Annotated in this window: 103 protein-coding genes, 1 tRNA gene and 2 pseudogenes; 51 read left to right on the top strand and 55 right to left on the bottom strand. The window is 56.3% G+C overall.

Annotated elements, in window-relative coordinates; all coding sequences use genetic code 11:
• Positions 1-86 precede the first annotated feature (86 nt).
• From AC13E3_RS06350 to AC13E3_RS06320, 7 genes are all read left to right on the top strand, one after another.
• Positions 87-1,250: an iron-containing alcohol dehydrogenase gene (locus AC13E3_RS06350; RefSeq protein WP_008172264.1), complete on the top strand. Its 1,164-nt coding sequence runs from the start codon at positions 87-89 to the stop codon at positions 1,248-1,250.
• Between the two features lie 157 nt (positions 1,251-1,407).
• Positions 1,408-2,046, top strand: coding sequence for a helix-turn-helix domain-containing protein (locus AC13E3_RS06345; RefSeq protein WP_273073374.1), 639 nt, complete (start codon positions 1,408-1,410; stop codon positions 2,044-2,046).
• Between the two features lie 89 nt (positions 2,047-2,135).
• A complete protein-coding gene (gene yddG / locus AC13E3_RS06340) occupies positions 2,136-3,035 on the top strand; it encodes an aromatic amino acid exporter YddG (protein WP_008172268.1) in 900 nt (299 codons plus the stop codon).
• A 16-nt stretch (positions 3,036-3,051) separates the two neighbouring features.
• Positions 3,052-3,384, top strand: a complete 333-nt coding sequence (locus AC13E3_RS06335; protein ID WP_008172270.1) for a tRNA-binding protein — start codon at positions 3,052-3,054, stop codon at positions 3,382-3,384.
• Between the two features lie 276 nt (positions 3,385-3,660).
• Entirely contained in the window at positions 3,661-4,836 is a 1,176-nt protein-coding gene (locus tag AC13E3_RS06330; protein ID WP_008172274.1) for an efflux RND transporter periplasmic adaptor subunit, read from the top strand.
• 10 nt (positions 4,837-4,846) lie between these two features.
• Complete coding sequence (locus AC13E3_RS06325) at positions 4,847-8,038, top strand: efflux RND transporter permease subunit (protein WP_288367477.1); 3,192 nt, start codon at positions 4,847-4,849, stop codon at positions 8,036-8,038.
• Entirely contained in the window at positions 8,031-9,434 is a 1,404-nt protein-coding gene (locus tag AC13E3_RS06320) for a TolC family protein (RefSeq protein ID WP_053115241.1), read from the top strand. The genes AC13E3_RS06325 and AC13E3_RS06320 overlap by 8 nt, the downstream gene beginning before the upstream one ends.
• 144 nt (positions 9,435-9,578) lie before the next feature.
• Here AC13E3_RS06320 and AC13E3_RS06315 read toward each other — a convergent pair whose 3' ends face one another.
• Positions 9,579-10,661, bottom strand: coding sequence for an alkene reductase (locus AC13E3_RS06315; RefSeq protein WP_053115242.1), 1,083 nt, complete (start codon positions 10,659-10,661; stop codon positions 9,579-9,581).
• A 454-nt stretch (positions 10,662-11,115) separates the two neighbouring features.
• On the opposite strand from AC13E3_RS06315, the gene AC13E3_RS06310 reads away from it, so the two are divergent.
• From AC13E3_RS06310 to AC13E3_RS06295, 4 genes are read left to right on the top strand one after another with little or no spacing between them, the layout of a single operon-like run.
• Positions 11,116-11,262, top strand: a complete 147-nt coding sequence (locus AC13E3_RS06310; RefSeq protein WP_264752498.1) for a TetR/AcrR family transcriptional regulator — start codon at positions 11,116-11,118, stop codon at positions 11,260-11,262.
• A 3-nt stretch (positions 11,263-11,265) separates the two neighbouring features.
• Positions 11,266-11,652 carry a TetR family transcriptional regulator C-terminal domain-containing protein gene (locus AC13E3_RS06305; protein WP_482901830.1) on the top strand — a complete coding sequence of 129 codons (387 nt, stop codon included), beginning with the start codon at positions 11,266-11,268 and terminating at the stop codon, positions 11,650-11,652.
• 23 nt (positions 11,653-11,675) lie between these two features.
• Complete coding sequence (locus AC13E3_RS06300; protein WP_008172291.1) at positions 11,676-12,830, top strand: efflux RND transporter periplasmic adaptor subunit; 1,155 nt, start codon at positions 11,676-11,678, stop codon at positions 12,828-12,830.
• A 1-nt stretch (position 12,831) separates the two neighbouring features.
• Positions 12,832-15,882 carry an efflux RND transporter permease subunit gene (locus AC13E3_RS06295; protein ID WP_008172293.1) on the top strand — a complete coding sequence of 1,017 codons (3,051 nt, stop codon included), beginning with the start codon at positions 12,832-12,834 and terminating at the stop codon, positions 15,880-15,882.
• Positions 15,883-15,897: 15 nt separating this feature from the next.
• On the opposite strand, the gene AC13E3_RS06290 is transcribed toward AC13E3_RS06295, so the two are convergent.
• From AC13E3_RS06290 to AC13E3_RS06255, 8 genes and pseudogenes are all read right to left on the bottom strand, one after another.
• Entirely contained in the window at positions 15,898-16,512 is a 615-nt protein-coding gene (locus AC13E3_RS06290) for a substrate binding domain-containing protein (protein ID WP_227716182.1), read from the bottom strand.
• Positions 16,469-17,461: a TolC family protein gene (locus AC13E3_RS06285; RefSeq protein ID WP_049756875.1), complete on the bottom strand. Its 993-nt coding sequence runs from the start codon at positions 17,459-17,461 to the stop codon at positions 16,469-16,471. The genes AC13E3_RS06290 and AC13E3_RS06285 overlap by 44 nt, the downstream gene beginning before the upstream one ends.
• A 347-nt stretch (positions 17,462-17,808) precedes the next feature.
• Positions 17,809-17,919: pseudogene (locus tag AC13E3_RS06280) on the bottom strand (IS5/IS1182 family transposase); the annotation flags it as partial.
• Positions 17,920-18,321: 402 nt separating this feature from the next.
• The gene (locus AC13E3_RS06275; protein WP_288367478.1) at positions 18,322-19,938 is read right to left on the bottom strand and encodes a BCCT family transporter; all 1,617 of its coding nucleotides are present in this window, start codon (positions 19,936-19,938) and stop codon (positions 18,322-18,324) included.
• Positions 19,939-19,996: 58 nt separating this feature from the next.
• The gene (gene arcC / locus AC13E3_RS06270) at positions 19,997-20,929 is read right to left on the bottom strand and encodes a carbamate kinase (protein ID WP_288367479.1); all 933 of its coding nucleotides are present in this window, start codon (positions 20,927-20,929) and stop codon (positions 19,997-19,999) included.
• Between the two features lie 15 nt (positions 20,930-20,944).
• Positions 20,945-21,946, bottom strand: a complete 1,002-nt coding sequence (gene argF, locus AC13E3_RS06265; protein ID WP_288367480.1) for an ornithine carbamoyltransferase — start codon at positions 21,944-21,946, stop codon at positions 20,945-20,947.
• An 18-nt stretch (positions 21,947-21,964) separates the two neighbouring features.
• Positions 21,965-23,194, bottom strand: coding sequence for an arginine deiminase (locus AC13E3_RS06260; protein ID WP_288367481.1), 1,230 nt, complete (start codon positions 23,192-23,194; stop codon positions 21,965-21,967).
• Between the two features lie 23 nt (positions 23,195-23,217).
• The gene (locus AC13E3_RS06255; protein WP_288367482.1) at positions 23,218-24,663 is read right to left on the bottom strand and encodes a YfcC family protein; all 1,446 of its coding nucleotides are present in this window, start codon (positions 24,661-24,663) and stop codon (positions 23,218-23,220) included.
• Between the two features lie 302 nt (positions 24,664-24,965).
• On the opposite strand from AC13E3_RS06255, the gene AC13E3_RS06250 reads away from it, so the two are divergent.
• A complete protein-coding gene (locus AC13E3_RS06250) occupies positions 24,966-25,799 on the top strand; it encodes a phospholipase A (RefSeq protein ID WP_288944309.1) in 834 nt (277 codons plus the stop codon).
• Between the two features lie 72 nt (positions 25,800-25,871).
• Here AC13E3_RS06250 and AC13E3_RS06245 read toward each other — a convergent pair whose 3' ends face one another.
• Both AC13E3_RS06245 and AC13E3_RS06240 read right to left on the bottom strand, forming a co-directional pair.
• Positions 25,872-27,812 (bottom strand): esterase/lipase family protein, encoded by a 1,941-nt coding sequence (locus AC13E3_RS06245; protein WP_288367484.1) that lies wholly within the window; start codon positions 27,810-27,812, stop codon positions 25,872-25,874.
• A 142-nt stretch (positions 27,813-27,954) separates the two neighbouring features.
• Positions 27,955-28,590, bottom strand: a complete 636-nt coding sequence (locus AC13E3_RS06240) for a TetR/AcrR family transcriptional regulator (RefSeq protein ID WP_288367485.1) — start codon at positions 28,588-28,590, stop codon at positions 27,955-27,957.
• Positions 28,591-28,851: 261 nt separating this feature from the next.
• Here AC13E3_RS06240 and AC13E3_RS06235 point away from each other — a divergent pair, with 261 nt between their 5' ends.
• The 5 genes from AC13E3_RS06235 (at position 28,852) to gltS (ending at position 36,052) form a co-directional block, all read left to right on the top strand.
• Positions 28,852-29,931 (top strand): HlyD family secretion protein, encoded by a 1,080-nt coding sequence (locus AC13E3_RS06235; protein WP_288367515.1) that lies wholly within the window; start codon positions 28,852-28,854, stop codon positions 29,929-29,931.
• A 3-nt stretch (positions 29,932-29,934) separates the two neighbouring features.
• Positions 29,935-32,697, top strand: a complete 2,763-nt coding sequence (rbbA, locus tag AC13E3_RS06230; protein ID WP_288367486.1) for a ribosome-associated ATPase/putative transporter RbbA — start codon at positions 29,935-29,937, stop codon at positions 32,695-32,697.
• Between the two features lies 1 nt (position 32,698).
• Complete coding sequence (locus AC13E3_RS06225; RefSeq protein WP_075274410.1) at positions 32,699-33,829, top strand: ABC transporter permease; 1,131 nt, start codon at positions 32,699-32,701, stop codon at positions 33,827-33,829.
• A 179-nt stretch (positions 33,830-34,008) separates the two neighbouring features.
• The gene (locus tag AC13E3_RS06220; protein WP_288367488.1) at positions 34,009-34,761 is read left to right on the top strand and encodes an SDR family NAD(P)-dependent oxidoreductase; all 753 of its coding nucleotides are present in this window, start codon (positions 34,009-34,011) and stop codon (positions 34,759-34,761) included.
• A gap of 85 nt (positions 34,762-34,846) precedes the next feature.
• Positions 34,847-36,052, top strand: a complete 1,206-nt coding sequence (gene gltS / locus AC13E3_RS06215; protein ID WP_288367489.1) for a sodium/glutamate symporter — start codon at positions 34,847-34,849, stop codon at positions 36,050-36,052.
• 36 nt (positions 36,053-36,088) lie between these two features.
• On the opposite strand, the gene AC13E3_RS06210 is transcribed toward gltS, so the two are convergent.
• Entirely contained in the window at positions 36,089-36,313 is a 225-nt protein-coding gene (locus AC13E3_RS06210) for a hypothetical protein (RefSeq protein ID WP_273134862.1), read from the bottom strand.
• Positions 36,314-36,838: 525 nt separating this feature from the next.
• On the opposite strand from AC13E3_RS06210, the gene AC13E3_RS06205 reads away from it, so the two are divergent.
• Complete coding sequence (locus tag AC13E3_RS06205; protein WP_072678555.1) at positions 36,839-37,141, top strand: type II toxin-antitoxin system TacA family antitoxin; 303 nt, start codon at positions 36,839-36,841, stop codon at positions 37,139-37,141.
• Between the two features lie 79 nt (positions 37,142-37,220).
• Complete coding sequence (locus AC13E3_RS06200; RefSeq protein WP_228704081.1) at positions 37,221-37,661, top strand: acetyltransferase; 441 nt, start codon at positions 37,221-37,223, stop codon at positions 37,659-37,661.
• A gap of 248 nt (positions 37,662-37,909) precedes the next feature.
• On the opposite strand, the gene AC13E3_RS06195 is transcribed toward AC13E3_RS06200, so the two are convergent.
• Positions 37,910-38,386, bottom strand: a complete 477-nt coding sequence (locus tag AC13E3_RS06195; protein WP_482901827.1) for a hypothetical protein — start codon at positions 38,384-38,386, stop codon at positions 37,910-37,912.
• On the bottom strand, positions 38,367-39,266 hold the full coding sequence (locus tag AC13E3_RS06190) for a DNA replication terminus site-binding protein (protein ID WP_058341907.1): 900 nt from the start codon (positions 39,264-39,266) through the stop codon (positions 38,367-38,369). Before AC13E3_RS06190 ends, AC13E3_RS06195 begins: the two co-directional genes overlap by 20 nt.
• Before the next feature lie 192 nt (positions 39,267-39,458).
• Here AC13E3_RS06190 and AC13E3_RS06185 point away from each other — a divergent pair, with 192 nt between their 5' ends.
• Positions 39,459-40,127: an AAA family ATPase gene (locus tag AC13E3_RS06185; protein ID WP_288367513.1), complete on the top strand. Its 669-nt coding sequence runs from the start codon at positions 39,459-39,461 to the stop codon at positions 40,125-40,127.
• 150 nt (positions 40,128-40,277) lie between these two features.
• Here AC13E3_RS06185 and AC13E3_RS06180 read toward each other — a convergent pair whose 3' ends face one another.
• Positions 40,278-41,333 (bottom strand): DNA-binding protein, encoded by a 1,056-nt coding sequence (locus AC13E3_RS06180; RefSeq protein ID WP_202348823.1) that lies wholly within the window; start codon positions 41,331-41,333, stop codon positions 40,278-40,280.
• Positions 41,334-41,528: 195 nt separating this feature from the next.
• Here AC13E3_RS06180 and AC13E3_RS06175 point away from each other — a divergent pair, with 195 nt between their 5' ends.
• A complete protein-coding gene (locus AC13E3_RS06175; protein ID WP_194855917.1) occupies positions 41,529-42,518 on the top strand; it encodes a site-specific integrase in 990 nt (329 codons plus the stop codon).
• Positions 42,519-42,855: 337 nt separating this feature from the next.
• Here AC13E3_RS06175 and AC13E3_RS06170 read toward each other — a convergent pair whose 3' ends face one another.
• From AC13E3_RS06170 to merT, 9 genes are all read right to left on the bottom strand, one after another.
• Positions 42,856-43,221: a group III truncated hemoglobin gene (locus AC13E3_RS06170; RefSeq protein ID WP_194855916.1), complete on the bottom strand. Its 366-nt coding sequence runs from the start codon at positions 43,219-43,221 to the stop codon at positions 42,856-42,858.
• A 51-nt stretch (positions 43,222-43,272) separates the two neighbouring features.
• Positions 43,273-44,577 (bottom strand): Glu/Leu/Phe/Val family dehydrogenase, encoded by a 1,305-nt coding sequence (locus AC13E3_RS06165; RefSeq protein WP_288944747.1) that lies wholly within the window; start codon positions 44,575-44,577, stop codon positions 43,273-43,275.
• A 671-nt stretch (positions 44,578-45,248) separates the two neighbouring features.
• Entirely contained in the window at positions 45,249-45,971 is a 723-nt protein-coding gene (locus AC13E3_RS06160; protein WP_202348819.1) for a cytochrome c biogenesis CcdA family protein, read from the bottom strand.
• A gap of 98 nt (positions 45,972-46,069) precedes the next feature.
• Positions 46,070-46,501: a MerR family transcriptional regulator gene (locus tag AC13E3_RS06155; RefSeq protein WP_288944751.1), complete on the bottom strand. Its 432-nt coding sequence runs from the start codon at positions 46,499-46,501 to the stop codon at positions 46,070-46,072.
• 1 nt (position 46,502) lies between these two features.
• A complete protein-coding gene (merB, locus tag AC13E3_RS06150; protein WP_202348817.1) occupies positions 46,503-47,126 on the bottom strand; it encodes an organomercurial lyase MerB in 624 nt (207 codons plus the stop codon).
• Positions 47,127-47,137: 11 nt separating this feature from the next.
• A complete protein-coding gene (gene merA / locus AC13E3_RS06145; protein WP_202348816.1) occupies positions 47,138-48,541 on the bottom strand; it encodes a mercury(II) reductase in 1,404 nt (467 codons plus the stop codon).
• A complete protein-coding gene (gene merF, locus AC13E3_RS06140) occupies positions 48,538-48,786 on the bottom strand; it encodes a mercury resistance system transport protein MerF (protein ID WP_202348815.1) in 249 nt (82 codons plus the stop codon). Before merF ends, merA begins: the two co-directional genes overlap by 4 nt.
• 23 nt (positions 48,787-48,809) lie before the next feature.
• Entirely contained in the window at positions 48,810-49,085 is a 276-nt protein-coding gene (gene merP / locus AC13E3_RS06135; RefSeq protein ID WP_202348814.1) for a mercury resistance system periplasmic binding protein MerP, read from the bottom strand.
• Between the two features lie 37 nt (positions 49,086-49,122).
• Positions 49,123-49,485, bottom strand: a complete 363-nt coding sequence (merT, locus tag AC13E3_RS06130) for a mercuric ion transporter MerT (RefSeq protein WP_194855908.1) — start codon at positions 49,483-49,485, stop codon at positions 49,123-49,125.
• Between the two features lie 73 nt (positions 49,486-49,558).
• Here merT and merR point away from each other — a divergent pair, with 73 nt between their 5' ends.
• Both merR and AC13E3_RS06120 read left to right on the top strand, forming a co-directional pair.
• Positions 49,559-50,023, top strand: coding sequence for an Hg(II)-responsive transcriptional regulator (merR, locus tag AC13E3_RS06125; RefSeq protein WP_194855907.1), 465 nt, complete (start codon positions 49,559-49,561; stop codon positions 50,021-50,023).
• A 266-nt stretch (positions 50,024-50,289) separates the two neighbouring features.
• Positions 50,290-53,262: a Tn3 family transposase gene (locus AC13E3_RS06120; protein WP_202348813.1), complete on the top strand. Its 2,973-nt coding sequence runs from the start codon at positions 50,290-50,292 to the stop codon at positions 53,260-53,262.
• A gap of 10 nt (positions 53,263-53,272) precedes the next feature.
• On the opposite strand, the gene AC13E3_RS06115 is transcribed toward AC13E3_RS06120, so the two are convergent.
• The gene (locus AC13E3_RS06115) at positions 53,273-53,596 is read right to left on the bottom strand and encodes a flavodoxin domain-containing protein (protein WP_288944283.1); all 324 of its coding nucleotides are present in this window, start codon (positions 53,594-53,596) and stop codon (positions 53,273-53,275) included.
• 503 nt (positions 53,597-54,099) lie between these two features.
• Positions 54,100-54,924, bottom strand: coding sequence for a MipA/OmpV family protein (locus AC13E3_RS06110; RefSeq protein ID WP_482901826.1), 825 nt, complete (start codon positions 54,922-54,924; stop codon positions 54,100-54,102).
• A 218-nt stretch (positions 54,925-55,142) separates the two neighbouring features.
• Between AC13E3_RS06110 and AC13E3_RS06105 the strand changes: the two genes are divergently transcribed.
• Positions 55,143-55,979 (top strand): substrate-binding periplasmic protein, encoded by an 837-nt coding sequence (locus AC13E3_RS06105; RefSeq protein WP_474546373.1) that lies wholly within the window; start codon positions 55,143-55,145, stop codon positions 55,977-55,979.
• Here AC13E3_RS06105 and AC13E3_RS06100 read toward each other — a convergent pair.
• The 3 genes from AC13E3_RS06100 to AC13E3_RS06090 are packed head-to-tail and all read right to left on the bottom strand — an operon-like array spanning position 55,976 to position 57,743.
• A complete protein-coding gene (locus AC13E3_RS06100; RefSeq protein ID WP_482901825.1) occupies positions 55,976-56,605 on the bottom strand; it encodes an ATP-dependent zinc protease family protein in 630 nt (209 codons plus the stop codon). The two genes, AC13E3_RS06105 and AC13E3_RS06100, sit on opposite strands and share 4 nt — an antisense overlap.
• Entirely contained in the window at positions 56,602-57,177 is a 576-nt protein-coding gene (locus AC13E3_RS06095) for an acyl carrier protein phosphodiesterase (protein WP_482901824.1), read from the bottom strand. Before AC13E3_RS06095 ends, AC13E3_RS06100 begins: the two co-directional genes overlap by 4 nt.
• A 23-nt stretch (positions 57,178-57,200) precedes the next feature.
• Positions 57,201-57,743: a porin family protein gene (locus AC13E3_RS06090; protein ID WP_008169714.1), complete on the bottom strand. Its 543-nt coding sequence runs from the start codon at positions 57,741-57,743 to the stop codon at positions 57,201-57,203.
• A gap of 250 nt (positions 57,744-57,993) precedes the next feature.
• On the opposite strand from AC13E3_RS06090, the gene AC13E3_RS06085 reads away from it, so the two are divergent.
• Positions 57,994-59,406 (top strand): TrkH family potassium uptake protein, encoded by a 1,413-nt coding sequence (locus tag AC13E3_RS06085; RefSeq protein WP_482901829.1) that lies wholly within the window; start codon positions 57,994-57,996, stop codon positions 59,404-59,406.
• Positions 59,407-59,409: 3 nt separating this feature from the next.
• On the opposite strand, the gene glgP (AC13E3_RS06080) is transcribed toward AC13E3_RS06085, so the two are convergent.
• The 6 genes from glgP (AC13E3_RS06080) to glgC form a co-directional block, all read right to left on the bottom strand.
• On the bottom strand, positions 59,410-61,944 hold the full coding sequence (gene glgP / locus AC13E3_RS06080; RefSeq protein WP_482901823.1) for an alpha-glucan family phosphorylase: 2,535 nt from the start codon (positions 61,942-61,944) through the stop codon (positions 59,410-59,412).
• A 30-nt stretch (positions 61,945-61,974) separates the two neighbouring features.
• Positions 61,975-62,745: an SDR family NAD(P)-dependent oxidoreductase gene (locus AC13E3_RS06075; protein ID WP_053115312.1), complete on the bottom strand. Its 771-nt coding sequence runs from the start codon at positions 62,743-62,745 to the stop codon at positions 61,975-61,977.
• A 27-nt stretch (positions 62,746-62,772) separates the two neighbouring features.
• Entirely contained in the window at positions 62,773-63,132 is a 360-nt protein-coding gene (locus tag AC13E3_RS06070) for a PilZ domain-containing protein (protein ID WP_049784470.1), read from the bottom strand.
• 100 nt (positions 63,133-63,232) lie between these two features.
• The gene (malQ, locus tag AC13E3_RS06065) at positions 63,233-64,726 is read right to left on the bottom strand and encodes a 4-alpha-glucanotransferase (RefSeq protein ID WP_288944295.1); all 1,494 of its coding nucleotides are present in this window, start codon (positions 64,724-64,726) and stop codon (positions 63,233-63,235) included.
• Positions 64,723-66,450, bottom strand: coding sequence for a glycoside hydrolase family 57 protein (locus AC13E3_RS06060; protein ID WP_273018340.1), 1,728 nt, complete (start codon positions 66,448-66,450; stop codon positions 64,723-64,725). The genes malQ and AC13E3_RS06060 overlap by 4 nt, the downstream gene beginning before the upstream one ends.
• Positions 66,440-67,705, bottom strand: a complete 1,266-nt coding sequence (glgC, locus tag AC13E3_RS06055) for a glucose-1-phosphate adenylyltransferase (protein ID WP_482901822.1) — start codon at positions 67,703-67,705, stop codon at positions 66,440-66,442. The genes AC13E3_RS06060 and glgC overlap by 11 nt, the downstream gene beginning before the upstream one ends.
• A gap of 203 nt (positions 67,706-67,908) precedes the next feature.
• Between glgC and glgB the strand changes: the two genes are divergently transcribed.
• The 3 genes from glgB to glgP (AC13E3_RS06040) are packed head-to-tail and all read left to right on the top strand — an operon-like array spanning position 67,909 to position 73,840.
• Positions 67,909-69,795, top strand: coding sequence for a 1,4-alpha-glucan branching protein GlgB (gene glgB, locus AC13E3_RS06050; RefSeq protein WP_041645216.1), 1,887 nt, complete (start codon positions 67,909-67,911; stop codon positions 69,793-69,795).
• Complete coding sequence (gene glgA, locus AC13E3_RS06045; protein ID WP_288365675.1) at positions 69,792-71,255, top strand: glycogen synthase GlgA; 1,464 nt, start codon at positions 69,792-69,794, stop codon at positions 71,253-71,255. The genes glgB and glgA overlap by 4 nt, the downstream gene beginning before the upstream one ends.
• Before the next feature lie 32 nt (positions 71,256-71,287).
• Positions 71,288-73,840 (top strand): alpha-glucan family phosphorylase, encoded by a 2,553-nt coding sequence (glgP, locus tag AC13E3_RS06040; RefSeq protein WP_482901821.1) that lies wholly within the window; start codon positions 71,288-71,290, stop codon positions 73,838-73,840.
• A 19-nt stretch (positions 73,841-73,859) separates the two neighbouring features.
• Here the strand turns inward: glgP (AC13E3_RS06040) and AC13E3_RS06035 are convergent, their stop codons facing one another.
• Both AC13E3_RS06035 and AC13E3_RS06030 read right to left on the bottom strand, forming a co-directional pair.
• Complete coding sequence (locus tag AC13E3_RS06035; RefSeq protein ID WP_405419771.1) at positions 73,860-74,519, bottom strand: alpha/beta hydrolase; 660 nt, start codon at positions 74,517-74,519, stop codon at positions 73,860-73,862.
• Positions 74,520-74,552: 33 nt separating this feature from the next.
• Positions 74,553-75,749, bottom strand: coding sequence for a lysophospholipid acyltransferase family protein (locus tag AC13E3_RS06030; protein ID WP_008169692.1), 1,197 nt, complete (start codon positions 75,747-75,749; stop codon positions 74,553-74,555).
• 217 nt (positions 75,750-75,966) lie between these two features.
• Here AC13E3_RS06030 and recQ point away from each other — a divergent pair, with 217 nt between their 5' ends.
• Entirely contained in the window at positions 75,967-77,835 is a 1,869-nt protein-coding gene (gene recQ, locus AC13E3_RS06025; protein WP_273093414.1) for a DNA helicase RecQ, read from the top strand.
• A 5-nt stretch (positions 77,836-77,840) separates the two neighbouring features.
• Here the strand turns inward: recQ and AC13E3_RS06020 are convergent, their stop codons facing one another.
• On the bottom strand, positions 77,841-78,395 hold the full coding sequence (locus AC13E3_RS06020; protein WP_041645218.1) for a YiiD C-terminal domain-containing protein: 555 nt from the start codon (positions 78,393-78,395) through the stop codon (positions 77,841-77,843).
• A gap of 186 nt (positions 78,396-78,581) precedes the next feature.
• Here AC13E3_RS06020 and AC13E3_RS06015 point away from each other — a divergent pair, with 186 nt between their 5' ends.
• A complete protein-coding gene (locus AC13E3_RS06015; protein ID WP_405419775.1) occupies positions 78,582-79,535 on the top strand; it encodes a hypothetical protein in 954 nt (317 codons plus the stop codon).
• A gap of 14 nt (positions 79,536-79,549) precedes the next feature.
• On the opposite strand, the gene AC13E3_RS06010 is transcribed toward AC13E3_RS06015, so the two are convergent.
• Complete coding sequence (locus tag AC13E3_RS06010) at positions 79,550-81,436, bottom strand: methyl-accepting chemotaxis protein (protein WP_482901820.1); 1,887 nt, start codon at positions 81,434-81,436, stop codon at positions 79,550-79,552.
• A 148-nt stretch (positions 81,437-81,584) separates the two neighbouring features.
• Between AC13E3_RS06010 and AC13E3_RS06005 the strand changes: the two genes are divergently transcribed.
• The 4 genes from AC13E3_RS06005 (at position 81,585) to selD (ending at position 86,646) form a co-directional block, all read left to right on the top strand.
• Positions 81,585-83,105, top strand: a complete 1,521-nt coding sequence (locus AC13E3_RS06005; RefSeq protein ID WP_008171577.1) for a carbon-nitrogen hydrolase family protein — start codon at positions 81,585-81,587, stop codon at positions 83,103-83,105.
• A gap of 172 nt (positions 83,106-83,277) precedes the next feature.
• Entirely contained in the window at positions 83,278-83,676 is a 399-nt protein-coding gene (locus AC13E3_RS06000; protein WP_008171578.1) for a hypothetical protein, read from the top strand.
• Between the two features lie 40 nt (positions 83,677-83,716).
• A complete protein-coding gene (locus tag AC13E3_RS05995) occupies positions 83,717-84,370 on the top strand; it encodes a helix-hairpin-helix domain-containing protein (RefSeq protein WP_482901819.1) in 654 nt (217 codons plus the stop codon).
• Positions 84,370-86,646 carry a selenide, water dikinase SelD gene (selD, locus tag AC13E3_RS05990; protein WP_405419784.1) on the top strand — a complete coding sequence of 759 codons (2,277 nt, stop codon included), beginning with the start codon at positions 84,370-84,372 and terminating at the stop codon, positions 86,644-86,646. Before AC13E3_RS05995 ends, selD begins: the two co-directional genes overlap by 1 nt.
• Here selD and senB read toward each other — a convergent pair.
• The gene (senB, locus tag AC13E3_RS05985) at positions 86,643-87,617 is read right to left on the bottom strand and encodes a selenoneine biosynthesis selenosugar synthase SenB (RefSeq protein WP_482901818.1); all 975 of its coding nucleotides are present in this window, start codon (positions 87,615-87,617) and stop codon (positions 86,643-86,645) included. The genes selD and senB overlap by 4 nt on opposite strands.
• A gap of 183 nt (positions 87,618-87,800) precedes the next feature.
• On the opposite strand from senB, the gene AC13E3_RS05980 reads away from it, so the two are divergent.
• The 4 genes from AC13E3_RS05980 (at position 87,801) to AC13E3_RS05965 (ending at position 91,538) form a co-directional block, all read left to right on the top strand.
• The gene (locus tag AC13E3_RS05980; RefSeq protein WP_273156830.1) at positions 87,801-88,667 is read left to right on the top strand and encodes a putative selenate ABC transporter substrate-binding protein; all 867 of its coding nucleotides are present in this window, start codon (positions 87,801-87,803) and stop codon (positions 88,665-88,667) included.
• A complete protein-coding gene (locus AC13E3_RS05975; RefSeq protein ID WP_482901817.1) occupies positions 88,667-89,317 on the top strand; it encodes an ATP-binding cassette domain-containing protein in 651 nt (216 codons plus the stop codon). Before AC13E3_RS05980 ends, AC13E3_RS05975 begins: the two co-directional genes overlap by 1 nt.
• A gap of 13 nt (positions 89,318-89,330) precedes the next feature.
• A complete protein-coding gene (locus AC13E3_RS05970) occupies positions 89,331-90,797 on the top strand; it encodes a PhnE/PtxC family ABC transporter permease (RefSeq protein WP_008171584.1) in 1,467 nt (488 codons plus the stop codon).
• Positions 90,798-90,932: 135 nt separating this feature from the next.
• A complete protein-coding gene (locus AC13E3_RS05965) occupies positions 90,933-91,538 on the top strand; it encodes a hypothetical protein (RefSeq protein ID WP_273083859.1) in 606 nt (201 codons plus the stop codon).
• Here the strand turns inward: AC13E3_RS05965 and AC13E3_RS05960 are convergent.
• Positions 91,531-91,842, bottom strand: coding sequence for a hypothetical protein (locus tag AC13E3_RS05960; RefSeq protein WP_008171587.1), 312 nt, complete (start codon positions 91,840-91,842; stop codon positions 91,531-91,533). The genes AC13E3_RS05965 and AC13E3_RS05960 overlap by 8 nt on opposite strands.
• A gap of 89 nt (positions 91,843-91,931) precedes the next feature.
• Positions 91,932-92,393: a hypothetical protein gene (locus AC13E3_RS05955; protein WP_039881896.1), complete on the bottom strand. Its 462-nt coding sequence runs from the start codon at positions 92,391-92,393 to the stop codon at positions 91,932-91,934.
• Positions 92,394-92,525: 132 nt separating this feature from the next.
• On the opposite strand from AC13E3_RS05955, the gene AC13E3_RS05950 reads away from it, so the two are divergent.
• Genes AC13E3_RS05950 through AC13E3_RS05940 form a run of 3 tightly spaced genes read left to right on the top strand, consistent with a single transcriptional unit; the run spans position 92,526 to position 94,749 of the window.
• Positions 92,526-93,446 (top strand): ABC transporter ATP-binding protein, encoded by a 921-nt coding sequence (locus tag AC13E3_RS05950; protein ID WP_482901816.1) that lies wholly within the window; start codon positions 92,526-92,528, stop codon positions 93,444-93,446.
• A gap of 26 nt (positions 93,447-93,472) precedes the next feature.
• A complete protein-coding gene (locus tag AC13E3_RS05945; protein ID WP_008171593.1) occupies positions 93,473-94,234 on the top strand; it encodes an ABC transporter permease in 762 nt (253 codons plus the stop codon).
• Positions 94,231-94,749, top strand: a complete 519-nt coding sequence (locus tag AC13E3_RS05940; protein ID WP_273083844.1) for a DUF192 domain-containing protein — start codon at positions 94,231-94,233, stop codon at positions 94,747-94,749. Before AC13E3_RS05945 ends, AC13E3_RS05940 begins: the two co-directional genes overlap by 4 nt.
• Before the next feature lie 25 nt (positions 94,750-94,774).
• On the opposite strand, the gene AC13E3_RS05935 is transcribed toward AC13E3_RS05940, so the two are convergent.
• Positions 94,775-95,566, bottom strand: coding sequence for an enoyl-CoA hydratase (locus AC13E3_RS05935; RefSeq protein ID WP_405419802.1), 792 nt, complete (start codon positions 95,564-95,566; stop codon positions 94,775-94,777).
• 188 nt (positions 95,567-95,754) lie between these two features.
• Here AC13E3_RS05935 and AC13E3_RS05930 point away from each other — a divergent pair, with 188 nt between their 5' ends.
• From AC13E3_RS05930 to AC13E3_RS05920, 3 genes are read left to right on the top strand one after another with little or no spacing between them, the layout of a single operon-like run.
• A complete protein-coding gene (locus tag AC13E3_RS05930; protein ID WP_167450411.1) occupies positions 95,755-95,898 on the top strand; it encodes a hypothetical protein in 144 nt (47 codons plus the stop codon).
• A 38-nt stretch (positions 95,899-95,936) separates the two neighbouring features.
• On the top strand, positions 95,937-96,815 hold the full coding sequence (locus tag AC13E3_RS05925) for a DMT family transporter (RefSeq protein WP_053115334.1): 879 nt from the start codon (positions 95,937-95,939) through the stop codon (positions 96,813-96,815).
• A 53-nt stretch (positions 96,816-96,868) separates the two neighbouring features.
• Entirely contained in the window at positions 96,869-97,672 is an 804-nt protein-coding gene (locus tag AC13E3_RS05920; RefSeq protein ID WP_482901815.1) for an enoyl-CoA hydratase-related protein, read from the top strand.
• Between the two features lie 38 nt (positions 97,673-97,710).
• On the opposite strand, the gene AC13E3_RS05915 is transcribed toward AC13E3_RS05920, so the two are convergent.
• The 3 genes from AC13E3_RS05915 to AC13E3_RS05905 form a co-directional block, all read right to left on the bottom strand.
• Positions 97,711-98,073, bottom strand: coding sequence for a hypothetical protein (locus AC13E3_RS05915; protein ID WP_482901814.1), 363 nt, complete (start codon positions 98,071-98,073; stop codon positions 97,711-97,713).
• A gap of 143 nt (positions 98,074-98,216) precedes the next feature.
• Positions 98,217-98,303: transfer RNA gene (locus AC13E3_RS05910), tRNA-Leu, on the bottom strand.
• Between the two features lie 75 nt (positions 98,304-98,378).
• The gene (locus tag AC13E3_RS05905; protein ID WP_039881891.1) at positions 98,379-99,020 is read right to left on the bottom strand and encodes a class I SAM-dependent methyltransferase; all 642 of its coding nucleotides are present in this window, start codon (positions 99,018-99,020) and stop codon (positions 98,379-98,381) included.
• Positions 99,021-99,203: 183 nt separating this feature from the next.
• Here AC13E3_RS05905 and AC13E3_RS05900 point away from each other — a divergent pair, with 183 nt between their 5' ends.
• From AC13E3_RS05900 to cydC, 4 genes are read left to right on the top strand one after another with little or no spacing between them, the layout of a single operon-like run.
• On the top strand, positions 99,204-100,634 hold the full coding sequence (locus AC13E3_RS05900; RefSeq protein WP_482901813.1) for a cytochrome ubiquinol oxidase subunit I: 1,431 nt from the start codon (positions 99,204-99,206) through the stop codon (positions 100,632-100,634).
• A gap of 2 nt (positions 100,635-100,636) precedes the next feature.
• Entirely contained in the window at positions 100,637-101,638 is a 1,002-nt protein-coding gene (cydB, locus tag AC13E3_RS05895; protein ID WP_482901812.1) for a cytochrome d ubiquinol oxidase subunit II, read from the top strand.
• Complete coding sequence (gene cydD / locus AC13E3_RS05890; RefSeq protein WP_482901811.1) at positions 101,639-103,351, top strand: thiol reductant ABC exporter subunit CydD; 1,713 nt, start codon at positions 101,639-101,641, stop codon at positions 103,349-103,351. It begins immediately after the preceding gene.
• Positions 103,344-104,960 (top strand): thiol reductant ABC exporter subunit CydC, encoded by a 1,617-nt coding sequence (gene cydC, locus AC13E3_RS05885; protein WP_482901810.1) that lies wholly within the window; start codon positions 103,344-103,346, stop codon positions 104,958-104,960. The genes cydD and cydC overlap by 8 nt, the downstream gene beginning before the upstream one ends.
• On the opposite strand, the gene AC13E3_RS05880 is transcribed toward cydC, so the two are convergent.
• Both AC13E3_RS05880 and AC13E3_RS05875 read right to left on the bottom strand, forming a co-directional pair.
• Entirely contained in the window at positions 104,957-106,198 is a 1,242-nt protein-coding gene (locus tag AC13E3_RS05880; protein WP_014577127.1) for a saccharopine dehydrogenase family protein, read from the bottom strand. The genes cydC and AC13E3_RS05880 overlap by 4 nt on opposite strands.
• Before the next feature lie 57 nt (positions 106,199-106,255).
• The gene (locus AC13E3_RS05875; protein ID WP_014577128.1) at positions 106,256-106,672 is read right to left on the bottom strand and encodes a hypothetical protein; all 417 of its coding nucleotides are present in this window, start codon (positions 106,670-106,672) and stop codon (positions 106,256-106,258) included.
• A gap of 208 nt (positions 106,673-106,880) precedes the next feature.
• On the opposite strand from AC13E3_RS05875, the gene AC13E3_RS05870 reads away from it, so the two are divergent.
• The gene (locus AC13E3_RS05870; RefSeq protein ID WP_041645222.1) at positions 106,881-107,210 is read left to right on the top strand and encodes a hypothetical protein; all 330 of its coding nucleotides are present in this window, start codon (positions 106,881-106,883) and stop codon (positions 107,208-107,210) included.
• A gap of 28 nt (positions 107,211-107,238) precedes the next feature.
• Positions 107,239-107,712, top strand: a complete 474-nt coding sequence (locus tag AC13E3_RS05865) for a hypothetical protein (protein WP_273071137.1) — start codon at positions 107,239-107,241, stop codon at positions 107,710-107,712.
• A gap of 10 nt (positions 107,713-107,722) precedes the next feature.
• On the opposite strand, the gene AC13E3_RS05860 is transcribed toward AC13E3_RS05865, so the two are convergent.
• The 3 genes from AC13E3_RS05860 to AC13E3_RS05850 all read right to left on the bottom strand — a co-directional run bounded on the left by AC13E3_RS05860 (position 107,723) and on the right by AC13E3_RS05850 (position 110,364).
• Positions 107,723-108,562 (bottom strand): putative RNA methyltransferase, encoded by an 840-nt coding sequence (locus AC13E3_RS05860; protein WP_273071138.1) that lies wholly within the window; start codon positions 108,560-108,562, stop codon positions 107,723-107,725.
• A gap of 110 nt (positions 108,563-108,672) precedes the next feature.
• Positions 108,673-109,614 (bottom strand): electron transfer flavoprotein subunit alpha/FixB family protein, encoded by a 942-nt coding sequence (locus tag AC13E3_RS05855; protein ID WP_069183602.1) that lies wholly within the window; start codon positions 109,612-109,614, stop codon positions 108,673-108,675.
• Positions 109,615-110,364, bottom strand: coding sequence for an electron transfer flavoprotein subunit beta/FixA family protein (locus AC13E3_RS05850; protein WP_008171627.1), 750 nt, complete (start codon positions 110,362-110,364; stop codon positions 109,615-109,617).
• 418 nt (positions 110,365-110,782) lie between these two features.
• Here AC13E3_RS05850 and AC13E3_RS05845 point away from each other — a divergent pair, with 418 nt between their 5' ends.
• Entirely contained in the window at positions 110,783-112,435 is a 1,653-nt protein-coding gene (locus AC13E3_RS05845; RefSeq protein WP_092033721.1) for an electron transfer flavoprotein-ubiquinone oxidoreductase, read from the top strand.
• Positions 112,436-112,533: 98 nt separating this feature from the next.
• On the opposite strand, the gene AC13E3_RS05840 is transcribed toward AC13E3_RS05845, so the two are convergent.
• The 4 genes and pseudogenes from AC13E3_RS05840 to AC13E3_RS05825 form a co-directional block, all read right to left on the bottom strand.
• Positions 112,534-112,995 (bottom strand): FKBP-type peptidyl-prolyl cis-trans isomerase, encoded by a 462-nt coding sequence (locus AC13E3_RS05840; protein WP_088557255.1) that lies wholly within the window; start codon positions 112,993-112,995, stop codon positions 112,534-112,536.
• A gap of 199 nt (positions 112,996-113,194) precedes the next feature.
• On the bottom strand, positions 113,195-113,761 hold the full coding sequence (locus AC13E3_RS05835; protein ID WP_014577134.1) for a DUF1285 domain-containing protein: 567 nt from the start codon (positions 113,759-113,761) through the stop codon (positions 113,195-113,197).
• A gap of 24 nt (positions 113,762-113,785) precedes the next feature.
• Positions 113,786-114,568 (bottom strand): annotated as a pseudogene (locus AC13E3_RS05830) (radical SAM protein); the annotation flags it as partial.
• A 286-nt stretch (positions 114,569-114,854) separates the two neighbouring features.
• A complete protein-coding gene (locus tag AC13E3_RS05825; protein WP_482901828.1) occupies positions 114,855-115,076 on the bottom strand; it encodes an antitoxin Xre/MbcA/ParS toxin-binding domain-containing protein in 222 nt (73 codons plus the stop codon).
• Positions 115,077-115,343: the final 267 nt, after the last annotated feature.

Raw genomic sequence — 115,343 nt, 5'->3', positions numbered from 1 at the left:
AAAGGCATGCCAGTGATCGAAATGCCCATTCTGATTTGGTCTTGCGGCGATACAATCTCTCCACGCTTTGATGAGGAGAGAGGATTATGCAAAATTTCGATTTCTACAATCCAACCCGTATTGTTTTCGGCAAAGACCGTCTGCAGGAGCTGGATCAGCTCATTCCCAAGAATTCTCGGGTGCTGGTTCTGTACGGTGGCGGCAGCGTCAAGCGGTTCGGTACCCTCGATAAAGTTCTGGCCGGCCTGGGTAATCGGACGGTGTTCGAGTTTGCCGGCATTGAGCCCAACCCGCGCTACGAAACCCTGATGGAAGCGGTGGATCTTGTCCGCCGGGAAAGCGTCGATTTCCTGCTGGCCGTTGGCGGTGGCTCGGTGATGGACGGCACTAAGTTCGTGGCCGCGGCTGCGCCGTTTGAGGGCGACGAGGAAAGTCTGCTGGAGCATGGCTTTGCCGGCCTTCCAGTGGAACAGGCACTGCCACTCGGCACCGTCGCCACCCTGCCGGCGACAGGCTCTGAAATGAACATGGGCGCCGTCGTCTCCCATAAGGGCGGGAAATGGCCGGTAATGAGCCCGCTGTTGTATCCGACGTTCTCGTTCCTGGACCCGTCGCTGACCTTCTCCCTGCCCACCAGGCAGGTCGCCAACGGCGTGGTCGACGCCTTCGTGCACGTGGTTGAACAGTATGTAACTTATCCGGTCAACGCGCAGATTCAGGACCGCACCGCTGAAGGTATTCTCAAGACCCTGATCGAGGTGGGCCCGGTCACCCTGGCCAACCCGGAGGACTACGATGCCCGTGCAAATCTGGTCTGGGCGGCTACCTCCGCGCTGAATGGCTACATTGGCGTGGGCGTTCCCCAGGATTGGAGTACCCATATGATTGGGCACGAACTGACCGCCATGTTCGGCATCGATCACGGGCAGAGTCTCGCCATTATCCTGCCGTCGGTCTGGAAACTCCGTAAAGAGCAGAAGCGGGAAAAACTCCTGCAGTACGCCGAGCGAGTATGGGGCATCGTCGACGGCTCTGAGGAAGAGCGCATCAATCAGGCCATCGCCCAGACCAGAGCCTTTTTCGAAAGTCTGGGAGTTGCAACGCGACTGGATCAATACGGGGTCAAAGAAAATCAGGTGGCCGACATCGTCGAGGCGTTGAAAGCCCATGGTATGACCGAGCTCTCGGAGCGGGGCGACATGACACCAGAGATCAGCCACCAGGTTTTGATCGATGCCTTCAGTGAGTGAGAAATCCCGGAGCATCGATCGATAACCTGCCCGAAGTGAACGCTGTTCTGTATGATGCGAAACCATGAAGAACGCGCGATCAAAAATCCAACTGAAGAGTTACAGCGATCATGGGCAAACACACGCCCATGATCATCATCAGTTGGTGCTGCCCTTGGTGGGAAAACTTTCTCTGTCGGTAAATAGTCGGGCCGGGGAAGTGGCTGAGGGCAGAGCGGCGATCATCGCCGCCGGTCAGGATCACGATTTCGAAGCCCGGGATGACAACCGGTTTGTGGTCGCAGACGTTCCAGATGGCTTGGCTCCGATGCTGGACCGGCTGCCCTGTTTCGTGCAGCTCGATGCCGGGTTGGAGCATTACGTGCAGTTTCTCCATGCCCAGTTGCAACAGGGCGCGGAAGGCTCCCAGACTCAGCACCAGATGTTGCTGTTGCTGATCCAGCTGCTGCAGGAGCGCTTTGGAGACCGTTTACGGCTGGATCGTCGAGTGGACGTGGCGAAACGCTTCATCGACGAGCATTTCCACCAAAAGATCACCGTTAATCAACTGGCCACCATCGCGCACCTGAGTGTGCGGCAACTGAACCAGCTGTTCCGGGAGCAGGTGGGCTTGCCCCCCCATCATTACCTGACGGAGTTGCGCATGCAGACGGCGTGGCAACTTCTCGAGCGGGGTGACCTGTCGATCCAGCATATCGCCGACGCCGTCGGGTACAGCTCACTGTCAGCCTTCAGTGATAGATTCGCCCAACATTTCGGGCATTCTCCCAGTCATTTTCGCCGACTTTCTAAATAACCCTTCCGAATTCTGGAAGCCTGCCCATCACCGGCTCAATAAGCTGTTGCGTCTGAACTGATTGATCTCTGACTTAGAGGGACGCAACTATGACCGCGGCATCCGCCACCTGGATTGGCTCAATATCTGTGCTTTTATGGGGCACCCTGGCTTTGCTGACCAAGCTTACCGGCGGGCAGATTCCGGAATTTCAGCTCATGGCCATGACCTTTACACTGGCTTTTGCACTGATGTGTGTCCGTTGGTTCAAGGGCGGGCACTCGGGCATCCGCTTCGCGAAGCAATCCGCATTTGCCTGGACCATCGGTGTGGTGGGCCTGTTCGGCTATCACTTTGCCTACTTCAAGGCCATGACCCTGGCACCGGCGGTCGAGGTCAGCCTGCTGGCCTATCTCTGGCCGCTGTTCATTGTCCTGTTTTCGGCGCTCTTGCCGGGCGAGTCCTTGCGGGCACAGCACATCGCCGGGGCGGTGATGGCACTGGTTGGCTGCTGGTTGCTGATCGGTCGGAATAGCAGCGGCTTCAGTGCCCAGAATCTGGATGGCTACTTAGTGGCGTTCGCCTGCGCCTTGATCTGGTCGTCCTATTCGGTGCTCAGCCGTCTGGTAAAATCTGTGCCTACCGATGCTGTTGGCTGGTTTTGTGGTGTTACCGCGGTCCTGGCTTGGATGTGCCACCTGATGTGGGAGCAAACGGTGTGGCCGGATGGCGCAAGCCAATGGGTCGGAGTGGTCGGGCTGGGCCTTGGTCCCGTGGGCATAGCCTTTTTCACCTGGGATTACGGGGTAAAACACGGGAACATCCAGCTGCTGGGAACCCTGGCATACAGCGCACCCCTCATTTCGGTCATCTTGCTCATCGTTTTTGGCTTCGGCGAGGCAACCATGGCCGTCGCAGGTGCCAGCACGCTGATTGTGTCCGGATCACTGGTAGCTGGAAAAACCCGAAACACAGAGACTGCCAAAACTGTAAATCATGAAGCTGTGTAACAACGGAGGATGAAGAATGATTTCCTGGGAAGATTTTGAAAAAGTGGAATTAAGAGTTGGCACCATTATTGAAGTGCAGCCGTTCCCTGAAGCTAGAAAACCGGCCTACAAACTGAAAGTGGACTTTGGCCCGGAAGTGGGCGTGCGAAAGTCCAGTGCCCAGATTACGGAGCTGTATTCGAAGGAGGACCTGCTGGGCAAGCAGGTATTGGCTGTCACGAACTTCCCTCCGAAGCAGATCGGTCCGTTCGTCTCTGAGTGTCTCGTAACCGGGTTCAAAACCGAAACAGGCGTGGTAACGCTGGTAAGCCCTGATTCTGAGGTCGAGAATGGGGAACGGCTGTTTTAATCTAAAGAGTGCGGTTCGCTGCGTTCCCGGGCTTTCTCTCCTAGAGAGTCGATCAGCGCCCTGACTCTGAGGACGTTCTGGCTCTCCAAATCCCCCTCCTGCATGAATCCTGAGCATTATCACCAGTGATGATGAGTGCAATACCGCATGGTGATTATATTTACCCTGCTTGAGCAAAGATAATTCCCTCCACGAACCACTCCGGCGCGGGTCCGAGGTCCAACCTCACCGCGCCGGCTCGGAAGTCCCCATCACGAACGATTAAGGATCAAGCTCATGGCTTATCGAATTCTTGCCGTGCTCAGCGCGGCCGTGTTTGTTCTTGCCGGCTGCGAAAGCGCAGCTCAGGGCACCGCGAGCCAGCCGGAGCCGCCTTCGGTAGAGGTGGTTGCCGCCGCCAGTGCCCGGGTTCAGCCCCAGAAAACCTACACCACCCGTATTGAAGCCCCAGAAAACGTCGAGCTGCGGCCCCGACTGTCCGGTGTGGTTGATGAGGTGCGCTTCGTAGAAGGTCAGAAGGTGAGCAAAGGCGACATCCTGTTCCAGCTGGATGACCGTCACCTGACAGCCCGAGTGGAGCAACTTAATGCCGAACTGTCCCGCGCAAAAGCGGCCCTCTATCAGGCCAAGGCGGAAGCCGAACGGGCAGGGCGCCTGCTGCGGAGCAACGCCATTTCTGAAGAACAGGCTGAGCTGCGGGATTCCGCGCGCCAGCAGGCCGAGGCCGAGGTTTCCTCACTCAACGCCCAGCTCAAGGAGGCGGAACTGCAGCTGAGCTATGCCACGATCCGCTCGCCAATTGACGGGGTTATTTCCCGGGCAAACATTACCGCGGGAAATACCGTAACCGCGAACCAAAGCCGGTTGACCACCATCGCCTCGAATCAGAACCGGTACGCCTACTTCGATATGGATGAGGGCACCTGGTATCGATTCTTCCGCGCCCGCGATCACGCCCTGGGCTCGCCGGTGCGTATTCAGCTCACCGGAGAGCAGGACTTCCCCCACGTGGGCGAGATCGACTTCGTTGATAACACCATCGATACCAACACGGGCACCCTGCGTCTGCGCGCGGTATTGGCCGATTCCGGAGAGGCTCTGGTACCGGGTGCCTTTGCCCGTGTGAAAATTGCCGTGGCCGCAACCGAGCAGAAGATCATGGTTCCTGATCGTGCCATCGCAACCGATCTCGACAGCCGCTTCGTGCTGACGGTCAACGAGCAGGGGGAGACGAGCTACACCCCGGTAACCGTCGGTGAGCGTTTCGGTACCTTCCGTGTGGTTGAGCAGGGCATTGCCGAAGGCGATGTACTGGTGGCGAACGGGACGGCCAAGGTAGGTCCGGGCATGACCATCGCTCCGGTCATGCTGTCAGAGGCACCGTCCGACGTGGCCTTCACGCTTGAAGAACACGCACCAGAAGTCCAGCAGACCGCTGTCGTAAAGTTCTGAGGCCTGAGTGATGAAATTTCCCCATTTTTTTATAGACCGGCCAATATTCGCCTCCATGCTGTCTCTGATCATTCTGATCGGGGGTGGCATCTCTCTGTTCCAGTTGCCGATCAGTGAGTATCCGGAAGTGGTCCCGCCCACAGTGGTGGTCACGGCCAACTACCCGGGCGCAAACCCAAAGGTGATTGCAGAAACGGTCGCGTCGCCGATTGAGGATGAGATCAACGGCGTGGAAAACATGCTGTATATGTCGTCCCAGGCAACGGCCGATGGCCGCATGACCCTCACAGTAACGTTTGCGCTGGGTACTGATCTCGATAAAGCCCAGGTTCAGGTCCAGAACCGGGTTGATATTGCGCTGCCGCGTTTGCCGGAAGAGGTGCAGCGCCTGGGAGTGGTGACTGAGAAATCATCCCCTAACCTGAGCATGGTTGTTCACGTTCATTCTTCGGATGAGAGCCGGGACATTACCTATCTGGCCAACTACGCCGAGCTGAATCTGAAAGATGAACTCTCCCGCCTTGGCGGCGTTGGTGACGTTCAGTTGTTCGGTGGCGGTGAATTTGCGGTTCGTCTCTGGCTGCAGCCGGATGAATTGGCCGCCCGGAATCTCAACGCCTCGGATGTGGTGAACGCCGTGCGTGCCCAGAATCGTCAGATTGCGGCCGGTACCCTTGGCGCACAGCCGGCACCGAACGACAACCAGTTCCAGTTGATGCTGAACGTCCGCGGGCGCCTGACCTCCTTGGATGAGTTTCGGGACATTGTTTTGAAAATTGGTGATAACGGGGCCATCACGCGGCTCTCTGACGTTGCGAGAGTCGAGCTTGGCCAGAACACTTACGCCCTTGAAGCGGGTCTCGATGGAAAGCCGGCGGTTGCCATGCCGATTTTCCAGCGCCCTGGGGCTAACGCTATCCAGCTTTCTGACGATGTTCGTTCAACCATGGCGCGGTTGTCCCAGGATTTCCCGCAGGGCGTCGAGTATGAAATTGCCTACGACCCCACCGTGTTTGTTCGCGGTTCCATCGACGCGGTTATCACCACCTTGCTGGAGGCGATTTTACTGGTTGTGCTGGTGGTGGTGCTGTTCCTGCAAACTTGGAGGGCGTCCATTATTCCGCTCGTTGCGGTGCCTGTATCACTGGTGGGCACCTTCGCCGTGATGCAGTGGTTGGGTGTTTCCATCAACACGCTGTCGCTGTTCGGAATGGTGCTAGCGATCGGTATCGTGGTTGATGATGCCATCGTGGTGGTCGAAAACGTGGAGCGGAACATTCATCGGGGGCTATCGCCTCGTGAAGCCACCAAAGTGGCCATGAACGAAGTAACCGGCCCGATCATTGCCATTGCACTGGTGTTGTGTGCGGTCTTCATTCCGACGGCCTTCATTTCTGGTCTTTCCGGTCAGTTTTACAAGCAGTTCGCATTGACCATCACGATTTCAACCGTGATCTCCGCCTTGAACTCGCTGACCCTGTCGCCGGCGCTGTCCGCGTTGCTTCTCAAGGGCCACGACGAGAAGCCCGACCGGCTTTCCCGCGGCCTGGAAAAGGTGTTTGGTCGCTTTGTGTTCCAGCCGTTCAACCGGTTCTTTGACCGCACAGGTAATGCCTATGAAGTCCTGGTCAAGAAGCTGATCCGCTACAGCGCCATCGTTGGCGTGGTGTATGTCGGATTGACCGTTTTCGCCGGAGGCCTGTTCAACGCGGTACCGGGTGGTTTCATTCCGCAGCAGGACAAACAATACCTGGTCGCAGTTGCCCAGCTGCCGGATGCGGCGAGCCTTGACCGGACCGTGGACGTGGTCAACGAAATGCAGCAGATCGCGCTGGAGACCGAGGGCGTGGCAAACACCATTGCGTTCCCGGGCCTGTCCGTGAACGGCTTCACCAACAGTCCGAACAGCGGCATCGTGTTCCTGCCGCTGACCGATTTCACCGAGCGCACGTCCCCGGAACTCAGTGCGGGTGCGATTGCAGGCAAGTTAAACGGCGCCTTTTCAAGCATCGACGAAGGGTTTGTGGCGGTGTTCCCACCACCACCGATCCTGGGCCTGGGCACCACGGGTGGGTTCAAGCTGCAGATCGAAGATCGAAGCAGCAAAGGGTTTGAAGCCTTGTTCGATACCCTGCAAACCACCATCAACGAAGCTCGCAAGCATCCGGCATTGACGGGTCTTTACTCCAGCTTCCGGGTTCAGGTACCCCAGTTTGACCTGGATATAGATCGGGAGCGAGCAATGCTGCTTGGCATTCCGCTGGAGTCCGTGTTCGACACACTGCAGGTGTATCTGGGGTCGGTGTACGTCAATGACGTGAACATGTTCGGCAGCACCTATCAGGTGATTGCCCAGGCCGAGTCCGACAAGCGCCTTGATCCGGAGCACATTCTGAATCTGAAGGTTCGCAACCAGCAGGGCCAGATGATCCCGCTGTCCGCGGTGATGAGTGTCGAATCGACCATCGGCCCGGATCGTGTGATGCGGTACAACGGCTATCCAACGGCCGAGCTCAACGGGTCTCCGGCCCCGGGCTTCAGTTCGGACCAGGCTCAGGCTGCTATCGAAGAGGTTCTAGCACAGACTCTGCCCGAGGGCATGGCGTTTGAGTGGACCGAGGTGACTTATCAGCAAAAACTCGCCGGCAACACCATGGTCTATGTGTTCCCACTGGTTATCTTGCTGGTATTCATCGTGCTGGCCGCTCAGTACGAGAGTCTGCGACTGCCGTTTGCAATTATTCTGATTGTGCCGATGACCTTGCTGTCGGCTCTGGCCGGGGTATGGGTGACCGATGGTGATAACAACATGTTCACCCAGATTGGTCTGATTGTTCTGGTGGCATTGGCGAGTAAAAACGCCATCCTGATGGTGGAGTTCGCCCGTGACCTCAATCTCCAGGGACACAGTCATTATCAGGCCATTGTCGAGGCCTGCCGTTTGCGTTTACGGCCGATCCTGATGACCTCGATTGCCTTCACTGCAGGTGTGGTACCGCTGGTGCTTGCGACCGGAGCGGGTGCGGAGATGCGTCACGCCATGGGGATAGCGGTGTTCTCGGGAATGATTGGTGTCACCGTGTTCGGCTTGCTGTTCACCCCGGTGTTTTACGCGGTGATTCAGCGTGCCAAGGCCGATACCAGGACGCCCGCCAACACCAAGGAAATACCTGAACAGATCACGGAGAATGACCATGCATAAACGGGCGGTTAGTGTCTTGCTGGGGTCTGCGCTGCTGGTTGGCTGCGCTGCAACCCCGGATTATGAGCCCCAACAGGAGGCGAACGAACGTTACCTCGACAGCCTCAGTTTCGGTGTTCAGAGCACAGACGCCACCACAGCGGAGTGGTGGAAGAGCTACGAGGATGACCAACTCAATCAACTGGTCGAGGTTGCGCAGGCCGCTAACCTCGATCTGTTGGCAACCCGGCAACGGGTCCGTCAGGCGCTTGCGGACCTGGGTGCGGACGAGAAACGGTTGCTCCCTCAGGGCGGAGTAACCGGCGAATACGAGGCGATCGATCGAAACAGTGTTCAGGAATCCTCTGCCGTCGGTTTGGCGGGCACCTGGGAAGTGGACTTGTTTGGCCGGCTGAGAGCGCTGATCGATGCCGGTGAAGCCAATCTTGAGGTTGCTCTGAACAACCAACGAGCGGTGTTGAAAGAAGTCACCGTTGGCGTTGTCCGAGCCTATCTGGAGTGGGAAGCCGCTCGCCAGCGGGTCCAGTTGATCAAGGCGGACATCCGGGCATTGGAAGACACTCGGGAAGTCATGGCCCTGCGCGTGGAGGAAGGCATTTCGCCGAATCTTGATCTCGCCCGCGCAGACACGCTGCTGGAACAGCAGCGTGCCAAGCTTCCTGACGCGCGAGCCCAGCTCTATCGGGCCAAAGCGGTGCTGTCCGTGCTCGTCAATGAAGATTCCGAATCGCTGGTCCTGAAGCCTGCCTCAGGTGCACTGGCCGCCTCCTTTGGCGTGCCGGCGGCCGGGCGGGCGAACGAAGCCATGCAGTTGCGTGCGGATATCGGCGGTGCGCTCGCAGCACTGGCCCGGGATGTGGCGGTTGGCAACGCCCTTCGGGCAGAACTCTATCCCCAGTTTTCGGTCGAGGGATTTCTGGGCTTGACCAACGTGGCGGAAGTGTCCGATGGCTTTGAGGGTACCGGCAGCATCGCTCCTCGCATCTCCTGGTCTCTGTTGAGTTATCCGGTGATACTGCAACGGGTCGAAAGCCAGAATGCAGTCTCGGAAGAAAGTTACATCCGTTATCGCCAAACCATCATTGATGCGGTCGCCAGTGCTCGGGTTGCGATCTTTGCTTACGGGCGGGCCTTGGAGGCTGATCAGGCAACGGGCAGGGCGTTTGAGGCAGCCAACGAATCGTTCACCATCGCCAGAACTATGCATCGTGAGGGTGCCATCGGCTATCTGGATTTACTGGACGCCAACCGAACCTTCATTTCCGCTCAGCAGGACCGGCTTTCCGCCAGATTGTCCTATGCGGCGGCCCAGCTTGGGGTGATTGAGGAATTCAGTGGGGTTTGGTCGTCGGAGGCGCACCGGCGAATGCTGAAGGCAACGGGTGGCGAGTCTTGAGGAAGAGGGTATGGTTTAGCTGAAAAAGGGGAAGTTCCGGGCTTTAGCGGCAAGAAAGGAAATGGCGCTTTCAAAGGTCATGTTTTCTCCGCAACGAAAAAGGGGGCTAAAAGCCCCCTTTCTATACTATGCTCCGACTCAATACTATGCTTCGGCTAATTCTTCGAGGTAAGGGTAGTCAATATACCCCTCCGCTCCCTGGGTGTAAAAAGTCGAGGGATCTGCTTCATTAAGCTCGGCCCCAAGCTTCAGGCGCTCCGGAAGGTCCGGGTTGGCAATGAAGGGCACACCAAAGGCGACAGCGTCGGCCAATCCGGATTCGATGGCCTGTTCTGCTTCTTCACCGGTGTAGCTCATGTTGAGGATCAACTTGCCCTTGAAGTGCTCGCGGACCGGGGTAATCACGTCTGCTTGCTGCTCCCCAAAAAAGTCGCTGCGCATTAAATGAACAAAGGCCAGGCCGTAGTCGTTCAGACGCTTGGCGAGCCAGGTGACCAGGCCGACCGGATCACTGTCCTTCATGCTCTGGAAACTGTTGAGCGGGCTCAGTCGAACACCGACGTTCTCGGAACCGAACACTCCGGATACGGCTTCAATCACCTCCAGCAGCAGTCGGGCGCGATTTTCGATCGGGCCACCGTAAGGGCCTTCTCGATGGTTGGAACCATCACGGAGGAACTGGTCCAGCAGGTAGCCGTTGGCGCCATGAACCTCAACACCGTCAAAGCCGGCGCGCTTGGCATTCTCGGCGGCGGTGCGGAAACCGTCGATGATGGCCGGGATTTCGTTGTCAGCCAGTGCGCGGGGAACCGTGTAGGACTTCTTGCCTTCCGGTGTGTGCACTTCATCGCTGGTGATGGCAATGGCGCTGGGCGCTACCGGATCCTTCCCGTTGTTTAACACCGGGTGACAGGCGCGGCCGCCGTGCCAGATCTGCAGATAAATCTTGCCACCTTTAGCGTGTACCGCATCACTGACTTTCTTCCAGCCTTCAACTTGCGCCTCGGAATAGATGCCAGGCTCGCGCCAGAAGGCTGAATTGCCTTCGATGGCCATGGTCGCCTCGGCGATGATCAGGCCGGCAGACGCACGCTGAGCGTAATACTCAACCATCATGTCCGTGGGAACGTGATCAGCGTCGGCACGGACGCGGGTGAGGGGGGCCATGAAGACCCGATTGGCCAATTCACTGGCGCCCATTTTCAGGGGAGTAAAAAGTGTGTTCATAGCATCCTCGGGAAATATTGTGCAAAACCATAAACTATCCGCCCGTGGGCCGGGCGGACTAATTCGGATGAGATATATCAATCATCATCCTGGCTGATGCGACAGGCTGGAATCCGCCTTCGCAAGTTTCCCTTGGGGACAGGTTCGATGATGACGTAGCCATCGCGCATCATCGTCTCGAAATCCTGCTCGATCTGCGTCTATTGCGTTCGGGACCTGGCTAGAGCCTGTGATGGGTTTTCGTGGTCGGCTGGTTGCAAAGAGCCTGCAGACCAACCTGATTTTTGCCTGAACCCCGCGCACTTCAGTAGGGCACCTACTTCGGTATACGCCTATATTTTCGGTTTGAAAATAAGTGAACGTTCATTTATTTTAGGCCGACCAATTTGAAGCGTTGAGCAGACAAATGCGGCAAAGAGACGACTCGAAACGAATAGCCTTCCTGGAAGCTACCGTGAGGGAAGTAGCAGATCACGGTTTTTCAGCAACCTCGGTTGGCAAGATAGCCAAGGCTGCGGGTTTGTCACCAGCCACGCTGTACATCTATTACGAAGATAAAGAACAGCTTTTATTGGCGACATTTTATTACGTCAGCGATTAGGTCATTGATGCGGCGCTGGACAGTTTTTCTCGCGGGAAAGATCTGCGTGAAGGACTGCGACGCCAGTGGCACACACTGTTCCGGATCGGCCTTGAGCGTCCGGAACTATTCCGCTACCACGAGACGTTCACGCATTCTGCTTGGATGACTCCCGAGATCCAGGCACGAAACGAAAGCCGAGCCGCAAATCTTTTGAATGCAGTTGATCAGGGAAAGCAATCCGGGCTGATCAAACCGGTACCTTTTCCACTTCTCGAAACGTTTATGTTCCGCCCGATTTACCACCTCGTTCAACGATGCCTGCAAGGGTCGTTCGAAGGTACCGATGAGCATATCGAATTAGCGTTTAATATGGCTTGGGATGCGGTTGCCGATCGTCGGAATACCTAATTTTTTCTGGAGAGTGACGCGTTATGAAATTCAAGATGGTCAGTACCGCCATGCCCTTGAGAGGCCTACAAGCGCTTGCAATGCTTTCGAGCCTCCTGGTGATGGGATGTTCGGCGGAGGCGCCCCCTCTGACACAGCAAACTGTCTACCCGGTAAAGCTCATGACGCTGGAGCAGGCGCAGTCAGGCACGCTCAATCAGTATCCGGGCAGAGTCTCGGCGTCTGACCATTCAGAACTCTCTTTCAGAGTGGGAGGAGAGCTGACGGAGCTGGCCGTTAAAGCAGGCGACACTGTGGAAAAAGGGGAGGTCGTTGCCCGCCTGGACGATCGGGACGCAAGAACCCGCCTGGAAAACGCCCGGTCAAATTTCAATCTGGCACAGGCCACCTTCGAGCGAATGCGAATATCGTTGGAGCGCCAGGCCATCAGTCAGGCCCGTTTCGATGAGGCCGAGGCCGAGTACCTCTCTGCCAGAGCGCAACTGGCCAGCGCGGAGGACCAACTTTCCTATACCGTTCTCAAAGCGCCATTTGATGGCGTCATTTCACGGGTGCCGGTGGATGTCTTTCAGGTTGTATCAGCGCAGCAGGCCATTGCCGAACTGCAACGGCCCGGCTCTATCGACGTCTCGTTCCAGATGCCTGAACAACAGGTCCGCCGCCTTCAACCACAGAGATCCAGGAACGTTCGCGCCAATGGCAACACTATCGCGTGGGTACAGTTTCCCGAGCTTCCCGATAAACGCTACGCCGCGAGCTACAAAGAGCATGACAGCAATGCCTCTCAGGGGTCGCTCAGTTATGAGGTTACCGTAACGCTCCCTGAACCCGAGGACATCACAGTGCTTTCGGGGATGAGCGCGACCGTTCTGCTTGATTACGGCACATTGGCTGGAGAGAGCGCCCCGTCGTGGCTGATACCAACCGCGGCGCTTGTAACACCTGACGCAGAACCCGGCACTAGCGTGGTTTGGCGATACGTGGCTGCTGCCGATGGTGAGAATGGCGATAACACGGGCAGCGTCGAGCCGGTGGATGTCGAGCCGGGTAAGAAAATGAACGATGGCGTGCTTGTTCGGGGAGAGCTCAGCCCGGGCGACAGAATCGTGGTTGCCGGCGCTCACCGGATGAACAGGGATCGTTCGGTCCGTCCCTGGGAAAAAGAGGGCGGGCTCTGAGATGGTCGATTATTTTCTTGATCGGAAGTCCATCAGCTGGATGGTCACGCTGTTGCTTGGGGTTGGGGGCATGTTCGCGTTTCTGGGTCTTGGCCAGCTTGAATTCCCGGAGTTCACGTTACGTTCCGCCTTGGTGACCACCCAATATCCCGGAGCAACGCCTCTTGAAGTCGAGGAGGAGGTTACGCTGCCTCTGGAAAAAGCGATCCAGCAGATGCCGGGCATCGATGACATTACTTCGGTGAACTCGGACGGCTTGTCGCAGATTACTGTCCAACTCAAGAAGACGGTCAGAGAAGGGGAGTTAGACCAGTATTGGGATATCCTTCGGCGAAAGATTAATGATGCCCAGCCTGGTCTGCCACCAGGCGTGAACACGTCCATCGTGAACGATGACTTTGGCGATGTCTTCGGCCTGCTGCTCACGTTGCGTGGTGACGGCTACTCGCTGAAAGATCTTGGTGACCATGCGGATCTCATTCAGCGAGAACTGCGATTGTTGGAGGGCGTCGCAAAAGTCAGTATCGGTGGTCGTGTCGACGAGCAGATGATCGTGTCACTGGACCGTGACCGTATGCGTGCTCTTGGCATCTCGCCAGAATACCTGGCAAGCCTTCTGAATGCGCAGAATACGGTGGGCAACGCTGGCCACCTGCGCAGTGAAGGGCTGTCGTTATCCGTTCAGCCAACCGGTCAGCTTGATTCCGTTCAGGCACTTGAGCAACTGGCAGTTGGAAGCGCTGATTCGGGTATTATCCGGCTCAGCGATCTGGCCGAAGTTCGCAGGGTGACCAATGACTCACCCGCCTTGCTTTACCACTCTGACGGATTGCCTGCTTTGACCATCGGCGTGTCATTTGCAGAGGGCACCAACGTTGTTGATGTAGGTGAGAGTCTCAATGAGGCTTTGAAACGCCTGGAAAAACAGCAACCCATCGGCATGACACTGAACACAGTGTATAACCAGCCTGAAGTAGTCGAGGAGGCAGTATCTGCTTTTCTCATGAACCTTGCTCAGGCGGTGGGCATTGTCATTATTGTGCTTTTGCTGTTCATGGGGCTGCGAAGTGGCCTGCTCATGGGGCTGATCCTGCTGATTACCATCATGGGTACATTCGTGCTTATGGCAATACACGGTATTCAGCTCCAGAAGATTTCATTGGGTGCGCTGATCATTGCGCTGGGGATGCTGGTCGATAATGCCATCGTCGTCACCGAGGGCATGATGATTGGCCTTTCCAAGGGCAAGTCCAAAAGGCAGGCAGCCAAAGAAGTGGTCTCGCAGAACCGGTACCCGCTGCTCGGCGCTACCGTGATTGCCATTACGGCCTTTGCTCCTATCGGCCTTTCACCAGACACCACCGGAGAATTCATTGGCTCCCTGTTCTGGGTTCTGTGCTACTCGCTTTTCCTGAGCTGGCTGACGGCACTCACTCTGACCCCGTTTTTCTTTGATATGTTCTATCCCGACAAGCTCGAGAGTGTCGGGCAGTCATCCGATAACGACCCCTATAAGGGAATTGTTTTCGTCGTCTTCCGCCGCCTGCTGACCTACGCGATTCATTATCGCTTCGTGACATTAACACTTGCGATCGCGCTTCTGGCTGGGGTTCTATCGTTCTCGGGACAGGTTAAGAATGCTTTCTTCCCGAATGCCACAACGCCACTCTTCTTTGTTGACCTTTGGTTGCCCGAGGGCGCCGACATCTTGCAAACCGAAGAGACCGTAAAGCGGCTGGAATCGCGCGTGAATGACATGGACCAGGTCGTTCAGGTGACCAGTGTCACCGGTGGCGGAGCCCAGCGTTTTACGTTGACGTATTCACCGGAGCAGCGATACGCCAGTTTTGGCCAATTGATCGTAGAGACCCGGGATAAGGCGTCGAGAGAGGCCCGTATGGAGGAAGTCATTGAGCAACTGCGTACAGACTTCCCGAACGTGCATTACAAAGTGCAGGCTTTGCAGGTGGGGCCCTCAGCCAAAGCCAGTCTTGAAGCTCGTATCTTTGGAGAAGATCCCGAAGAACTCCGGAAAATCGGTGTGCGCGTGCAGGCAATTTTTGAAAATGAACCTCTGGCCGACAGCGTGCGCTTGTCCTGGGGTAACCGGGAAGCCGTGATCGTACCGGAGTTCCTCGAAGAACAGGCCCGGCGCCTTGGCGTATCTCGCGAATCACTGCACCAGGCGTTGTTGCTGAATAATCAGGGGCAGCAGGTTGGAGTGTACCGTGAGGGGAGCGACCTCATTCCGATCATTATGCGGTCAAGAGAGGAGCAGCGTTTTGACATCGAAAACCTTACCTCGATCAATGTCTGGAGTGAAGAGCAGGGCCGCTATGTCAGCGCGGGCAACGTCATCAATGCCATCAATACGGAACTGCGGGATCCGTTGATAAAACGCAGAAACAGGGAGCGGATGTTGGCGGTTTATGCCGAACCCATGCCTTTGTCGGGGGAGACGGCGGCGAGTGTGCTGGAGAGGATCCGCCCGCAGGTCGACGCGCTGGAGCTTCCCCACGGCTATTCGATTGAGTGGGGTGGAGAGTACGAGACCTCATCCGAAGCTCAGACTTCGCTTTTCTCCTCGCTGCCTCTTGGACTGCTGGGGATGTTCATTATTTCGATGCTGTTGTTCGGTAGCTTCCGACAGGCTCTGTCTATCTGGATGATTGTTCCTCTCATGATGATTGGAATCATTGGTGGACTGGTATTGCTCGGCGCGCCTTTTACATTCATGGCGCTGCTCGGGACTCTGAGTCTGATCGGTATGGTACTGAAGAATGCCATTGTGCTGGTTGAGGAGATCAATATTCAGTTAGAACAGCAGGATGATGCATTCACTGCGGTGGTTGAGGCCGCGGTAAGCCGGGTACGACCTGTGCTTATGGCGGCCGTAACCACCATGTTGGGAATGATTCCTCTGTTCAGCGATGCCTTCTTCGCGAGCATGGCGGTGGTTATCGTGTTCGGTTTGGGTGTTGCAACGGTATTGACGTTAGTGGTGCTGCCAGTGGTGTACTGCACGTTAATGAGAATTTCTTATCATCAATAACGCACCCGCTGTTTTTCAGGCGTCTTTTTTTCCTCCGGACAAGCGATCCGGAGGAAAAAAGCCTCCGGCAATCATTGCATTCATCAGTTCGCCTACTTTTGCACGCAGGTCATCCCTCAACAACCTCATTGCCGGCGTTATTGACTGTCGGGTAGGACAAATCAGCCACAGCTCGGATACCGGCGGCGCATAGTCCGGCATGATTGTGGTGACACGGCCTGCAAGCAGATCATCCGACATATCAAGACACGATTTTATCGCAAGACCGCGACCAGCGACGCACCACCGGCGAACCAGATCGCCATCGTTTGAGGCGCGATCGCCCGTCATTTTGACTCGATATTCCTCGTCTCCCCGTTTGAACGTCCAGAGGTCAAATGGGATGTCCTGCAACTGATAGAACAGTCCGTTGTGGTTCTCAAGGTCATCAGGATGAATGGGGCGACCATGACGCGAAAGGTAATCAGGAGATGCGCAAAGCAGGCGCGGCACATCGCAAATTTTGAAGCCATACAGGTTGGTGTCACTGGGCGCGCCGTAGCGAAGCGCCATGTCGACCGAATCCCGGTAAAAGTCCACGTTGGTGTCAGTAATCTGAACTCTGAGATTCAAACCTGGATGCGTTGCCATCAATTCGTCGATCCAGGGCACAACGCGGTAGCTGACCGAGCAATGACCACACCGGGTTGCGCAATAGGGCGTCACTGGGCGATGTGCCTGTTTCGCTAAGCGCTGTTTCCAGGTTGATGGATGGCAGCATGTCCTTGTAGGCAACGGACGTTCGAAAATCATTTGCCCTGATAGCCATATAGGCCGCTTTAAGGTCCGGGCGACGCTGCAATGTTTGCTCTGCAAGGTCGGACAGGGGTAAAAGAACCTGCGGATAGTCGGCGGAAATGACCGTGCTAGCCTGGCTTCGCCCGAGCAACAGGTTCAACGCCCTTTGCTGTTGCTGCAGGGATTCCTGAACTGCAATCAATGTCGCCCTGGCACTGGCCGCAGAGCTTTGGGCGCTGTCCAGATCTTCAAGGTCACCCAGTCCCGAGCGGTAACGCTGAAGAATCCACTGTTCGTTTTTTTCCAATAGCTCCGCGCGTTGCTTTTCGATGGCAACGGAGCGATTCAGATTCACCAGTTTCAACCAGCCCTGCATGACCTCGGCTGCGAGCGTATCCCGCGCAGCTTGGTAGAGAGCCAGCTGTTCAGCAACGTCACTGGCGGCAGCCGACGCCTCATCAGAAATCTTCGACCACAAATCCAGCTCCCAGCTGATGCTGACGGTGCCGGTGTAGGCAGTATCTAGACCGTCAGTGTTATTCGCGACGAATCCAGCCTCGACGTCGGGGAGTTGATCCGCCTGAGTCGCTCGGTATTGAGCACGGAGAATTTGGAGTGAAAGCCGTGTTTGCTGGAAATCAGGATTGGCCGCGCGCGCTTCGACAATAAGCGCGTCCAGGTCATGGCTGTTGACCAGCTCATTCAGGTAGGCTGTTTCGAGACCAACCTCCATCTCAAACTTGGAGACGACGTTCTGACGCTCGGAATCGGCCTGAGCGAGATAGTCCGTTCTCGTGGACAACGAACTGCAGCCTGCAATAACCAGGCAGCATAAAGCAGTCAGCACTACTTTCGAGCAGGGCAAGCGATACATAGGTAAAGTCCATTCGGGCGCGGTCAAATCTGCGGTAAACGACGGGATACAGACTATCTAGGAGGTGGTTAATGGAGGGTTAAGACCTTCATGGACCTGCCTATTATCTACGGCGACGACCAATGGATGCTCCATGAAGAACAGGGCCATGCGCGTGTCACGAAGACCAAAGAAGCATTCGAAGCAGCCGCCGCCCCGACGTGGCGGAAGAGTACAAGAACTACTGCGGTGAAGGACGCATAAAATGGCTTAAAAACGGCGAACCTGTCACTCCGCATGTTGCTGAGCGCCGCGAACAGGTAGAACAGGTTGGTGTTCTTCGACAGGCTGCGATCGCGGACTTTGGCATAACTTAACTGCCGCTTGATGGTGCGAAAGGGATGCTCCGAGTTCAAAAAGTCCGTCAACTGGACCAGAGTGTTCCAGTGCAATTCCACGAATCGGCCCGTTAGGCTGGCGCTATCTTCCAAGCTGAATGTTCGCTTTGCGACCGTAGCAGCTAAACAAAAGCGAACGTTCGCGATCTACCTCTAAAGATGCGCACTTCCAATGGATACCGGGCATGGGATATAGGAAGCTGCCTGTGGCCAAAAAGGTGTTGGTGGCTATCTGATGGACTATTACAACCGGCAGCGACCTCACACATTCAGCGATGGAATTCCTCCCGCCGCAGCTGAGAAAAGCCTTAGGATGTGTCCGGGATTAGTTGACCACTACACAGGAGACGCCATGGATGTCCGGAGGAAAGCTGTCGAATTATACCAGCAGTGGGGAGTTGGGTAGGGTGATTAACCACTCTCATGATCTTCAAGTTTGGACCTAGCAGGCCCTTCTTCATCTATCTGATCGGCTTGCCTCTTATCGTTTTCCTCCAGCAACCGCATGATGCGTCCACGGGTAAGGGCCTCATGGAGTTCTATCTGTCGCTGCTCATCGCGTAATGATTTTAGAAGGGATATCGCCATGAATATCATCAGCACCATGAATGGAAACGCAGCCAAAATTGAAATAGTCTGGAGTGCAGCCAGACCGCCGCTCATCAGCAGCACCCCTGCAACCATGACTTGCACCAGGCCCCAGACTATCCGCAGCCAGTTTTTCGGGGTAAGTACCCCCTTGCTGGTGAACATTCCAAGTACAAAGGTTGCTGAGTTGGCTGAGGTGATGACGAATAACACGATCAATACCAGCATGAGGATACTGATTATGTTTGCACCCGGCAGGAAATCCAAGGTGGCGAAGAGAGCAGAGCTCATCTCTTTGCTAACAGCTTCGCCAAGAGCGGCACCTTCAAAGAGTTCGAAGTAAAGCGCTGAGCCGCCGAAAGTGGAAAACCACAAAGTACTCAGTAGTACAGGTGTTCCAATCACGCCGAGGACGAACTCACGGATGGTTCTGCCCCTGGAGATTCGTGCGATGAAACTGCCTACAAATGGAGCCCAGGAAAGTCCCCATGCCCAGTAGAATATGGTCCAACGCTCGACCCAATCGTCGCCAGTATAGGGCGTCATTACCAAACTCATACCCATCACATTGGCGAAATAGTCGCCGATAGCGTTGGTCATGGCTGCGGTAATGAAGTCGGTGGGGCCAAAGAAAAATACGTAGATGAGCAGGAAAGCGGCTAGCGCCATATTGGCGTCGCTGACGTAGCGCACGCCACTTTCCAGTGGAACTAAGGCGCAGAGTAGGAAAACGACAGCGGTCAGGCCGAGAATGAAAAGTTGCTGATCGGCTCCAAAACCAATGTCGCCCACGTATACCAACCCGCTATTTATCTGGATAACCCCGAGCCCCAATGTCGTCGCAACACCAAACACTGTCGAAACAACGGCCAGGATATTGATGCCATGTCCGATGCCACCATCCACGTGGTGACCGATTGATGAGCGGAAGGTCTCGCTGATCAAGCCCGGGCGTTGCATTCGAAACCGTACGTAGGCAATAGCCAACCCAACGATTGCGAAGTTCGCCCACTGATGAAAGCCCCAATGAAAGAGGGCATAACGCATGGCGAGGCTCGCTGCTTCCGGGCTTTCAGGCTCCGCACCACCCAGGGGAGGTGCCATATAGTGACTCATTGGTTCTGCTACGGCCCAGAAGACAAGGCCGACCCCCATGCCCGAGGAAAAAATCATACCCAACCAGGCTAAGTAGGAAAATTCCGGAGCCTCACCGTCCGCGCCTAGACGGATATGTCCATAGTCACTGACCGCTACGGCAATGCAGAAGACGAGAAAGCCAGTGGTGGCAAACAGGTAAAGCCAGCCGAAGTGCTCGGTTGTGAATTCGAGACCTACGTCAGCCCAAGCTTGAAGTTCCGCTGGAAAAATAATCCCAATAATGACAAAAATACTTAGCAGCAACAGTGATGCGTAAAAGACCCAGCCGGGACGGTTATTCATGGTCTGGATGTCCCCAATTCAGTAGGCATAAAGGTAAATACGGAACCAGCAATTCGAATTACCTGAGTTTCGCTTGCTCGGCGTAACCACTTACGACTTTTGTGCCAGAGCTCCCATTGAGAATTGCCAAGGACTCGTTGAGTCTGCCTATGCCACAAATACCGCCACCTTCGACGAAATTGATCGCCGCTGTGAGTTTTGGCCCCATTGATCCTTCGGGCAGGTTCAGGGCTTTCGCTTCTGCGACAGTAAGTTCGTAAATGGGCGCGGCAGTGAACGAACCGTAATCGCTGTAGACTGCATCCACGTCTGTGAGCAATAACAGTGCGTCGGCACGGAGATGTCGGGCAAGTAGGGCGCTGGCCGCATCCTTGTCGATCACAGCTTCTACGCCGACCAGGCTGCCATCGCCCCGCCGAAGAACCGGAATGCCGCCGCCTCCGGCGCAGATCACTACAACACCCTGCTCCAGCAGCAGCTGGAGCACACGCATGTCGGGTATCTCCAGGGGCTTCGGCGAGGGCACTACCCGCCGCCACTTGTTGCCATCCTGGGCTATGTGCCAGCCGGCGGCTTGAGCCTTGGCCTCGGCCTCTTGCTTGTCATACACCGGCCCGACAAATTTCGTGGGTTTACTGAAAGCAGGGTCGTCCTTGTCCACCAGTACCTGGGTGAGCAGGGTTGCCACAGGCCGGTCATGATCCAGGGCGTTTTCCAGCTCCTGCTCTATGATGTAACCGATCATGCCTTCGGTTTCCGCGCCCAGTACGTCTAATGGATAAGCTTCCTCTGGCTGATAGGAGGCACCTTGAAGCGCCAGCAAACCTACCTGCGGACCATTGCCATGAGTGACGACCAACTGATGGCCAGCGCGGACGATTTCGGCGAGTGATTTGGCGGCAATTTTTACATTGGCCCGCTGGGCCTCGGCGGTCAGAGGCTCCCCTCGCTGCAATAGGGCATTACCACCAAGAGCTGCTACTACAAGCATATCGCGCTCCTTGCCTCAGCTTCCAAGAGTTGCAACTAGCACCGCCTTGATGGTGTGCATCCGGTTTTCCGCCTGATCAAACACAATAGAGGCAGGGCTCTCGAAGACCTCTTCGGTGACTTCCATGGCATCGATACCGAACTCCGCCTGTATCTCCTTGCCAACGGTGGTTTCGGTGTTATGGAAGGCCGGCAGGCAATGCATGAACCTTGCTCTTGGGTTGCCGGTTTTCTTCATCAGGGCAGCGTTTACCTGATAGGGCTGCAGAAGTTTGATCCGCTCTGCCCACCTTTCCTTGGGTTCACCCATGGACACCCAAACGTCGGTGTAAACAAAGTCCACGCCCGCAACGGCGGCGCCAATGTCTTCGGTGATCATGACCCGGGCGCCGGTTTCAATGGCAATAGCCTGTGCCTCCTTCTGAATTGCCTCACTGGGCCAGCAGGCTTTCGGGGCGCACAGGCGCACGTCCATGCCCATCTTGGCGCCGCCGATCAGCAGGCTGTCGCCCATGTTGTTGGCAGCGTCGCCGATGAACACAAATGCCACGTCCCGCAGGGGCTTTTCCACGTTTTCCTGCATGGTCAGGAAGTCCGCCAGGATCTGAGTGGGGTGGAATTCATTGGTGAGCCCGTTGTATACCGGCACGCCAGCGTATTCTGCCAGCTCCTCAACTACCGTCTGTCCGAACCCCCGGTATTCGATGGCATCGTATACACGCCCCAGCACCCGGGCCGTATCCTTCACCGATTCCTTATGGCCGATATGGGTGCCCGTCGGCCCCAGGTAGGTAACCCGGGCGCCCTGATCAAATGCTGCAACCTCGAAACCCACCCGGGTTCGGGTGGAGTTCTTTTCAAAGATCAACGCAATGTCCTTGCCCCTGAGTTGCGGCACTTCGGTGCCGGCATACTTGGCGGTTTTCAGATCGGCTGAAAGCTTAAGTAGAAAGCCGATCTCCCGTGGGGTAAAGTCCCGCAGGGTCAGGAAATGCCGGTTCTTGAGGTTGAAAGCCATGGTGTTACTCCTTCCTTGTTAAACGGCGTCTCGAATGGTCGGGCAACTCATGCAGCGCCCACCGCCCCGGCCACGGCCAAGCTCCGCTCCGGGGATGGCAAGCACTTCGATGCCGGCGGCTTCCAGGGCGGCGTTGGTGTCGTCGTTACGGTCGTAACCGATAACCACGCCCGGGCTCAGGGCGAGTACGTTATTGCCATCGTTCCACTGCTCCCGTTCCCGCTCGGCCGGGGTATCACCACCGGTGGCAACCACCTCCAGTGAGGGGTAGCCCAGTACGTCCGCAACCACATCGAACAGCGGCCGGGGGTCCTGCTGGAAAGAGAGGTGTTTGCCGTCCCTGCCGGGGCGCAGGTCGTAGCAGACTGTCTGGTCGGCGACCTCCTTGAAGGTGGTGACCACATTGCCGCCACAGAAGGTAAACACCGTGTCCAGATGCATGGCTGAACGGGTCTTGGGGATTTGGCAGGCAATCACCCGCTCAGCGGCACCGTTCGTAAAAAGGGCCCTGGCTAACTGGCCGATGGCTTGCGGAGAGGATCGTTCCCCCATCCCCACCAGCACCGTGCCATTACCCACCGGCATAATGTCTCCCCCTTCCAGGGTTGCCAGGGCGTGATCTTCGAGGGGGTCACCCCAGTGCACGTTCACCTTGCCAGCGAACGCCGGGTGGAACCGGTAGATGGCGCTCATTAACAGTGTTTCCGGTTTGCGTGCGGCCCAGTACATGGGGTTCAGGGTGACTCCGCCGTAGATCCAGGCGCTGTTGTCCCGGGTGAACAGGAAGTTTGGCAGTGGTGGCAGCACAAATCCGTGAGGCCCCAGATGGTTACCAAACAGGCCCGTGGGGTTGAAAGGCAGGTCGCCAACTTCCAGCCCGCCAATCAGGAACTCCGCCAGGGATTGGCCGGGAAGCTCGTCCATCCAGGCGCGAAGGTCGGACACCATGCCCACGCCGATGTGGTTCCAGGTAATGCGGTTGTCCAGAATCCAGTCCCGTGCCTCGGGGATGTCCAGGGTCTCGGCCAGCAGTTCGTTAACGTCCAGTACCTCCACGCCCCGGGCACGCATCAGCCCGGCGAATACGTCATGGTCTTTCTGGGCCTGCTTGACCCAGAATACGTCGTCAAACAGCAGCGAATCGCAGTTGGATGGTGTCAGCCTCCGGTGGGCCAGTCCGGGGCGACAGACGATCACCTGTCGCAGGGTGCCGGTTTCGGAATGAACACCAAGTGTTTGATTAGTCATGTTGCATGCTCCGTTGCGTTGATTTAGAGAATCGCGCCGACACTGATCACCACCGTGATGAATACGGTGAGAATCAGCAGCAGGGGCCAGATGAACGCCAGCCAGCGGTCGTAGGAAACACGGGCGATGGCGAGGCCGCCAATCACCACAGCGAAGGTCGGATTGATCAGGTTTACCAATCCATTGGCGGATTGATAAGCCGTGACCACCAGATCTCGCCCAACATTGGCGAAGTCGGCCAGTGGCGCGAGGATCGGCATGGAGAGCACGGCCAGGCCGGAAGAGGACGGCACAAAGAAACTCATGCCCATTTCTATCCAGAACATCAGGTTGATAAACGCCAGCTCCGGCAACCCGCCGAGGGTGGTTTCTGCACTGTGCAGAATGGTGTCTGCAATCATGCCCTGTTCCATGATCACCACAATGCCTCGGGCCAGGCCCACCACCAGGGCAACCCCGAGCAGGTCGCGAGCGCCGTCAACAAAGCTGCCGGTCAGTTTTTTCTCGCCTAACCGGGCGATCAGGCCAATCACGATGGCGGACCCGAAAAAGAGTGAGCCCATCTGTGCCATCCACCAGCCTTGGGACGACACCCCCCAGATCATCACGATGAAGGTAACGGCGAAGATGGCCAGCGCTATTTTCTGGGTGCCGGTGAGGTCAAAGTTTTCCAGCTCATCATGTCCTTGCAGGAAAAGTCTGCGATGGGCCTCCCTTTGCCTGGCGACCACAGAGCGGGATGGGTCCTTCTTGACCCTGTGGGCATAGCGCATGACGTAAGCGGCACAGATGATCAGGCCACCGACAAGAAGTACGAAGCGCAGTGCGATGCCGTCTGTGAAGGGAATGTTGGCGGCGTTTGCGGCAATAACCGTGGCAAACGGATTGATTGTGGAGCCCAGTACGCCAATACCCGCGCCTATCAGAATAATGGCGACCCCGGTCACAGCGTCATATCCCGCCGAGATCATCACTGGAATCAGAATGGCATAGAACGCCAGGGTCTCCTCGGCCATACCATAGGTTGTACCGCCCAGCGCGAAAAGGGTCATCAGTATTGGAATCATCCATATCTCCCGGCCCTCCAGCCGGTGCATGGCGCTGCGTATGCCGGTATCGATGGCGCCGGTGGCGTTCATCACGCCCAGGAAGCCACCAAGGAACAGCACGAAAAGGGCCACATCAATGGCATTGGCAGCATAACTGTCGGGGTCATAGAAGCCCGCTGTGGGCGCCAGCATTACATCCACGAACCCCTGGGGGTTGGGCTCAACGGTCTGATAGGTGCCGGGCAGCGCCACTTCCCGACCGACCTCTTCATTCATCGACCGCTCGTATTGCCCGGCAGGGATGACCCAGGTCAGCGCTGCAATCAGAATGATCAGTAGGAACAAAATGGTGTATGCCGTGGGAAACCGTGTTGCGAGGTCATCTTCGGGGTTCGATGAAGGAAGCTTGTCATTGCTCATGCGCGATCTCCTTTCAGTGGTCCTTACATGAAAATCCGCTGCCTCAACCACGAAGCTGAATTTTTTCTAACACGGTCATTTGCAGCACTGGCAGTCTAGACTAGAATACAAACAACCATCCAGTCGTTTGTTTTTCGTTGAGGAGGCCGCGTGAAAATACGGATCATCCGTGGCGATAGGCAGGCTAGGACACAGAGGCCGGCGTTAAACCAATGAATACTTTGTTTACTTCGACATTTCCTAATCAGCAGGAGTGGGGCAAAAGTGGGAGTTAGGGGCGTAGTGGGCCAAGATATGAAACTTTGGGGGATATTTTGAATAGTCGAACTCTTGTTGTGCTTGCATTTCTATCACCTTTGAACCTGGAGGCAAGTGACGCAGCACAAAGTCATTCTTCCGGCAACGCTTATTTGACTGAGTCAAATGAGGAGCCTGCTTTAACCATTAATGAACCGATGTTCTTCGCCTTAGGGAGGGATGACGATACAACCGCGGAATTTCAGCTAAGCCTTAAGTACCGTGTTTTTGCAGAGGACGGTTTTGTGGTGAGGCGCGCAAGTTGGTTGGAAGATCTGCACTTTGCTTACACCCAGACCTCTCTCTGGAACCTGAGTGAGGAGTCTGCGCCGTTCGAGGACTCCACTTACAGGCCCAGCTTATTCTGGGAGTTTGATTCACAATCCAGTCCGTTTGGTGCGAGATTGCTGAGGGTAGGCTATGAGCATGCTTCAAATGGGCAGGATGAAGACCGGTCTCGAAGCATCGATACTTTATTTTTGATGCCGGTGTGGAGCCGCACGCTACTTGGCCAGCAATGGACTCTTGCCCCGAAGCTTGTCGGTTATTTAGCTAAGGGCTCTGAAAACGACGATATTGCAGATTATCGGGGCTATTCTGACTTGATGCTTCGGGTAGGGACTGAGGAGAGCCTGCTGATTTCTTCTTTATTTCGGCTCGGCGACAATGGCAGAACCACCATTCAGCTCGACCTGTCGTATCCGATCCGCAAACGCATTTTCGAACGAACGGGCGGTTATCTGTTTCTGAGGACTTTTAAGGGCTATGGCGAAACGCTCGAAACCTTTAATCGAAAACAGGACTTTCAGATTCGGTTTGGATTTGCCATCGTGCGCTAGGCAAATGCGGAACATGATAAAAGCACCAGCAGCTGCCGTGAGTCGGACGCTTGAATTTTTTTGAGCAATTAGTCAGGGTTGGCTTGGTCCCTGCTGGGCTATGTCTTCTTTTAGAATGCGCTTGATTTCCAGAATGGTGCCTGCGGTTTTCTGTACACTGTGGCCGGAAATAATGGCTTTTTCTGAGTAAGCGCCGGGAAGGTGAGCACTGCGGTAAGGTACAAGGCCATCGTCAGAATCGGCGAGTGCCATGTCGGGATCGGAGCGAGCCACGATCGAATGATAGCGTACCCGGGGAGAAATCGGGAGGTCTGCAGCTGTTCTGACGAAAGGATCTTTTTCACTCAGGTTGTCTAAGCTGTTAGATAAGTCGGGCAGCTTTCCCTGTCTATCAATGGCTGCTGCGCGGGGTGCCAGTATGTGAGTGAGTTCTTCGAGCACTCTAACGGGGAAGCGAATCAGTCCTGCCATCCAGCGCCCAAAAGGTTCTGCGGCGACCTTTGTGCCTCGGTGTGGAGTTGCTAGAAAGATGGCTCTGTTAACAGAAGGGAAGGGCTCGAAGCGCAGTATCGGCTCAATGCGTTTGATCTGCTGCGGCGTAAATTGGCTGTGATTCTCGGCCAGTTTCACTAGCGACTGATCGGTTGTTGAAACCATCAGCCGCGCAAGAACACCACCCATGCTATGGCCTACCAGTACGAGGTTCGAGGACGCCGGTGCCTGGCCCGAGGGATCAAAGTGTGCGAGCGTATCACTGAGGGCTTTGCGAATTGCAGCGTGGTTTAATGCAATCGGCAAATTGGTGGGGTAATAAATCTGCCAGATTTGGAAATGCTGACGCAAAGTTTCATCACCCAGAACTTCGTTGGCGAGGTCCACCCAGGCTTCAGGACTGCTTGCTAGTCCATGCAGCATAACGATGATTCGTTTGTTTGGGTCATATCGCTGCATCAGATAAACATGGGGACGGTCGATGCTGCCTTTGCGACCAAACAGACTTCTAAGCGACTGTCGGCGAAAATCTGAGCGCGCCAGCCACAGCCCATAGCCTGCTGTGAAATTGGCGGCCAACGGTGTCCGCTGTCCCTGTATCACGATGGCCGACTCTATATAGGGATTGTGAACTGTCAGATAGGCTTGCTGGGTGTGCAGCACGCTTTGCAGGTCTTCGCCGTCGGGGCGTAGCGTGATCGTTATGGAGGGGGTGGGCATCTCACTCCATGACGGCAGCTCTCTGTCACGCTTCGGTTGCTGGTTAGCACCTTGAGAACGTGTCTCAGCCAGAGACTCATCCGGCATAACTGCCACCATTTCAGCGCCAATGCCATCTCGTCTATATACGCTACGCAGGCCTCGGAAGGAGAAAGCCGAGGCCGGTAAAAGTTCAGATGGGAGCGTGCTAACGGATGGAAAGTGGGGCTCATCTGTTTCAAGCTGTATTGCCCAACCAGCCGTTTGCTGTTGGCCAGTACCAGAGTCATGGCCAGTCCCTTGCTCCCGGGTTTCGAACAATTGAGTGGCAGCCTGTGCGACAGCATAGTTATACCAGTCTTGTATCTGGGTCTGTCGATACTCAAAAGCTCGCTCGCCAGGCTGGCGATTGCCAAAAAAAAGGTAGGCATAAGCATAGCGGACAACCTCAAGCCAGGCCGCCAATCGTTCGGGGTCTGAGCTTATCGTTTGCGCTCGCGCCAGCCAAAGCTCAGATATGGCTGCCAGTTGCTGGTCTTCAGAAATGTCCGCTACCTTGGTAAACGCATCGACGCAGCCCGACGAAATCGGGGTTGCACATGCCTCTTCCTCCAGCCCAGCCGCCCTAACGGTCTGAACGGTGGCATTGCTGAGTGTGCCACGAGTCAGAATATCGCCACGCTTGAGCTTGAGAAATTCACCTGGGTGAAGGGTGTCAGTTTCAACCGCTGGGCTAAGCTCCCCTAGAATGGAGCAGCCACCCATCAATGGTGAGACAATCGCTAAAAATACCAGTAAGTGGTGAGGGTGAAGAAGCCTCATAGAGGCGCTCTTTCAAGAGACGTGCCGGGGTCTCCTCTTTGAATCGACTGTAAGAGATCTCCATTTTTCTCGTCGGAGGCTAGTGCGTGTTCGTTGCCAACGACTGCTTGCATTAGAGGACTGATTCTGTGCATCGACCAAGTCACCTCGGGTGCAAAAGCTCAAACAAGAGTTGTCGATGCGTTTCTTTTACATCCTTGAGTGATATTGAAGGGGTGCCCTGGGATAGCATTGAGGAGTTCATCCACAATAGTGCGGGAGCAAGTGCCAGCGGGAAAAAGTGGTCGGTCAAGACGCTGGGCCGAACAACGCCTCGGTGTATGTAATGTTGGATGACGGACTGCGATCTCTCCTGTAACTGGCGCACAATTTTATCGTGCCAGAACTGCACCACCTCCGTCGCACGGTCGCTTTCCGCCAAAATTAGCCGGTAGATCGAAATGGTACCTGGAGAGTCGAAGGTTGCGTAGAGGCGTTCAAGATAGACATCGATGAAGTCAGACAAAGACAAGTCTTCATCAGGAAGCCAACCCTCGAAATCATAGAGCTGTCGTGTCGTCCGTTCGAGCAAGGCATGAAAAATTTCGTCCTTGCGTTTGAAATGAGCATAGATCCCGGCCTTGGACAAGCCAGCACGTTCCGCAATTTGCTCCATGGACACCGCATTGTAAGTCCGGTCCGAAAACTCTATCAGCGCGGCCTCCAGTATCTCTTCTTTTCTGGCTTCAGAGGACAAGTAGCGGCGTTTGGGCGATGCGTCCTTATTTTTGGGTTGCATTGAAAGACCCTGTTGAAAAGTTCTATGAATGTCATTGTAGGCCCTCTCGCCAGTGAAGTGATCAGAAGCGAAACTGGCTGAACAACTTTAGTTGCAACTGCTTGCGTTCAGCAGTGACGGTGCGGTTGCTTGCAGTGTATGAATTGTACCGTATAATTTAAAATAACCGCCCAGTCGTTTTTTTGTTTATGCGAAAAAGGGGGCGGTCTCGGCGCGTGCGTCTGATCCTTCGAACCAACCCACTGAGGCTTCCCCGGATTGATGACTACCTCATCTTCTCTCATGAAAAAGTTACTGATTGTTAGTCTTGCAATAGGCGCTGCCGCCCTGGCATGGTGGGGCTGGTTGAACTATTCCGAAACAGGGCCCGGCGAAGGCTTCGTCAGTGGTAATGGTCGAATTGAAGCCACCGAGATCGACATTGCCACAAAGCTGCCCGGGCGCGTTGAAGGCATTTTTGTTCGCGAGGGAGACTTTGTAGAGGCCGGCCAACCATTGGCCCAGATGCAGCTGGAGACGCTCGAAGCACAGCGCGACGAGGCCGAGGCCATGCGCCAACAGGCGGAGTATATGGTTGCGGCGGCGCAGGCGCAGGTGGCCCTGCGCGAAGCTGACGTTGTTGCTGCTTTGGCCTTTGTGGACCAACGAGAGTCTGAGCTCGATGCTGCGCAGCGCCGTCTGAATCGTTCTCAGACGTTGTCGGACAGGGGGGCCGCATCGATACAGCAACTAGACGATGATAGAGCGCAGGCCAGCGGCGCCCGAGCCGCAGTCTCCGTCGCTAAAGCCCAGGCGGCAGCCGCACGTGCAGCCGTTGAGGCCGCCAAAGCCCAACTCGTTGGTGCGCGGTCGACCGTATCCGCTGCCACCGCCACCATCGACCGTATCGAAGCAGAAATCCGGGATAGCGAGCTGCGAGCACCGCGTGATGGTCGGGTTCAGATACGTGTGGCGCAACCTGGCGAAGTGTTGGGCGCGGGAGGTCGAGTACTGAACCTGATTGATCTGACGGATGTCTACATGACTTTTTTTCTGCCCGAAACGGTAGCTGGTCGCGTAGGTATCGGCTCGGAAGTGCGTATCGTTTTGGACGCCGCGCCCGATTACGTTATTCCGGCGACGATTTCCTATGTGGCTAGTGCTGCACAGTTCACCCCCAAGACTGTAGAAACTGCTAGCGAGCGACAAAAGCTGATGTTTCGTGTACGAGCACAAATCTCTCCAGAGTTGCTGCATGAGCATCTCAGGCAGGTCAAGACAGGCCTGCCCGGTGTGGCATGGGTCAGGCTTGATACTGATGTGGAATGGCCCGGAAGTCTTGACCTTCGCGTGCCGGAGTAAAAAATGAATCAGTCCTCGCAGTTCGCGAGCGTTGCCAGCGTTCACCAGGTACGCTTACGTTATGGAGATGTCCTGGCTCTGGATGGAATTGACCTGGAGATTCCTGCAGGACAAATGACCGGCCTGATTGGTCCGGATGGAGTCGGTAAGTCCAGCCTTTTGGCATTACTGGCTGGCGTTCGCGTCATCCAAGAAGGCTGTGTCGCCGTGTTGGGCGCAGATATGGCCAGCAAGGCCCATCGCAAGCAGGTATGCCCGCGCATCGCCTACATGCCGCAGGGACTGGGCAAAAACCTGTATCCGACGCTCTCGGTCGAGGAGAATCTGCAATTCTTCGCGCGCCTGTTCGGTCATGGCGCCGCAGAGCGCCGCCAGCGGATCGATGAGCTCACCCAGGCCACTGGCCTGTTCAAATTCCTGGAGCGCCCGGCAGGCAAGCTGTCCGGGGGCATGAAGCAAAAACTCGGCCTGTGCTGCGCGCTGATTCATGACCCGGATTTTCTGATTCTCGATGAGCCGACGACTGGCGTGGACCCGCTGGCGCGCGCGCAGTTCTGGGATCTGATTGACCGTATCCGCGCCGATCGCCCCGGCATGAGCGTGATTGTGGCCACGGCCTACATGGATGAGGCCCAGCGCTTCGACTGGCTGGCCGCCATCGACGACGGCAAGGTCCTCGCCACCGGCACGCCGAAGGAATTGCTGGCAAGAACAGGCAGCCCGAACCTGGAAGAGGCATTCATCCGCCTGCTCCCGGAAGAGAAAAAGCGTGGGCACCAGGCGGTGGTCATTCCTCCGCTGCCTGATGACGGAGCGGATGACATTGCCATCGAAGCCCAGGAGCTCACTATGCGCTTCGGCGACTTCGTCGCTGTCGACAGTGTCTCCTTCCGTATCCGGCGCGGTGAGATCTTCGGCTTCCTCGGTTCCAACGGGTGCGGCAAGTCCACGACCATGAAGATGCTCACCGGCCTGCTGCCGGCGAGCGAGGGCCGGGCCTGGCTGTTCGGCCACGAAGTCGATCCGCATGACCTGGACACCCGCCGCCGCGTCGGCTACATGTCCCAAGCGTTCTCGCTCTACAGCGAAATCACGGTACGCCAGAACCTGGAGTTGCACGCCAAGCTCTTCAGTGTGTCCCCGGAGGACATTCCTGCTCGCGTCGATGAGATGGTGGAGCGCTTCGGGCTGGTGGACGTCATCGACAGCCTGCCGGCCAGTCTGCCTCTGGGCATACGCCAACGCCTGTCGCTGGCGGTCGCCATGGTGCACAAGCCAGAACTGCTGATTCTGGACGAACCGACTTCGGGCGTCGACCCGGTGGCGCGCGATGCGTTCTGGCGACTGCTCATCGAGCTGTCGCGGCGTGACCGGGTGACGGTCTTCATTTCCACCCACTTCATGAACGAGGCAGAGCGCTGCGACCGCATGTCGATGATGCATGCGGGCAAGGTGCTCGACAGCGACGTGCCCGCCAGACTGGTCGAGAAGCGCGGCGCCAAAACCCTTGAAGAGGCCTTCATCGGCTACCTCGTCGAAGCCGAGGGCGGCACGGCGGCGCCGGCCAGCCAGCCCGGGGCCGCCGATCACGAGGAGCAACCATCGGCGGCGCCCGCTGAACACGGCGGGCACGGCTCTGGCGGTTTCAGTCTGCAGCGAATGTTCAGCTATCTGTGGCGCGAGACGCTGGAATTGCAGCGGGACCCGGTACGCGCCACGCTGGCGCTGGGCGGTTCGCTGCTGCTGATGTTCGTGATCGGCTTCGGCATCACCATGGACGTCGAGGACCTGAGCTATGCGGTGCTCGATCGCGACCAGACCACGCTTAGCCAGAACTACACGCTGAACTTGGCCGGATCGCGCTACTTCACCGAGCACGCGCCGATCATCGACTACGAGGACCTTGATCGACGCATGCGCAACGGCGAACTGTCGCTGGCCATTGAGATCCCCCCTGGCTTCTCTCGCGATGTGTTGCGAGGCCAGAACGTGCAGATAGGTGCCTGGATCGACGGCGCCATGCCGCAACGCGCGGAAACCGTCCAGGGCTACGTTCAGGGCATGCACCAGCACTGGCTGCTCGTACAGGCCAGCGAACGCAGCGGTGCCAGCGCCGCAGGAAATGCGAGCGTCGAGACACGCTTTCGCTACAACCCCGATGTCAAGAGCCTGCCGGCCATGGTGCCGGCGGTGATCCCTCTGCTGCTGCTCATGCTGCCGGCCATGCTGACTGCGCTGGCGGTGGTGCGCGAGAAAGAAACCGGGTCGATCACCAATCTGTACGTGACGCCGGTCACGCGCATCGAGTTCCTGCTTGGCAAGCAACTGCCCTATGTCGGTCTGGCCATGGTGAACTTCCTGCTGATGAGCCTGCTCGCGGTCACCGTCTTCGGTGTGCCGGTCACGGGCAGCTTCTTCACCCTGTCGCTGGCCGCGCTGATCTTCTCCTTCGCCGCGACAGGCATGGGGCTGCTGGCCTCGGCCGTCACGCGCAGCCAGATCGCCGCCATGTTCTTTGCCATGATCGGCACCATCATTCCGGCCACCCAGTTCGCCGGCCTGAGGGATCCCGTGTCCTCGCTTGAAGGCTCCAGCAAGTTCATCGGCGAGATCTACCCCGCCACGCACATGATCTCCATCAGCCGTGGCGTGTTCAACAAATCACTCGGCCTGGCCGACCTGACGGGGCCGCTGTGGTCGATGCTCATTTCGGTTCCGGTCATTCTCGGCGTGGCTGTTTTGCTACTCAAGAAGCAGGAGCGTTGAGATGCGCAGAAGAAACCTGGCCAACATCTACGACCTTGGTGTCAAGGAGCTGTGGAGTCTTTGGCGCGATCCGATGATGCTTGTGCTCATCGTCTATGTGTTCACCGCGTCGGTCTACACCAAGGCCACGTCCATGCCGGAGACGCTGCACAACGCGCCCATCGCCATCGTCGACGAGGATAATTCGGCGCTGTCCCAGCGGGTTGCCTCGGCCTTCTACCCCCCGCAGTTCACGCCACCGGCCATGATCGACTATGGGGACGTGGACCCGGGCATGGACGCGGGGCTGTACACCTTCGCTCTGGTCATTCCGCCCAACTTCCAGCGCGACGTGCTGGCGGGGCGATCGCCTGCCGTGCAGCTCAATGTCGACGCCACCCGCATGAGCCAGGCCTTCACCGGCAGTGGCTATATCCAGCAGATCTTCACCGGCGAAGTCAATGAGTTCGTCAAGCGTTACCGCGGCACCGACGCGCCACCCGTGGATCTGGCATTGCGCGCCCGCTTCAACCCCGCGCTCGACAAGGCCTGGTTCGGCTCGGTGGTGCAGATCATCAACCACATCACGCTGTTGTCCATCATCCTGACCGGCGCAGCGCTGATCCGGGAGCGCGAGCACGGCACCATCGAGCACCTGCTGGTGATGCCGGTTACACCCGCGCAGATCATGCTCTCCAAGGTCTGGTCGATGGCCCTGGTCGTGCTGATCGCCTCCTTCCTGTCCCTCAATCTCATGGTGCGCGGCGTCCTGGGCGTTCCCGTCGAGGGTTCCATTGCGCTGTTCTTCGCCGGCGCGGCGCTCAGCCTGTTCGCCACCACCTCGATGGGCATCTTCATCGCCACCCTGGCGCGCAACATGCCCCAATTCGGCATGTTGATGATGCTCACCATCATGCCGCTGCAGATGCTATCCGGCGGCGACACGCCCCGCGAGAGCATGCCCGAGATCGTGCAGAACATCATGCTGATCGCACCCACCACCCATTTCGTGGAGCTGAGCCAGGCCATCCTTTACCGGGACGCGGGCCTGGAGACGGTATGGCAGCCGTTCCTGGCGCTGGCCCTGATCGGCACGGTGCTGTTTTTCCTGTCGTTGGCACGCTTTCGCAAAACGATCGGCCAGATGGCCTGATCGTTTGATCGCCTCAGCCGGCCTGAGGAAATAGCCGCACTGGTGGCAATTATCGCCAGCGAGTCTGCAGGGTTTATGACCTGCAGTAATGCCTCGATGCCTGGCAGCGTCCCGCTATTGGCTGTCACCCCCTTGAGCCGACTTGTCAGCAACTTGACCACCCCTATGGAGGAAACACCATGCAGTACTCATTCTCTGGCCGCGTAGCCCTGGTCACCGGTGCGGGGTCTGGCATTGGCGAGGCCATCGCTCGGCTTCTTGCGAGCAACGGCCTGAATGTCGTCGTCTCGGATGTCAGCGCCGACAATGCGCAGCGCGTCACCAGCCTCATCAATGCCGAGGGTGGCCATGCCGTGGCCAATGTGGCCAACGTGGCACGCATCGATGACGTTGAGGCTGCAGTGGCTTGCGCGGTCGATACATTCGGAGTCCTTCACTTTGCTGTCAACAACGCCGGTATTGGTGGCGGCCAGAGCCCGGTAGGGGAACTGGACCCTGCCGCCTGGAGTCGGGTGATCGATGTCAACCTGAATGGCGTGTTCTATGGCCTACGCCATCAGATTCCTGCCATCCTGCGCTCCGGGGGCGGAGCCATTGTCAATATCTCCTCCATCCTGGGGGTGGTAGGTGACGCAGCGAGCCCCGCATACGTCGCAGCCAAGCATGCTGTGACCGGTCTGACCCGGTCGGCAGCGCTGGCTTATGCGCCCAAGGGAATCCGGATCAATTCGATCCACCCTGGCTACGTGCTTACACCCATCCTGGATTTCCTGGATCAATCGGCCCTCCAAGAGATCGCTGGTCTGCATCCAATCGGTCGCCTGGGTACATCGGACGAAATTGCCCATGCCGTAGCGTTTCTGCTATCGGAAGGAAGCAGCTTCGTTGCGGGCGCCCAGCTCATCGCGGATGGCGGCTACACTGCGCGGTAGGTCTGACGGCGATGAGACTACAGACATTCCACACGCCGCGCTCCATGCCGAACAGGTATTTCCGCATGGGAGGGGAGAGTGCGCGATGACGATTGATGCCTTCCATGGTTTCACGCTCGCCATCCTGCTTTTGTTCGTGGGCAAGGGCTTGGTTGCGCGTTGGAGCATTTTGCGCAGATACAGTATTCCGGAAGCCTTGGTGGGCGGGTTAGCCTGCGCCTTCGTTGTCTTCATCCTGCACTACGGGATGGGGATCACGCTCAGTTTCGATCTCGAAGCGCGTAATGCGCTGCTGCTGTATTTCTTTGCGGGCATTGGCCTGAGTACCGACGCCCGCACGCTGCGCCATGGTGGGCGGCCCTTGCTGATCCTGTCGGGGTTGGCCATCGGGTTCATGGTGCTGCAGAACCTGGCCGGGATGGAGATGGCACGCGCCTTCGGCCTGGATCCGCGCGCCGGGCTGATGGTGGGATCGATTTCCCTGACCGGAGGCGTGGGCACCACCTTGGCCTGGTCCGATCACTTCGTTCAAAACCTCGGCATTGCGCAAGCGCAGGAACTGGGATTGGCAGCGAACATGATCGGCCTGATCGCGGCCTGCACCATCGGTGGCCCGATCGCAAGCCTGCTGATGCGCAGGCATCGGCTGCAAGCCTCCGGCGACAGCGCTTTGGAGATTGGTACGCTACATAGCGATGAGCAGCATGCCCAACTGGACTATTACGGAGTGCTGCTGGCATTGCTCTGGCTCAACTTCGCCTTGATGCTGGGATATGGAATCAATGCCTTGGTCGCGTACACCCCCGTCACGCTGCCTGACTTTGTAGGCTGCCTACTGGCGGGAATCTTACTTCGTATGATCGGCGACTGGGTGAGGCCTAATGGGCACGGGCGCTTATGGAACTGGCCGAGCATGCAGCCAGGTCTCGCCCTGATCTCCGACATATCATTGGGCCTGTTTCTGACTATGGCGTTGATGGGGCTGCGGCTTTGGGAGCTGCAACCGGTGCTTGGATTCATCACGGTGGCAATGCTGGTGCAAACTTTTCTGGTTATCGCATTTGTTCTTCTGGTTGTGTTTCGGGCAATGGGTAAGGATTACCAGGCTGCAGTGATGTGCTCAGGCTTCGGCGGAATCGCGTTAGGGTCCACTGCCACCGCAATCGTCAACATGACGGCGGTCACTCGGGAGCATGGCGCTGCACGGGAGGCGTTCATCGTGGTGCCGTTGGTATGTGGGTTGGTCATCGATATTGCGAACGCACTGATAATCAGCCTGATGGCCGGTTAGGCAAAAATCGTGGAAGAGGAAGTCATCGACCCCGGTTTACTTCGTAGCCTGGTTCGAGACCTTAATAAGTTCATAGCGGGCGCGCTTGCCGTCACCACTTACGACTCTTGTGCCAGACCTTCCGTTGAGAATTGCCAAGAAATCTTCGAACTTGCCACAAATACCGCCAACTTCGGCGACGGTCAGTTTAGGTATGGGTTCGGCGCTGGCCGTGCCGAAATCACGGTGGATGGCATACACGTCGGTGAGTAGCAGCGGCATGAATGTTCGCTTTGCGACCATACCGAGTACCAATAGCTTGTTCCGATCTCATCCAAAGGGGGCTCATCGAACGGTCACTCTTTTGCGGAACAAATACGTTGTTCCGTTGAATGGGCGAGGGGTCGTGAAATCAGTCGCTGGTTTTTTGCGGACAGGGTGCGATTTTCTGCCAACCAGTTAAACCTTCCGCACCCGCCGGGGCCAGGCTTAATCGATGTAATGATTCGTATCCCAATGTTTCACCTTGCGAAGTGCGTTCCAGGATAGCGGTTGGGCAGCTATACAGACTTGCTCATAGCATATGAGCGGTTTCTTCTGTGATCACACTTTTTGTAATTGTTCTACAATACGGCGTTTCAGTGGATTAAGCCCCGTTGACATTGGGATAGCTTTAGCCGATAGTTAATGTACGGTTATTTTCCGTACATTATGGCTTCTAGGTTTAAGCCAGTAGTGCAGCATAATGGAAAACACCAAAACAGAGGTTCTGGCCGATTGGCCAGCCAGTTGAAAGAGGAACACCGCATGTCAAAGACAAGCGCGCGGCTGGATTTACGAATTGATCCGGCTATTAAAGAATTGGCGGCGCGCGCTTCAGCTCTGACCGGGAGTCACAGTCTCTCAGAGTTTGTCATCCAGGCAATCCGGGAGAAGTCGGTTCGCGTGATCGAGGAGGCTGAGGTGTATCGCCTGAACAGCCAGTCGTTTGATGCTTTTGTAGCAGCCTGCGAAGCAGCTCCAGCACCGAACGAGGCATTGCTGAGGGCGAAACGTCGCCGGAGTAAAAGGATGGAAAACGGTGACCTTGAGGTTAGAGCCATTAGATAAGAAGTCGCATGACCGGAAATCGTTTGATTGTGGGCTGGAACGGGTAAATGAGTTCCTTAGGCGAGAAGCTCGCAAGCAGATGGACAAGAAAATTAATCGCACCTGGGTGCTGGTGGATGATGAACCTACAAATGTGTTGCCAGTTCCGGTCCTGGGGTATTTCACCCTGACCAGCGCAACCGTAGTGCGTGATGAGCTGCCAGATCAGGAGACCCGTAGCCGATACCCGGCCTATCCCATTCCAGTGATCAAGCTTGCGTGGCTGGGTGTGGATAGCAAACTACACGGATCCGAGCACCGATACGGTGAAACGATAGTTCTTGAGGCGTTGGAAGAGGCGTATCGGATTGTTCAATACACTGGCATGGGAATAGCGGTTGTAACGGACCCTCTTACCCAGAGCAGTGATCGTTTTTTTAAGCGCTACGGCTTCCTGCCTATGGGAAGGCAATTCGGAGATCTGCAGTCGCTTTACTTGCCTATGGGTACAATTGGTCAGCTGATTGATCTTCCATCTTGAGAATGGTCGCAACCAGGAATTGTCGCCCGAACGAGCGTTCAAAGTTTTGGATAACGGGCCTGTAGTGAGATTTTGGTTCCATTCATAAAATGAATGCTCTCGCTGCCAGTCCGTCATCAGCATAAGGGGTATGAAGTCTGGCGGTGCTCTCAGGCAGGGCTGGAGCTCCTTTCCACATACCAAACCGCCGAGTCCGCGATCTCTGGCGGGTGAGTCAAGCCCCAAGAGAGCTGCAGGTGGCATTCTACCTAACCTTTATACAGTGCTGCCGCCCCTCTTAGCGCTGCCAATACCAATTGCTCGTCGTCACAAACGGACTGTTTCTTTAATTGTGCGAGAGCCAGTGCGCCAAGCCGAAAACTTTGTGAAATGGGCAGGGGTAGGGCGTATCCGGTGCCTGATCCTTGGCTTGCAGTCAGGTAAATCCTGCCGGGCTGGCGCTCAATCGTTATCCCCTTTGTTGGCCTCTTAAACTCGGCCTTGGGTAGATAGCCCAGACACACACAACAAAGAAGTGGTAGGTCGTCCTCGCCCAATTGGAGAACAATCTTCCTCTTCCATTCAACGCGTTCACCTTGGCGTGGTGCGACTTCCAAATTCAGTGCAGTCAGCGGCACGCCACCCTCTTGGGTGATGTAGGTCGCCTCTGCAGTGAGAGCCGCCTTTGAACCGAAACAGCGTACCTTTGCCTGGAGAGCAGGGTGTTCAGGCTTGACCGTCGACATAGCGATGAATGCTCAATGCTTGAATGACAGGTTCTGGCTCTATCTTGGATTCGCGCTGGAGTCGAACTGGAACCTCATTACGAAATGCTGGATTTTCACGCCAAGCCAACCTCGGGAGAGTCTCCTGCTGTGCAATAACTACTCCCGAAATCGGGCAACTCTTCCGGAGGACCTTGCCCGCCTCGCGATAGGCGTAGTTTGCTCGCAATTGATTCGGCAGAGTGATTCGGCGGACCAAAGGCTGATCGGGTGAACATTTTCGCCTCAGGACATCTACGGCGGTGTCTGCCAACTCCACATCGCGATCCCTGAGTCCTTCGGCAAGCGCCATGGCCTCATCAAAGCTGAGTTTCTGGATCCGGGCGTGACTGGTTGCCCAGGTCCAGGAGATTGAATCCAAATTACGAGGCATGATCCGGATCTGTCGGTAACACTCCCGCAGATCAAGCGTCTGAATTCCGGCACTTTTCAGAGCGTTCTTTAGCACCGTTTCTCGTGATACCCCGCGCTTCTCAAGGGAAAGGTTCCGGATTTTCAGAACAGTTTCCTTGAAGTGACTTTTAGCTGCATTTAGCTGCTCGACCGCCGACACTGTCGCATCTGAAGCACAAATAATGCCCGCTTCGTATTTCCTGTTGTGAGTATCGTCAATGGTCAGCCCAACCGCATCTATAATCGCAGCTCTGCGCGCATCCGCGGTATAGCGCTGTTTTTCAGTGGCGCCAAAAGTTGGGATATACACTTCAAAATTTCTGGCATGATCCGCTTCTGATAGCTTCTTTAGCCCCTCACAATGATCGACGAGGGATTGATAAGCAGTCGAAAGCTCCTCGATCAAGTCACGCGGGACAGGGACATCGCCAACATCAGAGTTCAACATGTTTTGGATCTCCCAATATCAGAGTACGGCACGGACACTATGTGAACACAAACAAAATCAAAGACCTGATTTATTATACCATATATTCCTGCAGACGAATCTCTTCATTAGCCAATACCAGACTCTGACGGTATCTTGGTTGCACCTAAGCAAAAGATCCTTGAGATTGCCTGAACTCACGAATTGGACACCATGACGAAACTTGCGATCCCACTAAGCCTTGAGACGTTACAAGAGATGGATAAAGACCGGACAAGACTCTCCGGCTTAACCAATGCTGAGCTGGCGGGTTTGTTTACCCTGTTTAAACTGGCCAACTCATCAAAACCCTTTAATGGCCCTGCGAGTGAACGTCTCCTTGCGGAAAGCCTCCAGCTGATTGGTGATTCTCAAGAGGCCAGATCAGAAATTGAGGACCTGGTACAGGATCGAGTGGAGCACTTTTCTGACCTGGCTCCGGGCAACAGCGACATGTTCTTTCTCATGTCAGTCTCGGACGTTGCCAACAAAAGTTACCTGGAACAAAAAAACCGATGGCGTTACGGTTGCTCGAAAGAGTTCAACCAGGTGTTCATCAAACGTAACATCCTAGGTCTGCAGCGGAATGTGTCACTGTCGACTGAGCACGACCGTTTGATTCGAGCCATCGAGGCCGAGCCGGACGAACCCATGGCCATTCAAGGCTTTGCCGGCGTGGGTAAGACTTACCTCATCACAACTCTTGCGGCCTCCTTGAGCGCCAAAGGTCTCTCTGTTGTAGCTCTGGCTCACACCCGTCAGCAACTCACAGCGCTCATGGAACGCACGCAAGCCGTTCGGGGATTGACGTTAGCGGAATTGCAGGAACGGCAACGATTCTGACGAAATCCTCCAAAAAGCCCGTTAACCATCTGTTTTACAAACCCTAAACTATCGCAGCCTGCTAAAGATCACTGTAGACATCTAACTTCTCCTTGCGCGATTGGCATTACTCGCAACTCTCAGGGATGATCAGGCCGAGACAATAGCGGGCTATTTAGCCAGGCTTGTTTGTAGTTGTTTCAACTGACCCTGGAGGACAGCTTTTTCCTGCAGTAATTCGCGATTCTGATCGTTGAGGAACTGGTTTCGGTCGTCAACCGCCGCCACGCGCTCTCTGAGGTCGGAGATCCGCTGCTGGCAGGCCGCGAGATGTTTTTCAGAATCCGTTAGGGCCGCACCAAGCTTCTCCCGGTGTTCGGCGTCGCTATCTCGCTCAAGCTGGAGGCGGTCGACTGTCGCTTCCAGCGTTTCTGTTCGCGTTGCCCATTGTGTTATGACGGCCTGGCTCGCGTGCAACTTTTCTTTCAAGTTTTCAGCGTGATCCTGACTGGCCTCATAGCGCTGGTTTATTTGGTCGCGATGTTGTCTCAGCGTGTCGCGGTCCTGTTCGCTGGAACGGAGCTGCTGCGTCAGCTGATCCACCTGACCCTCCAGTCCTGACTGGGTCCTGTGAAACTGATCCCGTTCATGACGGCGATCCTCGGCAATCTCCTGCTGGTAGTGCTCGAAATGGCTGCGGATATCGCGGTTTTCCTGCTTCATCTCTTGGACGGTTGCAGTGGTCTCACTGAGTTTCTCCTGACTTGCCTCCAGTTTGGACGTGAGTGAGGCCGCCCGGTGCTGTTCCTGTTGCAGAGCGTGGGCCTGGGCATCGCTTTCGTTGCGAAGCGCTTCATTGGCCTTCTCCAGTCCGCAGCGTTGCTCTTCCAGTGACTCGCACCGCTGCCGCACCTCTTCCAGCTCGGTGCGCCATTGCTGTTCCAGCGTCTGGTGCGCTTCGCGCTCCTGCGTAATACGTTCATCGGCCGCGTATTGAGCTCGCTCATGCAGGGCTTTCACGGCGGCCACCAAGTCAGCCGGGAGTCCGTTCAGATGCGCTGCGGCTTCGCTGCCTGTTTTCCAACGTTTCAGCATTGGCCCAAGCGTGCTGCGACTGCCGGTACCGAGTTCCGATCGCACCCGGTCGACAGTAGGCTCGTCACCGCGTTGGCGGACGCGTTGCGCAGCGTTGGCGACATCCTGGTAGGTAATTCCGGCGCGGGCCATGACATGCCTCATTTTTTTCATATAACGTGATATGTAATATTACGTTATTTATGAGATAATTAACAAAGTTAATTTAAGAAACATAACGCACGTTAAAGAGCATTAACGTGCGTTAGTGTGTGGTCTGTTCTATCCTGCCCCTGTAACGCCGGTACATCAGCGGCTCTTGAAAGCACGCCTCGAATTGGAGCGGTCATGGATCCAAAACCCACCGCCAGGTCCCCATTACGTAATGCGGACAAGACCGTGTTGGCCGATTCGGCTAATCGGTACATCCACATGGCCACCACCGACAACACGCGCCGGACCTACCGTGCGGCCATTCGCAGCTTTGAGCGCTGGGGCGGACGCCTCCCGACACAGCCGGCGACCCTGGCGGCCTACCTGTCCGATCAGGCCGCCGCGCTTAATCCTCGCACGCTGGATGTCTACCTGACAGCCCTGGGGCGCTGGCACCAGACTCAGGGATTGCGTGATCCCGCTAGGGACCCTGGCGTGCGCAAAACATTGGAAGGGATTCGTCGCGCCCATGGCCGGCCGAAACGGCAAGCCCGGGCGCTGCGCCTCGAACACATTGCGGCCTTCCTGCAAACGCTCCAGCAGCAGCCTGACTCGCTCAAGAAGCATCGCGACTGGGCCCTGCTGCAGGTCGGTTTTTTTGGGGCGTTTCGCCGCAGTGAATTGGTGACGATTGAGGTGAAGCACTTGTCGTGGGAGCCGGAAGGACTGGTGGTGACTCTGCCACGCTCCAAAACAGACCCTCACGGTGAAGGCCTGAAGCGGGCCCTGCCTCGGGGCAACGGACCGGTCTGCCCGGTCAGTGCCCTCGAAAACTGGCTACAGCATGCCGATATTCATGAAGGCCCCGTCTTTCGAGCCGTCAACCGCTGGGATCGGTTGCAACCCCACGCCCTCTCAGGCGGGTCGGTGAACCGTATCCTGAAGGCGCTCGGGGGAACCTGCGGCCTGGACTTCGTGCCGACCCTGAGCAGTCACAGCTTCCGGCGCGGTCTATCCACCGCCGCCGCGCGGGAGAAGGTCGACTTTGCGCAGATCAAGCGCCAGGGCGGCTGGAAGCATGACGGAACGGTGCGGGGCTACATCGAGGAAGGGCAGCAATTTACGGACAACGCCGCAAGCACTCTACTGACCAAAGTCGCCAGGTTGATCCGGGACACCGACTAATGGTTAGCGTGGTCGCGGCTGGCTACGCTGCCCGGAAGCACTCAGAGCACGATGGACAGGTATCTGTAGTGGCTCACAAAGCTAATCTGTCGGGCCCGCAATTACCCCGAGCAGTGGGACCACATTGGGTGAGAACGGGCACCCGGTTGGGCCCAGATTAGCTGCGAACCGGCTCACCTCTGATGCCAATGAGCTCGCAAACATCGACTTCGGCCCACGCTTTGTGAGAATTAGGGTTGGATGGCATGTGGCGGATTTTCCACGTTTGTCTGCCAACCCTCGAAATCAACCAGATACTCCAGACACTCAACAACCGGATACCCAAAAATACTAATAGTCAGGTTCTCAGCAGGGTTTTTTGCAGGTTGGTGGTGATCATAGGCGCGAGGCGTCTGGCCCGATCGGCGATGGTTCCGCTGAAGCGCTCGTCCACGGTGTCGAGAAACAGCGCTAACCATCTTTGAAAGTGCTGATGCTGCAAGGAGTGCCGGCTATGGAGCGCCTGGTGCCGGGCGATCATATTACGTCGGTACGCGTCATGCTCGCCGAGCAACATCTTCCGCCAGTAGGCGTAAATCTTTGGTTTGTGGCGGGGCAGATCGATGCCCTGGAACACCGGCGCCAGTACGTCGTCAGCCAAGACTTTTCCATAGAAGGCATCGACGAGTTCGGTTATGGCATCGGGCGAGTTCAGTTCACGCATGCGGAGGACACTCCAGCAATCAAGAGATGATCGCCACGGTTGTTTTGCACTTTACCCGTGATGATCATTGAAATAGCCCTGGGTGCCCTGTTGTGCCATGGCATCCACAATCCGCCCGACACCCTGGATATAGGCGGCTGTGCGTAAGGGTATGGCTTTCTCCTCCGCCAGGTTGAAACAGGCATTCGCTTCACGCTCAAGACGCTGCCTGAGTTGCTTTTCCACGGCTTCGCCTGACCAGTAATCGCCCATCCGGTTCTGAACCCATTCCAGATGGCTGACTATCACGCCGCCGGCATTGGCGATGATGTCAGGAATCACGGGGATATTACGATCCTGCAGGACGCGGTCACCGCCGGTGCTGATGGGGCCATTCGCGATCTCCATGATCGCCCTGGCCCGGACCCGGTCCGCGTTGGCGTCCGTTATCTGGTTTTCCAGCGCGGCCAACACCAGAACATCGACGTCCAGTTCCAGCAACTCATCGCCATTAAGGGGCTGCGTCTGCGCGGCGTCACACACGGAATCGTCGCAATAGACCATGCCCTTGAGTTCACGGGTACGGTTCTTGTGACGCAGGATGGGCCCAGGGTTCAATCCCTCTTCACTGTAGATGGCGCCCCGGGAGTCGGACAACGCGACAATATTGTAACCGGCATGGTGCGCCAGGCGCGCAAAATGCTGGCCAGCGTTACCGAATCCCTGGACAGCCACTCTCAGATCTCCCGGTTCCTGGTGCTGCCGTTTTACCCACAGGTCCAACACCTGCAACGCGCCTGCACCAGTGGCTTCCTCACGGCCGATGGAGCCTCCCAGTCCCAGGGGTTTACCGGTAATAACTCCAGGCACGTGCCGACGTTCGATCTGGGCGTATTCGTCCACCATCCAGCCCATGACAATGGCGTTAGTGTTGACGTCGGGGGCCGGAATATCGCGTTCGGGACCAATTACATCGTGAAAAGCACGGATATAGCTACGGGACAATCGCTCCAACTCCATACGGGAGAGGGTCTTCGGATCGACACAGATACCCCCTTTGGCACCACCAAACGGCAGGTCGACCGCAGCACACTTCAACGTCATCCAGAAACTCAGTGTCGCGACCTCATCCTCGGTGACATCGGGGTGGAAGCGAATGCCACCCTTGGTGGGTCCGCGGGTATCGTCGTACTGCACGCGCCAGGCGGGAAAGACACGCAGCGAGCCATCATCCATGCGCACCGATAAACTGGCCTGATGGATGCGTTTAGGTTGCCCCAGGCGGTGGCGACTATCGTCCGCCACCTCCAGCCACTCGTAAATGTCAGCCATTCGGGATTGGGCATCTTCGAGTAAGTGATGGGTATTGCTGCTCATGGTTACCTCAATGTCTCGATAGGGAAAGTTACTATGCTTTCAATTCTGACTTGATAAGTGGTGCTCGTTTCGAAAACCGGCAAAATGGCTGTAGCATTCAGTTATCCGTTCAGATTCAGCCGCTTCATGCTGTCGCGCAAGCCATTCCCGGCTGCCTTGCCTATCCCGCGCAGCGGGATAGTTTTTTGACATCCTTGGTAAAGGTTTGAGCACACAGCTTCAGATCCTCAACCACCGTCAGGTACGGAAACAGCTCATATTGCAATAGCACCTTTTATGAACTTGTTCGATAGACTAACCTTAAAGCCGTAGTCAACTACGGAGTCAAGGCAAATGTCGGAGGAAGCGAATTCATTTACCATCTGGAGCCTGGCCAAGGCGGCTAACGTCCCAGTCGAAACCATCCGCATCTCTTGTCCTCTAATTCAGTCATTGCATGAAGGTGTTGGGCAAAAGAGTCAAGAGGTAATCGAAGACTGACACGAACAGATACAGTGCGTGACGTTTAACTTATGCGCTGTGTCTTCAGTTCATCAAATGTGCTGAGCTACGCACCAATTAAAAACAATGCGTTAACTGGCGAGGCTGCTTCTTCTGTTCATGAAGCCTGTTCATATGCAGTGTTTGAGAATAAATCCATGAACCATTCCCTATAGTTTGGCTGCGGTAACTCAACCAAGCTTTCCGAGAACTGGAAACATCGACAACATCCATGACGTGAATAGAGTCATCTGGCCGGTGAGCACCAACACTCCCATGACAACGAGCAGCAGGCCTGCAAACGCTCTCAGCCATCGACTCCAGCGACTTAGCCAGCGTACTCGTTGGCGAAAGTGTTCAATGAACAGAGCGGTTGCGAGGAAGGGGAGAGCTAATCCCAGCGAATAAACCGCAAGATACAGCATGCCCGCTTCAGCACTGGCCTGTGTGGCACTGAGCGCCAATATGGCCCCGAGTATGGGGCCTATGCAGGGTGTCCAGCCAATGGCAAACGCTATGCCCAGCATAAATGAGGCAGTGGGGCGCCCACCTTCAAGTGACTGCCCAATACGCCAGTCCCTCTGTAAAGCCGGCAGGCTCCACCAGCCCAGCATAAACAACCCCATCAGCACGATGAGTACGCCAGCTACCCGGTTGGCCTCTTCACGATAAGCCATCAACCATTGCCCGAGGACACTGGCGCTTGCCCCCAAGGCAACAAAGATCAGACTGAACCCCATCACAAAACACAGGCTCAACCAGAACGCCTTCAATCGATTCGAAGCCTCGGTTAGAGCGCCTCCGGTAACGACCGACAGGTAGCCGGGAACCAAGGGTAAAGTGCAGGGTGAGAAGAACGACACGAGACCACCGGCAAACGCCGCGGCAATTCCCCAGGTTGGAAGATCAAGCATTTAGCCTCCTGGCATTTTGCCAGTAGCGCACTCCTGCCGGGTGATACTCCTCTGGTAAAAGAGCTGGCATAACGGCTGTGATAGCCACCAGGGCACCGTTACCGAATCCCTGGACCGCCACTCTCAGATCTCCCGGTTCCACGCTCTGCCTTTGTCAGCACTTGGGTACAGCCATTCAGCGCCGCCCTCTTAACGGCAATCGTATCCTGTATTTGCCGCTTTGCTGTGCGGCACTGCTGCTCATCCCCGTTGTCGAGCGAATGAACAAACTCGGCGATCTCCGGAAGCCCCAGGCCTGCCTCACGACAAGCCCCAATGAACTTCAGCCGTTCCAGACAGCGGTCATCAAACAAGCGAAAGCCCCCCGAGGTTTTTCCGCAGGCGTGCACCAGTCGCATATCCAGGTATGTCCGAATCTGAGGCACCGACAGACCACAGCGACGGGCCGCCTCGGAAATGACATAGCCTTGGCTTTGTGTTTCCGGCCCGCGTTCAACGTCAGGTTCCGCTATTAGGGTATTCACCGTCATGTCAGTCGCTCCCTGCTTTGTCGAGCAATTGCCGGGCAATACCCTGACCCAGTTCGAAACCTTCCTGGACAGCCACAATGCTTGCGTGCGGTTTGTCCCGGGACCACGCCTCCCCGGCAGATCGAGAAGCAAAAAAGTGGACATCGCAACAGAAGGCACTGCGAATGTCGCCCTCCGTGGCCACGGACACCAGCGAGAGAACCGCGTCTTCTGGCTGAAGCGAAAGCACCTCCTGTGGCGTGACCGTCAAGGTGACCGGCTTGTGGGTGTGGGGACAACGCGACCGAACCTGTGCGGGTTCGCCAATGACACTGGGAAACATCAAAGCGTCGAGTGCACACCAGGTGTAGAGCGGCTGATCGTTTACCACAAACGCATGCGGCGTTTCACGCAGGGTGATGCCGGAGCCGACCAGCCGTCCCTGACCGTCATACTCGACGGTTCCGCAAGGCAGCTGTTCCAGCACCTGCACCACCTGGTCCGTCGTCCAGTTGAGCGACGCTGCAAGCCGCTCAAGAGTGACCGAACGACCCTGGACCAGCTCACGCAATAGCGCCACATGAAGCGCGGCCTCCGCTTCTCTGGTCAGGCCCAGCCGATTCACGATTTCTCGCACATCATTCATGGGGCCTTGCCTTATCCCGCGCAGCAGGATAGTTGTTTGACATCCTTGGTAAAGGTTTGAGCGCACAGCTTCAGACCCTCAACCATCGTCAGGTACGGGAACAGCTCATCGGCAATCTCGTTGACGGTCATGCGGGCGCGTAGCGCCATCACCGCAGTCTGGATCAGTTCGCCGGCCTCACCCGCGACGGATTGCACACCCAGTAGCCGTCCACTTTCCCGTTCCGCGACCATTTTAATGAAGCCTCCGGTATCAAAGTTGACCAGGGCCCGTGGCACGTTGTCGAGGGTCAGGGTACGGCTGTCGGTGACGTAGCCTCTTGCCTCGGCGTCAGCTTCGGATAAACCGACGGTCGCAATCTGTGGCTCGGTAAAGACCACCTCCGGCATGGCACTGAGATCCAGGCGGGCATCGCCGCCGGTCATATTGACCGCTGCCCGACTGCCACCGGCAGCGGCGACATAAACGAACTGCGGCTGGTCGGTGCAGTCCCCAGCAGCATAGATGTCGGGCACGGTGGTACGCAGACAGTCATCGACTAAAATCGCCCCGCGTGCAGTCTCGACGCCGATAGCCTCCAGGTTCAGTCTGTCTGTGTTCGGTGTGCGTCCCACGGCCACCAGCAGCCGATCGGCCCGCAGTTCCCCCGCGTTCGTAGCGAGAACGAACTCCTCATTGGTATAGCGGATCTGGCTCGCCTGCGTGTTATTCAGAACCTTGATGCCCTCGGCCTGGAACGCGGTTTCAATGGCCTCGCCAACAGCCGGGTCTTCACGGGAAAACAGCCGGCTACGCGCCAGGATGGTCACCTCGCTGCCCAGCCGGGCAAACGCCTGTGCCAGCTCCACGGCCACGACGGACGCCCCGATGACAGTCAGCCGGTCTGGAATGGTGTCGCTGGCCAGTGCCGTGGTGGACGTCCAGTACGGCGTATCGGACAGGCCCGGAACCGGGGGGATGGTAGGCCGCGCACCGGTACCAATGAATGCTCTGTCAAAGCGTACTTCGCGTTCCGTGCCGTCGGCTCCCGTCACTGTCAGCGTATTGGCATCGGTAAAACGGGCCTCACCCTGCAGGACAGTGATCGCCGGATTGTCTTCGAGAATCCCCTCATATTTTGCGTGACGAAGTTCATCAACCCGGGCCTGCTGCTGGGACAGCAACCGGGGCCGGTTAATAGAAGGCTCGACCGCCGCAATGCCCTCGTCGAACGGACTGGTGCGGCGCAGATGGGCCACGTGAGCGGCGCGGATCATGATCTTCGAGGGCACGCAGCCGACATTGACGCAAGTGCCACCGATGGTGCCACGTTCGATCAGCGTTACCCGGGCTCCGCGTTCCGCCGACTTCAAAGCGGCGGCCATGGCTCCGCCGCCACTGCCAATCACAGCAATATGCAGGTTGTCGTTACTCATTCATGTGACTCCTTGGTAGATGGGCTATCGCAGCAGGCGTCGTATTTCTTTTTGCGCCATACGGCGTAGCAGGTCAGGCCGATAAAAATGGCGAGCGTGGGCAACAGCACGTAATCCAGGTAGCCGGTCAGTGCGGCCAGACCGACGGATCCGAGTAAAACCACCAGAATCGGCGTGAAGCAGCACAGCGCGACCACGACCGTGCCAATTGCACTCGCTCGCAACAGGGTCTTGGGATCTTTCATGGTTACTCGTTTGTCGTCCCGGTTTATTTCAGGGTGGACGGATAACCCGCGTTGGTGGTGGCCTGAGTCAGCGCCTCAACGGAGGTTTTCTCATCGTCAAAGGTAACCGTCGCATCACGTTCCTCATATCGGACATCCACAGCGCTCACGCCGTCGACCCGCTTTAGGGCAGCTTTAACCGTAATCGGGCAGGCCGAACAGGTCATGCCTGGAACGGACAAGGTCACCGTTTGTTGCGCCGCCAGGGCAGGCAGGCTGAACAGCGTAAACAGTACGGCAGCAATCAGGGACTTTTTCATGGTGTAGTGCCTCTCAGTCAATAGGGTGGATCAGGTTTCAGTAAAACAGCGGTAAGACGAAAGGGAACGCCAACGCCGTCAGTATCAGCAGCGCAACGATCCAGAACACGACTTTATAAGCAGTGCGCACTTGCGGTACCGCGCAGACTTCGCCCGGTTCGCAGTCCTGCGCGGGCCGGTATATCCGGCGCCAGGCAAACACCATGGCCACCAGCGCAGCACCAATGAACCACGGACGGTAGGGCTCCAGGGCGGCCAGGTTGCCGATCCAGGCACCGGAAACACCTAGGGCGATCAGGACCAGGGGACCCAGACAGCAGGCCGACGCGAGCAGCGCTGCAACCCCGCCTGCGATTAACGACCCGCGACCGGATTTTGACTCTGAATTCAACTCTGACATTGCGATTGCACCTTTTATGGCCTTGTTCGATAAGTTAAGCTTAAAGCCGTAGTCAACTACGGAGTCAAGGTGAATGTCGGATGAAATGAACTCATTGACCATCGGGGGGTTGGCTAAGGCGACGAACGTCTCAGTTGAGACCATCCGCTACTACCAGCGACGTGGGTTAATACCTGAGCCCCAGCGTCCTCTCGGGGGTATTCGGCGCTACGGTGCCAGCGATATTGGCAGGTTGAGCTTTGTGAAAACCTCGCAGCAGTTAGGCTTTAGTCTCGATGAGATACACGACTTGCTTCAATTGGATGATGGTACTCACTGCCTGGAAGCCAGCACTCTCGCGGAGCGTAAGTTGCACGACGTACGTGGGAAGCTCGAAAAGCTACAGCAAATTGAGGCTTTGCTGAGCGACATGGTTGATCGGTGCTGCGCCTACGAGGGCAATATCTCGTGCCCCTTAATTGCGTCATTACATGAAGGAGTTGGGCGAAAAGTCAGTACCTACCCTAGCCAGAGTGGGACCCCTGCCAAACCTCAGTGACAAAAGGGCGGAATAGCAACCACGCAGGCCCTCAGAATGTCCAGTGTGACCAGCAGAGTACGGCGGGGAAGTTTTTGGGTAACAGCCCCAAACAGAGGCGCTATTAGCACGTAGCGAGCGACGATCGGGACCGTGGCGTTCACGAAATAAGGGGCGGTTCCTTTGGTCTTGACGAATTGCTGCCTACTATAAGCAATGCCTCCTTCAAGAGCGAACGTACTGTGAGTTAACGCCTCTCACTGGAACCCCATAGCAAAGGACTGCGTATGAGTAGTCTCCATGAAACCGCCTATCCGCGATTGAAGGCGGAGGTCTCGGATCAAGAACTGGCAGAAATTTATACACCCTCTGCCCAGGAACGATCCTTTGCCCGAAAGCACGGTCGAACTCCGGCTGCTCGTGGCGCCCTGCTCATTCTCCTGAAAACAGTGCAGCGCCTGGGCTACTTTGTCCACCTCATAGCCGTTCCCCAATCCATTACAACGCACATTCTGGCGTGCGACGACCTTTCACATCTCGCAGCGAGCCAGCTCAGGGTCTACGACCGCAATGGCGGCGCCCGTCAGCGGATGTTGGACACGGTTCGTCAACAGGTGAACATCAAGGCGTTCACCGTTGAAGGCAAGGCAATTGTACGGGAACTGGCGCGTGAAGCGGCCACCACCAAGCAGGACCTGGCGGACATCATCAATGTGGTGATCGAAGAGCTGGTGCGCCAACGTTTTGAGCTACCGGGTTTTTCAACGCTGCAAAGGTCCGCGCGTCAGGCTCGCAGCACTGTTAATACCAGTTACTTCCGGACGCTCAATGCGGGTTTGACAGCGCATCAAAAAAACGAATTTGACCAGTTGCTGCACGTGCCGGACGATTCCCCTCACACCAGTTGGCATATGTTGAAACAAGAACCCAAAAAACCGACCAATACAGAAGTGAAGAAGTATCTTCAGCATCTGGAATGGCTTCAGGGCTGGTGTCAACGATTGCCCGCTGTTGATCACATTCCTGCCGGCAAGTATCACCACTTCATACTGGAAGCACGAGCGCTGGGCGCGGCCAACATCAAGGCCATGCAAAGCACCAAACGCTATGCCTTGATGGTTCTGCTGGTCCATGCCCAATTGCGTCGCGCGATGGACGATGCGGTCGACATCTTTGTCCGCAAGATGCGCAACATCAAGACCAAGGCAGAAGCCAACCTGAACCAATATCACCTGGATCATATGAAGCGCATGGACAAGCTGGTGGCTCAACTGCGTGACGTACTGACCGCCGTCCAGGAAGCGCCAACGGATTCTGAGCGAGGTGCCCGAGTGGCGGCTGCCATCCAGAGTGATCCTGATGAATTACTGGCCGAGTGTGAGGAACACATGGCCTATGCTGGCAATAACTTCATCCCGTTCATGCTGCAACCCTACCGCCCGTTACGCCCCCTGTTATTCAATTGCCTTGAACTACTGGATCTGGCGGCAACCAGCCACGATCAATCCTTGATTGAGGCGATTGCGACTCTGAAAAAGCACCGGCACAGCCGTAAGGAATGCCTTGTGCTCAGCACTCAACCCGTCGACGTGTCCTGGCTACCGGAGCGTTGGCGCCGTTTGGTATTGGGGGCGGGGCCAAGCCAGCTACCGCCCGGCATGGTCTACCGGAAGTATTTCGAGCTGGGCGTACTGACACAGGTGAAGCGTGAACTGATTTCCGGCGATCTCGCGGTCGCGAACAGCGACCAATACAGTGACTACCGCGATCAGCTGGTGGATTGGAGTGTCTATGATGCCCAGATAGCGGACTACAGCGCGATGATTGATATCGAATCCGACCCCGCCGCTTTTGTGGCACAAGCCCACTCCCGGTTGAGCGAAACGGCCGACCGCATTGACCGTGGCTTCCCGGAGAATGAATACGCCGTCTTCCATGGTGAAGAGCTGGTGATCCGGAAGCACCGTCGCCCAGCGCCTCCGGATGGGTTAGCTGAGATTGATAAACAGTTATCCCAGAATTTGCCCGAAAAGAATATTCTCGACATCCTGGTGGAAGCCGAAAACTGGCTGGGCCTCCACAAACGCTTTGGGCCACTTTCCGGATTTGAGGGCAAGCTGGACGACCCCCGTACCCGCTTTGTTTCGACCTTATTTTGCTATGGCTGCAATCTCGGGCCAACTCAGACCGCGCGATCCATCACGACGCTTAATCGCCGGCAGGTGTCCTGGCTCAACCTGCGGCACGTTACCGAAGAGCGCCTGGAGCAGGCGATTGTACAGGTTATCAATGCCTACAACCGCTACCGGCTGCCGCGACACTGGGGAACCGGCCAGCGGGCCGCCGCCGATGGCACAAAATGGAACCTGTACGAACAGAACCTGCTATCGGAATACCACATACGGTACGGTGGCTATGGCGGGGTGGGCTACTACCACGTCTCGGACAAATACATCGCGCTGTTCAGCCACTTCATTCCTTGCGGCGTTTATGAGGCCATTTATATCCTTGATGGGCTGATCAAAAACGACTCCAATATCCAGCCTGACACCCTGCATGGCGATACCCAGGCGCAAAGTGCGCCCGTCTTCGGGTTGGCTTATCTGCTGGGTATCAACCTCATGCCCCGAATCCGGAATCTGAAGCAACTGGTGTTCTACAAGCCCGATAAACGCCAGCGGTATGAGCACATCAATGCCTTATTCAGCGAAACCGTCAACTGGAAACTGATTGAAACACATGTACCCGACATGCTCCGGGTGGCGCTATCGATCAAGGCTGGCAAGATCGCACCCTCCACGATACTGCGGCGCTTGGGTACCGCAAGCCTCAAGAACAAACTCTACTTTGCTTTCCGGGAACTGGGGAGGGTTGTTCGGACGACCTTTCTTTTGGATTACATTGGCAACGTGGAGTTGCGGCGAACCATTCATGCGGAAACGAACAAAACGGAAGAATTCAACCAGTTCGTGAAATGGCTATTCTTCGGCGGCGAGGGGGTGATCGCCGAGAATATCCGCCACGAGCAACGGAAGGTGATCAAATATAACCATTTGGTGGCCAACCTGGTCATTCTTCACAATGTGGAGTCGATGACGTTGACTCTTAAAGCTCTCAAGGATCAAGGTCATCATATAGATCACGATATTCTCAAAGGGTTGGCCCCATACCGCACGGACCATATCAATCGATTCGGCGATTATACGCTTGATTTTGATCGGCAGGTTTCACCCATGAGCTACAATACAAAAATAATTTAAATCCAATAGGTTAGTGCACTTTCTGGAGGATTTCGTCAGAATCGTTGCCGACCCTCAGATTGATGCTCGACTGGTCGAGCGCCTGGGCAAAGGGACGCGCCTCGGTCGGCGCCTCTCCCTCACCAAATGTCGAGACAATAAAAATGTGGCGCCCGTATTGCTCCAGCGTCTCGGGTTCAATCTCCGCCAGATTTACCATATCGCACATGGATGAGTTGTGTTCATAGATCCGTGTTGCAAGGCCTTTTGCGGTGTCAGTCTGGCTGGCAAAGGCCAGAAGAATGCGCTCACCGTTGTGGAAACAGCGTTTTTCTCTGTCGGATGGGTCTGTCATTGCTACAAATATAGGGTGGAATCTCGCGCTTAGCCATATCCATTTGAACCTTTTAGACCGGGGCACCGTTCTTAACAGAACACTGGCGATCAACAGGGGGTTGAGCATGCGTATTCTCAAAAACAGCGTCTTGGTTTTGGCGACTACAGTTTCATGTGTTTTTGGGGATTCGCGCTTGGCGCCTCCAGCGCTGACGAGGTCAGAGCCAGCATGGACAAAAACGCTGCAAATCAGAAAGTTAGACTTAGTAGTACTCACCGTGGAAATTTAGCACTTACTGTTAAAAGTTTTAGTACTTACTGTGGTCGTCCACCAAACGCACAAAACAGTATTCAATCCCCAGCATCAAAGTGCGTATAATGTATATTATGTTAAATACGATACGGCATAGAGAAACCCTCACCAGTTTTTGGCGAATACCGCTCTAACCCAGTAGCTATGAGCTTTCCTGCAAAATCCATCGAAACTCGCCCTTCTGATTTCTGGTTTTCTACTAAAGAACATCAAAAAATATAAATGAAGCCAACACCGATCTCCGCTTCATAATCATTCCGAGATATTGGGCTATCTGAAACGTCACTCCCGTAAATTTCGTAAAGAGCTTCACCGAAGATCTGCCAGCTTTCGTTCAAGTAATTGCGATAGTTAACGTTGACTCCAGTTGATCTATACCCGCTATCAACATCGGTTTCTGGAAGACCGGAATCTAAGGCTTGCTGTGCGTTCACACCAAAGTCCCGGTTGGCTAACTTACCATCGTGGAAAGTGACAGCAGCGCCAATTTCCCAGCCAGTGCCGTTAGGTTGGCAACCCAAACACGTTCCTGCGCCGAAAATCCCTAGCGTACCGATTTCTCCTGTTAGTACACGGCCATCTAAAAAGTAACGCCAATCTTCTGCAAGCGCATGACGCACTTCCAACAGCACTGTCACCCCGGAATTCGATTCGCCTAACCCATCCAGTCTCCCATCGTCTGAATCACCCTCTTCACGGCCTTCTTCGTAGCCTACCGAGGCTTGAAACAACCAGGCATCCCTGGCCAATGCTCGCCATCCAATTGCTTCACCCGCCCAGAAAAAAATGTGGTCACCAGTTCGCCACTGAACACCTCCGGCCGGATCGATCTCAAGCTCAAATTCGTCCGAGCCCTCATAAGCAGTCTCATATTCAACGCCCAGCCCAAGCCCAACACCCCAACCGTCGCCATCTGTGAAATCGTCGATGGAAGGAAGCGGAACGAGAGGGGTTCTGGGCTCCGTCGCGTTTACCGATCCAAAACAGGAAAGAGCGCCTAAAAAAGTGGCGACTTGAAGGGCGATTTTGTTCATGGTTTTCCCCAACCAAGGAATAGGTGGCAACACGACTCACTCATCACTATAGATGATTTTTACTCGCTAGAGACCCGAAGAACTTGCCTCTACCCTGCTCCATGAGCGTGAACAGTGCGCACAAGTTAAATCCGGTGTAGACACGCTAAAGTCCAAACCCATAAAGTCGTTATACTCCAGACCCACAACTCATCTCCCCGGCTTCCAGGTTTCCTATAATGAAGTGGTACTGGCTGTTTCTATTTAGCCTTCTGTTCTGTCTTTCGCCCTTGAGCCATAGTGCCGATGGCGAAGAAACCATCCGGATAACGACTGGCCACTGGCCCCCCTATCTGGATGAGGATCGCCCGGATGGTGGTTTTCTTGCCCGGATTATCCGGGAGGCGTTCGCCACTGAAGATATCAAGGCCGAGTTTACGTTCTTTCCCTGGTCCCGCGCCCTGGCGTTGGTAAAGACCCGTAACTACCAGGCGTCGGCCGTCTGGTCATGCACAAAAGAAAGGCGGCGCGATTTTCTCTATTCCGCGCCAATTTTGCCCTACCAGTATGTCTTTTATCATCGGCAGAAAATGGCGTTTGATTGGGATTCGTTATCGGATCTCGAAGGCATGGCCGTTGGCCTGACGCAGGATTACAGCTATGGCCAGACTCTCAGCGCTGCTATGAATAGCGGTCTGGTCAATGCCGACGTCACCACATCTGACCTGGCCAACTTCCGAAAACTGCTGCTTGGCAGAATTGATCTGTTTCCGATGGATCCGGTGGTTGGTGAAGCCATGATTGGCGAACAGCTCGGCCCTGAGGCACGAGCCCGTCTGGAGTTTCATCCCAAGGCACTGAGAAGCGCCCTTTATCATCTTCCCTTCTCACGGGACGATCCGGAAGCCGGTCGTCTGAGACGGGCGTTTGATCGGGGGTTGGCAAAACTGCGGGAAAGCGGCCGCTACCAGGAGATTATTGAAAACGCCCTGAAAGCTCACAGTTCACCGGCAGCGGCCGCGATACTGGAAGACAAGCTGGTGAACTGGGATGAGGATCCCAGTCCCTGTGTTTAGGAATCCGTTTCGGTTTCCTCGACTACGTTCTCGGCATGTCTTTTTGCCAGCTCCTCCAACGTCATGTATTCACACTCTTTTTCGGCCATAAAACCATCTGAGGAGTCGATGAGAATATTGTCATCGCGCATGAATCGGCGACCCAGCAGAGCCGGATAGGAAAACTTGCCGCGGTCTGTGAGTGAAAACTGCGTGGTATGTGTGGTTCCGGCAATGCAGAAGTCCATCATGACAACATAGCGCTTCTGGGATGGCGCGCCTTTTCGTTTGATCAGGACAGTTCGCTCAACCGGCCGTTCGAACTCCAGAATGACGTCGTCATGGTCCAGTTCGCCCTCGGTTGGCTGGTCCTCGTGGTCACCCAGTGGAATCTGGAAACTGACCCACTCCTCGCCGTCGCGCTCAAAGCCCTCGATGTTTACCGCGTGCAGAGACGACGTTTTGGCGCCTGTATCGAGTCGCGCCTTCAGCCTCAGGTTGGTATCTTTCATGACTACCCATTCAACATAGCCAAGGGTTTCCGGCGGTCGCTGCTGGCTATTGTTGGCATCGGCCTCCGCAGAAACCGCCATCGCTGATGGAAAAACCAATGTCACAGCCAACAACGCCCTAATAACAAACCTCATTCAATACCTCCTGCAAATACCTGTAAATCCGGGAAAAATGATAAAAACGTTTGCTCCAGTTCTTCCTGGTTTGCGCGGATTTCGGTGATCATGCCGGCGAAATCATTTCTGAACCGTATGCGCCCTGCAACGCGGTCCAGTGCCTTCCCGATGTTTTCAAGATCCTGATAGGCTCCGAACCAGTCGTTCCACACCATCATTCGGGTAACTCTGGCCATTTTGTCCGGCATTAGATGTTCTTTCTGCTGCAACTCGTTGTATATACGGCGAATAAACGCCTCTTGCTCAATTTCACTGAACCGGTCCCAGTGTTTGAGAAGAAAATGGTCATAGAGAATATCGAGCGCAACGCCGGCAAATCGACGACGTTGACGGGAGAAGACCTGTTTGCTGGCAAGTACGTCGGGGTGCTGGTCGGTGAAGCTGTCGACCGCCCGATGGTGGCGGACGCCCTGCTTCACCGGGTCCGGCAGCGTCGAGAGATCGACGCCCCGGGTAAAGTCACCGAGGATGCTCCCCACCCGAGCTTCAGGTGAGTCCGGCGCGAGAAATACATGAGCCAGATGGTTCAAACAGTCTCCCCGGTGGCCTGGTTTCAGAAGTTGAATTGAATACCGACGCCCAGACCATCGACTTCGGCATTACTGTCTTCATAATAACGCATGTATTCAAGGTTGCCGGACAGGTTCGGCGCAAATTCCATATTCATGCCGATGCCGTAGGAAACGTCCGTTTCATCCTCGGTGGCAGTGCCCAGAAACGAAGAAGCTTCGATTTCGACCCGGGTGAAACCGAGGATAGCGTACGGCGTAATGGGTGATTCGTTGGCCAGATTGAACGTGGCGTAGCCGCCGAAGAAGTTATCCAGTGAATAATCGACTCCGCCGATGCGGTCGTCATCCACGCCAAAACCGCCCCGCGCTTCGATGCCCAGATACGGCGTCGCCATCACGCCAACTTTGGCAGACAGCGTGCCTACGTCGGCATCCGCGTTACCGCTCTCAAGGTTCATGAAAGTGTAGTTCAGGCCTGTGTAGAGCCCGCCAACGCCAGACTTGTACATATCCTGGGCGGATGCGGCTCCTGCGGCAGCCATACCGGTGGCAAAGATAACGGCAATTGAACGTACGTGTTTCATTTTTTATCTCCTTAACCGAATTGTTCGGTGTACATCGCTGAACTTGCACCAGACTGACGCGTTTTGCCATCAGAAAGATCCGCATTTACGCGTTATTTACACCGATTTAATTCGCCGGTAATTTCAGCATCCGCGCGGTGTTACCTTGCGGAAGGCCGACCCCACAGGTATTCTGACGCCGTCTCCCGGTATCAGCTGGCTCGAGCATCCATTGAGAAATCTCTACCCCGTCATTTTCATTGTCAGCGTCATGTTCGTGCTTTTGAGCATTTTCATGACATTGCCTGTCATCCTGCTTGCGGGCTCTGAAGCGCCGAACGCCATGGCGTTTGCAGAATCGGCGGCCATTGTCTGGGGCCTCGGTATACTGGGAATGGCCGCCACCTACCGCAAACCGAGAGATCTGAAGCCCCGGTACATGTTCGTACTCACGGTATCTTCTTGGTTCATTATTGCCCTGTTTTCATCTCTTCCTTTTTATCTGAGTGACCTTGGCATTTCTGCCGCAGACGCCTTTTTCGAGGGCACTTCGGGGATTACCACCACCGGGGCAACGGTGCTCAGCGGCCTCGATGATATGGACAGGGATCTCTTGATCTGGCGGTCCATCCTGCAATGGATTGGTGGTATCGGGATTATCGGTATGTTCGTTGCGGTACTCCCTTTTCTGCGGGTCGGCGGCATGCGGCTGTTCGCCACCGAGTCTTCGGAATGGACCGACAAGGCTCTGCCAAGGATGAAAACACTCAGCCGTGGCCTGCTGGTGGTTTATCTGGCGTTTTCGATCATTGCGGTGGTTACCTACTGGTTTTCTGGCATGACGCTCTTCGATGCCTTCAACCATGGTCTTACCAGCATCGCCACCGGTGGCTTTTCCACCTCGGATCTGTCCATGGGCAAGTTCAATGATCTGATCCTCATGGAAGCCACACTTTTCATGATTATCGGCAGTTTGCCCTTCTTCCTTTTCGTGCGTGAAATGCATGGCCAACACGGCGTTCTGTTCCGGGATCAGCAGGTGCGATTGTTTCTCGCGATCCTGTTTTTTGTACCGCTACTTCTGACTCTCTACCGCTGGATGGTGTCACCAGTCCCCTTCGATCCCATCCATAACTACGCCTCTACCCTGTTTAACGTCACTTCTGTGGTAACCACCACGGGCTATGCTTCCGAAGATTATTCGGCCTGGGGCCCTCTGGCGTTCGTGCTGTTCTTTTTCCTGATGTTCGTGGGCGGCTGCTCTGGGTCCACGGCCGGCGGCATGAAAATCTTCCGGTTCCAGCTTTCCCTGATCATCCTGCGTGAGCAGTTGATGCGCCTGCTGCACCCTCGTGCGGTTCTTACCCGTAACTACAACGGACGAGCCGTGAGCGATGAGATTATCTCGTCGATGATCGCCTACACGTTTATTTTCCTGCTCTGTCTTTTGCTGATTACGATTGCCCTGGCTGCCATGCAGTTGGACTTTGTGACGGCACTGTCTGGCGCCCTCACCTCGCTGACCAATGTCGGCCCCGGCCTTGGGGACATAATCGGCCCTGCGGGTAACTTTGGGCCGCTTCCCGATGCCGCAAAATGGGTACTGTCTGTGGGTATGCTGATGGGGCGTCTGGAGATACTTAGCGTGGTGATCGTTCTATCGCCGGCGTTCTGGCGCAGCTGAGGCCTACCTTAGCCAGAGTATGGCGGGGTTTTCCAGGGGAAGGTTCAGGCGTTCATCCCGCACTCGCAGGCGCGGCGTGTAGTGTCCTTCGGGGCGTGAAGGCACCGTGCATTCATAAAGATAGGTATGAGGGGAACCACCCAGCGGATGCTTCATCTGCATGGCCGAAATGGTTCTTGGGCCATGCTCGGAATCCTCTGCAACAAGCTCTACTGCAATCCGCTGCTCGTCAATTCCATCCAGATAGACTTCCACGGTGAAAGTCTGGCGACCCGAATCTTCGCTTGTATTGAAGCTGTTGAAACGCAACCGGGACCAGTGCCTGGAGATTTCTCCGTATTCACCAATTAGCTCCCTTGCAGTCTCGGGGCTGCGCCGGTTTCCCATTTCTGCCATGGGGAGATAGAACTGCTCGACGTATTCCCGCACCATCCGGTTGGCAGAATAGGCCGCCGTCAGTTGATCCATGCTCGCACGCATGCGCCCGACCCAGTTCCGGGGAATACCCTCGCTGTCGACGTCATAGAACCCGGGAATCACCTCGTTCTCGAGCAGATCAAAGAGCTGTTCCATGTCTGAGAGATCGTGGTCGTGATTGTTTGACCCGCTTAGCTCGTCAAAGGTAGCGCCAGGTCGAATAGCCCAGCCCACATCCGGGTTCCAGGCCTCCGCCCACCAGCCATCGTACTGGGACAGGTTCAGTCCCCCGTTCACGAGTACCTTCATGCCACTGGTGCCGCAGGCTTCCCAAGGGTGTCTCGGACAGTTGAGCCACACATCCACGCCCTGGATAAGCTGGTTGGCCACGCCCAGATCGTAGTCTTCAATAAACACCACCTTGCCCTCGACATCCGGTCGCCGGGAGAAGGCTTTCCATCGCCGGATGATGTCTTTCCCCGGGAGATCGTAGGGGTGGGCCTTGCCTGCAAGCACAATCTGAATCGGGCGATCGCGGCTGGCAAGCAGTTTGAGCAGGCGCTCCTGATCCTTGAGCAGGAGATCTGGTCGCTTGTATTCCGTAAACCGGCGGGCAAAGCCCAACGTGAGGGTTTCATGGTCCAACAAAAGGCCACACGCAGCTTCATGGTTGTTTCCGGGGTTCTGTTCGCAATGCTGGCTTGCAAGCCTTCGCCGGAGGTAGGTAATCAGCCTTGCGCGCTCCAGGCGCCTCATTTCCCATAATTCTTCGTCGGCGATGTTTGTCATCGGGCAGGTGCTCTGGAGAGGCCTGCGCCAGCGATCCTTGCCACAGGCCCGGGTCCAGATGGCGTCGGATTCCGGAGAATCCCAGCTCGGCGTGTGGATGCCATTGGTCACATAATCCGCCGGAATGTCTTCGCCCGGCCAGCGCGGGAAGAAAGGCTGGAAAATGGTCTGGGTGACCTTCTGGTGGATGCGGCTGACACCGTTGAACCGACCACTCATATTGAGGGCCAGCAAGGCCATATTGAGTTTAAGGTCAGTCGACTGATTGTCTGGGCTGCAGGGCTGGCTTCCCAATGCCAGCAATTGATCGACATTCAGGTCGCGGCCTTCGAGCCAGGGTGTCAGATACAGTCGCAATAGCGATCGGGAGAAATGATCAAAGCCCGACGCCACCGAGGTGTGCGTGGTAAACAGATTGGTCGCCCTGGTTGCGGTTCGAGCTGTCTGGAAATCACTTTCATGGTTGTCCTGCCAGCTGAAGGCCCTCTCTATGAGCGCCAGGGCACAGTGGCCCTCATTCAGATGGCAGAGTGACGGCGATTTCCCCAGTTGTTCCAGCAGACGCCAGCCACCGATGCCCAATACCATTTCCTGTTGCAGGCGCTTTTCCGGGTCACCGGTATAGAGTTCGCTGGTGATACCCCGGTCGCCCGGTTCGTTTCGGGGGTCGTTGCTATCGAGCAGCAACAGCTCGCAGCGGCCAACCTGGGCCTTCCAGGCCCGAAGGCGCACGTGTCTTCCCGGGAAAGGCACAATCACCCTCACCCACTGGTCGTCAGCGTCCCGCAGGGGCGAGACGGGCAGCATGGTGGGGTCGTTGTAAGGATAGAACTCCAGCTGTTCGCCATCGGTGCTGATGGCCTGGCGAAAGTAGCCCTGCTGGTACAGCAGACCCACCGCCATGACTGGTGCACCCAGATCGCTGGACGCCTTCAGAAAATCGCCGGCCAGGACGCCCAGACCACCGCTGTATAGCGGCAGCGATTCGCTCAGACCATATTCCATGCAGAAATAGGCAACGCCCTCGCCCAGATCGCCCGGACAATCGGTCGAATACCAGGTGTCAGCCTCTGTAAAAGCCTGGTGAGCATGAATCTGCTCACGGTAGCGCTGCTGAAAGTCGGGGTCTGCGGCCAGTTCTTCCAGCCGCTCCCCGGACACGCTGTTCAAAACCAGCCACGCGTTCCGGGTGGTGTCCCAGATGTCCGAATCAAGAGCGCGCCAGAGCTCATCGGTACCGTGATGCCAGGTCCACCGAAGGTCCAGCGCCAACTGGAACAATCCGCTCAGGGATTCCGGCAAGGACCGCGGGGTATAGGCTGCCAGGGTCAAATTTGAACTCCGCTCAGGTTGGTCGGGACATCATCGAGCGGTATAACCGCCATCAATCACCAGTTCACTCCCGGTCACAAACTTCGATTCGTCGGAGGCTAGATAGACAGCGCCCCAGGCAATATCATCCGGCTCGCCCATGTGACCGACAGGATGCATTGCCGCCGTGGCCTTTTTAGCTTCCTCCGGGTCCTGTCCGGTCGTTTTGAGGTGGGCCTCAACCAGCGGGGTCCATATAAACCCGGGGTGAATGGAATTGCAGCGAATGTTTTCAGTGGCATACAACAGGGCGTCGGTTTTGGACATCAAACGCACGGCGCCCTTGGAGGCATGATAAGGCGGAATATCCGGCGCACTCACCAGCCCATAAATGGATGACAGGTTGATAATGCTGCCAACGCCCGCTTTTTTCATGTGGGGAATGGCGTGCTTGGTGCAGAAAAACACGCCCTTGACGTTCACATCCTGAACATGGTCCCACTCTTCTTCCGTGAGTTCATGGGTCGGCTTGTTCGCCCCGGCAATGCCGGCGTTGTTCACCAGTACAGTCGGGCTACCGAAGGTATTGGCAACGGCGTCCAGAACCTGTTTGACCTCTTGTTCCTTGCTTACGTCACAGTGCCAGTAACCCGCCTTCAGACCGCGGCCTTCAAGTTGTTTAGCCAGGGCCTCTCCCTCGGAATCCTGGCAGTCGAGAATGGCGACAGCAGCGCCCTCCTCTGCCATTCGGAGCGCTGTTGCGGCTCCGATGCCAACGGAGCCACCGGTGATCACGGCCACTTTACCTTTAAGTCGTTCCATGAACAGATCCTCTCCCTTGGGTGTTCTTCAGGCTTGTTTCCTGCGGGCAGGAAAATAGTTGACTGGCATGTGGTGGTTTTTAAGCCAGTTGATCAGTGAAGAAATTGTAAAACTGTCGTTCTCGACGCCTTCAAAATCGACACCAAGGCCGCGGTCTGACTTCCGCACAACATGGGCCTTCAGCCGACGGAACCGCTTTTCCTGGGTATCCGGAAAACGGAACTCCAGTTCCACCGTCTGGTTTAACTGAACGTCAGTGTAGTCCGTGGCAATGAACAGACCACGTTTGGAGGCATCGCGAATCTGACCGGTCGCAACCGGCATCCCGCGCTTGTATACCAACAGCCCAAGCTTTCCCTGTACGCGTTTACTGAGTCTGTGTTCCATTTTCCCCCCTCGTGACTCATCTTGAACGCCAATTGTTGATACTGCTTGTGTGTTATATCGAAGGTTGGGGCCCGCCTCTTTGATGCTGATCAAAAAATGCTCAGACCGGAGGGAGGCGCCCATGTCGTTTTACCGATTCAGCGATTATTTTCGACAAGTCTTTCTCGGGAAAATTCCAGTCCAGTTGCCATGTCCAGTTATTTGTAATGGTGCCCGGCGTATTGAACCTTGCCTCGGTTCCAAGACCGAGGAAATCCTGCATAGGCACCACGGCCAATGAGCAGACCGAACGGAACGCCGCTTCAATTACCGGCCATGGCATCCCATCACCACTGGTGGCCAGATAATCATTTACATAGTGCCGGGTACGGTCATCCAGGCTCCGGTACCACCCCAGTGTTGTGTCGTTATCGTGGGTGCCGGTGTAGACAAGATCCCGGGGCTGGTGGTTGTGAAGCAGATGCGGATTGTTTGGGCTGCCGTCGAAGCCAAACTGCATCACAGTCATCCCCGGCAGCCGGAAGCGATGACGAAGTTCTTCCACATCGTCGCTGATGATGCCGAGGTTTTCGGCTACCAGGGGTAAATCCGGGAACCGGTCGAAGCAGGCCTGTAGAAAATGGTCAGAGGGGCCGGGAACCCAATAGCCGTTTCGTGGCTGAGGGGCCTCAGCCGGGATCTCCCAATAGGCCTGAAGCCCCCGAAAATGGTCTATCCGGATCAGATCGAACAGATGGCGCTGGCTTTCGAGCCGTTGAAGCCACCACTGGTAGCCATCTTCCGCCATGACCTGCCAGTTGTAGAGTGGATTACCCCAGTGCTGGCCCTCCTCGGAAAAATAGTCCGGCGGCACACCGGCAATCACAGTGGGTTCGCCCCGGGCGTCCAGTTTGAAGAACTGTCGGTTGGCCCAGACATCGGCGCTGTCTTGAGCGACAAATATGGGGATATCACCAAACAGCAAAACATTGCGGCTTCGTGCATAGTCCCTGAGTGCCTGCCACTGGTGGTTGAACAGGAACTGCTCAAACCTGATGCGAGCCAGTCTGGCCTGGTTCTGGTCGACAAAGGCCTGCAAGGCAGCCGGCTCCCGATCCCTCAAGTGCTCTGGCCACTGGAGCCAGCCTGGCGACTCCTGAACCTCCCGGATTGCGCAGAACAGACAGAAATCATCCAGCCAGTAATCATTTCTTGCCCGGAAAGCTTCAAATCCGGCCAGATCAAGGCCCTTCCGGCCTGTGGCATGGCCCTCGTAAAACCGTTGGGCGGCGATGGCCAGCAGCTGCTGGCGGGATTCGGCGATGGGCTGGGCCAGTTCAGCGTCGGCCAGTAGTCCGGTCTGCAGCAGTTCAGCGAGGTCAATAAAATCCTGGTTGCCCGCGTGGGCACTCAGGGACTGGTACGGTGAAAGATCCTGGTGTGTTGGTCCAATAGGCAGTGTCTGCCAGATGGTGATGCCACTGTCGGCCAGAAAATCGACGAACCGGCGGGCGCCGGCGCCCAGAACACCCAGGCTTCCGGGCAGACAGGTCGGGTGAAGCAGCACACCGGCCCTTCGGGCACTGAACAGATCCTTGTCGTTCGCTGAAGTCATGCAGGATGATCCGCCTCATGACCCGGCCGCATGGTACCGCCGCGAGCCGGTTCTCCACTGCCCTGGCTGAGCTTCTGGAACACGGATGGCGGCGCCGGGTAGCCGATCATTTCATAGAGATTGACGAGGTGGCGGCGATACAGATGCTCAAAGTCGCTGACAATCTGGGCCGGGTTATAGTCACCAAACCACCAGAACCAGTCGGACCCTTCGCAGATAGCAAGTTGTTGCATGGCGGCTGCTTTCTGCTCCGAATTGAGGCTGCCATTGTCCATCACCCGGTCGAAGTGGGTTTTGGCTTCACAGAGCAGATCCCAGGCCCGGTTCTTGTCCGGGTCACCGATCCAGGTGGAGAACGTACCGTAAATCCAGCTGCCGGCTACAAGATGTGGCAAATGAACCGGTGCGGCTACCGGGTTCGCCACCAGATCGGCATAAGTGGTCAATCTGAGCCGGGGGTGGTTTGCCAGTACCCGATAAAGTTCGTCGAGGAAGTGAAAACCGTTCTCGGGGTAATACTCCCAGGCATTTTCGCCATCCATGATCACGGAAATCACCGGCTTCGTCTTGCCCTTGGCCTGCCCCGCAATGTTTTCCATGTGATGCACCAGGTCGCCAACGGCATCCCTGGCATGCCAGTCTGCGTAAGTAAAACCGATCAGATCCGACAGACCGTCGTCACGGAAGAAGACGGCGGTATCCGATTCGCCGAACGTATAGGGCTGGTGAATCCCGGCATCGGGCAAATCCGGGTTGTCCTGCCGGGCCAGATTGAGGCTGTTGTGCACCACAGAATCTCCGCTGGCAGTCCATCGGAATTGATGTTGGTCCAGCAGGCCCAGTGTGGCCTGGCTGAGACCACCCTCGGAAGCCCAGCAGCCGGAGGGATCAACACCGAAGAAGCGCTGAAAAACGGTCCTAGCCTGTTGGAGCTGCCATGCGGCGCGCGCTTCACCCTCCGGGTAATGGCTGTGTGCTGGCAAAGCAATATCCGGCATGGCCTCGCGGGCAGCACCCAGGTCGATCAACAGAGGGAGCATGGCATGGGTATAGGGGCTGACAGACAACTCCACCTGCCCTTTTTGCGCAAGATGCCGGTACCTTGGGCCGATGCCGGATAGCACATCAAAAATCACGTCGAGAAGAGCCTTCCGGTCATCCATCGAAAAGTTGTGGCCCTTCTCCTGAAGGCTCTGGATGCAATGGCTGCTTCTGCGGATGGTTTCTCCCATCCAGCCAAGGTGGTACCAAACCAGCAAGTCGGAAAGAAACCGGCTTGAAATGTATCTCTGCAGCTCGGGCTTTTTGCGGTAAACCTCTGCAAGCTCCGCCAACTGCGCGTAGGCCGGATACCGATTGATGATCCGTTCCCGGTTGGCCCGCAGAGACTTTTCGATCAATCCCAGAAACGCAGGCGTTCCGGTTTCCGGCAACTGTTCTGCAACCAGAGCTGCGAGCAAAGGATCGCCGATCTCGCCAGCGCCATGGCGCCATTTTTCAATCTGGATAAGGTAGGTCTCGATCTGCTCAAGCAGAACCGGGGCAAAATTGACTACCGCCCTGGCGTCCGGATTTGCTTCCAGATGCGCCGCCATGTCGCTGTAATCCTTGATGGTATGAAGGTACACCCAGGGAAACAGGAACTGATCAGTGCGCATATCCTGATAAGACGGCTGGTGCATATGCCAGCAGAGTACAACCGGTGTTTTGGTGTCAGAGGCCATGGGGATAATCCTGCCCGAGCATCTCGGGCGTGATCAGCACAATACCTTTGGGCGATACATGAAAACGCTTCCGGTCATCGGCCTCGTCGAAACCTATCCTCGTCCCTTCGGGGATGCGGCAGCCACGATCAATCAAGGCATTGCGGATGTGGCAGTGACGGCCAATCTCGACATCCGGGTAGATGACCGAATCCGAGATTTCACTATAAGAATGAATCTTAACTTGCGAAAACAACAAGGAATGCTTCACCAGAGCGCCAGAGACAATACAGCCGCCGGCCACCATGGAGTCCACAGCCATGCCTCGTCGATTGTCATCATCAAAAACAAACTTTGCCGGTGGCAGCTGTTCCTGATAGGTCCATATCGGCCAGTGGGAATCATAGAGATTGAGCTCCGGGCTGATTCCGATCAGCTCCAGGTTTGCCTGCCAGAGTGCGTCAACGGTGCCCACATCGCGCCAATAGGCCGGCTTGTTCTCAACCGGATTACGGAACGGGAATGCGACCACCCGCAGACGCTTGATGACGGAGGGAATAATGTCCTTGCCGAAATCGTGAGACGATTCGCCATCCATCTGCTGGTCGCGCATGAGTTCGTCGAAGAGCACCTGGGTACTGAACACATAGATGCCCATGGATGCCAGCGCCTTTCCGGGCTGGCCCGGCATTGGGTTGGGCTGTTCTGGCTTCTCGATGAACTCGGTGACCCTCAACTCGTCATCTACCGACATCACCCCGAATGCCGAGGCTTCATCGAGAGGTACTTCGATACAGCCCACGGTAATATCGGCATCATTCTCCACGTGATGGGCCAGCATGGTGCCGTAGTCCATCTTGTACACGTGATCACCCGCAAGAATCAGCACATACTCTGGCTGGTGGCTGCGAATGATGTCGAGGTTCTGAAGTACAGCGTCTGCCGTTCCTTCATACCAGGAAGTCTCGATCCGCTGTTGCGCAGGTAAGAGCTCTACGAACTCATCCAGTTCTCCCCGGAGAAACCCCCAACCCCGCTGGATATGGCGGATCAGGGAATGGGATTTGTACTGGGTGATTACACCAACCTGCCCGATGCCGGAGTTTATGCAGTTCGAGAGTGGAAAATCGATAATCCGGAACTTGCCTCCAAAGGGCACCGCCGGTTTGGCCCGCCATTTGGTGAGATCGTGGAGGCGGGATCCCCGCCCTCCGGCAAGAACCAGTGCAAGAGTCTGACGAGTGAGACGACTGACGAAACGCTTGGCCGTTTGCATAGCTGCTTCCCTGAAGAAAACCTTCCCTGTAACCGGTCGTTTAACCGCAAGGGTTTGCCACGTTTTTGACGCCTTAAACTATAGTAGAACACTAGCACGGAATTATGACGTAAACTTGTTTTGGGTCATTTTTTAAACAGGCCCTTTCGCGTCCAATGAAGGGACGCTCAAAGCGCCTCATCTGGTCAGGAACAGCACGGTCTATGGACAGTCCAACGCTCAGCGAATTCGACCTCCACCTTTTTGCCGAGGGTCGCCACTGGCACATTTACAACGTGCTCGGTGCCCATGTCTGCAGGAACCGAGGTGTGGAAGGTGTCCGGTTTGCAGTCTGGGCGCCGCACGCCAGCGCCGTCAGTGTTGCCGGTGACTTTAACGAATGGAACGCGGGCATCCATCCCATGTCGTTGCATGAAGGCACGGGGGTTTGGTCCTGCTTTATCCCGGGCATCGGTAACGGCGCTCTCTATAAATTCGCCATCACAACGGACAAAGGCCGGCAGATCCTGAAAACCGATCCCTATGGACAGGCTTTCGAGCTCAGGCCCTCCACCGCTGCTGTAGTCACCGAGCGAGGCCACTTTGGCTGGGGCGATGGCGACTGGCTGGCCCGGCGGGGTCGCTGGAACTGGCAGGATTCGCCCATCTCCATCTACGAGGTTCATGCCGCCTCCTGGCGCCACCACGGTTCGGGTCGATGGCTGACCTATCGGGAACTGGCCGACCAACTCATTCCCTATGTGCTCGAACTGGGCTTCACCCACATTGAACTGTTGCCGGTCACGGAACACCCCCTGGATGAATCCTGGGGATACCAGACGACCGGATACTACGCGCCCACCAGTCGGTTCGGCACGCCGGACGATCTTCGTTATCTGGTGGACCAATGCCACCGGCACAACATCGGCGTGATTCTGGACTGGGTACCGGGACATTTCCCGACCGATGAACACGCCCTTGCCCGCTTTGATGGCAGCGCGCTTTACGAACATGAAGATCCCCGCAAAGGGCGCCATCAGGACTGGGGCACACTCATCTACAACTATGGCCGGCATGAGGTGCGGAACTTCCTGATCGGCAGTGCCTTGTTCTGGCTGGACGCCTTTCATATCGACGGACTCAGGGTGGATGCGGTGGCTTCCATGCTGTACCTCAACTACTCCCGCAAGGAAGGCGAATGGGAGCCCAACGTGCATGGAGGCCATGAAAACCTCGAAGCCATTGAGTTCCTGCGGGAATTGAACCAGGTCTGCCAGAGCCGCTTCCCCGGAACGCTGGTCTGCGCGGAAGAATCGACCTCCTGGCCGCGTGTAACCCGGCCACCGGAAATTGGCGGACTCGGGTTCAACCTGAAATGGAACATGGGCTGGATGCACGACACCCTGGACTATCTGGCACAGGATCCGGTGTATCGTCAGTATCATCACGACAAGCTGACCTTTGGGCTGCTCTATGCCTTCTCGGAGAATTTCCTGCTGCCGCTTTCCCACGACGAAGTGGTTCATGGCAAAGGCAGCCTGATCAACAAAATGACCGGCGACGAATGGCAACAGAGGGCTACTTTGAGGGTGCTTTTTACCTACATGTTCAGTTACCCGGGCGCCAAACTTCTTTTCATGGGCGGTGAATTCGGGCAGCGACGCGAATGGAGTGAATCCCGGGAACTGGACTGGTCTCTACTGGCCTACCCGGAGCATCAGGGAATTAAAAAGCTGGTTCAGGACCTGAACGGTATTTACCGGCGGGAGGTGTCGTTACACGGCGCCTGCTTCAAGCCGGATGGTTTCGAGTGGATCGACTGCCATGATTCCCCCCAGTCAGTGATCAGTTTCCTGCGCACCGCCAAGGGCGAAACCTCGGTGATTGTCGTTAATTTCACACCCATGCCCAGACACCACTATCGGATCGGCCTGCCTGAAGGTGGCAACTGGCGGGAAATTTTTAATTCCGATTCAGAGTATTACGGTGGCAGTAATCTGGGAAATCCCTACCCCATGCCTGCGGATGCCCAGCCCTGGATGAACCGTGAGTGGTCCGTGGAACTAACCCTGCCACCACTGGGCGCGATCATTCTGAGGCCGGCTTTATGATCCGCGTGCTGTTTGCAACCAGTGAGGTTTATCCCTTGATGAAAACCGGCGGTCTTGCCGACGTTTCTGCAAGTTTGCCGGAAGCGCTCTGCCGCCTGGAATACGACGTACAGATACTTCTACCGGGCTATCCCGATGCTTTGAGAGCGGCAAGAAAGGCAGGCTCCCGAAGGAAGGCGCGGTTTCAGCTGGGGCAATACAATGTGAGCCTCTGGCAGACCCGACTGCCCGGCACCGCTGTCACGCTATGGCTAGTGGACTGTCCGCCATTGTTTGATCGCCCTGGCAACCCCTACAAGAACGAGGAAGGCAAAGACTGGTGGGACAATGCCCATCGCTTTGAGCTGTTCGGAAAGGTCGGCGCCATGATCGCCATGGGAGAGGCAGGCCTGTCCTGGAGACCGGATCTGGTTCACTGCAACGACTGGCAAACCGGGCTGATACCGGTATTTCTAGAGGCCTACCACGACAGGCCCGGCACTGTGTTTACCATCCATAACCTCGCCTACCAGGGACTCTTCTCCCACGAGACTTTCCGTGCCCTGGGTCTGCCTGATTCGCTCTGGAACCTCGAGCAGCTTGAATTCTACGGGCAGCTTTCGTTCATCAAGGGCGGCCTGGTTTTCAGTGACCGAATCACCACCGTCAGCCCGACCTATGCGCTCGAGATCCAGACCCCGGAATTCGGTAATGGACTTGATGGTTTGCTCCGACACCGCCAGGACGCGCTCACCGGCATTCTCAACGGCATCGATAACCGGGTCTGGAATCCCGAGGAGGACCCTGAACTGTCCTTTCACTATGGCCGGGATCACTTGAAGAACAAGGCGCAGTGCCAGGCCGGCCTGCAGCAAGAGCTCGGGCTGGAGGTAAACGGCGGTCCACTACTGGGCTTCATCGGGCGACTGGTTGAACAGAAAGGCGTGGACTGGCTGGTTTCGGTGATGCCGCACTTGCTGGAACAGGGTTGCCAGTTTGTCGTTCTTGGCTCCGGTGAAGCCAGTTACGAGGAGCCCCTGAAACGCCTTGCCCGGCAATGGCCGGGGCAAATGTCTCTCACGTTGGGCTACAACGAGGGGCTTTCCCATCGCATCACGGCCGGATGTGACCTGTTCCTGATGCCATCGAGATTCGAGCCCTGTGGGCTCAACCAGATGTACAGCCTCAGGTACGGCACGATTCCGGTGGTGCACGGTGTTGGCGGACTGGCAGATACCGTCCAGGACCCTCAGGAAGTTGGCATCGACAAGGCCACCGGATTCGTTTTTACCGGCGCCAATGCCGATTCGTTACTGGCTGCCGTAAACCGCGCGCTACAGTTTTTTGAAAAACGTAAGCAATGGCGGCGATTGCAGGATAACGGCATGGCGATCGATTATTCCTGGAAGCAGCGGGCTCGCACCTATGGCGATCTGTATCAACGTATTCTCAAAGAACGTGACCAACAACAGCTGGATTAGTGCGAGCGTTTGCCCGCCTGGAGGCAACCAACATGCATAAAGCAACGGAATTCCGACTTGAAGCTCATCCCCTGCTTCCCGAACCCCTGGAGCGATTGGAAGAGCTTGCCAATGACCTGTTCTACAGCTGGGACCATGGGGTTCGAAGCCTGTTTGTCCGTATTGACCTACCGCTATGGCAGAAAGTCGAGCACAACCCAAAGCTTTTCCTGCGGCGGGTTGCCCAGGATCGACTCGATGAAGCGTCTGAAGACCGGGCGTTTCTGGCCGAGTATCGTCGGGTTCTGAGTAGCTACGATGCCTATCTTGAGGCTGGCCCCGGCCCGGAAGTGACGGAGAAGCTCGATCCGGAACAGGCCCTGGTGGCTTACTTCTGTGCCGAATTCGGCTTCCACGAAAGTTTTCCGATCTATTCCGGCGGCTTGGGCATCCTTGCCGGCGACCATTGCAAGGCCGCCAGTGACCTGGCCCTGCCCTTTATCGCTGTGGGTCTGTTGTATCGGCAGGGTTACTTTATCCAGAGTATCGACGCCCACGGTCAGCAGATTGCGCGCTATCAGTCCCATTCCAGCGATGAATTGCCTATTTCACCGGTGGAGATAGACGGCAAGTGGCTCAAGGTCTCCGTCCCCTTCCCCGGGCGTGATGTTGTGGCGCGTGTGTGGGAAGCCCGCGTAGGCCATATCCGCTTATACCTGCTGGACAGCAATACCGAAGAAAACGGCCCGGAAGACCGGGATCTGACGCTCCAGCTTTACGGTGGCGACGAGTCCACGCGGATCAGCCAGGAAATGCTGCTTGGCATTGGTGGAACCCGGGTTGTGGAGGCGCTGAACCTAAAGCCGACCGTCTGGCATATCAACGAGGGCCATGCCGCATTCCAGATTCTGGAACGCTGCAGGCACACCATGGTTTCCGGGTTGAGTTTCGAGGCCGCGCTTGAAGCCGTTGCCGGCGCAACGCTGTTCACAACGCATACGCCGGTACCGGCTGGCCACGACATCTTCCCCCGCTCCCTCGTTCATCATGCCCTGGGGCGATATATCGAGGAATCTGCCCTGGATTTTGATCAGGTGTTTGCCCTGGGCTCGAAGGACGGTGGGGACAGTTTCAACATGACCAGTCTGGGCCTGCGCGGCTCTCGTTTCCACAACGGGGTGAGCCGGATTCACGGTGGTGTCGCCTCGTTGATGGAGGGCGATATCTGGCCCCAGGTGCCGTCGGCAGAAAACCCTATCGGGTACATTACCAACGGTGTGCACGTACCGACGTTTCTGGCGCCGGAATGGTCCAGCCTGTTCGATATACAGGCGCCCACGTGGAAAAGTGAACTCCGGAACCCGGAATTCTGGAAGTTTATCGACCAGATCCCGGACTATCACTACTGGAGCGTTCACAAGGCCCTGAAACAGCAAATGGGCGAATACATTGTCCAGCGGCTCAAGCGCCAGCATAAACGCAACGGCACCGGCCATTCCGTCACTGACAGGATGACCCGGCAGCTTGTTTCCTCGGAAAAAGACACGCTGGTTATCGGGTTTGCAAGGCGGTTCGCCACCTACAAACGCGCGACGCTGATCTTCTCGGACCTGGAACGCCTCGAAAGCATCCTGACCGATCCGGACCGCCCGGTGGTGCTGGTATTTGCCGGCAAGGCCCATCCCAAGGACAAACCCGGTCAGCAACTGATCAAGGTAATCCACGACCTTTCCATGCACCCTTCGTTGATGGGGCACCTGATTCTCCTGGAGGACTATGACCAGGCCATGGCCCGCAGGCTGCTCAGTGGCGTCGATGTGTGGCTGAACACACCGGAATACCCGAAAGAGGCCAGTGGCACCTCCGGAGAGAAAGCAGCCCTCAATGGCGCTCTTAATCTCAGCGTGCTCGACGGCTGGTGGGGCGAAGGCTATAACGGCAAAAATGGCTGGGGCATCCCTCCCAGGGATACCGAACTGGACCCTGAATTCCGGAATGAGGAAGAGGCCCGGGACCTGATCGATCTGCTCGAATTCGAAGTGGTTCCCCTCTACTACGAGCGCGCCTCCCAGGGCTTTTCGAAAGGCTGGGTCCAGCGATCCAAGGCTTCGATGAAGTCGATCACACCAAGGTTTAACGCCCGGCGTATGGTGATGGATTACGTCAATAACTATTACCAGCCGGCGTCAACCCAGGGTGCTTTGCTGATGGCCGACAACGGCGAGGTTGCCAAAGAACTGGCAGACTGGAAGGCACGGGTCAGGCATGCCTGGCCGGGAGTGCAATTAAACGTGGTTGGCTGCGTCGAAGCTGCCTGCCCCCATGATGGCGGCGTAGAACTCAGAGTCGAGGCAAGGCTCAATGGCCTGTCAGCGAAGGATGTGCGGGTGGAGTGCCTGGTCAGCCCAGAATGCACCGGCACCCATAACAGCCCGGGGCCCGACAGTTTCTTGCTGGATAAGGAAAGCGAAGCGGAGGGGCGAACCGTGTTCTCTACACGCGTGCAACCCCCCTATCCCGGCTTGCAGACTCTCAGGCTCAGGATGTACCCCTATCACGAATCACTGACGCATCCGTTGGAGATGGGCGCCATGCTCTGGGTCTGACCCAGGGCATGGCGGTGCCTCAAAGCAGGTGCCGGCGAATGAATCGGCCGATGTCCTGTATTTCCTCAAGGCACACACTGTGTTCCATGGGGAATGTCTGATACGAAGGGTCGTAGCCCATCTCCTTCAGGGTTTCGACACTGCGCACACCCAGTGATTCCGGCACCATCGGATCGAAGGTTCCGTGATACACGCTGATCGGCACATCAGCATTGGCCTCTGAGCGTTGAACCGTGTCCGCGGTGGCGAAGTAGGTTGAAAGCGCCAGAACACCGCCAAAACGTTCCGGGTAGCTGAGCCCCAGTTCATAGGCAACGGCGCCTCCCTGGGAAAATCCGGCGATGATAATGCGCTCCGGCGGGGTGCCTTTGTGTTTTTGCTGCTCGACCAGTTTGGCGACCGCATCGGCAGACGCCCGCAACTGTTCCGTATCCACCACACGGTCGATATCCATGGCCTTGATGTCGTACCAGGCGGGCATGGACATGCCACCGTTGATGGTGACAGGCAGATTGGGCGCATGGGGAAAGATGAAGCGTACCGCTGTATCTTCCGGCAGGCCCAGTTCCGGCACTACGGGCTCGAAGTCGTGGCCGCTCGCACCAAGGCCATGAAGCCAGATGACGGCTGCGGTCGGGCTTTCCCCGGTTTCAATCTGAATGTACTGAAGATCCTGCACGGTTTACCTCATGTCTGAAAATTATGTACCGGTTTATTCGGAATGGCCGGATTTCTCGGCATTGGCCTCAAGCGCGGTGACCACTGGGTTGGCATACATATCCAGCAGATAAGGCCGGATGGCCGGATCGCAGGCTTCCAGTCTCCGCTCCATCTCGGCTTCAGCAGCTTCCATTTCCGCCGGTGACCAGGTTTCGGCAGTGACCACTGAATCGCTGACGGTATCCGGCGTATCGTGGGCCTGGGGATGAAGACCACGCTGCTGATAAGCCACCAGGTTTGAGGCATGCAGGTGATAGTTCGCATGCATCTCCCGATCTATACGGGCGGCCAAATCTTTCGGGTTATCCGGTGAATCATGGATGGGCGCACCAAAGTGCACATGCACGTGCCCTTTGAAACCGGTCAGTCCCTTCATGATCTGTTCGGTATCTTCACCCTCTCGCTTGATGTACTGGCCGGTCCGGGCCCGGGTTTCCAGCTCCTGGGCTTTGTCGGCATCGCACGGATCGTACTCGTAGGCAATGGAAACTGGCACCACATGCAGCCGATTCATGGCTTCGTCAAAACCGAGCCCGCTTTTCTTGCGGCTCATATAGAACATCTTGATGATGGCGGGGTCGGTAAAATCCAGCCCGTCCTTCGCCCGGCCCTCACGTTGGGCAATCCATATGCTGTGATTGGTATCGATGCTGTGGTTGATAAAGCCGGAGAGTGTGATGTAGGCATCACGCATCTCGCGGGGGCTTGTCATGCTGCGTCGCACTACAAAGCTCTTGTTCAGTCGCATCATTTCAGCGAACACCCGGTTGGCAAGCAGGTTGTCGCCAATGGCAATTCGGGTGGTATGGAAACCATTCTGGAACAGCTGGTAGTTCACCACCATGGGGTCGAAAACAATGTCCCGATGGTTTGAAATAAACAGATAGGCGCCGCGCTTGTCGAGGTTCTCCAGCCCGCTGGTCGTTACTCGCGTGGTTGTGCTCTCAACCAGCTCACCCACGTAGCTGGAAAGCCCGGCCTGGAGATCATCGACTCGTGTGTAGTGGCCAAAATGGCTGTTTAACCAGCGACGGGTAAACACACGCAACATGGCCGGCGCCCAGCGGGCCAGAGTCGGTGACTTGAAGCGACCGACCATATCCAGAAATTCCTGATCGTTGACCAGGCGGTTGATAGCAGCGCCGGTTTCTTCGTCCGAATAGGGACGGATGGCATCAAATTCCTGCATGGAAGCCCTGTTGTTATCAGTGTCTGTCACAGTATGGCGTGAAACGGTGGTTCAAAAACGCGGTATTGTAGCGTTTCTTAGATTAGTTTGCCTCCACCCGGCCCGTGGGTTTGCTGGCCAATCCTCAGGGTTAATCTGGTATCATTCGCCATTGCGCCGAACCCGGCACTCCACCCGAATCAATACAGCGGCTCCAAGCCGAGCAACCGGTTATTCTATGTATCTTGATCAGGATTTCGAACAGCTTTCCACCGAGCGCCCAACCACCTCGGGCCGTGATCCGGAACAGGTGCTGCACGAAGTCTTTGGTTATGAATCCTTCCGTCCGCTTCAGGGTGACATCATCCGGGAAGTATCGGAAGGCCGCGATGCACTTGTGCTCATGCCGACGGGCGGCGGTAAATCTCTTTGCTACCAGGTGCCGGCGCTGGTTCGCTCGGGCACTGCGATCGTAATTTCACCTCTGATTGCCCTGATGCAGGACCAGGTAGCGGCATTGAAAGAGCTAGGGGTCCGGGCTGCGTTCCTGAATTCAACCATGGATTTCGAGCAGGCCCGGGCGACCGAATACGCGCTCATGACCGGTGAGCTTGACCTTCTGTACTGCGCCCCTGAAAGACTGATACAGCCGCGCACCATCGAATTGCTTCATGACGCCTCCATCTCGCTGTTCGCTATCGACGAGGCCCATTGTGTGTCCCAATGGGGTCACGATTTCCGATCCGATTACCTTCAGCTCAGCATGCTGGCAGAACAGTTTCCCGGCGTACCCCGCATCGCGTTGACCGCAACCGCGGATGAGCGAACCCGAAAGGAAATTGCAGAACGACTGTCACTGACAGAGGCAAGACACTTCGTCAGTGGCTTCGATCGCCCCAACATTCAGTACCGTATAGCGCCAAAAATAAACGCGAACAAACAGTTACTGGATTTTATTAAAGCCGAACATGAGGGCGACTGCGGCATCGTTTACTGCCTGTCCCGGAACAAGGTCGACGCCACCGCGAAAACCCTGGCCCAGAAAGGCTATACCGCTCTGCCCTATCATGCAGGCCTGTCCTCGGAACAGCGTGCCCATCACCAGGAGCGGTTCCTGCGTGAAGACGGGGTGATTATTGTTGCCACCATCGCCTTCGGCATGGGTATCGATAAACCGGACGTGCGCTTTGTCGCACACCTAGATCTGCCGAAGAGCCTTGAAGCCTACTATCAGGAAACCGGTCGGGCCGGGCGTGACGGCAAGCCGTCTACGGCCTGGATGGTTTATGGCCTGCAGGATGTCATCAAACTGCGCCAGATGCTGGAAAGCTCACAGGGTAACGATCATTTCAAGCGCGTGGAACGGCAGAAGCTGGATGCGATGCTGGGCCTTTGTGAGGTCACCAGTTGCCGCCGTCAGGTGCTGTTGCGCTATTTCGGGGACGAGCTTGAGCAACCCTGTGGCAATTGCGACACCTGCCTGAATCCACCGGACACCTGGGATGGAACCGTCGCCGTCCAGAAAGCCCTTTCCTGCGTTTTCCGAACGGGCCAGCGTTTCGGCGTTACCTATCTGATTGATGTTCTGCGAGGCTCGGAAAACGAGCGGATTCTCCAATCCGGGCACCACCAGGTGTCAACCTACGGCATTGGAACGGAACTGAGTGCCAACGAGTGGAAATCGGTATACCGGCAACTGGTGGCCAATGGTTACCTCCGTGCAGATCCGGAGGGCTATGGTGCGCTCCAGTTGACCGAGCAGTGTCGACCACTGCTGAAAGGACGTCATACCATTGAGCTGCGCAAGGACCCGGAAATCAAGAAGACAACCGGCCGGGCAAACGGCGGCCGGTCGGGTTCGCCGGTCTCAGAACAGATTACCGACAAGGCCGGCTGGGAGGCGCTTCGAGCCTGCCGCAAGGAGCTGGCTGACAAACAGGGCGTGCCGCCCTACGTCATTTTCCATGACACTACCCTGTTTGGAATGCTGGAACGCAAACCGCGCACCCTGGATGAGCTGGCGGAAGTCAGCGGCGTGGGCGCCGCCAAGCTAGAGAAATACGGCGAGATTTTCCTGCAAACCATCGCTGGCCTCGAACAGGCCTGAATTGTTCAGGCCTCTGCTTTAAACCCTTTCTTCCGGACGCGGTAATGGGCGATGGAGGTCGCTACATGGTTGCCCTCTTCGTCCACCAGTTTTCCTTCCAGGGAGAATTTCGCCCGCCCGGTCTCGTCAGCGTCAGCAAGAATGGCTGCCACGGTTTCGGGATCCAGGGTGAATTCTACAGTGACATCGCTGTTGGCTGGCTGGAGAAACTGCAACGTCATTTCCTTGAGAATCGGCGTGTACGAAGGCCCCAGATCAAATAGGGTCAGCACGCCACCGGGAATTTCGGCTACCAGAAAGTACGCGCCCGCATAAAGGCTGCCGAAGTGGTTTTTGTTGCCTTTCAAGCGGATTTTCGCTCTTACATATCCTGGCCTGACCTCCTCAACGCTGAAGTTGTTCCGTGGTGCAAAAGGAATCGACAGTCCGATGATCTTGTTCACCGCTGCATACCCGCCCGTTTTCTTCAGCCAGGCCAGAGGGCTAGCCAGTGTAGCCTTGGGGTCGGTACTTGCCACCCATTGACCGGTCGCTCCGATGAGATTATCGATAATTGCCATTGCCAAGCTCCGAAATTGATTGGGAACTGATGATTACAACGGACTTCAGTGCTCGCAAGAAGGTTTTACAATTTTTTTGGATGTTGTCCGATTTATTTTTGAGTTTCTGTTCTAAAGTGAGGATGCGTGCCTGAATCATGACCGCTTGTTAGCCGGTTTTTCCAGTAGTAAGAAAGGATCTCTGATTTGGAATATTCTCTGCCCGCTTCCCTGGTCTTCCACCGGTTCCGAAAACTGGTTCTTTGCCTGATGCCATTGGCTTTCTGCCTTGCGGCAGGACCACTCTCAGCCACAACGTCATCGACCACTGCGTCGCAGGCAGCCGTGCGCGGTTACGTACTCTGGTACCGGAATTACGACAGCCCTGCCATCCGGGCCCTGGTGGAGCTTGCTCTGAAGAAGACGCCAGAGTACGGGGAATTTCAGATCATCAGAAGTGAAGAGCTGAGCCAGGGCCGCGTACTGAGGGAACTGACAGACGGCCAATCACGATTAGTTGACATCGCCAATGTCGCTACCTCCGCAGAACGGGAGAAGTCCCTGACCGCCATACCGTTTCCGGTCGATGGCGGGTTGCTCGGTTTTCGGGTTTGCGTGGTCATGCCGGAATCCTTGCCCCGGTTTGCGGGAATCAAGACTCTGGATGACTTGAGAGACAGTCAGATTCGGATTGGCCAGGGCGCCCACTGGCCAGACACACCGGTGCTTGAAGCCAACGGTATTCCGGTGGTCACTCACTCCCGATACGAAATACTGTTCGGAATGTTGCGTAATGAACGCTTCGAGTGTTTTGCCAGGGGCGTAAGCGAAGTGCTTTACGACCTGGAATTGGAGCAGGATCCTAATCTCCTAATTGAGCCTGATCTGTTGATCGCCTACCCGATGCCGTCCTATCTCTTTGTCGGTCCCGAAGACCAGGAAACCGCCCATCGCCTTCAGCTGGGAATTGAGCGCGCCATCCACGATGGCAGCTTCAATGATTTCCTCAGGCACTACTACGCCCGCGCTGTGAAAGAGCTTGATCTCGACGAGCGTAAGGTCATTACTCTCGAAAACCCGTACCTGAGCGAAGAATCCCGTTACGTTGGGCGCAAAACCTTCGAGAACCTGCGCCGTCGGCTGGAAGTCCTAAGCCGCTAACAGTCGCTCTTCGCTTACACCCGGAACCTCGACACGTTCTGGCTCAGTGCGGTGCCGATGCGCTCAATTTGCCCGCTGTAAACATCGTTTTCGGAGGCCGCGGCGGCCGCTTCCTGGCCCTGATCTGCAATCCGGGTAATCGACGAATTCAACTCCTCGGTAACCGACGTCTGTTCCTCGGATGCTGTGGCAATCTGCGACGTCATCTGGCTGATGGACGTGATTGCCTCGGCAATCCGGTTGAGGGCATCCATAGCGTCCTGCGCTTTTTCCATGCTGACATTGGATACTGCAGTTGAGGCATTCATGACATCGACCGCATCATTGGCGCCTTTCTGCAGACGCTCAATCATGTCGTTGATTTCCTCGGTGCTGGACTGGGTGCGCTGGGCAAGGTTACGTACCTCGTCTGCCACAACTGCGAAGCCCCGCCCTGCTTCACCGGCCCGAGCGGCTTCAATCGCGGCATTCAATGCCAGCAGGTTGGTTTGCTCTGCAATACCCTGAATCACTTCAAGCACTGTTGTGATTGATGTAACGTCCTTGCCAAGGGTGTGGATGACCTCTGCGGCCGCATTAATCTCCTTCGAGAGCTTCTGTACGGCGTCCCGGGAGGCAGCGACGGTCTCCAGCGAAGCCCGGCTGTCCGCATCCGCGGTGTTGGCGGCGTCTGCGGTTTGCTGTGCGTTCTGGGCAATCTCGCCGGCAGCGGCCGACATCTCGTTGATCGCGGTCGCCACCATGTCGATTTCGGCCTGCTGGCTCTCCACGCTCGAACGACTGGTACTGGCGGTATCTCTCAGCGAGCTGACATTTTCCCCGAGTTCGGCGCTACCCTTCTGGACATCCCGAACAACCGTCTGGATATTCTCGACAAACTGGTTAAAGCTCCGGGCCAACTCACCGAATTCATCTTTTGCACTGTCGTCCAGACGCTGGGTCAGGTCAGCATCACCACTGCCAATGTCCGCCATGGCCTTGTTCAAGCGGCGAACCGGCGCCATCAGAACCTTGATGCCCAGATGCAGGATCACCAGAGAAACGATCAGGCCGATCACGGCCATGATCAATCCAGTCATTCTGGCGCTCTGGACCGGTGCGTTGATCTTGTCCGCGTTTACAAAGGTCCCCAGATACCATTGCACGCCGCGCGCTTCACTGATCGGATGGAAGCTGGCCTCCCAGTTGCCGTCATCATTACTGTATTCGTGAGCGTCCCCGCCAAGATCCGGCTTGCCGCCAATGAGCTCACTGATGTTCTTGCCGACAAGGCTTTGCCGTGGGTGGAACAGTATGGTGCCACGCTCATTGATCAAAGCAGCGTAACCGGTGTCCGCGAGTGTGACTGTGCTCAGGGTTTTTGCTATCGCGCCCAGGCCGATATCAGCACCGGCCACGCCCTCGTATTCACCGCGCTTCACGGGCGCAAGTGTGGAGATGATCATGTCGTTGGTGCTGGCATCCTGATACGGCTCGGTGAACGAGGCGCTTCCGAGGCTCATGGCCTTCTTGTACCAGGGGCGCTGGCGGGGATCGTAATCCGCTGGCAGCGTGGCATTCGCCTCCGGCGATTTCATCAGCATGTAGCCGTCGGTACGCCCGACATAGACATCCCGGAAGCCGCCGCCGGTGGTAATGGCCTGAAGAATGACCCGCGCCTCTTCGTCGTTCTCGGCATTCTCCAGGGCTTTGGCGGTGGCTTCAGTCATCACCAGCCGGGCATTGAGCCACTCTGCGATGCTCGACGTGCTCTGCTGTACGGTGTCGTCGATCAGCGCGTTCACATAGGTTTCGGTGGTGCTTTGTAATCGTAAATCGCCAGAGAGCGTAAAAGCCCCCATAACCAACAGCAACAGAATACCGAAAGCAGTCAGGAGCTTTTGCCCGAATGTCAGCTGCACGGTCGAATCCTCAGCAATAAAATTGATATTCGTTAATGTGTGTTTCGGCCCATGGTGCGAAGTCTTTAGCGGCTTCTGTTAAACTTTCCAATTATTGACGCAGACGCTGAGATTGTCCTCATTCCATAACGAACGGGAGCCGAACTGAATGGCCCATGAAGAACTGCACCTCAACCTCCGGAACCTGAGGCTTGATGACTACGATCAGCTTCAGAAGCTTATGGATCGGGTATACGACGACATCGGAGGCTCCTGGCCGAAGGACACCATCAAGGCATTGGTGGAGCAGTTCCCCGACGGCCAGATCTGCATTGAGGAAAGCGGCCAGCTTATTGCGGTTGCGCTGACGGTCTGCGTTAAGTACGAGCGTTTCAGCAACCCGCACACCTACGACGATCTGATCCTCCGTAACGAGAAGATCTGGCACAACGCCAATGGTGACTCCCTCTATGGGCTGGATGTCTTTATCCACCCCGACTATCGGGGCTACCGCCTGGGTCGTCGACTCTACGAAGCGCGAAAAGAACTCTGCCGCTCCATGAACCTGCGTGCCATCCTGGCGGGCGGGCGCATACCGAGCTACTTCAAATACGCCGAACAGTATTCACCCGAAGAGTACATTCAACGGGTCGATCGCAAGGAAATCTACGATCCGATTCTGAGCTTCCAGCTCTCGAACGATTTCCAGGTTACGCGGTTGATGCACAAATACCTTCCCGAGGATGAGAAATCCCAGGGCTACGCGACGTTGCTGGAATGGCGGAACATTCTCTACACCCCACCTTCCCCGGTTCTGAGCGTCAAGAAAACTCAGATAAGGCTGGGCGCCGTGCAGTGGCAGATGCGTGAATTTACCTCGGTTGAAGAGGTGCTCGAGCAGGTTGAGTATTTTGTGGACGCCTTGTCTGATTACAAAAGTGACTTCGCCATCTTCCCCGAGTTTTTCAACGCGCCGCTGATGGGACTGACCGATCAGATGGACCAGACCCGGGCCATCCGTTTCCTCGCCGGATTTACCCAGCAGTTCCGGGAAGAGATGTCTGAAATGGCGGTGAGCTACAACATCAACATTATCACCGGTTCCATGCCGCTGATCGAAAACGATCGGGTGTATAACGTGTCCTATCTCTGCCACCGGGACGGTCGTGTTGATGAGCAACGCAAGATTCACATCACGCCCCACGAACGCCGCGACTGGGTGATCGAGGGCGGCAACCAGTTTGAGGTCTTCGAGACCGATGCCGGCCGGGTCGCCATCATGATCTGCTATGACATCGAATTCCCTGAACTGGGCCGTATTGCTGCCAGCCAGGAGGTTGATATCATCATGGTGCCGTTCTGGACCGACACCAAAAACGGCTACCTCAGGGTTCGCCAGTGCGCCCAGGCCCGCGCAATCGAAAACGAATGCTATGTGGTCGTCACTGGTAGCGTTGGCAACCTGCCGAAAGTCGAGAACCTGGACGTCCAGTACGCTCAGTCTGCCGTATTCTCACCTTCGGATTTTGCCTTCCCGCACGATGCAGTTATGGCGGAAACCACGCCGAATACGGAGATGATCATGTTCTCCGATATGGACTTGGAAAAGCTGAAACTGGTGCGTAACGAGGGGTCTGTCACTAACCTGAAAGATCGTCGCGTTGATATGTATGAATTGAAGACCAAGTAAACTGGCCTGATCAGCCAGGTCAATTTGTTAAATAACTGCGTTAGCGGTCGATCGTATGGCACTGATGGCGTTGCAAAACTAGAATTCAGTGTCTATTGTTTAACCAATATCCAGCCTGTCTCCCAATGAGACAGGTTGCTGTGGATACGGAAATCACCAGAGAACCCGATTCATGAACGAAGCATTGCCGGACCTTGTCGCACGATTCCGAGTCAGACAGGGCCTTTTTCGGAAGGAACTTGTCGAAGCCGCCCTTTATGAGCTGGACGGCTACGGATGTGTTATGAAAACCGACAAAGTGTTCAACCCCGGTGATACCGTGGTGCTCGATCTCGTGATGGACATGCCGTTCGACAAGATCCGCGCAGAAGGACTCGCCGGGCTGGTGACCGAACGCAGAAAACACTGCAGTAACTTCTTCTATTCAATCGATTTTGTAGAGCTCGACTCCAACGGCAGCTCGTCGCTGGCGGAAAAGCTCCGCAGAATCCGGGAAGTGCTATCCAAAAAACAGTCGCTCAAATCACGTCGTTCCCCAGGCTCCATGTCCGGTTTCCGGCAGATGGCCTGACATTGATTTTCGTTGAAACCTGCCCGTAAGGAGACATTCCATGGCGAAGAAAACCAAACAGAACGTTGATAAAATCGTGAAAAAGGTCAACAAGGAGTTCGAAAAGACTTCTTCCCAGATCGAAGGCCTGGTGAACGATGCGCTGAAGCAGTTCGACAGCCTGCAGAACCAGGTTCAGGAGCCTGTTCGCAAGCTGCTGAAGGAAATCGACGAGCTTCGCGACCGCGAGATGAAGCGTTTCCACGAAGAGTTTGAGCGCCGCCTGGAAGAGTTCCATGAACTGCAGAGCAGCATTCTCGAGCGTCTTGGCGTGGCTTCCAAGGAAGCGGGTGAAGAGGTCAAGAAGCTCACAGATGAAGTGAGTAAAGAGGCCAGCACGGCAGCCAAGAAATCAGCGCCGAAGAAAACCGCCAAAACAGCTTCCAAAGCCAAAGGCGCGACCAGCAAGCCTGCGGCGAAGAAGCCTTCAGCCAAGAAAGCACCAACTGCCAAGGCTGCAAAGCCGGTCGACAAGAGTGACCTGACACTGGTTAAAGGTATCGGCCCGGCCACCGCCAAGAAGATGAAGGACGCTGGCATTACCTCCATCGACCAGATCGCCAATCCGTCTGCCGAAGACCAGGAAAAGCTGAAGGCCTTCTCAAACGTCAAGGGATACAGCCAATTCAGCGCTGAAGCCAAGAAAATCGGCTGATGCGAACGCCTGACCAGCCTGTTTTACGGGACATTGTCCTGATTGGCGGCGGGCATAGCCACGTCGGGGTACTCAAGCGGTTCGCGATGAACCCTGTTCCCGGCGTGCGCCTGACCCTGATCTGCCGCGACACCCACACCCCCTATTCCGGCATGCTGCCGGGCTACGTGGCCGGCCACTATAGCTACGACGATGTCCACATCGATCTGAGCCGCCTGGCGGAGTACGCTGGTGCGCGCTTTTACCGGGCCGAAGCCATGGGCATCGACCGGGATCAGAAGCGGGTTATCTGCCGCGGTCGCCCGGATGTGCCCTACGACATACTGTCAATCAATATTGGCTCGTCTCCTAGGGTCAATGAAGTGGAAGGCGCTTCCGACCACGCGGTTCCGGTTAAGCCGATCACCGGCTTCAACAACCGCTGGCTTGCACTGCTCTCCCGTATCGAGAATTACGACGGGCCGCTGGCGGTTGCCGTGGTTGGCGCTGGTGCCGGTGGCGTTGAGCTGACCCTCGCCATGCAGTTTCGACTGAAGAATGAACTGAAACAGCGTGGTAAAGATCCCGGTCAGCTGCATTTCCACCTCTTCGACGCCGCCGACCAAATTCTACCGACCCACAACCCCAAGGTGCGTGAGGTTTTCCGAAAAACCTTGTCGAATCGTGGTGTGAAGGTCCATCTGGGATCGCCAGTCAGCAAGGTTCAGGAAGGGTTATTGATTACCGAATCCGGCGAAACCCTGCAAACGGACGAAGTGCTCTGGGTAACCCGGGCTGGTGGCCCGGAATGGCTCAAGGACACAGGCCTGGCGCTGGACGATGGGCTGTTCCTGAGAGTACGCGATACCCTGCAAGTGGAGAATGACGACAGCATTTTTGCTGCTGGCGATATTGCCAACGTCTTGAATCACCCCCGAGAAAAAGCGGGGGTATTTGCGGTAAGACAGGGCCCTCCCCTCGCCGACAACCTCAAGCGGCTTGCAACCGGCAAGGATCCGAAGGATTTTCATCCGCAGAAGAAGTGGTTAGCGCTAATCAGCACCGGGGACAAGTACGCTGTGGCCTCCCGGGGAGATTTGCAGTTCGACGGCGCCTGGGTCTGGCGCTGGAAAGACTGGATCGATCGCCGCTTTATGAAGAAGTTCAACGATCTGCCTCCAATGGAGGAAGAATCCAAACTGCCGGATACGGCTGCCGCACAGAATGCCGAGGAAGCCTCCCAGGCCATTTCGGCGGTTGCCATGCGTTGTGGTGGTTGTGGCGCCAAGGTGGGCAGCACCGTTCTTTCGCGTGCCCTGGGAGAGCTGAAACCCATCGAGCGGGACGATATCCTGATCGGCCTTCACGCCCCGGACGACGCCGCCGTTTTGACGGTGCCGCCCGGCAAAGCCGTGGTTCACACCGTGGATTTCTTCCGTGCGTTCATTGACGACCCCTACATCTTTGGCAAGGTGGCGGCCAATCATAGCCTCGGTGACGTCTTTGCCATGGGCGCCGAAGCCCAGAGTGCCACGGCCGTTGCCACGGTGCCTTACGGCATCGAGTCCAAGGTTGAGGATGTCGTCTATCAGATGATGTCTGGTGCTGTTGAAGTGCTGAACGAGGCAGGATGCGCGCTGGTTGGCGGGCACACCGGCGAGGGCAAGGAACTGGCCCTGGGCTTTGCAGTCAACGGCCTGATCGACCCGGAAGAAGTCATGAGCAAAGGTGGCCTGAAAGCGGGCGATGCCCTGATTCTCACCAAGCCCATCGGTACAGGCACCCTGTTTGCCGCTCACGCAAAGCTGGCGGCCAAAGGTCGGTGGATCGATTCCGCCCTCGCCTCCATGGTCCAGTCCAATAAGGCGGCAGCAGACTGCCTCAGGAAATTTGGATCAAAAGCCTGTACAGACGTTACCGGCTTCGGTCTCCTCGGGCATCTCGTTGAAATGACCAAGCCCTCGGGTGTGGATGCCGAACTGGACCTTTCTGCCATCCCGATCCTTCCGGGCGCGGAGGAAACAGCGGCAGCAGGGATCCTCAGTTCCCTGCAACCAGCAAACATCCGCTTGCGCCGGGGTATCCGGGATCAGGAAAAATGGGTAAATCATGCCCGATATCCCCTGATTTTTGACCCTCAAACGGCGGGTGGTCTGCTGGCAAGCGTTGCGGCGGACAAGGCAGAGGAGTGTGTACGGGAACTGAAAGCCCTGGGCTATCCGCACACAGCCATCATCGGCCGAATTACCGCCCAGGATGAATCGGGGCCCATCGAGCCTATTTCCCTGCGGGATTAACGTCCCTGTGAGCAGCGCTGCATTGCAAGGTGTAGCGCCTGCTCCAGGGATGCCTGTTCTTTTTCGGGCAGGAAACGCTCGGCCAGATTACCAACCTGGGCTTTGAGGCTTTCGAGAAACCCAGGTTCGGTCTCTGCGTGTTGCAGCAGACCGGCCAGCGCCTGTTCGTCGCCAACGGGAAAATATCCGGCATAGTCACGCCCCAGCAAACCAACATTGCCCGGAATGTCGGATGCCAACACCGGCAAGCCAGCCCGGCAGGCTTCGGAGACCACGTTTGCGCCACCCTCCATTACCGAGCTGATCACCATTAACTGGCTGTTCGCCATCAACTGCCGGGTGCGGGTTTTATCCAGCTCGCCGAGCCATTGGAAGCGTGGGTTTTCAGCCATTTCCCGCTCTGCTTTGTTGTGCCATGCGTCGTTGTGGGCCCTGCCGGCACAAAAAACCTGTACCTTCGAGTCCTTCGGAAGCAATCGTGCGGCATAAGCCGCCCTCAGAGAATCCTTTTCGTCCCGAAGATGACCAATCACACAAGCGCCAAAACTCTCTTTCGTGAGATCCGCTTGCCGCGCCGGAAAGGCCTCCGGCCCCTCAGCCGATTGGTATAGCGTGACCAATTTGCTGGCAAGGCCGGCGGGTATGTCGTGCGCTACCAAGTCGTGCAGACCAATAAGCGCATCGGCCGCGCCCATGGAATACCGGGTGTCTTCCGGGTATTCGTGCTGGTGGTAATAGATATCCGTGCCGGTGAGAGCCACGATGAGCGGCTTTTCAGGCCAGATTTCGCGGAAATGCCGTATGGCATCGACACTACGCCAGGCATGCAGGGCTATAAACGCATCGCAGGGTTCCCCGTGGTATTCAGTAACCACGTCGACCGAGTGCCCGGCACTTTGCAGCAAGGTCTCCCACCGTTCCGCCGTTGCCCGGTTTCCTGCTTTCGAACCCGGCTGCGCCGGCGTGATCATTATCAGATGCATTGTCTTTGATTGAACCCAGCTTACTGAAAAATGGAGTGTTCGGCCCTGAGCCAATTAAACCCGCAAACCGTATAGCTGTTCAGGGTTAACCTAAATCAAGGTATCCTTCTGAAGCTGGAGTCGTTCACTTCATCTCTGCACTGTAAATATCCATTCCAAAAAGGAAAAACCATGACCCACAATCTTATACGGAAATTGCTGATTATTGGTCTCTGTTCTCTTTTTTCAGCCGCCGCGACCGCGCAGACGTTCATTTTTACGGCAATCCCGGACGAAGATGAAACCAAGCTCGTCGAGCGTTTCCGCGGCATTGCGGACTACCTTTCCGAGGAACTGGATGCCGATGTGAAGTACATCCCCGTGAAATCCTATGCGGCTGCCGTTTCCGCCTTCCGGAATAACCAAGTGCAGCTGGCGTGGTTCGGCGGCCTGTCGGGTGTTCAGGCGAGATCACTTGTACCCGGTTCTCAGGCAATCGCACAGGGGACTGAAGACCAGGCCTTCTACGTCTATTTTATTGCTCATGAGAGCACCGGCCTGGATCGTCAGGATAGCCTGCCAGAAGACGTACGTGGTAAGACCTTTACCTTCGGATCAAAGGGCTCAACGTCGGGACGATTGATTCCGGAGTACCACATCCGCGAAACGTTTGGCGAAGCACCTGAAGATGTATTTTCTCGGGTCGGCTACAGCGGCAACCACACTCGCACCCTCCGTCTGGTCGAGTCCGGCACCTACGAAGTGGGCGCGATGAACTTCGCGGTCTGGGAAAAAGAACTCGAAAACGGAAACATTGATACCGACGCCGTGAAGGTCATCTGGAAAACACCCGGGTTCCCGAATTATCAATGGAGCATCCGTGGCGACGTGGATGAAAACTACGGCGAAGGCTTTACCGATCGCGTTCGCGAAGCCCTGCTCTCGCTTGATGATCCCGAGCTGCTTGAGAGCTTCCCGCGTTCTGATTTTATTCCCGCTTCAAACGACGATTATGAGCCGATTCGCAAAGTAGCGAAAGAAATCGGAATCATTGATTGATGGCAGGCTTTGATCTCTCAGGCCTGACGGCCTCTTTTGGGGGTGAGCGGGTAATCGGGCCCCTCACCCTCAAGGTAAAGGAAGGAGATCAGGTTGCCCTCGTCGGTAAGAGTGGTGCAGGTAAATCCACTCTTATCCGGCTTATTCACCAGCGAGTGGATTGCCAGTCATCTCTTGTGCCTCAGGAGCTTGGCCTGGTAAACGCCCTTCCTGTGTTTCACAACGTGTTCATGGGCCAGCTCGACAAGCATGCCACCTGGTACAACACCATTACCCTTGTGCGGCCATTCAAACAGGACAGAAAACAGGTCCTGGAGCTTCTGGACGCATTGAGAATGTCTGAAAAACTCTGGATTCCCACAGCTTCGCTCTCGGGCGGGCAACGTCAAAGGGTGGCCATTGCCAGAGCCCTTTATCGCAACGCCCCGGTCTTATTGGCAGATGAACCCATCTCCGCACTGGACGGCCCCATGGCGCATCACGTTATGCAATTGCTGCGAGATCGCTTCAAAACCAGTGTTATCGCTCTTCACGATGTGGAAATGGCGATGAAGTACTGTAACCGCATTGTTGGCATACAGAATGGGCAGGTCGCCCTTGATGAGCCTACTGACCAATTGGCGGCCGCAGACATCATGTCGCTGTATTAGGATCTGTCGAGCGATGCTCTCCTACCCGACTGTTCGCACCAGCCTGATCTTTCTTGCTATTGCGCTTGTGGGGCTGTTGTTTGCCGATATTGCGATCACCGCAAACAATCCCTGGCGGGATCTGGGCAACTTTTTCCTGGGTGTACTCACTCCGAACTTTTTCAGCAGCGAAGGTCTTCTTACCGCCTTATTGCGAACAGTGGCCTTCGCCTTTGTTGGGGTGACCGTTGGCGGGGTTTGCGGATTTTTTCTGGCTCTGGTGTACCGATTCCTCCCGGTGCGGGTGTTTTGTGCTTTCATCAGGGCGATTCATGAGCTCTTTTGGGCTCTTATTTTTTTGCAGTTTTTCGGTTTCCACCCCCTGACGGGCGTGTTGGCGATCGCGATACCTTATTCCGGCATCTTCGCCAAGGTTTACTCCGAGATTCTCGAGGAAGCTGACCCGGAACCGGGCAGGCTCTTGCCACCGGGAACAGGAACTATCGCGGCGTTTCTGTATACCAGGATTCCTGATTGCTGGGTCCAGTTGAGAACCTACACCGCCTATCGCCTGGAGTGCGGGCTGCGTTCGAGTGCCATACTCGGATTTGTGGGCCTGCCAACTCTGGGGTTTTATCTGGAAACCTCTTTTTCCCAGGGGATGTACTCCGACGCCGGCGCAATGTTGATCCTCTTTTACGTGCTCATTGCCACAATTCCACTATGGGTAAGACCCAAGTTGTTACCCGTGTATATCGTGGGGGCTCCGTTTTTCCTTGGCGATGGCTTGCCCATCGTCTGGGGTAATGTTGAACGGTTTTTCACCGAGGATATTGTCCCCAGCCCACTCAGGGATGGAGAGGGCCTGGCCGGCCTTTTACCGTGGCTGAATGAACTGATGATCGAGCAGGCACTGCCTGGCATCTGGAATACTGTGGTTCTCACTCAGATTGCGCTGGTGGCCACGGGTATCCTCACCCTGCTGGCGTTCCCCCTGATCTCAAATCATTTTGGCGGCCCTATACGTCGAACCTCCGGCCATATTTTTCTGGTAATTGCCCGATCAACCCCTGAGTACATCCTGGCCTACATACTCCTGCAACTCTGGGGACCTTCCATGCTTCCTGCGGTGGTTGCATTGGCCCTTCACAATGGCGGCATCATAGGCCACCTGATTGGCCGGCAAACCAACACGATCCGTTTGAGATCCGATGCTCCCAAAGGCTTTAATCGCTATAGCTGGGAACTCGTGCCCCGGATCTACCGATCATTTCTGGCGTTTCTATTTTATCGCTGGGAAATCATCATGAGAGAAACTGCAATCCTTGGTATTCTCGGCATCTACACCCTTGGCTTTTACGTTGATAGCGCGATACAGAGTATCCGGTTCGACCAGGCAATGGTTCTGATCCTGATAACGGCCATGCTTAACATCGGCGTAGACATCCTCGGCCGCTATATTCGCCGCAAGCTGGCTTTGCAGACCATGCCCACCTGCTAACCCGCACTGCGATCCCCATCACAGTTCCGTCATTTCGGCCAACGCTAAACTGGTAATTGGCGACCGGTTGGCGGTATTGCCAGGATACATTCCGCTACACTCAGATCACCTATTGCAACATTCAGAGTTCTGGTGATGATGGTTAACGGGTTGATTCTCTTCATTCAGGTCGGGCTGCTGGCGCTGCTTGTCCTGTTGGCTGTGCGGGTTATCTCGCTGGTGCGTTCCGAACCCATCGCAGTCGGTCGCCAGGAAATCTGGCCAGCAACGAGGGACACGGTAGCTACCGACCTGCCCTCAAACAATTCCGAATGGCCGGTTGCCAGCAGAAGGCCGACTCCTGAAGCTGCTCCGGACCGGGCTGAGCTCATCACCCGATTGCACATTCTGGCTGGTCTCCAGGAACGGGATTGCCGTGTAAAGGGTCTGGCGCTAGCGACCGCACCCGATGCGGTCAAAGCCTATGCCACGGCTTGGCTGTACGGTGCCGGGTGCGCCCTGAGCGACAAAGGCAGTCGGCATTCCGAGGCACTGGCCGGGATTGTTGCCCAGACCATCAATCGAAAAACGGGGATGCGTCAACCGGAGGCGATGCAGGCGATCAGCACATTAACAGACAGTGCGGTTTATCTGGCTTGTTTCCGGGCGGGTCTGGAAGGTGCGGAGTTCTGGCGATACAACCATTTCGTACCGCCCACGTCGAGTCTTTACGACGCCATTACTGCCAACGCGTTTATTTAGCAGCCTGTTTGTTTGCGGTTTCAAGTACCCAGTCGGTACCCAGGGCAACGGGTTCCGCATGATCCTGTTCGTCCACTCGGGTTCCGGTTATTTCAGGCCGGCTGAAGCCGCCATCATCCGTATTTGCCATGCTGTCCACATCCACGGAACGAACCACATAGGTTACGCCGCCGGCCAGCACTTTCGCGCGATGAGTCAGGCCGAAAACAAACCGGCAGTAATCCAGCTTTAGCTGAATCAGATCCTGTTCGGCTTTGCGGATTTTTCTGAGCAGAACCTTCTGAACGCTATCTCCGTAATCCATCACGTTGTCCCTGCAAATGGCGATGAGATGATTTTACACAATCCCGGACCGTTGTCAGCCGACCAGTTGTCGGTTCAGCTGTCCCGGTGCTATTCGGCCTGGAAAACCAGCTTAACCGGGATGTTTTCGATGGGTTCCTGGCCCTGTTGCAGATCAATGCGCCAGGTCATTTTGCCATCCACGGTGCAGAACGGCGCTGTGAAACGGGCGGAGTACTGGTTTTCCGACTGTTTGCCGAGGGGCACCGGGTACTCGCCCATGTACATGGACTCGCCCCGGAGAACAGCCAGAAAGCGTTCCGGACGCTCCGGCGTGGCAACGGTTAGCTGGTATTCGGTGCCCTGAGCGCCCACGCCCATGGTGTTGAGGGCAACCTGCCAATCTCCGGAACCATTTGACCATTGGCACGGACCGCTTTCCAGCAGATCACACTGAACGGTCTGACTTTCTCCGCCGGACGTTTTGCCAGTGTCTCCCAGCAGGCGCCAACCGAACACACCGGCACCAACCACGGCCAGAATCAATCCTGTAACAGCAATCGCGCGTAACATAACCGCTTCCCGAACAAACCCGGCCGGCATTATGGGGTTTTCTCCGGCCGAGGCAAAGGTTTCTAAACTGGCGCTACTCATGAGAAAATACTGCGCCTTCAATTCGACCCATTCTGACCACAGGACACGCCCGTGCAGCCGGATATTTCCGTTAAGCACCTGAGCAAGGTATATGGCGACGGTTTTCAGGCTTTGAAAGACATTAACCTGGACATCCGCCGTGGCGAGATCTTCGCCCTCCTCGGCCCCAATGGCGCTGGCAAGACCACGCTCATCAGTATCATCTGCGGTATCGTCAATGCCTCCTCCGGACAGGTAACGGCCGCCGGTTACGATATTGTCAAAGACTACCGCAAGGCCCGCGAGACCATCGGCCTGGTGCCACAGGAACTCAACACCGATTCATTCGAAACTGTCTGGAATGCCGTTTCCTTCAGTCGTGGGCTATTCGGCAAGGCGCCGAAACCTGCGCACATCGAGAAAGTCCTGAAAGATCTTTCTCTCTGGGACAAGCGCAACAACCGGATCATGTCTCTCTCCGGTGGCATGAAGCGCCGCCTGATGATTGCCAAGGCGCTCTCCCATGAGCCCCAGATACTGTTCCTGGATGAGCCCACGGCGGGCGTCGACGTTGAACTGCGGCGGGACATGTGGGAAATGGTGCGCAAACTTCGGGAACATGGCGTGACCATCATCCTCACCACCCACTACATCGAAGAAGCCGAGGAAATGGCGGATCGCATCGGTGTCATTCGCGGTGGCGAGATCATTCTGGTCGAGGACAAGGCCCAGTTGATGACCAAGCTGGGCAAGAAAGAGTTGCGACTGCACCTGCAGCACAAACTGGACAAGGTGCCCGGTGAACTGACTCTGGAGCCGATAGAGCTGTCAGAGGATGGTTACGAGCTGATATACACCTTCGACTCCCAGCGAGAGCAGGCAGGGGTAACCCGATTGCTCCGCACGCTTGGCGATCTCGGTATCGAATACCGAGACCTTCAAACCCGGGAAAGCTCCCTTGAAGAGATTTTTGTCGGCCTGGTGCACGAGTAAAACTGCCGGCTATTCTGGAGAAATGCATGAACCTGTACGGTATCCGCGCAATCTACAATTTTGAAATGGCCCGCATGAAGCGCACTGTGATGCAAAGTGTGCTCTCGCCGGTTATATCCACCTGCCTGTATTTCGTGGTGTTTGGCTCAGCGATTGGCTCGCGGATGGGCGACATCGACAACATCGCCTACGGCGCTTACATCATCCCCGGCCTGGTGATGTTGTCGCTGCTGATGCAAAGTATTTCGAACGCCTCCTTCGGCATCTACATGCCCAAGTTCTCGGGCACGATTTATGAAGTGCTCTCTGCCCCGGTCTCCTATGTGGAAGTGGTGCTGGGCTATGTCGGTGCTGCTGCCACCAAGTCCATCATTCTTGGGCTTATCATCCTGGCGACCGCCAAGTTCTTCGTGGACTACGACGTACTGCACCCCTTCTGGATGCTCTCCTTCCTGGTGCTTACCTCGGTGACCTTCAGCCTGTTCGGTTTCATTATCGGCATCTGGGCCGACGGATTCGAAAAACTGCAGATCGTGCCGATGATGATTGTCACACCGCTGGTTTTCCTTGGCGGTACCTTCTATTCAATCGACATGCTGCCAGAGGTCTGGCAGACCGTGAGCCTGTTCAATCCGGTGGTTTACCTGATCAGCGGTTTCCGTTGGGCGTTTTACGGCGTGTCTGACGTTCATATTGCCATCAGTGTGGGAATGACCCTCGTATTCCTCACGGCCTGCATGGTCGGCATCTGGTGGATTTTCAAGACCGGCTACCGGTTGCGCTCGTGACCTGCGCATCAAGCCCGGTTCGGGGGGCGGAAGTCTGGGCCCTCCTTGCAGCCAGCTTATTGCTCTACGGCTGCTCCTCGGGCATTGCAGCACCTCAGGACGGCCTGCCGGTTGTCGAGGCCTGCTTTGTGTCTGCGTCGGGCGTGGTGCCAGTGCAACTCGAGATTGCCAGCACTTCCGAGCAACGCCAGAAAGGACTGATGGGCCGTACGTCCATGGCTCCCGATGCCGGGATGCTGTTTAAATACCACGAGCCGAGATCAGCCAGCCACGGATTCTGGATGTACAAGACCCTGATTCCCCTCGACATCGCCTACCTGAACGAGGATGGCAAGATTGGCAGCATTCGCAAGATGGTGCCCTGCCCCTCGGCCAGCGGCTCCGGTTGCCCCACCTACCCGGCCGGTGTGCCATTCATCGAGGCCGTGGAGATGAACGCCGGCTTTTTCCTGGAACATGGAATCGGAACGGGCGACCGGCTTGCCATCGGAAAGGACAATTGCCCGGCAAATTAGGCCGGGCAATGTCTCAGCAACCGGTTCAGCTGTCCTGCCACTCTGGCTTGCGCTTCTCCAGAAATGCGCAGATACCTTCCTGGGCGTCGTTCGCCATCATGTTGTCTGCCATCACCTCTGAGGTGTACTCATAAGCGTCCTCCAGCGGCATTTCCAGTTGCCGGTAGAAGGCTTCCTTACCAATCTTCAGAGTATGACCAGACTTGTCGGCAATGGTACGCGCCAGCTTGTAAACCATTTCGTCCAGGTGCTGCTCATCAACAATCTGATTGACCAGTCCGATGCGTTCAGCTTTCACGGCACCAATCATCTCACCGGTCAGCAGCATTTCCATCGCGTGCTTGCGTGACACATTCCGGGACAGCGCCACCATCGGCGTGGAACAGAATAGCCCGATATTCACGCCAGGCGTCGCAAACCGGGCGGTATCGGCCGCCACGGCCAGGTCGCAGCTGGCCACCAGCTGGCAGCCGGCGGCGGTCGCAACACCCGCAACCCGCGCAATGACTGGCCGGGGCAGGTTCACGATCTGCTGCATCACCTTGCTACACTGGTTAAACAGGGCCAGCTGGAATTCATGGCTATCAAACTGCTCACGCACTTCCCGGAGGTCATGGCCGGCACAAAACACGCTGCCATGAGCCGCAAGGACGACAACCCGCGTTTCCGAATCGGAGGCGATGATCGCCAGCTCTTCAGACAAGGCCTCAAGCATCGCCATGGAAAGGCTGTTTTTCTTCTCCGGCTGGTTCAGTGTAAGCGTGGTAATGCCATTTTCGCTGTACTTGTGCACCAGCTCTTGTGTTTGTTCAGTCATGTGGACACTCCATTTGAATCGTTGCTGCACCGGGCATTCTGGAATCTTATCCAGAGTATTGCTGACTGCGTCTATACTGTCGAAGCGACTTTTGTAGGATGCTCAGTTTTCAATGCGTTGCGGTTGTTATAGACCTCTGCTGCCCATAGGGTGTTGTAAGAGGCCAAAACTGCAGAGAGGAATAACACATGTCAAAATCGATGATCCTCAAAGCGATCTTCGCCATCGCGGTTATCGGCGGAGCAGTCTTCATAATCGTAAAAGACGAGCCAGCAACACCAACCGGCGACATCAACAGCATCCAGCCGCTGCCGGAACAGGACAACCCATAAATTAACCGAACCACCACACCGGAACAGGCGAAGCCACGTTGCAGACGACCAGAATCAAAGGACTGACCATCGCGGCTCTGGGCGTGCTGTTTATAGTGCCCGATGCGTTGCTGGTGAAAATCACCTCCGTGGATCCTGTGGTCTTTCTGTTCTGGCGCGGCCTGTTACTGGCGATCAGTTTTTTTGTGATCAGCTGGGCGCGATACCGTTCCCGGCTGGTGCCTGAAATTCGAAAATGCGGCCGTAAAGGCCTGTTCTGTGCCGGTGCCTTTGCCATCAGTACCCTCGGGTTCGTGGTTGGCATGAAGAACACAGCCGCCGGCAATGTGCTGGTCATCCTGAACACCGCGCCGGTCATCGCGGCCGTGATTGCCTGGGCGGTATGGAAAGAAACGCTGCCTCTTCGCACCTGGGTAGTTATTCTGGTGTGCGTCACCGGCGCCACCTTCATGGCCGTGGGAGAATTCGGCAAGGGCGACCCTCTGGGTCTGTTGATGGCCGTGGTTGCCGCCACTGCCCTGGCCTCCAACCTCAACGTAGCGCGCTCCAAACCCGACAGCGATATGAGCGTGATGCTTATGTTCGGCGCGCTGGTGTTGGCAGGTGTTGCGGCATTGCTTGGTGGTGCGCAGATGCCCTCGGCCCGTGATTTCTTCTTTATCGCTCTGCTCTGTCTGGTGTTCCTGCCCACTGCGTGCATCCTGATCCAGATTGGCCCCCGCTATATTCCGGCGGCGGAAGTCAGCCTGATGCTGCTTCTGGAAACCGTGTTCGGGTCTTTCCTTGTTTGGCTATTCCTCGGCGAAGTACCGCCAAAGCTCAGCCTGGTAGGTGGTGTTATTGTATTCTCCGCCCTGGCGGTGCATGGCTGGACAGAAGTAAGCCGGTACCGAAAAGCGCGGGTGGCAGTTGATTAACCCGGTTCCCGCGCGCGAAGATACGCGCTGATCAAAAACAAGGAACCGCAATAATGACCACCGTACCCAAGCTCACCGATGCCCTGTTGACCCTCGAAAACCGTGTCGCCACGCTTACTCTGAACCGTCACGACCTGCGCAATGCGCTGACAGGCTCAAACCTGATCGACGACATCGTGACCACCGCGGAATGGGTGAACCAGTGCGACGATGTGTCGGTACTGGTGATCACCGGCGCGGGCTCTGCCTTCAGCGCCGGCGGCAACATCCGGGATATGGCCAACCGCAGCGGCGATTTCGCCGGAGACGTGGCCGAATGCGCCGACCGCTACCGCAAAGGCATCCAGCGCATTCCTCTGGCTCTCCAGAATGTGGAAGTGCCCATCATCGCCGCCGTGAACGGACCTGCCATTGGTGCCGGCTTTGATCTGGCCAACATGGCGGATATCCGCATTGCCTCGGAAAGTGCAAAGTTCGGCGAAACCTTCCTCAACCTCGGCATCATTCCGGGTGACGGCGGCGCCTGGTTCATGCAGCGCCTGATTGACTACCAGCGCGCCTTCGAGCTAACACTCACCGGGCGGGTGATAGACGCTACCGAAGCAAAGGAGCTGGGCGTTGTTCTGGAGGTGGTGCCAGCGGACGAACTGATGAACGCTGCTCATACCATGGCAAGCCGCATGGCCAGCCAGCCACCGAAAGCCACTCGCCTCACCAAACGCCTGATGAAAATGGCACCGAGGATGGAGCTGAAGGATTTTCTGGATGTGTGCGCCAACTTCCAGGGCATGTGCCACAACGAGCCTGAGCACCTGGAAGCGGTTAACAAAATGCTGGAAGCAATGTCGAAAAAATAGTGGCGGCGGCCAAATGGCCGCCTATCTATCAAACGGGGCTATTGCCCCGTAAAGACCTTGAGGTCGAGCTCTTTCTCCACCTGCCTTGCAATCGTCTCGTCAGAAAGACTGAAAGCCACATGAAACCCCTTTTCGGTCTCGATACCACCATCATTGATGATGGAAACCACCTGCGCAGGATCTGTCAGCTCACTGACATCTTCGACCAGCGCTATCTGATCATCTTCCGAAAGCAGACTGTTTGCCGCTTCAATCGCCGACGAGGCACCCTGGCCGGGTGATGGCGTACAGACAATCATTCTCGCCTGCCCCACTGGCGTCACGATCAGCCTCTTGGCTTTCTCGATGGGATCGTTCACATAATCTGCGATTTGCTTACCAATAGTTTCAACTTCGGCCATGGCGTTCTGTCTCCTTGGACGGAAAACATTGAGTTAAAGCTTACGCCTACCGAAGAAACGTCGATCACTGCTCATTTGCCGTCGAGACCTGCGATTCGACGAAGATCACAAGAAAACACTTGGAGGGACACTGATAACAAAGATGGTGCTCCGGGCCGGAATCGAACCGGCACGACCTAACGGTCGAGAGATTTTAAGTCTCTTGTGTCTACCAATTTCACCACCGGAGCATTCGGGGGAGGTTTTGACGGGCAGAATTGTATAAGTCTGCGTGGGGTAACGCAATTCGGATTCTGCCCGCACTATCAGGCTGCCGGGCTGGTCTTTAGCGGGTTGATCGCCCTGCCCTTATAAATGTATCCCGCGATTTTCGGTGCCTTCGGGATGTAGAGGTTTTCAAGTTCCTGGATTTCAAAGCCGGCGTGACGGATCAGGTCTGCGATGTGTCGGTTCAGGTGGCAGCCGCCGGCCAGCTTTTTCCAGCCGGGGGTGATGCGGTTTTGCCATTTTCTCGTGTCATCGTGGGGCGATTCGCCGTGTTCGAGGAACAGGAGTTCACCGCCGGGTTTGAGCACTCGGCGCATCTGTTGAAGAGCGGCGTTCCAGTCAGGGATAGTACACAGCGTGAAGGTCAGCAGAACGGTGTCCACGGAGTTGTCGTCCAGAGGGATTTTCTCCCCGGGCAGATCCAGCCACTCTACCTTTATTGGAGTTTTGGCAAGGTTTGGCAGGGCCTTTCTACGCATGCCTTCTGATGGCTCCAGGCCGTACACCATATCGACGTTGTTGGCGTTGTAGAATTCCATATTGATGGCGGAGCCCATGCCCACTTCCAGGACGACACCTTTGGCGTGGGGAACTACCTGGCTACGAAGTTTCATCACCTGGCCCATTGAGCAAGCCCGGTCTATGATGTGAGGCAGTATTCTGTCTTCGTAAAAGCTCATCGGCATCACCATAATTGCGATAAATCAAGGGTGCGACAATCGGCCCTATCGAAACTGCTACTTTATTTAGTAGCATAGTAATCATCTGCCGGTAATAACAATATAACAATCAGAGCTAAGGCAGCGGCTGAACGGGTTCGCTGTGCCCGTTTGTTATGATGTGATCGTTACCGGAGGGTTCCCATGGAACTTGATCCTCTTATTCTATCGCGAATCCAGTTCGCGTTCGTGGTGTCATTTCACGCCATTTTTCCGGTGTTTACCATCGGCCTCGCTTCTTACATTGCGGTACTTGAGGGCCTGGCCTTCAAAACCGAGAACCCGGTTTGGGTTAAGCTATCGGCCTTCTGGACCAAGGTGTTTGCCGTGGTGTTCGGCATGGGGGTGGTATCAGGCATCGTGATGTCGTTCCAGTTCGGGACCAACTGGAGTAACTTCGCCCAGGCCTCTGCTAATTTCCTTGGCCCAATCCTGAGTTATGAGGTGGTCACGGCGTTCTTCCTTGAGGCGGCGTTCCTCGGCGTGCTCCTGTTTGGTCGCGACAAGGTGCCCGCTGGTGTTCACCTTTTTGCCGCTATCATGGTTGCCACCGGCACCTTCATTTCGTCGTTCTGGATTCTCTCGGCGAATAGCTGGATGCAGACTCCGGCCGGCACCGAACTTCGCGACGGCGTGTTCTACGTCACCTCCTGGAGCGAGGCGATCTTCAATCCCTCTTTCCCCTATCGCTTCGCCCACATGGCACTGGCTTCTTTCCTTACCGGCGGCTTTGTGGTGGCCGGGGTGAGCGCCTGGTACCTGCTGCGCGGTCGCGAGGTTGAAGCCAACAAAAAGGCACTGTCCATGTGCCTTTGGCTGTTGCTGTTCATTGCGCCTGCCCAGGCAGTTCTGGGGGATTTCCACGGCCTGAACACTCTTGAGCACCAGCCGACCAAAGTCGCGGCCATGGAAGGTAACTGGGAAACCTCCCGCAATGTGCCGTTGCTGCTGTTCGCCATTCCCGATCAGGAAAACCAGCGCAACCTGTTCGAGATTGGCATTCCGAGTCTTGCCAGTTTCATCCTCACCCACGAATGGGACGGTGAAGTACCGGGCGTAAGCGCGGTGCCGGTTGAAGAGCAGCCGCCCGTCGCAATCGTGTTCTGGTCGTTCCGCATCATGGTGGGCATTGGCTTGCTGATGATCGCCTTCGCGTTTACTGGACTGGTTCTGCGTGCCGGCGGTCGATACTGGCGCACCAACTGGTTCCTGCAGGGCATGCGCTTTATGAGCATTGCGCCCTTCTTTGCGGTGCTGACCGGCTGGTTCGTGACCGAGGTAGGTCGGGCGCCCTGGCTGGTGTACGGCCAGATGACCCAGGCCGAAGCCCTGACCCCGTCACTGACCGGTGGTATGGCTCTGTTCACACTTATCGGCTATGTCGTGGTGTACGCTCTGGTGTTCTCTGCCGGCGTGTATTACCTGATGCGTGTGCTTTATGTCGGTCTCGAAGACCAGGATGAAGATGAGCACGAGGCAGAACGGCCGAAACGTCCGTTCTCTGCCGCACACGTGCCTTTTGAGATTGATGAAGACCAGCATCACGGTAAACCGGCCAGCCAGGGAGGTCACTGATTATGGAACTGTTTGATCTGCCTCTTATCTGGGCATTCATTATTGGCTTCGGCATCATCATGTATGTGTTGATGGACGGCTTCGATCTGGGCGTCGGAATTCTCTTTCCTTTCGCCCCGAATGAGGAAGCCCGGGACACCATGATGAACTCGGTGGCGCCGGTATGGGACGGCAACGAAACCTGGCTGGTGCTGGGTGGTGCCGGCCTTCTTGCTGCGTTCCCGATGGTGTATTCCATCTTCCTGCCGGCACTGTACATTGGTGTGTTCCTGCTGCTGGCCGGGCTGATCTTCCGGGGCGTGGCGTTCGAGTTCCGGTTCAAGGCCCGCACCTCCCGCTATCTGTGGAACTGGGCTTTCGCGGGCGGTTCAACCGTTGCGTCCTTTGCCCAGGGCGCTGTCGTCGGCGCCTATATCCAGGGTTTCGAAACCGCCAACGGCGTTTATGTGGGCGGCGCGCTGGACTGGCTTACGCCATTCACCGTTCTCACGGGCCTCGGGATGCTGGCCGGCTACGCCCTGCTGGGTTCCACCTGGCTAATCATGAAAACCGAGGGTTACCTGCAGCAGTGGGCCTACAAGATCACCGTGCCTCTGCTGCTGGCGGTGCTGGTTGTCTTTGGCATCATTGGAGTCTGGACGCCGTTCGTGGACGAAATGGTCCGTGAGCGCTGGTTCTCTAACCTGAGTATCATCTGGGTTCTGCCAGTCCTGACCCTGCTTTGTGCTATTCAGATCTACCGTTCAGTACGTGATCGCCGGGACGGCATGCCGTTTGTGGCTACCATGGGGCTGTTCATCACCACCTATCTGGGTCTGGTAGTCAGCCGCTGGCCTTATGTGGTTCCACCGGAATACACGCTCTGGGAAGCCGCGTCCGCCTACGAATCCCAGCTGTTCCTGCTGTTGGGCCTGTTGTTCGTGATCCCGATCGTGCTGGTGTACACCGCCTGGACCTACTGGGTCTTCCGCGGCAAGGTGCGCGCCGGAGAGGGATACCACTGAGTGGCGGAGTCACTGGCCAATGATGGCGGGGGAGATTCCCCCGCCACTGACCAGAAAGCCGTCAAAGGCTGGCTTGCGCAGCTTGCCCTCGGCAATCGCCTCTGGATCCGCAGTGCTGTTGCTGCGGGCACAGTGGCCGGCATAGCGACCATCATCCAGATGGTGTTGTTGGCCCGGATAATTCATCTGGGCGTGATTGACGAGGTCCCTATCGCGGACCTCACTCCCCTCTTCCTTGGGCTCATTCTCGCACTGGTGGTTCGGGCACTTGGCCAGGGCTTTCAGACGCGTTTTGCTGCCCGTTGCAGTGAACAGGTACGGCGGGATGCCAGGCGTCAGCTCCACAAACACTGGCAGGCCACCGGCCCGGTAGAGCTGGGCCAATCCTCCGCAGGCACCCTTGCCCGGGAATGGATTGACCACGTGGAAGCACTGCACGGTTATTTCGCCCGTTTTCTGCCGCAAATGACGCTGTCGATGATCGTGCCCCTGCTGATCCTCGTTCTCGTGTTCTGGCTGGACTGGCTGGCCGGTATTTTCCTGCTGTTGTCTGCACCGCTGATTCCGCTGTTCATGGCGCTGGTGGGCATGGGCGCGGAAAAACTTAACCAACAGCACTTCGAGACCATCAGCCGGCTCTCCGGACAGTTTCTGGACAAGGTGCGCGGGCTAACCACCCTCCAGTTGTTTGGCCAGACGACGGGTGCTGCAGAACTCATTCGCAAACGGTCCGATCACTATCGGCGCGTTACCATGAAAACGCTGCGGATTGCGTTTCTCTCGTCCGCGGTCCTGGAGTTCTTTGCCTCAGTGGCCATTGCCGTTATCGCCATTTACATCGGTTTTGGTTTGCTGGGCTACATCACCTATGGCCCGTCCGAAGATATCACGCTGTTTTCCGGGCTTCTGATTCTGTTGCTGGCCCCGGAGTTCTTCCAGCCCTTACGGACGCTGTCACAGCATTATCACGATCGCGCCGCCGCCATGGGTGCCGGAACAGAAATTCTTGAACGGCTTGGTTCGCCAGCGCACTTCGACACGTCTACAGATGGCAACCCGGTAGCAGGGGCGGATGATCGCATTGAGTTGCGGTCCGTCAGTAAACGCTTTCGGTCGGATCAGCCCGTGATTCAGGATCTGGCGCTGACCATCCAAAAAGGCGAAGTGATTGCCCTCACCGGCCCCTCGGGCGGCGGCAAGTCTACCCTGCTGCATCTGCTGGCCGGTTTTATGGCACCGGATACCGGTGAGCTCCACCTGTTTGGCGAATCAGCGGGAAGTTTCCGGTTCGGCTGGCTGGGGCAGAAAGGCTTCCTGGTTCAGGGTACCTGGGCCGATAACCTCAGACTGACTACGCCAGATGCCTCCGATATTGCCATTGAAACCGCCCTGCGCAATGTCGGCCTTGGTTCCCTGCTGGACAGCCGGCAACAGGGCATCTACAGCCCGGTATCTGAGGAGGGCCAGGGCCTCTCCGGCGGACAGGCCCGGCGGCTGAGCCTGGCGCGTATTTTCCTGGCAGATTATGACCTGATTCTGCTGGATGAACCTACCGCGGGCCTCGACAGCGACAGTGAGGTGTTTGTGCTGGAGGCGCTGCACAAACTGGCGGTAGCCGGCAAGACCCTGATCTTCTCCACCCATCACCAGGCCTTGCTCACACTGGCAAACCGGGTTCTGCTGGTCTCCGGCGGGGAGGTTCGGGATGCGTGAGCTGAAACCGTGGCTGGAGCTGATCTTAAAGCGGCCCGGACGCCTGGTGGTCGGTGGTTTTCTGATTCTCGCTACCCTGCTCTCCGGCATCGCGCTGTTGGCTGTGTCTGGCTGGTTCCTTACCAAAACGGCGCTGGTGGGATTGCTCCTGGCTGCCGGGGTGGCGGCCACTATCAACCTTTACGTGCCCGGTGGCGCTATCCGGTTTTTCGCTGTGTCCCGAACAGTGTTCCGGTATCTGGAACGGGTATATAACCACGATACGGTTCTGAGACTGCTTACAGATATTCGCGTGAACCTGTTCTCTCGGCTGTCCCGCGCCACGCGCGTACGCCGGGGAGAGCTGAGTGGCGCCCAGTGGCTCTCGCGCCTGACCAGCGATGTCGATGCCCTTGATACCCTGTACCTCCGGTTGATCGCGCCTACGGCTTTGGCTGGCCTGGTAACCCTCCTGGTGGTGGTGCTGGCAGCCATTCTGTTTGATGTTGGAACCGCTGTACTGGTGGGCCTGCTTCTTGTGATTGCCCTGGCGGTCGCGACGGTTGGTGTTTACCTCAGAACCTGGCAACTTGCGGCCCGGCAAAGCGACCGGCAGGAAGAATTGCGAACGGCGGTCATTGAACATATTGAAGGTTTCTCAGAACTAACTGCGGCCGGTCGCACTGGTAAACATGCTGCCTGGCTTATGCGCCAGGCCCATCAGGTAACCTCAGAGCAGGCAAAAACGGATACCCGCGTGGGCTGGCACCTGGCCGGAACCCATCTGCTGGTAAATCTCTCTGCGGTCCTGGCGCTCTGGGCGGGTTTTGCCCTGTTCCAGGCGGGCACGCTATCCGGGCCTGTGCTGGTTTTACTGCCCATTGCTCTGCTCGGACTGGCTGAGGTCTATGCCATGCTGCCTGATGCCTTTGGCAAGCTCGGAGCCACCATCGCTTCCGCGGCGCGGCTGAACCGCGATTGCCGCAAAGAGGAACGGCAGGCTGTCAACGAAAAGCAAGAATTACCGCCGGAAACCGCCCTTCTTGCAGACAATATTGCGGTGAAGCACGCCGGTTACGCGCCGCTTTTCACGCGCTTCAATCTTGAGATTGAGGATGGCAAGCGCATCGGTATTCTGGGCCACTCCGGCAGTGGAAAGTCTTCACTCGCCGATGTGCTCGCAGGCCTTTTGCCGGTTGCTCAGGGAAGCCTGGCGCGGAGGGATTGCGTTTACCTGACCCAGAAAACCGTGCTATTTGAAGACACGTTGCGGGCCAACTTGTTACTGGGCTCTCCGGAGCCTTCGGAGACGGAACTCTGGAGCATGCTGGAGCAGATGGAACTGGCTGAGCGCTTCGCTACCGAACCGGATCAACTCGATACCTGGCTGGGCAGCGCCGGAAGCAGACTCTCAGGCGGCGAGGCAAGAAGAGTGGCACTGGCGCGGGTGTTACTGAATCCAGCTCCCCTGGTCATACTGGATGAGCCGTTCACTGGCCTGGATGCCGAGACCCGGTCGAGGATAGCAAAACGGATGGAATCGCTTCTGGAAGGGAAAACCGTGGTCAGTCTCGCACACGGGTCGGATGCCCTTCCGGGCACCGACCGTGTGATCTACCTGAGCGGTTAGCGGGTTTCGAGAACCTCAAACGTCAGTCCCGCCTTGCTGGTAAGCCTGTCCATCAGCTTGCCATCCAGCAGAGAAGACGGTGTCCAGAACCCACCCGGCTGATCCGCCGGAATATCGAACGCCAGGCACATGCCCGCTTCGCCCAGCATCTTGCCGGTGGAACCGTAGCCCGGATCCTGATCCCCGGTCACTTTGGTGATGATGGTCTTGCCGTCCTCGGTGCGACCAACAAAGCGCAGATCATAAAAACCGGCTTTCTGGGCTTCGGGGCTTGGGCCTTCGCCCGGCTGAGGGACAAACTTCTCAACCAGCCAGCGAGTCGGTTTGATCGCCGAGGCGGTAAAGAACGCCGCCAGGCCGCCGGTGATCGCATAAGCAGCCAGCCGGCCCTTGGTGCCACGACCGGTCATCATGGCTTCATCGTAGGTAAATTCCTTGCCGTACCGCGCGTTCTGCATGGCATTGGAGCGATGAACCACCCGTGTATTGATGGCGCCCATCACGAAGGGAGCAAGCCAGGCGTTGAACGTCTTATCAAACTCGGCGCCCTTGAGGCTGGGCTGCCGGGTCTTGGAGCGATGTTCCGGCGGGCAGATGGAAAACGGGTTGGCCAGCTCCTTGCGCAGCTTCGGATCCGCCGCCGCTTCCTTCGCCACATTCATCATGGAGGCAACCGTACCGCCGGAGAACTCGCCCTTGGCGGTCTTGACCCGCATGCGGACATCCTGGCAAGGCATCCCGAACGTCTGCTCCGCCTGATTCTGCAGGAACCAGACGCCCATGTCAGAAGGAATCGAGTCGAAACCGCAACAGTGGACAATGCGCGCTCCGGAGGTTTTCGCCTCCGCCTCGTAACGCTCCACCATCTTGCGAATCCATTGAACTTCGCCGGTGAGATCGCAATAGTCCGTACCAGTCTGTACGCAAGCCTTGACCAGCGGCTCGCCGTAAAGCGCATAAGGGCCGACCGTGGATATAATCACGCGGGTCTGCTCACACATGGACTTGAGGGCTGCGTCGTCGGCGGCATCGGCAAGAATCACCGGCAGATCCCTGGCTTTGTCGCCAAGGCTGCTCTTCAGCGTGTTGAGCTTGCTCTCGGAGCGTCCGGCAATCGCCCATTTTACCGATTGGCCTACACCGTAGGTCTCGAGCAAGTAACGGGTAAGAATCTGGCCGACGAAGCTGGTGGCACCGAACACCACCAGATCATGGGCTGTTTCTGCGGATTTGGTCATTGCTCTTCCTTAGTAAACAGTGATGACAACAGAAATTGATAACGAATCAATGGTATTTCAGCGGAGCCCGGCAACCGCTTTCTCGCCCATCAGACGCATGAATACGGCAACACCCAGGCCCCAGAAACCGTTGAGGAGCAAGCCGCCCACCCAGGTCTGGGCCGAGACATCTAGCCCTTTCAGGGGGAATACAACCAGCATGGCGACTGCTGTGGGACCTACAGCCCCTACAATGACATGCCCCAGCCAGAACTTCACCCCTGCCAGGCGCCCAAGAATCAGCCACAACAACATTCCCCAAAGGCCACCAAAGAACGCCAGTGACACAACCTGGGGCACACCCAGCGGCGGCACCGGTGACAGGTTGAAGGGCGCTGCGGGCACGATGCCCCCAAGCCAGAACAGTGCGAACAGGCCCTGATGAAACACCAGGGTTGCGAGAAAACCACTTGCAAACGCCTTGAACCAAACCATGAACAATCCTCTGTTGGTATGAATAGTCGGCCTTAACCCGTTGATTCTGCGTAGCTCATTGAACAACTGCAACCAATGTTAACAGTTTTGAGCGCTCGTTCTACTTTCCCGGCAACACCGGTAAATCCGTCTTCACGGCCAATCGTTTGTCATACTGCTTGGGGCACACTGGCAGGCAGAGCAAGAAAACGATTTCCGGAGGTTCGAATTGATCACCTTTTTAACAGTCTTGAGCATCCTGCTTGTCCTGTTCAGCGGCTTTGTCTGCTGGCAGGTTCTTGAACAGCGCAAAGTGATCGCCCGAATGATGGAGAACGACGATATCGCAGATTCCGAGCAGGAACCGGAGCTGGTTATTACGCTTCGGGTACTGGATCCGATTGCCCTGGCCAAGCGGGAGTCACGCTCTGCCCGAGTGCTTGCCGACAAACTCCCCGTGATGGTTCGCAAAATGGTGTACCAGGAAGTGATGAAAGAACTTGAGGAAGAGATGACAGAGCGCGAAATCGACGTGGATATGCAGATTGAGTATCGATGATCGCAATGTGTGAATGGAGGGCCCCATCATGAACCTGGCCGCAATCGTATTGTTGCTGCTACTGGCCTTTTGCGGATTCTGCATCGCCTACTGGCAGCTGCTGCTCTGTCGCCGTGAAGCACGGATTCTCAATTCCCACCGTGTGTCGGCGCACAGTGCCATCCAGAAAAGCAGAATGGATCTTCTCGAGGTCCGGAACCGGGCGCGGTTGCTGGAGGACTCGGTTTCGGGTGGCGCGAGCGCCGTAGAAAAGCTGCACAAAGCAATCTCGAACACGACTTTCGGGCTGATTGATCTGTTCTCGAAGGATGAAGAGTTCCGGCAGACTGCCCGCAAAGCTCGGGCCACCCATGACCAGAAGAGTCAACAGATCTACAAGACCGTGCGCACAACCAACAAGGCCCTGCACATCCTCGCCGATACCCTGATCATCGGGAAAGCAGAAAGGCGGCTCGCCTCCCGCAAGAGCGGCAAGGCTCAGGGTTCCGACGACGGTCAATGAAATTCGGGGGTTAACGCCTTTCCAGGCATTTCAGAACCACGTCGACTGTCACCACCAGTGATTCGAGCGAAGCAGCCTTCTCAAGGCCCTCCGAGTTGGCCCGATAAAGATGGGGTGTCATGGCCAGGAGATCGGCGATGCTGTCCTGGTCCGGAAGACTCAACGGGAACCTTAGCACGGTCGAATCCAGGGTCCGGAAGCCCTCGGGATCAACTATCTCAGTGTCTGCGGGTGGTTTCAGTTCGGGATAAATGATTTCACGCAGTTCCCGAAGATGGTCTGCACCGGCATCCACCTGCATCACCTTCCCGCCAGTCTTGAGCACTCTGGCGAACTCGCTGTAAACCGGAAAACCGAACAGGCAAAGCACGAGATCCAGGGATTCTGGCAGTATTGGCAGGTTGGCATTGCTGCCAACCACCCACCGGGTCTGTTTGTCCTGTTTGGCCGCGGCCAGAACCGCCCACTTGGAGATGTCGACGCCGATCATGGAGATATCTCTGGCGCCAGCCAAGCTCGCGAGGTGTCGAAGGTAATAACCTTCACCAGAGCCTGCGTCCAGAATCGATCCAGTGCCCTCGCTCGGGAGCCACTGCAATACCTGATTGCTCACAGCCTCGGCGATCTTTGTGTAGAACCCTGCATTCAGAAACCGTTGTCTGGCTGCGACCATTTCCTTGCTATCACCCGGGTCCAGGGAACGTTTCTTTTGAACGGGTAACAGATGCACGTAGCCCTGCCGGGCAACGTCGAAGCTGTGTCCGTTCTCGCAACGCCAGGTCTTTTCGCTGGGCGCCAGTGGGCAGCCGTCCAGTGGGCAGGCTAAGGCATCAAACGGCATTGTGGTCATGGTTTGTATATCCGGTTCAACCGTGGGGGTCAGATATCATGGCAGGTATTCTGGCTTCACCCAAAAGAAAAAGGCACCCGAAGGTGCCTTTTCTCAAGCCAGGCAGAAAGTTACAGAACTTTCTTCAGCTCTTCTTCAAGCTGCGGAACGGCTTCGAACAGGTCCGCTACCAGACCATAATCAGCAACCTGGAAGATCGGTGCTTCTTCATCCTTGTTGATCGCAACGATCACCTTGGAATCGGACATACCGGCCAGATGCTGGATGGCACCGGAAATACCCACAGCGATGTACAGCTGCGGAGCAACAATCTTACCGGTCTGGCCAACCTGCATGTCGTTCGGCACGAAACCGGCATCGACAGCAGCACGGGATGCGCCAACCGCAGCACCCATCAGATCGGCTACCTGCTCCAGCATCTTGAAATTGTCACCGTTCTGCATGCCGCGACCACCGGAAACCACGATACCGGCGCTTGCCAGATCAGGGCGGTCGGACTTGGCCAGCTCTTCGCTAACGAACTGGGACAGGCCAGCGTCTTTTACAACGTCCAGCTGTTCAACGGCAGCGGAGCCACCTTCAGCAGCAACCGGGTCGAACGCAGTCGGACGAACAGTAACGACTTTGATGCTGTCACTGGATTTTACAGTGGCAATGGCGTTACCAGCGTAGATCGGGCGAACGAAGGTGTCTTCGGACTCCACGCGCATGATGTCGGAAACCTGGGCAACGTCCAGCAGCGCAGCAACGCGCGGCATGAAGTCTTTGCCCACGGTGCCAGCGGCGGCGAGAATATGGCTGTAGCCCTTGCCTACTTCGGCAACCAGCTCACCCAGGTTTTCGCCCAGGAAGTGACCATAAGCAGCGTTGTCGGCAACCAGCACCTTGTTAACGCCTTCGGCCTTCGCAGCTGCTTCAGCAACGGCACCACAGTTCTCACCGGCAACCAGTACGTCGATGTCTCCGCCGATGGCCTTGGCAGCCGCTACAACATTCAGGGTAGCCTGTTTCAGGCTGCTGTTGTCATGTTCAGCAATTACAAGGATGCTCATTTAGATCACCTTCGCTTCGTTCTTCAGTTTATCGACCAGCTCGGCAACGTCGGCCACTTTCACACCCGCCTGACGGGAAGCAGGCGCTTCAACCTTCAGGGTGGAAAGGCGCGGAGCGATGTCGACACCCAGATCAGCCGGGCTCATGTTGTCCAGCGGCTTCTTCTTCGCCTTCATGATGTTCGGCAGAGAAGCGTAGCGCGGCTCGTTCAGACGCAGGTCGGTAGTGACAACCGCAGGCAGGTTCAGAGCAACGGTCATCAGACCACCGTCTACCTCGCGGGTTACGTTAACCTTGTCGCCCTCAACAACCACTTCGGAAGCGAAAGTACCCTGACCCATGCCGGTCAGCGCAGCCAGCATCTGGCCAGTCTGGTTGTTATCGGAATCGATGGACTGCTTGCCAAGAATGACCAGCTTCGGCTCTTCTTTCTCAACAACAGCCTTGAGCAGCTTGGCCGCTTCGAGAGACTGAACCTCCTCGTCCGTTTCGACGTGGATACCACGGTCAGCACCCAGCGCCAGCGCAGTACGAATCTGCTCCTGGGAGGCTTTCGGGCCAATGGATACCACCACGATTTCACTGGCAACACCCTTCTCTTTCAGGCGAACGGCTTCTTCTACCGCGATTTCGCAGAACGGGTTCATTGCCATCTTGACGTTGGCGAGGTCAACACCGGTGTTGTCCGGCTTGACGCGCACCTTTACGTTGTAGTCGATTACTCGTTTTACAGCGACCAGAACCTTCATAGATTCCTCGTTCTTCTACGATGGGTTTATGACTTGCAGTCCTCGCGCAGAGCCTGCCGAAATTCAATGCGCACTAATGATGGAGGCAACACACGGCAGAATCAATAGCCTCAAACGACGCGCCAGGACTGAACTTTCAGCCAATTCCCCGGTATTGACCGGGAACGGCAATGAGACGATACTAGATTTCGACTCAAAACACACGGTGTTTCAGTGTGCTCTTACAATGCCAAAGGTCAGAGTGAATTTCAAACAAACGTTTGTTTGATTCTTCAAATACGGTATCCTTTTGGTTATGCAAGTCGGGACAAACGGCTTGGGGCGGTCGTCTATACGCAGTTTTACCGGTATGATGGCGGCCCAGAATAATTGGCCTGCGGGCACATAATATCCATTAAAGATGTTTGAGGAGACCAACGTGGAACGCGAATCGATGGAATTTGATGTTCTGATCGTCGGCGGCGGCCCGGCGGGCCTGTCGGCAGCGTGCCGTGTCATGCAACTGGCACAGGAAGCTGGCGAGGAACTCACCGTATGCGTTGTAGAGAAAGGTTCTGAGATCGGCGCCCACATTCTGGCCGGTACCGTATTCGAGCCCACTGCCCTCAACGAACTCTTCCCGGACTGGAAAGAGAAAGGCGCTCCGCTCAACACGCCCGTTACCCGGGACGACATTTTCCTGCTGAAGAACCAGGACAGCGCCACCAAGATCCCGAATGCGTTTGTGCCCAAGAACATGCACAACCATGGCAACTACATTATCAGCCTGGGTAACCTGTGCCGCTGGCTCGCCGAACAGGCCGAACAGCTTGGCGTTGAGGTGTATCCCGGCTTTGCCGCGTCCGAAACCATCATTGAAGACGGTCAGGTAAAAGGCATCATTACCGGCGATATGGGCGTGGCCCGCGACGGTTCCGAAAAAGACGGCTACATGCCCGGCATGGAACTGCGCGCGAAGTACACCCTGTTCACCGAGGGCTGCCGCGGTCACCTGGGCAAGCGCCTGATCAACGAGTTCAAGCTTGATGAAGGCAAAGACCCGCAGCACTACGGTATCGGTATCAAGGAACTGTGGGATATTGATCCGGCCAAACACGAGCCGGGCCTCGTAGTTCATACCACCGGCTGGCCCCTGAAAGAAACTGGCTCCACCGGTGGCTCTTTCCTGTATCACCTCGAGAATGGCCAGGTATATGTGGGCTTGATCACCGATCTGTCTTACAGCAACCCGCATCTGAGCCCGTTTGAGGAATTTCAGCGGCTGAAGCTGCATCCGGAAATCAAGAAACACCTGGAAGGCGGCAAGCGCGTTTCCTACGGCGCCCGTGCAATTACCAAGGGTGGCTACAACGCTCTGCCCAAGATGAGCTTCCCGGGTGGTCTCCTGCTGGGCTGTGACGCGGGCACGCTGAACGGTTCCAAGATCAAGGGCTCCCACACCGCCATGAAGTCCGGCATGTTGGGCGCCGAGGCAGTTTTCGAAGCGCTGAAGGACGGCAAGAGCGGCGAAGAGATCAGCAGCTTCCAGAAGAAATTTGAAGACAGCTGGCTGTTCAAGGAGCTATACGCAGAGCGTAACTTCGGCCCGGCGATGCACAAGTTCGGCAATATAGTCGGTGGCGCCATCGCCTACTTTGAGCAGAACATCCTGCGCGGCAGCCTGCCGATTACCTTCCACGATACCACTCCGGATTATGCCACCATGAAGCCGGCAGCCGAGTGCAAGAAGGTGACCTATCCCAAGCCGGATAACACCCTGACCTTCGATCGTCTGTCCTCGGTGTTCATTTCAAACACCAACCACGAGGAAGATCAGCCGGTTCACCTTAAACTGACCGATCCGGAACTTCCGATCCGCGACAACCTGCCTAAATACGATGAGCCTGCGCAGCGCTACTGCCCGGCTGGTGTTTATGAAGTTGTCGAGAAAGACGATGGCGGCGGAAAGCGCTTCCAGATCAACGCCCAGAACTGTGTTCACTGCAAGACCTGCGACATCAAGGATCCTGCACAGAACATTAACTGGGTAACTCCGGAAGGGGGCGGTGGCCCGAATTATCCGAACATGTAAGTCCGGATTCCGGTAGAAAACGGCCCCTCGCGGGCCGTTTTTTTGGCATAAAAAAACGGCTCCCGAGGGAACCGTTTTTCGTTGCGCTTCAGAAAAGCTTAGTGAGCGTGGCCGTGCTCTTGCTCTTCGTCAGTCGCGTCGCGAGCTTCTACCACTTCTACGTCGAAGTGCAGAGTCTGGCCAGCGAGCGGATGGTTGGCGTCGATGGTGACGGTTTCGTCGCCAACTTCTACCACACGAACGACCTGGGGGCCGCCCGGGGTCTGCGCCTGGAACTGCATGCCCGGCTCGATGGTATCGACGCCTTCAAATGCAGAACGCGGAACCGGCTGGATCAGCTCTTCGTTAACTTCGCCGTAGCCTTCGCCAGGTTCTACAGACACCTTGACCTGATCGCCTGCGTTCTTTTCGTTCAGTGCACTTTCCAGTCCACCGATAATGTTCTGTGCACCTTCCAGGTAAGACAGAGGCTCACGACCTTCTACACGGGAGGAATCAAGCTGCTCTCCCTGATCGTTGGTGAGCGTGTAATGGATGGTGACAACACGAGGTTGGGCCATGTGATCTCCTTGCGTGTCCGCAATGACTGTTTAATTGATTTAGGCAATCGAAAGTGATCGTGAACAGCCAGACTGCACAGAGGGACTAACGACCACCGGGCCTCGTTAGAGAGCCAGGCTCATAACAAGTATGAAAACACAGTTTAACAACTGAGCTAATGCGTTTTCTACCGTAATTCTGGGGTCGCGGTACGGGTTTTCAACCACCCTGCCCGATTTTGTAGAAAATTCCGTGGCTGAATACCCCAAGAACCGGGTGTCCGTCTTCATTCCGTTCCACAACATGCTCCGCCAGGTCGTAATAGGCTGCGGTTACCAGTCGCGCTTCGACCCCATGGCGAACCTTTACCACGGGTCTTGGCTCATCGGAGCCCGGATAGGTGGTCACTTCCAGTGGATGGTCCTGGCCAATCTCGAGGGTTTCGCCGACATTGGTGGTCAGGGAAATGACCTGCCGGTCGCTCTCTCCAGTCACGGTCAGGGAATGGGCGAGCAACGGCGCATCCTCGACTTGGATGCGCCACTTTTCAACGGGCGTCACCAGGTAGTATTCGCCGTCGCTTTCCCGGCGGAGAATGGTGGAAAACAGACGTACAATCGCTTCTCGAGCCAGCGGCTCGCCTTTGAAGATCCACTGACCATCGCGGCTGATGCGAAGATCCATATCCCCGGAAAGCTCGGGGTCCCACTGATCAATGGGTGGATTCCCGGCCTTCTTCACGGTTTCCTCCACCTGCTTTGCAAGATTATCCGGATTCATGCTCATAACGGTGGCTCCCGGCCATCTGAATTACAACCCGCGCATCCACTCCGCGCGCAACGGTGCTGCACCGGGGTTGGTAATCGCGAGGTTTACCTGGTCCAGCATTTTCTGCTTGTCACGGTCCAGCGTGCCTTTCAGCACGAGGTAATTTGAAGCGTGATCACTGCGGAAGATGGTCTTATCCAGCTCAAGATGCTCCAGGAAGAGGCGTATCTCTTCAAAAAGCCCTTTTGGGGACAGCGGGACGAAATCGTCTCCGAAGCCCTCCCGGAAACGTTCTTCTCCCTGTGGGAAACTGACCACGAGGGTGGAAAGATAATCCGGCTGTGTCTCGTTGCAGAGCGTTGCGGTATTGATCGCGTGCTGGCGCGAAAGGTTTTCTCCGCCCAGCCCATTCAGCACCATGACAGAGCTCGTAAGACCCGCTTCACGGATTTTCAGCAGTGCCGAGCGGGTGGATTCCCAGGTTTCGCCCTTGTTAACCCGGCGCAGGATTTCATCATCGCCGGATTCCATACCGACATAGAGAATTTCAAGGCCTGCATCCTTCAGTTGAGCCAGTTCTTCCACGGTCTTTTTCGCGAGGTTGCGGGGCAGACAGTAGCTGGAAACCCGCTGAAGATCCGGAAAAGCCTCCCTGAGCTGACCCAGTATTTCCAACAGGCGACGGGTCGGCAATACCATTGCATCACCGTCTGCCAGAAAAACCCGGCGCACGCCACCCAGGCTGCGAGCCGCATTACGGATGTCCTGGAGCACATCTTCAGGCTTGCGGGCCCGGAATTTCTTTTGCGCCTGCGTATACATCTCGTTGCTATAACTATAAAAACTATCCCAATCGAGTGAGTGAGTGCGTGAATGCTCATTTTCTATATTAGTACCTGTACTAAACATGAATACTAAAACTCTCGTTGGGACTACCTACCAAGATTGAGGACAAAGCCCGCTCGCCGCAAGAGGCGATAAAAAAGGATCTTATGCTCACCCAGTGGTCGCAAATCGAACATTACGACGGGATATTTGACAAGATTTCCTGCACAGAGCTCTATCATTTCGCATATTCGTGTTTTGAGTAGACATAAATCCTAGGGTAGGCTCAACTGAAATCACCATGCTCAATTTTTTGAAGCACCGACGCTATCCAGCAACAACCGTCAGGGGTACCCAGCAGGTCGCAAGGTCTTTCATCTTCAAGCCCTGGAATCGGGCGCTGGATCCACTCCAGTGCTTGTTCCCGAGATTCCAAGATTCGTATCGACTGATGAACAACGTCGACTGAGTGCCGCGTGATGACCAGTTCCAATCCAATCGGCACCATCCGTTCCCACTCTCGAAGCGTGTCTGGAATCGGGGCGTCTGGGTCACACTGGGACACGAGATCACCCAAGTTGTAGGATTTTCTTTCCGTCATCCAGATCCCTCCGACTTGGCATCAAAAGTCCATTGTAAGCGCCGTTAAATCGACCCACTTGCCCTAATCGTATTGAGCCACTTTTTTCAAAGCCAACAACTCGGCATTCCAGGGCAGCAAGGCTTCAAGCTTCTCCAGCGTGTCGGCCTTAGCAATTCGTTCCAGCACATGGTG

This window comes from Marinobacter sp. L-80 (assembly GCF_056859395.1).
The sequence above is the reverse complement of the archived record's forward strand: the minus strand, read 5'-3'. Positions and strand labels throughout refer to the sequence as shown.

Bases quoted from the DNA above. Each gene is read 5' to 3' on its own strand.
- AC13E3_RS06350 (WP_008172264.1), top strand. From the start codon at position 87: ATGCAAAATTTCGATTTCTACAATCCAACCCGTATTGTTTTCGGCAAA.
- yddG (WP_008172268.1), top strand. From the start codon at position 2,136: ATGACCGCGGCATCCGCCACCTGGATTGGCTCAATATCTGTGCTTTTA.
- AC13E3_RS06335 (WP_008172270.1), top strand. From the start codon at position 3,052: ATGATTTCCTGGGAAGATTTTGAAAAAGTGGAATTAAGAGTTGGCACC.
- AC13E3_RS06330 (WP_008172274.1), top strand. From the start codon at position 3,661: ATGGCTTATCGAATTCTTGCCGTGCTCAGCGCGGCCGTGTTTGTTCTT.
- AC13E3_RS06325 (WP_288367477.1), top strand. From the start codon at position 4,847: ATGAAATTTCCCCATTTTTTTATAGACCGGCCAATATTCGCCTCCATG.
- AC13E3_RS06320 (WP_053115241.1), top strand. From the start codon at position 8,031: ATGCATAAACGGGCGGTTAGTGTCTTGCTGGGGTCTGCGCTGCTGGTT.
- AC13E3_RS06315 (WP_053115242.1), bottom strand. From the start codon at position 10,661: ATGAACACACTTTTTACTCCCCTGAAAATGGGCGCCAGTGAATTGGCC.
- AC13E3_RS06300 (WP_008172291.1), top strand. From the start codon at position 11,676: ATGAAATTCAAGATGGTCAGTACCGCCATGCCCTTGAGAGGCCTACAA.
- AC13E3_RS06295 (WP_008172293.1), top strand. From the start codon at position 12,832: ATGGTCGATTATTTTCTTGATCGGAAGTCCATCAGCTGGATGGTCACG.
- AC13E3_RS06290 (WP_227716182.1), bottom strand. From the start codon at position 16,512: ATGGCAACGCATCCAGGTTTGAATCTCAGAGTTCAGATTACTGACACC.
- AC13E3_RS06275 (WP_288367478.1), bottom strand. From the start codon at position 19,938: ATGAATAACCGTCCCGGCTGGGTCTTTTACGCATCACTGTTGCTGCTA.
- arcC (WP_288367479.1), bottom strand. From the start codon at position 20,929: ATGCTTGTAGTAGCAGCTCTTGGTGGTAATGCCCTATTGCAGCGAGGG.
- argF (WP_288367480.1), bottom strand. From the start codon at position 21,946: ATGGCTTTCAACCTCAAGAACCGGCATTTCCTGACCCTGCGGGACTTT.
- AC13E3_RS06260 (WP_288367481.1), bottom strand. From the start codon at position 23,194: ATGACTAATCAAACACTTGGTGTTCATTCCGAAACCGGCACCCTGCGA.
- AC13E3_RS06255 (WP_288367482.1), bottom strand. From the start codon at position 24,663: ATGAGCAATGACAAGCTTCCTTCATCGAACCCCGAAGATGACCTCGCA.
- AC13E3_RS06245 (WP_288367484.1), bottom strand. From the start codon at position 27,812: ATGAGGCTTCTTCACCCTCACCACTTACTGGTATTTTTAGCGATTGTC.
- AC13E3_RS06240 (WP_288367485.1), bottom strand. From the start codon at position 28,590: ATGCAACCCAAAAATAAGGACGCATCGCCCAAACGCCGCTACTTGTCC.
- AC13E3_RS06235 (WP_288367515.1), top strand. From the start codon at position 28,852: ATGACTACCTCATCTTCTCTCATGAAAAAGTTACTGATTGTTAGTCTT.
- rbbA (WP_288367486.1), top strand. From the start codon at position 29,935: ATGAATCAGTCCTCGCAGTTCGCGAGCGTTGCCAGCGTTCACCAGGTA.
- AC13E3_RS06225 (WP_075274410.1), top strand. From the start codon at position 32,699: ATGCGCAGAAGAAACCTGGCCAACATCTACGACCTTGGTGTCAAGGAG.
- AC13E3_RS06220 (WP_288367488.1), top strand. From the start codon at position 34,009: ATGCAGTACTCATTCTCTGGCCGCGTAGCCCTGGTCACCGGTGCGGGG.
- gltS (WP_288367489.1), top strand. From the start codon at position 34,847: ATGACGATTGATGCCTTCCATGGTTTCACGCTCGCCATCCTGCTTTTG.
- AC13E3_RS06210 (WP_273134862.1), bottom strand. From the start codon at position 36,313: ATGCCGCTGCTACTCACCGACGTGTATGCCATCCACCGTGATTTCGGC.
- AC13E3_RS06205 (WP_072678555.1), top strand. From the start codon at position 36,839: ATGTCAAAGACAAGCGCGCGGCTGGATTTACGAATTGATCCGGCTATT.
- AC13E3_RS06200 (WP_228704081.1), top strand. From the start codon at position 37,221: ATGGACAAGAAAATTAATCGCACCTGGGTGCTGGTGGATGATGAACCT.
- AC13E3_RS06195 (WP_482901827.1), bottom strand. From the start codon at position 38,386: ATGTCGACGGTCAAGCCTGAACACCCTGCTCTCCAGGCAAAGGTACGC.
- AC13E3_RS06190 (WP_058341907.1), bottom strand. From the start codon at position 39,266: ATGTTGAACTCTGATGTTGGCGATGTCCCTGTCCCGCGTGACTTGATC.
- AC13E3_RS06185 (WP_288367513.1), top strand. From the start codon at position 39,459: ATGACGAAACTTGCGATCCCACTAAGCCTTGAGACGTTACAAGAGATG.
- AC13E3_RS06180 (WP_202348823.1), bottom strand. From the start codon at position 41,333: ATGGCCCGCGCCGGAATTACCTACCAGGATGTCGCCAACGCTGCGCAA.
- AC13E3_RS06175 (WP_194855917.1), top strand. From the start codon at position 41,529: ATGGATCCAAAACCCACCGCCAGGTCCCCATTACGTAATGCGGACAAG.
- AC13E3_RS06170 (WP_194855916.1), bottom strand. From the start codon at position 43,221: ATGCGTGAACTGAACTCGCCCGATGCCATAACCGAACTCGTCGATGCC.
- AC13E3_RS06165 (WP_288944747.1), bottom strand. From the start codon at position 44,577: ATGAGCAGCAATACCCATCACTTACTCGAAGATGCCCAATCCCGAATG.
- AC13E3_RS06160 (WP_202348819.1), bottom strand. From the start codon at position 45,971: ATGCTTGATCTTCCAACCTGGGGAATTGCCGCGGCGTTTGCCGGTGGT.
- AC13E3_RS06155 (WP_288944751.1), bottom strand. From the start codon at position 46,501: ATGACGGTGAATACCCTAATAGCGGAACCTGACGTTGAACGCGGGCCG.
- merB (WP_202348817.1), bottom strand. From the start codon at position 47,126: ATGAATGATGTGCGAGAAATCGTGAATCGGCTGGGCCTGACCAGAGAA.
- merA (WP_202348816.1), bottom strand. From the start codon at position 48,541: ATGAGTAACGACAACCTGCATATTGCTGTGATTGGCAGTGGCGGCGGA.
- merF (WP_202348815.1), bottom strand. From the start codon at position 48,786: ATGAAAGATCCCAAGACCCTGTTGCGAGCGAGTGCAATTGGCACGGTC.
- merP (WP_202348814.1), bottom strand. From the start codon at position 49,085: ATGAAAAAGTCCCTGATTGCTGCCGTACTGTTTACGCTGTTCAGCCTG.
- merT (WP_194855908.1), bottom strand. From the start codon at position 49,485: ATGTCAGAGTTGAATTCAGAGTCAAAATCCGGTCGCGGGTCGTTAATC.
- merR (WP_194855907.1), top strand. From the start codon at position 49,559: ATGTCGGATGAAATGAACTCATTGACCATCGGGGGGTTGGCTAAGGCG.
- AC13E3_RS06120 (WP_202348813.1), top strand. From the start codon at position 50,290: ATGAGTAGTCTCCATGAAACCGCCTATCCGCGATTGAAGGCGGAGGTC.
- AC13E3_RS06115 (WP_288944283.1), bottom strand. From the start codon at position 53,596: ATGACAGACCCATCCGACAGAGAAAAACGCTGTTTCCACAACGGTGAG.
- AC13E3_RS06110 (WP_482901826.1), bottom strand. From the start codon at position 54,924: ATGAACAAAATCGCCCTTCAAGTCGCCACTTTTTTAGGCGCTCTTTCC.
- AC13E3_RS06105 (WP_474546373.1), top strand. From the start codon at position 55,143: ATGAAGTGGTACTGGCTGTTTCTATTTAGCCTTCTGTTCTGTCTTTCG.
- AC13E3_RS06100 (WP_482901825.1), bottom strand. From the start codon at position 56,605: ATGAGGTTTGTTATTAGGGCGTTGTTGGCTGTGACATTGGTTTTTCCA.
- AC13E3_RS06090 (WP_008169714.1), bottom strand. From the start codon at position 57,743: ATGAAACACGTACGTTCAATTGCCGTTATCTTTGCCACCGGTATGGCT.
- AC13E3_RS06085 (WP_482901829.1), top strand. From the start codon at position 57,994: ATGTTCGTGCTTTTGAGCATTTTCATGACATTGCCTGTCATCCTGCTT.
- AC13E3_RS06075 (WP_053115312.1), bottom strand. From the start codon at position 62,745: ATGGAACGACTTAAAGGTAAAGTGGCCGTGATCACCGGTGGCTCCGTT.
- AC13E3_RS06070 (WP_049784470.1), bottom strand. From the start codon at position 63,132: ATGGAACACAGACTCAGTAAACGCGTACAGGGAAAGCTTGGGCTGTTG.
- malQ (WP_288944295.1), bottom strand. From the start codon at position 64,726: ATGACTTCAGCGAACGACAAGGATCTGTTCAGTGCCCGAAGGGCCGGT.
- AC13E3_RS06060 (WP_273018340.1), bottom strand. From the start codon at position 66,450: ATGGCCTCTGACACCAAAACACCGGTTGTACTCTGCTGGCATATGCAC.
- glgC (WP_482901822.1), bottom strand. From the start codon at position 67,705: ATGCAAACGGCCAAGCGTTTCGTCAGTCGTCTCACTCGTCAGACTCTT.
- glgB (WP_041645216.1), top strand. From the start codon at position 67,909: ATGGACAGTCCAACGCTCAGCGAATTCGACCTCCACCTTTTTGCCGAG.
- glgA (WP_288365675.1), top strand. From the start codon at position 69,792: ATGATCCGCGTGCTGTTTGCAACCAGTGAGGTTTATCCCTTGATGAAA.
- glgP (WP_482901821.1), top strand. From the start codon at position 71,288: ATGCATAAAGCAACGGAATTCCGACTTGAAGCTCATCCCCTGCTTCCC.
- AC13E3_RS06030 (WP_008169692.1), bottom strand. From the start codon at position 75,749: ATGCAGGAATTTGATGCCATCCGTCCCTATTCGGACGAAGAAACCGGC.
- recQ (WP_273093414.1), top strand. From the start codon at position 75,967: ATGTATCTTGATCAGGATTTCGAACAGCTTTCCACCGAGCGCCCAACC.
- AC13E3_RS06020 (WP_041645218.1), bottom strand. From the start codon at position 78,395: ATGGCAATTATCGATAATCTCATCGGAGCGACCGGTCAATGGGTGGCA.
- AC13E3_RS06005 (WP_008171577.1), top strand. From the start codon at position 81,585: ATGGCCCATGAAGAACTGCACCTCAACCTCCGGAACCTGAGGCTTGAT.
- AC13E3_RS06000 (WP_008171578.1), top strand. From the start codon at position 83,278: ATGAACGAAGCATTGCCGGACCTTGTCGCACGATTCCGAGTCAGACAG.
- AC13E3_RS05995 (WP_482901819.1), top strand. From the start codon at position 83,717: ATGGCGAAGAAAACCAAACAGAACGTTGATAAAATCGTGAAAAAGGTC.
- selD (WP_405419784.1), top strand. From the start codon at position 84,370: ATGCGAACGCCTGACCAGCCTGTTTTACGGGACATTGTCCTGATTGGC.
- senB (WP_482901818.1), bottom strand. From the start codon at position 87,617: ATGATCACGCCGGCGCAGCCGGGTTCGAAAGCAGGAAACCGGGCAACG.
- AC13E3_RS05980 (WP_273156830.1), top strand. From the start codon at position 87,801: ATGACCCACAATCTTATACGGAAATTGCTGATTATTGGTCTCTGTTCT.
- AC13E3_RS05975 (WP_482901817.1), top strand. From the start codon at position 88,667: ATGGCAGGCTTTGATCTCTCAGGCCTGACGGCCTCTTTTGGGGGTGAG.
- AC13E3_RS05970 (WP_008171584.1), top strand. From the start codon at position 89,331: ATGCTCTCCTACCCGACTGTTCGCACCAGCCTGATCTTTCTTGCTATT.
- AC13E3_RS05965 (WP_273083859.1), top strand. From the start codon at position 90,933: ATGATGGTTAACGGGTTGATTCTCTTCATTCAGGTCGGGCTGCTGGCG.
- AC13E3_RS05960 (WP_008171587.1), bottom strand. From the start codon at position 91,842: ATGGATTACGGAGATAGCGTTCAGAAGGTTCTGCTCAGAAAAATCCGC.
- AC13E3_RS05955 (WP_039881896.1), bottom strand. From the start codon at position 92,393: ATGTTACGCGCGATTGCTGTTACAGGATTGATTCTGGCCGTGGTTGGT.
- AC13E3_RS05945 (WP_008171593.1), top strand. From the start codon at position 93,473: ATGAACCTGTACGGTATCCGCGCAATCTACAATTTTGAAATGGCCCGC.
- AC13E3_RS05935 (WP_405419802.1), bottom strand. From the start codon at position 95,566: ATGACTGAACAAACACAAGAGCTGGTGCACAAGTACAGCGAAAATGGC.
- AC13E3_RS05930 (WP_167450411.1), top strand. From the start codon at position 95,755: ATGTCAAAATCGATGATCCTCAAAGCGATCTTCGCCATCGCGGTTATC.
- AC13E3_RS05920 (WP_482901815.1), top strand. From the start codon at position 96,869: ATGACCACCGTACCCAAGCTCACCGATGCCCTGTTGACCCTCGAAAAC.
- AC13E3_RS05915 (WP_482901814.1), bottom strand. From the start codon at position 98,073: ATGGCCGAAGTTGAAACTATTGGTAAGCAAATCGCAGATTATGTGAAC.
- AC13E3_RS05905 (WP_039881891.1), bottom strand. From the start codon at position 99,020: ATGAGCTTTTACGAAGACAGAATACTGCCTCACATCATAGACCGGGCT.
- AC13E3_RS05900 (WP_482901813.1), top strand. From the start codon at position 99,204: ATGGAACTTGATCCTCTTATTCTATCGCGAATCCAGTTCGCGTTCGTG.
- cydB (WP_482901812.1), top strand. From the start codon at position 100,637: ATGGAACTGTTTGATCTGCCTCTTATCTGGGCATTCATTATTGGCTTC.
- cydC (WP_482901810.1), top strand. From the start codon at position 103,344: ATGCGTGAGCTGAAACCGTGGCTGGAGCTGATCTTAAAGCGGCCCGGA.
- AC13E3_RS05880 (WP_014577127.1), bottom strand. From the start codon at position 106,198: ATGACCAAATCCGCAGAAACAGCCCATGATCTGGTGGTGTTCGGTGCC.
- AC13E3_RS05875 (WP_014577128.1), bottom strand. From the start codon at position 106,672: ATGGTTTGGTTCAAGGCGTTTGCAAGTGGTTTTCTCGCAACCCTGGTG.
- AC13E3_RS05865 (WP_273071137.1), top strand. From the start codon at position 107,239: ATGAACCTGGCCGCAATCGTATTGTTGCTGCTACTGGCCTTTTGCGGA.
- AC13E3_RS05860 (WP_273071138.1), bottom strand. From the start codon at position 108,562: ATGACCACAATGCCGTTTGATGCCTTAGCCTGCCCACTGGACGGCTGC.
- AC13E3_RS05855 (WP_069183602.1), bottom strand. From the start codon at position 109,614: ATGAGCATCCTTGTAATTGCTGAACATGACAACAGCAGCCTGAAACAG.
- AC13E3_RS05850 (WP_008171627.1), bottom strand. From the start codon at position 110,364: ATGAAGGTTCTGGTCGCTGTAAAACGAGTAATCGACTACAACGTAAAG.
- AC13E3_RS05840 (WP_088557255.1), bottom strand. From the start codon at position 112,995: ATGGCCCAACCTCGTGTTGTCACCATCCATTACACGCTCACCAACGAT.
- AC13E3_RS05835 (WP_014577134.1), bottom strand. From the start codon at position 113,761: ATGAGCATGAATCCGGATAATCTTGCAAAGCAGGTGGAGGAAACCGTG.
- AC13E3_RS05825 (WP_482901828.1), bottom strand. From the start codon at position 115,076: ATGGTGCCGATTGGATTGGAACTGGTCATCACGCGGCACTCAGTCGAC.